This is a genomic window from Sulfitobacter noctilucae, from assembly GCF_000622365.1.
GTDB classification, from domain to species: Bacteria; Pseudomonadota; Alphaproteobacteria; order Rhodobacterales; family Rhodobacteraceae; genus Sulfitobacter; species Sulfitobacter noctilucae.
Genome location: NZ_JASC01000014.1, coordinates 1085105 through 1199314 on the forward strand (window position 1 = coordinate 1085105; position 114210 = coordinate 1199314).

Annotated in this window: 108 protein-coding genes, 2 tRNA genes and 1 other RNA gene (2 of these 111 only partly in view); 35 read left to right on the plus strand and 76 right to left on the minus strand. The window is 58.5% G+C overall.

The genetic code is table 11. The features are described 5' to 3' along the window. From Z945_RS0115400 to Z945_RS0115425, 6 genes are all read right to left on the minus strand, one after another. A protein-coding gene (locus tag Z945_RS0115400; RefSeq protein ID WP_025052994.1) for a branched-chain amino acid ABC transporter permease crosses the window boundary here: on the minus strand, positions 1-688 show its 5' portion. The gene continues 323 nt to the left of window position 1, outside the view; the window shows 688 of its 1011 coding nt (coding positions 1-688); the start codon lies at positions 686-688; its stop codon lies beyond the left edge, outside the window. After that, positions 688-1041 carry a hypothetical protein gene (locus Z945_RS0115405; RefSeq protein ID WP_025052995.1) on the minus strand — a complete coding sequence of 118 codons (354 nt, stop codon included), beginning with the start codon at positions 1039-1041 and terminating at the stop codon, positions 688-690. Before Z945_RS0115405 ends, Z945_RS0115400 begins: the two co-directional genes overlap by 1 nt. A gap of 4 nt (positions 1042-1045) precedes the next feature. Continuing rightward, a complete protein-coding gene (locus tag Z945_RS0115410) occupies positions 1046-1864 on the minus strand; it encodes an ABC transporter ATP-binding protein (RefSeq protein WP_025052996.1) in 819 nt (272 codons plus the stop codon). Positions 1865-1880: 16 nt separating this feature from the next. After that, on the minus strand, positions 1881-2441 hold the full coding sequence (locus Z945_RS0115415) for a hypothetical protein (protein ID WP_025052997.1): 561 nt from the start codon (positions 2439-2441) through the stop codon (positions 1881-1883). After that, positions 2438-3220, minus strand: a complete 783-nt coding sequence (locus Z945_RS0115420) for an ABC transporter ATP-binding protein (protein WP_025052998.1) — start codon at positions 3218-3220, stop codon at positions 2438-2440. Before Z945_RS0115420 ends, Z945_RS0115415 begins: the two co-directional genes overlap by 4 nt. Before the next feature lie 122 nt (positions 3221-3342). Further along, positions 3343-4533: an ABC transporter substrate-binding protein gene (locus tag Z945_RS0115425; RefSeq protein ID WP_025052999.1), complete on the minus strand. Its 1191-nt coding sequence runs from the start codon at positions 4531-4533 to the stop codon at positions 3343-3345. A 182-nt stretch (positions 4534-4715) separates the two neighbouring features. Here Z945_RS0115425 and Z945_RS0115430 point away from each other — a divergent pair, with 182 nt between their 5' ends. After that, positions 4716-5810 (plus strand): PQQ-dependent sugar dehydrogenase, encoded by a 1095-nt coding sequence (locus Z945_RS0115430; RefSeq protein ID WP_025053000.1) that lies wholly within the window; start codon positions 4716-4718, stop codon positions 5808-5810. 3 nt (positions 5811-5813) lie between these two features. On the opposite strand, the gene Z945_RS0115435 is transcribed toward Z945_RS0115430, so the two are convergent. Next, a complete protein-coding gene (locus Z945_RS0115435) occupies positions 5814-6623 on the minus strand; it encodes a crotonase/enoyl-CoA hydratase family protein (RefSeq protein ID WP_025053001.1) in 810 nt (269 codons plus the stop codon). Positions 6624-6668: 45 nt separating this feature from the next. After that, a complete protein-coding gene (locus Z945_RS0115440) occupies positions 6669-7673 on the minus strand; it encodes a GlxA family transcriptional regulator (protein WP_025053002.1) in 1005 nt (334 codons plus the stop codon). A gap of 187 nt (positions 7674-7860) precedes the next feature. Here Z945_RS0115440 and Z945_RS0115445 point away from each other — a divergent pair, with 187 nt between their 5' ends. Next, complete coding sequence (locus Z945_RS0115445) at positions 7861-9231, plus strand: class II 3-deoxy-7-phosphoheptulonate synthase (RefSeq protein ID WP_025053003.1); 1371 nt, start codon at positions 7861-7863, stop codon at positions 9229-9231. Positions 9232-9309: 78 nt separating this feature from the next. Here Z945_RS0115445 and Z945_RS0115450 read toward each other — a convergent pair whose 3' ends face one another. After that, positions 9310-10041 carry a PAS domain-containing protein gene (locus tag Z945_RS0115450; protein WP_025053004.1) on the minus strand — a complete coding sequence of 244 codons (732 nt, stop codon included), beginning with the start codon at positions 10039-10041 and terminating at the stop codon, positions 9310-9312. Between the two features lie 236 nt (positions 10042-10277). On the opposite strand from Z945_RS0115450, the gene Z945_RS0115455 reads away from it, so the two are divergent. The 14 genes from Z945_RS0115455 (at position 10278) to Z945_RS0115520 (ending at position 24080) form a co-directional block, all read left to right on the plus strand. Further along, positions 10278-11168: a YicC/YloC family endoribonuclease gene (locus Z945_RS0115455; protein WP_025053005.1), complete on the plus strand. Its 891-nt coding sequence runs from the start codon at positions 10278-10280 to the stop codon at positions 11166-11168. A 6-nt stretch (positions 11169-11174) separates the two neighbouring features. Continuing rightward, on the plus strand, positions 11175-11825 hold the full coding sequence (gene gmk / locus Z945_RS0115460; protein ID WP_025053006.1) for a guanylate kinase: 651 nt from the start codon (positions 11175-11177) through the stop codon (positions 11823-11825). After that, positions 11822-12343 (plus strand): gamma carbonic anhydrase family protein, encoded by a 522-nt coding sequence (locus tag Z945_RS0115465; protein ID WP_025053007.1) that lies wholly within the window; start codon positions 11822-11824, stop codon positions 12341-12343. The genes gmk and Z945_RS0115465 overlap by 4 nt, the downstream gene beginning before the upstream one ends. 4 nt (positions 12344-12347) lie before the next feature. Next, a complete protein-coding gene (locus tag Z945_RS0115470; protein ID WP_025053008.1) occupies positions 12348-13424 on the plus strand; it encodes an ATP-binding protein in 1077 nt (358 codons plus the stop codon). Between the two features lie 127 nt (positions 13425-13551). Continuing rightward, positions 13552-14580, plus strand: coding sequence for a PstS family phosphate ABC transporter substrate-binding protein (locus Z945_RS0115475; protein WP_025053009.1), 1029 nt, complete (start codon positions 13552-13554; stop codon positions 14578-14580). A 108-nt stretch (positions 14581-14688) separates the two neighbouring features. Beyond that, entirely contained in the window at positions 14689-16170 is a 1482-nt protein-coding gene (gene pstC, locus Z945_RS0115480; RefSeq protein ID WP_025053010.1) for a phosphate ABC transporter permease subunit PstC, read from the plus strand. Next, positions 16167-17528: a phosphate ABC transporter permease PstA gene (gene pstA / locus Z945_RS0115485; protein ID WP_025053011.1), complete on the plus strand. Its 1362-nt coding sequence runs from the start codon at positions 16167-16169 to the stop codon at positions 17526-17528. Before pstC ends, pstA begins: the two co-directional genes overlap by 4 nt. Positions 17529-17540: 12 nt before the next feature. Beyond that, entirely contained in the window at positions 17541-18338 is a 798-nt protein-coding gene (gene pstB, locus Z945_RS0115490) for a phosphate ABC transporter ATP-binding protein PstB (RefSeq protein WP_025053012.1), read from the plus strand. 3 nt (positions 18339-18341) lie between these two features. Further along, positions 18342-19049, plus strand: coding sequence for a phosphate signaling complex protein PhoU (phoU, locus tag Z945_RS0115495; RefSeq protein ID WP_025053013.1), 708 nt, complete (start codon positions 18342-18344; stop codon positions 19047-19049). A 5-nt stretch (positions 19050-19054) separates the two neighbouring features. After that, on the plus strand, positions 19055-19744 hold the full coding sequence (gene phoB / locus Z945_RS0115500; protein WP_025053014.1) for a phosphate regulon transcriptional regulator PhoB: 690 nt from the start codon (positions 19055-19057) through the stop codon (positions 19742-19744). A gap of 70 nt (positions 19745-19814) precedes the next feature. Then, complete coding sequence (locus Z945_RS0115505; protein WP_025053015.1) at positions 19815-21443, plus strand: amidohydrolase; 1629 nt, start codon at positions 19815-19817, stop codon at positions 21441-21443. After that, positions 21440-22309 carry a CobW family GTP-binding protein gene (locus Z945_RS0115510; RefSeq protein ID WP_025053016.1) on the plus strand — a complete coding sequence of 290 codons (870 nt, stop codon included), beginning with the start codon at positions 21440-21442 and terminating at the stop codon, positions 22307-22309. Before Z945_RS0115505 ends, Z945_RS0115510 begins: the two co-directional genes overlap by 4 nt. A gap of 161 nt (positions 22310-22470) precedes the next feature. Continuing rightward, positions 22471-23574, plus strand: coding sequence for a chemotaxis-specific protein-glutamate methyltransferase CheB (gene cheB, locus Z945_RS0115515; protein WP_025053017.1), 1104 nt, complete (start codon positions 22471-22473; stop codon positions 23572-23574). Further along, positions 23571-24080: a chemotaxis protein CheD gene (locus Z945_RS0115520; protein ID WP_025053018.1), complete on the plus strand. Its 510-nt coding sequence runs from the start codon at positions 23571-23573 to the stop codon at positions 24078-24080. Before cheB ends, Z945_RS0115520 begins: the two co-directional genes overlap by 4 nt. A gap of 156 nt (positions 24081-24236) precedes the next feature. Here Z945_RS0115520 and Z945_RS0115525 read toward each other — a convergent pair whose 3' ends face one another. From Z945_RS0115525 to Z945_RS0115570, 10 genes are all read right to left on the minus strand, one after another. After that, positions 24237-24611: a hypothetical protein gene (locus Z945_RS0115525; RefSeq protein WP_152541138.1), complete on the minus strand. Its 375-nt coding sequence runs from the start codon at positions 24609-24611 to the stop codon at positions 24237-24239. Continuing rightward, positions 24608-24994: a response regulator gene (locus Z945_RS0115530; protein ID WP_025053020.1), complete on the minus strand. Its 387-nt coding sequence runs from the start codon at positions 24992-24994 to the stop codon at positions 24608-24610. The genes Z945_RS0115525 and Z945_RS0115530 overlap by 4 nt, the downstream gene beginning before the upstream one ends. 4 nt (positions 24995-24998) lie before the next feature. After that, on the minus strand, positions 24999-25895 hold the full coding sequence (locus tag Z945_RS0115535; RefSeq protein ID WP_025053021.1) for a CheR family methyltransferase: 897 nt from the start codon (positions 25893-25895) through the stop codon (positions 24999-25001). After that, positions 25892-26350 (minus strand): chemotaxis protein CheW, encoded by a 459-nt coding sequence (locus Z945_RS0115540; protein ID WP_025053022.1) that lies wholly within the window; start codon positions 26348-26350, stop codon positions 25892-25894. The genes Z945_RS0115535 and Z945_RS0115540 overlap by 4 nt, the downstream gene beginning before the upstream one ends. Next, complete coding sequence (locus tag Z945_RS0115545) at positions 26347-28596, minus strand: chemotaxis protein CheA (RefSeq protein ID WP_025053023.1); 2250 nt, start codon at positions 28594-28596, stop codon at positions 26347-26349. The genes Z945_RS0115540 and Z945_RS0115545 overlap by 4 nt, the downstream gene beginning before the upstream one ends. A 9-nt stretch (positions 28597-28605) precedes the next feature. Then, a complete protein-coding gene (locus tag Z945_RS0115550; RefSeq protein WP_025053024.1) occupies positions 28606-28971 on the minus strand; it encodes a response regulator in 366 nt (121 codons plus the stop codon). Beyond that, positions 28968-29243: an STAS domain-containing protein gene (locus tag Z945_RS0115555; protein ID WP_025053025.1), complete on the minus strand. Its 276-nt coding sequence runs from the start codon at positions 29241-29243 to the stop codon at positions 28968-28970. Before Z945_RS0115555 ends, Z945_RS0115550 begins: the two co-directional genes overlap by 4 nt. 205 nt (positions 29244-29448) lie before the next feature. Next, on the minus strand, positions 29449-30528 hold the full coding sequence (locus Z945_RS0115560; RefSeq protein ID WP_025053026.1) for a methyltetrahydrofolate cobalamin methyltransferase: 1080 nt from the start codon (positions 30526-30528) through the stop codon (positions 29449-29451). 28 nt (positions 30529-30556) lie between these two features. Next, entirely contained in the window at positions 30557-31486 is a 930-nt protein-coding gene (locus Z945_RS0115565) for a methylenetetrahydrofolate reductase (protein WP_025053027.1), read from the minus strand. A 30-nt stretch (positions 31487-31516) separates the two neighbouring features. Then, positions 31517-31813, minus strand: a complete 297-nt coding sequence (locus Z945_RS0115570) for a virulence factor (RefSeq protein ID WP_025053028.1) — start codon at positions 31811-31813, stop codon at positions 31517-31519. Positions 31814-32088: 275 nt separating this feature from the next. Between Z945_RS0115570 and Z945_RS0115575 the strand changes: the two genes are divergently transcribed. The 3 genes from Z945_RS0115575 (at position 32089) to Z945_RS0115585 (ending at position 34601) form a co-directional block, all read left to right on the plus strand. Next, complete coding sequence (locus tag Z945_RS0115575) at positions 32089-33210, plus strand: Ppx/GppA phosphatase family protein (RefSeq protein ID WP_025053029.1); 1122 nt, start codon at positions 32089-32091, stop codon at positions 33208-33210. 1 nt (position 33211) lies between these two features. Beyond that, positions 33212-33952, plus strand: a complete 741-nt coding sequence (locus Z945_RS0115580) for an RlmE family RNA methyltransferase (protein ID WP_025053030.1) — start codon at positions 33212-33214, stop codon at positions 33950-33952. Between the two features lie 79 nt (positions 33953-34031). Then, a complete protein-coding gene (locus Z945_RS0115585) occupies positions 34032-34601 on the plus strand; it encodes a hypothetical protein (RefSeq protein WP_025053031.1) in 570 nt (189 codons plus the stop codon). Positions 34602-34724: 123 nt separating this feature from the next. Here the strand turns inward: Z945_RS0115585 and Z945_RS0115590 are convergent, their stop codons facing one another. Next, entirely contained in the window at positions 34725-34973 is a 249-nt protein-coding gene (locus Z945_RS0115590) for a hypothetical protein (RefSeq protein WP_025053032.1), read from the minus strand. A gap of 137 nt (positions 34974-35110) precedes the next feature. Further along, entirely contained in the window at positions 35111-36490 is a 1380-nt protein-coding gene (locus Z945_RS0115595; RefSeq protein ID WP_037971108.1) for an aspartate aminotransferase family protein, read from the minus strand. A 190-nt stretch (positions 36491-36680) separates the two neighbouring features. On the opposite strand from Z945_RS0115595, the gene doeA reads away from it, so the two are divergent. From doeA to Z945_RS0115610, 3 genes are all read left to right on the plus strand, one after another. Beyond that, entirely contained in the window at positions 36681-37865 is a 1185-nt protein-coding gene (gene doeA / locus Z945_RS0115600; protein ID WP_025053034.1) for an ectoine hydrolase DoeA, read from the plus strand. Continuing rightward, positions 37862-38854 carry a N(2)-acetyl-L-2,4-diaminobutanoate deacetylase DoeB gene (doeB, locus tag Z945_RS0115605; RefSeq protein WP_025053035.1) on the plus strand — a complete coding sequence of 331 codons (993 nt, stop codon included), beginning with the start codon at positions 37862-37864 and terminating at the stop codon, positions 38852-38854. Before doeA ends, doeB begins: the two co-directional genes overlap by 4 nt. Before the next feature lie 130 nt (positions 38855-38984). Further along, positions 38985-39761 (plus strand): transglutaminase-like domain-containing protein, encoded by a 777-nt coding sequence (locus Z945_RS0115610; protein ID WP_025053036.1) that lies wholly within the window; start codon positions 38985-38987, stop codon positions 39759-39761. A 2-nt stretch (positions 39762-39763) separates the two neighbouring features. Here the strand turns inward: Z945_RS0115610 and Z945_RS0115615 are convergent, their stop codons facing one another. The 4 genes from Z945_RS0115615 to Z945_RS20130 form a co-directional block, all read right to left on the minus strand. Next, the gene (locus tag Z945_RS0115615; protein WP_025053037.1) at positions 39764-40642 is read right to left on the minus strand and encodes a transglutaminase family protein; all 879 of its coding nucleotides are present in this window, start codon (positions 40640-40642) and stop codon (positions 39764-39766) included. Positions 40643-40644: 2 nt separating this feature from the next. After that, complete coding sequence (locus Z945_RS0115620; protein WP_241434514.1) at positions 40645-43035, minus strand: circularly permuted type 2 ATP-grasp protein; 2391 nt, start codon at positions 43033-43035, stop codon at positions 40645-40647. Positions 43036-43050: 15 nt separating this feature from the next. Beyond that, positions 43051-46377 (minus strand): transglutaminase family protein, encoded by a 3327-nt coding sequence (locus tag Z945_RS0115625; RefSeq protein ID WP_025053039.1) that lies wholly within the window; start codon positions 46375-46377, stop codon positions 43051-43053. Positions 46378-46563: 186 nt separating this feature from the next. After that, complete coding sequence (locus Z945_RS20130; protein ID WP_025053040.1) at positions 46564-49323, minus strand: vWA domain-containing protein; 2760 nt, start codon at positions 49321-49323, stop codon at positions 46564-46566. A 695-nt stretch (positions 49324-50018) separates the two neighbouring features. Here Z945_RS20130 and Z945_RS19770 point away from each other — a divergent pair. Both Z945_RS19770 and Z945_RS20135 read left to right on the plus strand, forming a co-directional pair. Beyond that, positions 50019-50438: a hypothetical protein gene (locus Z945_RS19770; protein ID WP_052862674.1), complete on the plus strand. Its 420-nt coding sequence runs from the start codon at positions 50019-50021 to the stop codon at positions 50436-50438. A 30-nt stretch (positions 50439-50468) separates the two neighbouring features. Next, positions 50469-51692 carry a hypothetical protein gene (locus Z945_RS20135; RefSeq protein WP_025053042.1) on the plus strand — a complete coding sequence of 408 codons (1224 nt, stop codon included), beginning with the start codon at positions 50469-50471 and terminating at the stop codon, positions 51690-51692. 271 nt (positions 51693-51963) lie between these two features. Here the strand turns inward: Z945_RS20135 and Z945_RS0115645 are convergent, their stop codons facing one another. From Z945_RS0115645 to Z945_RS0115690, 10 genes are all read right to left on the minus strand, one after another. Beyond that, the gene (locus Z945_RS0115645; protein ID WP_025053043.1) at positions 51964-53298 is read right to left on the minus strand and encodes a pyridoxal phosphate-dependent decarboxylase family protein; all 1335 of its coding nucleotides are present in this window, start codon (positions 53296-53298) and stop codon (positions 51964-51966) included. Beyond that, a complete protein-coding gene (locus Z945_RS0115650) occupies positions 53295-55367 on the minus strand; it encodes an oxidoreductase (RefSeq protein ID WP_025053044.1) in 2073 nt (690 codons plus the stop codon). Before Z945_RS0115650 ends, Z945_RS0115645 begins: the two co-directional genes overlap by 4 nt. A 173-nt stretch (positions 55368-55540) precedes the next feature. Further along, positions 55541-56470 carry a LysR substrate-binding domain-containing protein gene (locus Z945_RS0115655; RefSeq protein ID WP_025053045.1) on the minus strand — a complete coding sequence of 310 codons (930 nt, stop codon included), beginning with the start codon at positions 56468-56470 and terminating at the stop codon, positions 55541-55543. Between the two features lie 66 nt (positions 56471-56536). Further along, positions 56537-57346: a hypothetical protein gene (locus Z945_RS0115660; protein WP_025053046.1), complete on the minus strand. Its 810-nt coding sequence runs from the start codon at positions 57344-57346 to the stop codon at positions 56537-56539. Between the two features lie 3 nt (positions 57347-57349). Beyond that, the gene (locus Z945_RS0115665; protein WP_025053047.1) at positions 57350-58906 is read right to left on the minus strand and encodes a hypothetical protein; all 1557 of its coding nucleotides are present in this window, start codon (positions 58904-58906) and stop codon (positions 57350-57352) included. An 87-nt stretch (positions 58907-58993) separates the two neighbouring features. Then, a complete protein-coding gene (locus Z945_RS0115670; protein WP_025053048.1) occupies positions 58994-59668 on the minus strand; it encodes a DUF1028 domain-containing protein in 675 nt (224 codons plus the stop codon). Continuing rightward, positions 59665-60081, minus strand: a complete 417-nt coding sequence (locus tag Z945_RS0115675) for a RidA family protein (protein WP_025053049.1) — start codon at positions 60079-60081, stop codon at positions 59665-59667. Before Z945_RS0115675 ends, Z945_RS0115670 begins: the two co-directional genes overlap by 4 nt. A gap of 16 nt (positions 60082-60097) precedes the next feature. Next, a complete protein-coding gene (locus tag Z945_RS0115680; protein ID WP_025053050.1) occupies positions 60098-61369 on the minus strand; it encodes a flavin-containing monooxygenase in 1272 nt (423 codons plus the stop codon). Positions 61370-61662: 293 nt separating this feature from the next. After that, complete coding sequence (locus Z945_RS0115685) at positions 61663-62517, minus strand: DUF481 domain-containing protein (RefSeq protein WP_025053051.1); 855 nt, start codon at positions 62515-62517, stop codon at positions 61663-61665. A 159-nt stretch (positions 62518-62676) separates the two neighbouring features. After that, entirely contained in the window at positions 62677-63582 is a 906-nt protein-coding gene (locus Z945_RS0115690; RefSeq protein WP_025053052.1) for a LysR family transcriptional regulator, read from the minus strand. Positions 63583-63967: 385 nt separating this feature from the next. Between Z945_RS0115690 and aroQ the strand changes: the two genes are divergently transcribed. Continuing rightward, positions 63968-64408, plus strand: coding sequence for a type II 3-dehydroquinate dehydratase (gene aroQ / locus Z945_RS0115695; RefSeq protein ID WP_025053053.1), 441 nt, complete (start codon positions 63968-63970; stop codon positions 64406-64408). Next, positions 64405-65160 carry a LuxR family transcriptional regulator gene (locus tag Z945_RS0115700; protein WP_025053054.1) on the plus strand — a complete coding sequence of 252 codons (756 nt, stop codon included), beginning with the start codon at positions 64405-64407 and terminating at the stop codon, positions 65158-65160. Before aroQ ends, Z945_RS0115700 begins: the two co-directional genes overlap by 4 nt. Before the next feature lie 372 nt (positions 65161-65532). Here the strand turns inward: Z945_RS0115700 and tsf are convergent, their stop codons facing one another. Both tsf and rpsB read right to left on the minus strand, forming a co-directional pair. Further along, positions 65533-66408 carry a translation elongation factor Ts gene (gene tsf, locus Z945_RS0115705; protein WP_025053055.1) on the minus strand — a complete coding sequence of 292 codons (876 nt, stop codon included), beginning with the start codon at positions 66406-66408 and terminating at the stop codon, positions 65533-65535. Between the two features lie 74 nt (positions 66409-66482). After that, entirely contained in the window at positions 66483-67358 is an 876-nt protein-coding gene (gene rpsB, locus Z945_RS0115710) for a 30S ribosomal protein S2 (RefSeq protein ID WP_025053056.1), read from the minus strand. 302 nt (positions 67359-67660) lie between these two features. Here rpsB and Z945_RS0115715 point away from each other — a divergent pair, with 302 nt between their 5' ends. Beyond that, positions 67661-68227, plus strand: coding sequence for a PA14 domain-containing protein (locus Z945_RS0115715; protein ID WP_025053057.1), 567 nt, complete (start codon positions 67661-67663; stop codon positions 68225-68227). A gap of 25 nt (positions 68228-68252) precedes the next feature. Here the strand turns inward: Z945_RS0115715 and olsA are convergent, their stop codons facing one another. The 3 genes from olsA to Z945_RS0115730 all read right to left on the minus strand — a co-directional run bounded on the left by olsA (position 68253) and on the right by Z945_RS0115730 (position 70183). Next, positions 68253-69077 (minus strand): lyso-ornithine lipid O-acyltransferase, encoded by an 825-nt coding sequence (olsA, locus tag Z945_RS0115720; protein ID WP_025053058.1) that lies wholly within the window; start codon positions 69075-69077, stop codon positions 68253-68255. Continuing rightward, a complete protein-coding gene (gene olsB, locus Z945_RS0115725) occupies positions 69074-69838 on the minus strand; it encodes an L-ornithine N(alpha)-acyltransferase (RefSeq protein ID WP_025053059.1) in 765 nt (254 codons plus the stop codon). Before olsB ends, olsA begins: the two co-directional genes overlap by 4 nt. Before the next feature lie 162 nt (positions 69839-70000). Next, the gene (locus Z945_RS0115730) at positions 70001-70183 is read right to left on the minus strand and encodes a DUF3553 domain-containing protein (RefSeq protein WP_025053060.1); all 183 of its coding nucleotides are present in this window, start codon (positions 70181-70183) and stop codon (positions 70001-70003) included. Positions 70184-70219: 36 nt separating this feature from the next. On the opposite strand from Z945_RS0115730, the gene Z945_RS0115735 reads away from it, so the two are divergent. After that, positions 70220-70807 (plus strand): histidine phosphotransferase family protein, encoded by a 588-nt coding sequence (locus Z945_RS0115735; protein ID WP_037971109.1) that lies wholly within the window; start codon positions 70220-70222, stop codon positions 70805-70807. On the opposite strand, the gene Z945_RS0115740 is transcribed toward Z945_RS0115735, so the two are convergent. The 10 genes from Z945_RS0115740 to Z945_RS0115785 all read right to left on the minus strand — a co-directional run bounded on the left by Z945_RS0115740 (position 70804) and on the right by Z945_RS0115785 (position 78938). Further along, positions 70804-72066, minus strand: coding sequence for a glutamate-5-semialdehyde dehydrogenase (locus Z945_RS0115740; protein WP_025053062.1), 1263 nt, complete (start codon positions 72064-72066; stop codon positions 70804-70806). The two genes, Z945_RS0115735 and Z945_RS0115740, sit on opposite strands and share 4 nt — an antisense overlap. Positions 72067-72095: 29 nt before the next feature. After that, the gene (gene proB / locus Z945_RS0115745) at positions 72096-73202 is read right to left on the minus strand and encodes a glutamate 5-kinase (protein ID WP_025053063.1); all 1107 of its coding nucleotides are present in this window, start codon (positions 73200-73202) and stop codon (positions 72096-72098) included. Continuing rightward, complete coding sequence (gene obgE, locus Z945_RS0115750; RefSeq protein WP_025053064.1) at positions 73190-74224, minus strand: GTPase ObgE; 1035 nt, start codon at positions 74222-74224, stop codon at positions 73190-73192. The genes proB and obgE overlap by 13 nt, the downstream gene beginning before the upstream one ends. Before the next feature lie 23 nt (positions 74225-74247). Continuing rightward, positions 74248-74784 carry a GNAT family N-acetyltransferase gene (locus tag Z945_RS0115755; protein ID WP_025053065.1) on the minus strand — a complete coding sequence of 179 codons (537 nt, stop codon included), beginning with the start codon at positions 74782-74784 and terminating at the stop codon, positions 74248-74250. A gap of 2 nt (positions 74785-74786) precedes the next feature. Next, entirely contained in the window at positions 74787-75389 is a 603-nt protein-coding gene (locus Z945_RS0115760; RefSeq protein WP_025053066.1) for a LysE family translocator, read from the minus strand. Then, positions 75386-75946, minus strand: a complete 561-nt coding sequence (locus Z945_RS0115765) for a GNAT family N-acetyltransferase (protein WP_025053067.1) — start codon at positions 75944-75946, stop codon at positions 75386-75388. The genes Z945_RS0115760 and Z945_RS0115765 overlap by 4 nt, the downstream gene beginning before the upstream one ends. A 98-nt stretch (positions 75947-76044) precedes the next feature. Further along, positions 76045-76314 (minus strand): 50S ribosomal protein L27, encoded by a 270-nt coding sequence (gene rpmA / locus Z945_RS0115770; protein WP_025053068.1) that lies wholly within the window; start codon positions 76312-76314, stop codon positions 76045-76047. Between the two features lie 11 nt (positions 76315-76325). Beyond that, on the minus strand, positions 76326-77069 hold the full coding sequence (locus Z945_RS0115775) for a 50S ribosomal protein L21 (RefSeq protein ID WP_025053069.1): 744 nt from the start codon (positions 77067-77069) through the stop codon (positions 76326-76328). 205 nt (positions 77070-77274) lie between these two features. Next, positions 77275-78090, minus strand: a complete 816-nt coding sequence (locus tag Z945_RS0115780; RefSeq protein ID WP_025053070.1) for a DUF2059 domain-containing protein — start codon at positions 78088-78090, stop codon at positions 77275-77277. Beyond that, complete coding sequence (locus Z945_RS0115785) at positions 78090-78938, minus strand: DUF2059 domain-containing protein (RefSeq protein ID WP_025053071.1); 849 nt, start codon at positions 78936-78938, stop codon at positions 78090-78092. The genes Z945_RS0115780 and Z945_RS0115785 overlap by 1 nt, the downstream gene beginning before the upstream one ends. A 160-nt stretch (positions 78939-79098) precedes the next feature. Here Z945_RS0115785 and Z945_RS0115790 point away from each other — a divergent pair. Beyond that, positions 79099-79188: transfer RNA gene (locus Z945_RS0115790), tRNA-Ser, on the plus strand. Between the two features lie 107 nt (positions 79189-79295). Here Z945_RS0115790 and Z945_RS0115795 read toward each other — a convergent pair. The 22 genes from Z945_RS0115795 to Z945_RS0115900 form a co-directional block, all read right to left on the minus strand. After that, positions 79296-80408 (minus strand): M24 family metallopeptidase, encoded by a 1113-nt coding sequence (locus Z945_RS0115795; RefSeq protein WP_025053072.1) that lies wholly within the window; start codon positions 80406-80408, stop codon positions 79296-79298. Positions 80409-80433: 25 nt separating this feature from the next. Further along, on the minus strand, positions 80434-81036 hold the full coding sequence (locus tag Z945_RS0115800; RefSeq protein WP_025053073.1) for a helix-turn-helix domain-containing protein: 603 nt from the start codon (positions 81034-81036) through the stop codon (positions 80434-80436). 3 nt (positions 81037-81039) lie between these two features. Beyond that, complete coding sequence (locus Z945_RS0115805) at positions 81040-82731, minus strand: dipeptide ABC transporter ATP-binding protein (protein WP_025053074.1); 1692 nt, start codon at positions 82729-82731, stop codon at positions 81040-81042. Next, positions 82728-83678: an ABC transporter permease gene (locus tag Z945_RS0115810; protein ID WP_025053075.1), complete on the minus strand. Its 951-nt coding sequence runs from the start codon at positions 83676-83678 to the stop codon at positions 82728-82730. Before Z945_RS0115810 ends, Z945_RS0115805 begins: the two co-directional genes overlap by 4 nt. Next, positions 83675-84646, minus strand: coding sequence for an ABC transporter permease (locus tag Z945_RS0115815; protein WP_025053076.1), 972 nt, complete (start codon positions 84644-84646; stop codon positions 83675-83677). Before Z945_RS0115815 ends, Z945_RS0115810 begins: the two co-directional genes overlap by 4 nt. A gap of 145 nt (positions 84647-84791) precedes the next feature. After that, the gene (locus Z945_RS0115820; protein WP_025053077.1) at positions 84792-86372 is read right to left on the minus strand and encodes an ABC transporter substrate-binding protein; all 1581 of its coding nucleotides are present in this window, start codon (positions 86370-86372) and stop codon (positions 84792-84794) included. A gap of 560 nt (positions 86373-86932) precedes the next feature. Further along, positions 86933-89707 carry a methyl-accepting chemotaxis protein gene (locus Z945_RS20140; RefSeq protein WP_025053078.1) on the minus strand — a complete coding sequence of 925 codons (2775 nt, stop codon included), beginning with the start codon at positions 89705-89707 and terminating at the stop codon, positions 86933-86935. An 82-nt stretch (positions 89708-89789) separates the two neighbouring features. Further along, a complete protein-coding gene (locus Z945_RS0115830) occupies positions 89790-90944 on the minus strand; it encodes an ABC transporter substrate-binding protein (RefSeq protein WP_025053079.1) in 1155 nt (384 codons plus the stop codon). A 422-nt stretch (positions 90945-91366) separates the two neighbouring features. Further along, positions 91367-91456: transfer RNA gene (locus Z945_RS0115835), tRNA-Ser, on the minus strand. Positions 91457-91526: 70 nt separating this feature from the next. Further along, positions 91527-92246 (minus strand): alanyl-tRNA editing protein, encoded by a 720-nt coding sequence (locus Z945_RS0115840; RefSeq protein ID WP_025053080.1) that lies wholly within the window; start codon positions 92244-92246, stop codon positions 91527-91529. Beyond that, on the minus strand, positions 92243-94612 hold the full coding sequence (locus Z945_RS0115845; protein ID WP_025053081.1) for a DUF3772 domain-containing protein: 2370 nt from the start codon (positions 94610-94612) through the stop codon (positions 92243-92245). The genes Z945_RS0115840 and Z945_RS0115845 overlap by 4 nt, the downstream gene beginning before the upstream one ends. Continuing rightward, a complete protein-coding gene (locus tag Z945_RS0115850; RefSeq protein ID WP_025053082.1) occupies positions 94612-95646 on the minus strand; it encodes a cysteine synthase A in 1035 nt (344 codons plus the stop codon). Before Z945_RS0115850 ends, Z945_RS0115845 begins: the two co-directional genes overlap by 1 nt. 23 nt (positions 95647-95669) lie before the next feature. Continuing rightward, a complete protein-coding gene (locus Z945_RS0115855; protein WP_025053083.1) occupies positions 95670-96797 on the minus strand; it encodes an NUDIX domain-containing protein in 1128 nt (375 codons plus the stop codon). Positions 96798-96801: 4 nt separating this feature from the next. Continuing rightward, entirely contained in the window at positions 96802-97242 is a 441-nt protein-coding gene (locus Z945_RS0115860; protein WP_025053084.1) for a TrgA family protein, read from the minus strand. 24 nt (positions 97243-97266) lie between these two features. After that, the gene (locus tag Z945_RS0115865; protein ID WP_025053085.1) at positions 97267-98478 is read right to left on the minus strand and encodes an SAM-dependent methyltransferase; all 1212 of its coding nucleotides are present in this window, start codon (positions 98476-98478) and stop codon (positions 97267-97269) included. Between the two features lie 60 nt (positions 98479-98538). Beyond that, a complete protein-coding gene (locus Z945_RS0115870; protein ID WP_025053086.1) occupies positions 98539-99963 on the minus strand; it encodes a cryptochrome/photolyase family protein in 1425 nt (474 codons plus the stop codon). 68 nt (positions 99964-100031) lie between these two features. Then, positions 100032-101255, minus strand: a complete 1224-nt coding sequence (locus Z945_RS0115875) for an aminotransferase class V-fold PLP-dependent enzyme (protein ID WP_025053087.1) — start codon at positions 101253-101255, stop codon at positions 100032-100034. Between the two features lie 94 nt (positions 101256-101349). Next, positions 101350-102996: a BCCT family transporter gene (locus Z945_RS0115880; protein ID WP_025053088.1), complete on the minus strand. Its 1647-nt coding sequence runs from the start codon at positions 102994-102996 to the stop codon at positions 101350-101352. 165 nt (positions 102997-103161) lie between these two features. Next, positions 103162-103587 carry an HIT family protein gene (locus tag Z945_RS0115885; RefSeq protein ID WP_025053089.1) on the minus strand — a complete coding sequence of 142 codons (426 nt, stop codon included), beginning with the start codon at positions 103585-103587 and terminating at the stop codon, positions 103162-103164. 26 nt (positions 103588-103613) lie between these two features. Then, on the minus strand, positions 103614-104117 hold the full coding sequence (locus Z945_RS0115890; protein ID WP_025053090.1) for a hypothetical protein: 504 nt from the start codon (positions 104115-104117) through the stop codon (positions 103614-103616). Beyond that, positions 104114-105097 (minus strand): acryloyl-CoA reductase, encoded by a 984-nt coding sequence (acuI, locus tag Z945_RS0115895; RefSeq protein ID WP_025053091.1) that lies wholly within the window; start codon positions 105095-105097, stop codon positions 104114-104116. The genes Z945_RS0115890 and acuI overlap by 4 nt, the downstream gene beginning before the upstream one ends. A gap of 246 nt (positions 105098-105343) precedes the next feature. Continuing rightward, on the minus strand, positions 105344-105853 hold the full coding sequence (locus tag Z945_RS0115900) for a DinB family protein (protein ID WP_025053092.1): 510 nt from the start codon (positions 105851-105853) through the stop codon (positions 105344-105346). A 573-nt stretch (positions 105854-106426) separates the two neighbouring features. Between Z945_RS0115900 and Z945_RS0115905 the strand changes: the two genes are divergently transcribed. From Z945_RS0115905 to Z945_RS0115930, 6 genes are all read left to right on the plus strand, one after another. Continuing rightward, complete coding sequence (locus Z945_RS0115905) at positions 106427-106780, plus strand: DUF4345 family protein (RefSeq protein WP_025053093.1); 354 nt, start codon at positions 106427-106429, stop codon at positions 106778-106780. Next, positions 106781-107130: a transfer-messenger RNA gene (gene ssrA / locus Z945_RS20370) on the plus strand. 123 nt (positions 107131-107253) lie between these two features. Continuing rightward, positions 107254-107721: a CIA30 family protein gene (locus Z945_RS0115910; RefSeq protein ID WP_025053094.1), complete on the plus strand. Its 468-nt coding sequence runs from the start codon at positions 107254-107256 to the stop codon at positions 107719-107721. A 95-nt stretch (positions 107722-107816) separates the two neighbouring features. Further along, a complete protein-coding gene (locus tag Z945_RS0115915; protein WP_025053095.1) occupies positions 107817-108311 on the plus strand; it encodes an SspB family protein in 495 nt (164 codons plus the stop codon). A gap of 88 nt (positions 108312-108399) precedes the next feature. After that, a complete protein-coding gene (fumC, locus tag Z945_RS0115920; protein ID WP_025053096.1) occupies positions 108400-109791 on the plus strand; it encodes a class II fumarate hydratase in 1392 nt (463 codons plus the stop codon). Positions 109792-109910: 119 nt separating this feature from the next. Beyond that, positions 109911-110144 (plus strand): ribbon-helix-helix domain-containing protein, encoded by a 234-nt coding sequence (locus Z945_RS0115930; protein ID WP_025053097.1) that lies wholly within the window; start codon positions 109911-109913, stop codon positions 110142-110144. A gap of 291 nt (positions 110145-110435) precedes the next feature. Here Z945_RS0115930 and Z945_RS0115940 read toward each other — a convergent pair whose 3' ends face one another. From Z945_RS0115940 to Z945_RS0115955, 4 genes are all read right to left on the minus strand, one after another. Beyond that, positions 110436-111323, minus strand: a complete 888-nt coding sequence (locus Z945_RS0115940) for a fructose bisphosphate aldolase (RefSeq protein ID WP_025053098.1) — start codon at positions 111321-111323, stop codon at positions 110436-110438. A gap of 68 nt (positions 111324-111391) precedes the next feature. Then, positions 111392-112744, minus strand: coding sequence for a cytochrome P450 (locus tag Z945_RS0115945; RefSeq protein ID WP_025053099.1), 1353 nt, complete (start codon positions 112742-112744; stop codon positions 111392-111394). Next, positions 112741-113991 carry a hypothetical protein gene (locus tag Z945_RS0115950; protein ID WP_025053100.1) on the minus strand — a complete coding sequence of 417 codons (1251 nt, stop codon included), beginning with the start codon at positions 113989-113991 and terminating at the stop codon, positions 112741-112743. The genes Z945_RS0115945 and Z945_RS0115950 overlap by 4 nt, the downstream gene beginning before the upstream one ends. Positions 113992-114051: 60 nt before the next feature. After that, positions 114052-114210, minus strand: partial view of a cytochrome c biogenesis CcdA family protein gene (locus tag Z945_RS0115955; protein WP_025053101.1) — the 3' portion only. It continues 594 nt past the right edge of the window; 159 of the gene's 753 nt are visible here — the last part of the coding sequence; the start codon falls outside the window, past its right edge — the gene reads right to left on this strand; the stop codon is at positions 114052-114054.

The following is a 114210-nucleotide window of genomic DNA, read 5'->3' on the forward strand; positions in this document are numbered from 1 at the left end:
CGATGGTTGCTAACGTAGCGACGATCATCCAGGTGATCATCACAACGCGCTCGGGATTGATGCCCGACAACAGCGCCAGATCCTCATTGTCCGAATAGGCGCGCATCGACTTGCCCGCGCGGGTCTTGTTGAGAAACCAGAACAGCGCGATCACCACAATGATGGCTGTGACGATGGTAATCGCCTGCGTCGTCTTGAACGACAGCCCCTCATCCAGCCCCGTCATCGCCTTGAAATCCCGCGCCGAAATGATGAAACGCTGCCCGTCAAAGAAGCTTTGATCATCGGCCCCGATGATAAAGCGCGTGACCCCGTTGTAGATGAAAGTCACGCCAAGGCTAACAATCACCAGGATCACCGGCTTGGCCTTTTTCACGCGATAGAATTTATAGACGGCCCGGTCGGTAAACAGCAAAAGCCCGATGGCAAAGGCGATCCCGAAAGGCAGGGCGAGCAGGGCGGTGGGCAGCGGCCCAAGGGTCAGCCCCCAGCTTTGGAAAAGCCATGTCATCAGCACAGTCGCCATCGCCCCCATCGCCATTGTGTCACCATGGGCAAAGTTGGAAAACCGCAGAATGCCGTAAACAAGCGTAACCCCAAGCGCACCAAGCGCGAGTTGCGAGCCATAGGCAACGCCGGGAACAAAGACATAGTTGAGGAAGGCGACAAGGGCGTTCAATAAATCCATCAGCTTGCACTCTCATTACAGGCACCTTGATAGGTGATCGCCATGGGGCCAGACATATGCACCGCATAGCGGGCTATGCCATCCGCGCTCATGCTCAGCATGTGCAGCGCATCTGCGCCGGCAAAGACAATATGCTGCATCCCGTCAGTCTCAACGATATTGCCGCGCATGGTTTCCGCGTCCGTCACGCCAGACACAGCACGACCCTTGTCGTTCATGCCTTCGACGGCGAAGGTATAGGAGGTCTCGGCGCAGTCCTCGCCTTCGATACATTCCTTGTCGAACGCACAGGTCAGATCGGACGCAAATGCCGGTCCTGCGCAGAACGCCAAACAGATCATAAATGAGCGCATTACATCACCCTCCCAAAAACGATTTACGGACCTCTGGATCGGCCAGCAGTTCCTTGCCGGTGCCGGTATAGGCATTCGCCCCCTGCACCAGAACATACCCCTTGTCAGCGATCTCCAGCGCCTGCCGCGCGTTCTGTTCCACCATCAGGATCGGGATCCCCGTGCGCGCCACCTCGATGATCCGGTCAAACAACTCATCCATCACGATGGGCGACACGCCCGCCGTGGGTTCATCCAGCATCAAGACCTTGGGTTGGGTCATCAAAGCACGGCCCACGGCCACCTGCTGGCGCTGACCGCCCGATAATTCGCCCGCTGCCTGATTGCGCTTGTCCTTGAGGATCGGGAACAAATCATAGACCTGCGCCATCGTGTCCGAGAAATCATCCGTACGGATGAACGCGCCCATCTCAAGGTTCTCTTCCACTGTCATCGAGGTAAAAATGTTCGAGGTCTGCGGCACAAAGCCCATGCCCTTGGCCACCCGGTCCTGGGGGGAAAGGTCGGTGATATCTTCTCCGTCCAGCCGCACGTGGCCCTTGCGCATGTCAAGCATGCCGAAAACGGCCTTCATGCCGGTCGATTTTCCCGCCCCATTGGGCCCGACAATCACAGCAATCTCACCCCGGTCCACGGCAATCGTGCAGTCATGCAGGATGTCTGGTCCGTTGCCGTAACCCGCGGTCATGCCATCCCCGATCAGAAACGGACCGCCGGGGGCAGGGTGGCTTTTCCCTTTACGCTGCGGGATCTCCGACCCCATGCCTTTGGGATTGCCAATCGACACATCCTTGTTGCCGCGGTCACCATAGGGATCGCTCATGCTTCACCTCTTGTCATCATTCTGTCACCACACGGGCTTCGGTCGCACTCAGGCAAGTCTGGGCATCGGCGCAGCTTTCGCGCAGTAGGTCCAGCACCCCGCGCGAGGCGCTGTCGATTTCGGGCCAATCCAGCGTTTGTGGCCCATCGAGATAGAGCATGATCCGCGCCGTCCCGACCTCAGCCAGCATCACCGCGCTCACTGTGTCTATATCGTCGTACCTGTCCAGTTGCAGTGACCGAAAGGCTTCGCCCGCCGTGAATTCAACTATCTCCTGGCGGGTCACCTCAATCGGGGCCGCGTCGTCGGCTTCCATCAATTCAGCATAGGTCACGAATTGCTCTTGCAGGGTGGTCAGGTCATCGCGGATCTCCGCGCCGGGGAAATTTTCCGAAAAGCTTAGCACATAATCATTAAGTATCATCGTCGTGCCATCGCCCGCCGTATCCCAGCGCACCGCAGCCCAGGGCGTGCCTGCGGCACACATCCAAACGGCCTGCGACAGCTGATGGCAGGCCAGTGCGGCTTGCGGCAGCAAAGCGCCCGCCGTGAGCATGCCAAGGCAAAAGGCTCTCATGCGCCCACCTGATCCTTGTTCTTCAAACCTGTGCCCAGATAGGCCTCGATCACCTGTTCGTTGGCCTTGATCTCGTCCAGCGTGCCGGTAGCCAGCACGCGCCCTTCGGCCATACAGATCACCGGATCACACAGCCGCCCAATGAAATCCATGTCATGTTCGATCACCACAAAGGTGTAGCCGCGTTCCTGGTTCAGCCGGATGATCGCATCGCCGATGGTGTTCAGCAACGTGCGGTTCACGCCTGCGCCAACTTCGTCCAGAAATACGATCTTGGCATCCACCATCATGGTGCGTCCCAGCTCCAGCAGCTTTTTCTGACCGCCGGAGATCTGCCCCGCCTTTTGCTCGGACAGATGCTCGATGGTCAGGAACTCCAGTACTTCATCGGCTTTCGCCTTCAGCGCGCGTTCTTCGTCCGCGATGCGCTTGCGGCCGAACCATGTGTTCCAAAGTGTTTCGCCCGATTGACCACCCGGCACCATCATCAGGTTTTCGCGGCACGACATTGAATGAAATTCGTGCGCAATCTGGAAGGTGCGCAGCAACCCTTTGTGGAAAAGATCATGCGGCGGCACGCCAGTGATGTCTTCGCCGTCCATGAATACTTTGCCGGAAGTTGGTTTAAGAACGCCCGCAATCACATTGAAAAGAGTGGTTTTTCCCGCACCATTCGGGCCAATCAAGCCGGTGATGGAGCCTCGATCAATCGAGAGGCTCGCCCCGTCCACCGCATGAAACCCACCAAAATGCTTGTGCAGATCGTCGACAACGATCATGTGCTCAGCCGCTTGCACCATCTGTCTATCCCCGTTTGCACCACGTTGGGCGCGTGATCTTTGCGATCTTATAAAAAATGCAGCCTACGAAACGCAGGCTGCATCTGGTCTTATGTGAAGCCTTACTTGAAACCGATGGTTTCGTTCTTGCCGCCTTTGACTTCGATCATGCGGTAAGTGCCCGCAGATTCGCCGGGTCCGATAAGTTCGACCGCAGAGGCACCGACGTAGTCGACCTCTTCGCCGTTCTTGATCATTTCAAGCGCCTTGCCCAGCTCGCCGGGATAAATCTTTTCGCCGGGTGCGTTAGCCACATTCAAAATCTGCTCTTTGTACTCGGCCGGGTCTGTGGAATTGGCCGCTTGCATGGCCAGCAGAAACAGCGCCGCAGCATCGTAGGCTTCAGGCGTGTAAGGCGATGTGGCATCGAACGCGCCATCGACCATTGAAACCAAAGTGTCGATACCGTTGCCTTCGGAACCGGCGATCTGGCCGTAGGAGCCATCGAGATCAGGACCGATTGTCTTTGGCAGGTTCTCACCGATCATGCCGCCGGGCAGGCCGAACTGCTCCCATGCGCCCGCGTCCAGCGCGGATTTGATGATGCCGGCACCACCTTGATCAAGGTAGCCCGCAACAACCAGCAGATCACCACCCGCAGAAGCCAGCGCGCCCACTTCGGCAGAATAATCGGCTTTGCCGTCTTCGTGCGCGGCAACGATGGTTACTTCACCACCCACGGCTTTGAACGAGGATTCAATCGCATCCGCAAGACCTTTGCCATAGTCGTTGTTGGTGTAGGTAAGGGCGATGGATTTCACGCCACGCTCTTGCAGAATTTCTGCCATGACTTCACCTTCACGCGCATCGGACGGCGACGTGCGGAAGAACAGGCCGTTGTCTTCCATTGTGGTCAGCCCGGGGGATGTCGCGGAGGGCGAGATCATGACCATGCCATTTGGAATGGCAACGTTCTGCAGCACAGCGCCCGTAACACCGGAACAGTCAGCACCGATAATGCCTGCAACACCATCAGCGATCAGACGTTCGCCGGAGGCTACAGCCATACCATTGTCGATACAGCCAGAATCGGCACGGATCGACGTGACCTTTGCACCGTCCATGAACATGCCGCTTTCAGTGACTTCGTTCATCGCCATTTCTGCACCAGCTGACATCGGGCCCGTCAGTGATTCAATCGGGCCGGTAAAGCCGAACAATACACCCAATTTAACTTCTTTCGCGTGGCCATCGGCCATCGCACCCGTTGCAACCAGTGCCGCAGCCGTTGTGGCCATAAGCATCTTTTTCATGTGTTTCTCCCTTGTTGGAACATGATGTTCGCACAGAAGGTTATGCGCCGCATTGCTAAAAGAAAAGGCATTTTTCCGCCTACAACCAAGGGCCTGTCATCGCCGTGTAGGCGGGCTTATGGAAATACGCGGGCGGGAGTTTAAGTTTTCTTTTGAGAACGCGGTGCCACAGGAGAAATACAATGCCCTTGAATGCCATGATACCAAATATCCTGCGAGGGGCCGTGCTTGCCCTTTCTTTAGGCACACCATCTTTGGCGCAGGACAATTGGAACATCACACCGCTGGTCACCGGTCTGGATACGCCTTGGGCGGTCGAGCCTTTGCCCGAAGGAGGCGCGGTAATTACCGAGCGCGACGGGCGCTTGCTGCTGATCGCGGACGGCTCAGCACAAGACATCTCTGGCGTGCCAAAAGTGGCGGCAGCCGGGCAGGGCGGCCTTTTGGATGTGACCCTGGCCCGCGACTTCGCCAACAGCCGCGTGCTCTATCTGAGCTACGCGAAACCGCAACAGAACGGCAGTGGTACAGCTGTCGCCCGCGCACGGCTTCCGCAGGGCAGCACGAGACTCGAAGCGGTCGAAGAGATTTTTGCGATGGCACCCGGTTCAAGCGGTGGACGTCACTTCGGATCACGTGTGGTCGAAGCAACCGATGGCACACTGTTCATCACCATCGGGGATCGCGGTGACCGCCCGCAGGCGCAGAACCTTGCGACACACAACGGCACCGTGGTCCGCATCAATGCGGATGGCAGCGTCCCCCCGGACAATCCCTTTGTCGGCAGGGATGGTGCCCAGCCGGAGATCTGGTCTTACGGCCACCGCAACCCGCAAGGGGCCGGACTGGACCTTGAAGGCAACCTTTGGGTCGCCGAGCATGGCGCACAGGGCGGTGACGAGGTGAACGCCGTCAAGAAAGGTGCGAACTTTGGCTGGCCGATCATTTCATACGGTCGCCACTACTCCGGTGGCAAAATCGGCGAGGGGACAGAAAAGCCCGGCATGGAACAGCCGGCGCACTACTGGGATCCCTCTATCGCGCCGTCGGGATTGTTGGTTTACGCCGGCAAGATGTTCCCTGAATGGCAGGGTGACATCTTTGTGGGCTCACTAAAATTCAACTATATCAGCAGGTTGGACAGCACACCTCTGCAAGAAGTCGAACAGATCGAAACGGCGGAGACCAGCCGGGTGCGCGATATCGTAGAAGCACCCGACGGCAGCATCTGGTTCATATCCGTGGGCGAGGGCGCAGTTTACCGCATCGCCAAGTAGAGCCTACTTTGCATTCGGCCTAACCCGTGCTGCACTTTTGTCGGCAAAGGCCGCAAGCCGTGCGCGGGCATCGGGCTGGGTGTTCACCACACCTGCCACCACCGCTTCGGCATAGGCGGCGTCCATCGCGGACATGTTTTGCATATGGCTCACGGCTGAACAGATCGCGAAATTCGACAGCGGCAGGTTTTGCGCGGCCTTGCGGGCCAGTTCCAATGCCGCGTCAAAGCTTGAACCCTCAACGATATATTGCGCAAGACCGAGGTCGGCTGCCTCTTGCCCACCATATACGCGGCCTGTCAGCATCATGTCGATCATCCGTGCCTTACCTACCAGATCGGTCACGCGGATGGTGGCCCCACCGCCGGTGAACAAGCCACGCTGGCCTTCGGGCAAAGCGAAATAGGCGGTCTGGTCCATCACACGGATATGCGCGGAGCTGGCCAACTCAAGCCCGCCGCCCACAACAGCGCCCTGAAGGGCTGCGATGATCGGCACGCCCCCATATTCCATCTTGTTAAAGGCTTCGTGCCAGCGCAGGCAGACGTGCATGAAGTCTGCCGGGCTGCGGTCTTCATCATGGTGTTCGATCAGGTCAAGACCAGCGCAGAAATGATCGCCCGATCCGGCCAACACCACCGCGGCCACACCGGCGCGCGGCGCGGCAGAGAAAAACGTCACCAACTCCTCGATCGTGTCGATGTCCAATGCGTTGCGCTTGGCCGGACGGTTCAGCGTGACAACCCAGACGCCATCATCCTGCGGCTCGACGCGCAGGTTCTTAAAGCTTGCAGGGTCAATGGTGATAGGCATGGTGAAGTCCTCGGATCGTTGTCATCGAAAAGTGGTGGATTTGGATTAGATCGACAGCCGCGCCGCATGCGAGCCGCGCTCGCGGTAGGGGGTCGTCTCGTAATGCGCACGGTAGCATTTGGAGAAATGCGAGGGCGAGGCAAAACCGCAGGCGAGCGCCACATTAATGACGCTCATATCCGTCTGCATCAGCAGGTTGCGGGCCTTTTGTAGGCGCAATTCCATGTAATAGCGTTTTGGCGATCGGTTCAGATAGCGCCGGAACAGCCGTTCCAGCTGGCGCGTGGACATGCCCACGTCTTTGGCCAACAAAGAGGGGCTGATCGGCTCTTCGATGTTGCTTTCCATGATCTGGATGACCTGGCTCAGCTTGGGGTGGCGCACCCCGATGCGTGTGGGCACCGACAACCGCTGCGTGTCCTGATCGGTGCGGATCGAGGAATAGATCAGCTGGTCGGCCACCGCATTGGCCAGTTCCTCGCCCTGATCATCTGCAATCAGTTTCAGCATAAGATCAATCGAAGATGTCCCACCGGCCGTGGTCAGCCGGTTGCCATCGACGACAAAGACCGATTTCGTCAGGTCCACTTCGTCAAATTCCTCGGCAAAACTGTCCTGGTTTTCCCAATGTATCGTTGCCCGCCGCCCGTCCAGCAATCCAGCCTTTGCGAGTGTATAGGCGGCTGTGCAGAGCCCGCCCACGACCAGCCCCTTGCGCGCCTCGCGGCGGAGCCAGCCCAGCACCTTCTTGTTAGTGGCGTCCTGCACGTCCATCCCGCCGCAGACCATGATCGTATCGTCGCGCTGCAGATCGTCCAGATCGTGATCCAGCTTGAAGGTGGTACCCGCCGAACAATCAACGCTGTCGCCCCCTTCGCCCATTGTCGTCCAGCTGTAAATCGGTCTGCCTGCCATCCGGTTCGCGATGCGCAGACTGTCGATCGCGGTCGCAAAGCACAACAAGCTGAACTGATCCAGCAGGACAAACACAAACCTTCTTGGCTTGTCGGCATCCTGGGGGATGCGGGTGGCCTGGCGCGGTGCAGACATCGAAGCGTCCTTAGCAGAGGTCTCTGGCTTGGAAGCTACCGCTCCTCACCATGGCGCAAAGCTTGCTCATGCACCGGGGGCGGCGTCAAGAGGTCGCAAATGGGTTCTGGTCACGACCCACGCACTTTTGTATAGACGGGGCGATGATAGCGCTGACAATCGACGCAGCCGAAGGGAGACATGACAGATGAGCACTTGGAGCAAATCAAGCTGGCGCAGCAAACCGCGTATTCAGATGCCCGATTATCCAGACACCGCAGCTCTTGAGGCTGTCGAAGCCCAGCTGTCGCGCTATCCCGTCCTGGTCTTTGGTGGCGAGGCGCGCAGGCTTAAAAATCATCTGGCCGCCGCCGGGCGCGGCGAGGCGTTTCTGTTGCAAGGCGGCGATTGCGCCGAAAGCTTCGAGCAGTTCAGCTCTGATGCGATCCGCGACACGTTCAAAGTAATGTTGCAAATGGCGATCGTGCTGACCCACGGAGCCAAGGTGCCAGTGATCAAGCTGGGCCGCATGGCCGGCCAATTTGCAAAACCGCGCTCGGCCAATACCGAAACCGTCGAAGGCGTGGAATTGCCGAGCTACCGTGGCGATATCATCAATGATCTGGACTTCACCGCTGAGGCCCGCATCCCGAACCCCGACAAAATGCTGCGCGCCTATACGCAGGCTGCAGCTACGCTGAACCTGCTGCGGGCGTTCTCGACTGGCGGCTATGCGGATGTGCATCAGGTTCACGGCTGGACGCTGGGGTTCACCGATGGAGAGAAGGCCGCGAAATACCGCGAGGTGGCCAACCGCATCTCTGACACGCTTGATTTCATGTCAGCGGCCGGAGTGAACTCCGACACGGCGCATACGCTGCAATCAGTCGAATTCTACACCAGCCATGAATCGCTGCTCCTGGAATATGAGGAAGCGCTGTGCCGTCAGGACAGCTTGACCGGCAAATGGCTGGCAGGATCCGGTCATATGATCTGGATCGGCGACCGCACGCGTCAGCCCGATGGCGCGCATGTGGAGTTTGCCAGCGGCGTCATGAATCCGATCGGTCTGAAATGCGGTCCAAGCATGACGTCCGAAGACCTCAAGCAGTTGATGGCCAAGCTGAACCCCGAAAATGAAGCGGGTCGTTTGACGCTCATCGCGCGTTTCGGTGCCGGATCTGTGGGCGAACATCTGCCGCGTCTGATCAAGACAGTGCAGGAAGAGGGCGCCAATGTGGTTTGGACCTGCGATCCGATGCACGGCAACACGATCAAATCGTCGTCAGGCTACAAGACCCGCCCGTTCGATTCTGTTCTGCGCGAAGTGCGTGACTTCTTTGGCGTCCATACCGCCGAAGGGACTGTTCCGGGTGGCGTGCATTTCGAGATGACCGGCCAGGATGTGACCGAATGCACCGGGGGCGTGCGGGCAGTCTCTGACGAAGATCTGTCAGACCGTTACCACACCGCCTGCGATCCTCGGCTCAACGCCAGCCAGTCGCTGGAATTGGCCTTCCTGGTCGCAGAAGAACTCAGCGCACGCCGCAATTCTGAAAAAGCAAAAGCCGCAGGTTGATCCTGCGGCTTCGGCCCTGAACTGCATCTGCATCGCCAAGGCCGGTGGCGTTTTGACATCTGACCGACTGTCGTCTGGTCAGTCTTTGTCTTCGTTAGATTGCACCAACCGCAAATAGGGCGGACGACGTTTCTCTTCCGCACCTTTAAAACCTACCGGTGCCTCGGCCATGCCCTTGGCCCGGTCCGCCTGTTCGCCCGTCGCGGCGAGAGAAGGCAGTTTTGCCACATGCGGCGTATCCGACCTTCGTACCGGCGGCTGACCCAGAACAAGGTCCTGCACCTCTTTGCGTATCAGTTCGAACCGGCGCGGGGCCATACCCAGATCACCCTTGCTCACAAAACACCCCAAAACGCGGCTGACATCGCCCAGATCGCTTTTCAAAGGCAACAGCACCAGCCGTGCCTCAATTTTCGGACGGCCCCCCGCAGCGGGTGATGCCATGTGCAATGTCGCGATGGCAGGCGTCTGGAATACGACCTCCAGCAAATCGGCGACCTCGGCCCGTGTGTCCGGCGTGAAAAACGCAGTCAACGGCATGCCGCGCACTTCCATCCCCATCAGATCATTCAGATGACTGCCCGCAATGCGCATCCGGGCGATTCCCGGTGCAATCCGTTCAAGAATAAATGCGTTTTCAAGAGCTTGCTCGATCCCGCGTGGGTCGATGTCAGACCGTTTGGGCAGCAAACGCGTGCCCCGGAGCGCCTGCCAATAGGCCTCCACCTGCGCAATGGCAGCATATCCGGTTTCTGACTGGTGATCTGACATAGCAATTACATTCTGCGCGTTCTGTGGGAACTTGTCCATGCGCCTTACTCCAACCAATTTAACATGACCGCACCTGCAAAAGCCTGTGTCGCAAGCGGGTCAACTTCCTGATCTCACCACCGCTTGGTGGCACTCGTTACTAAACCCTTAATACTCCAAACTTGAGGCAAATGGGCATCTTTCTGGGCGGCTGGTTAATTCCGTGCAGAGCGCAGGGCTTGCCCCGTGGTGCGCTTTCCCCGTATTGCAGGCGGGCAGCTAAGGGGGAGCGACGAATGATCAAATCCATGACCGGCTTCGCTTCGGCCAGCGGCGCGCATGCCCCCTTTAGCTGGAGCTGGGAAGTCCGCAGCGTCAACGGGCGCGGTCTTGATCTGCGCTTGCGGGTGCCCGACTGGGTCGAGGGCCTTGAGGCCGGCTTGCGCAAGAAGCTGGGTGCCGTGGCCGCGCGGGGCAACGTGACTTGCAACCTGCGCTTGACCCGCGAAGACGGGGACGGCGGTCTTAAGGTGAATGAAGCGCAACTGACGACTGTACTGGATGCGCTCCACCAGATTGAGGCCCGCGCGATGGACGCCGGTGTCTCCCTCGCGCCGTCAAAGGCCACGGACATCGTGACCATGCGTGGCGTGCTTGACCAACCTGTCCGCAAAGATGATGCCGCTGCCGTCTGTGCCATCCTGCTCGGTGATGCAGACGCAGTTCTGGACGATTTCGATGCCATGCGCCAACAGGAAGGGACCGCATTGGCTACCGTCCTGACCGCCCAATTGGACGAGGTAGAGACACTAACGGCCGAGGCTGCCGATCTGGTCGCAAACCGCAGTGCCGAGATGGCGCAGTCCATGCAAAGCGCCCTTGCGCGGGTACTCGACAACACGGACGGGGCCGACCCGGACCGCGTGGCGCAAGAGCTTGCCATGATCGCGGTCAAGGCAGACATCACCGAAGAGATTGATCGCCTGCGCGCCCATGTGACCGCCGCGCGTGATCTGCTGGCGCAAGGCGGCGCTGTGGGCCGCAAGCTGGATTTCCTCATGCAGGAGTTCAATCGCGAGGCCAATACGCTGTGTTCCAAGGCGCAGATGAAAGCGATGACAACCGTGGGTCTGGCGCTGAAGGCCGTCATCGACCAGATGCGCGAACAAGTGCAGAATGTGGAGTAAACCATAATGACCCAAACCCCGGACCGGCGCGGCTTGCTGGTGATCCTGTCTTCCCCCTCGGGGGCGGGCAAATCGACCCTGGCCAAACGATTGATGACCTGGGATCCCTCGCTGCAATTCTCGGTTTCTGCCACCACCCGCGCCCCGCGCGCGGGCGAGGTGGACGAGAAAGACTATTACTTCGTCAGCGAAACCACCTTTCGCAAATGGGTGACCGAAGGCGAGATGCTGGAGCATGCCCACGTCTTTGGCAACAACTACGGCTCGCCCAAGGCACCGGTTGAGGCCGCGATCGGATCGGGGCGGGATGTGCTTTTCGACATCGACTGGCAGGGCGCGCAGCAAATCCGCACCTCGGCGCTCGGCTCGCACACTTTGTCGATCTTCATTCTGCCGCCCTCTATTCCCGAACTGCACCGCCGGCTTGTGACACGGGGCCAGGATACGCCCGAAACAATCGCCAAGCGCATGCGCAAAAGCTGGGACGAGATCAGTCACTGGGACGGATACGATTATGTGCTCATCAATGATTCATTGGCGGATACAGAAGAGAAGCTGAAAACAATCATCACCGCGGAACGCATGCGCGTGGCCCAGCAGCCGCGTTTGTCAGATCATGTACGCACCCTGCAATCCCAATTCGAGGACCTGTCATGACCATTTATGCCCTTGGCACCACCCAACCCACTTTGCACGAAAGCGCATGGGTCGCCCCTGACGCCAATGTCATTGGCAATGTTGTGCTGGACGCAGCGGCCTCTGTCTGGTTCGGCGCAACCCTGCGCGGCGATAATGAGGTGATCCATGTGGGTGCGGGAAGTAATGTGCAGGAGAACTGCGTCTTTCACACCGACATGGGCTATCCGCTGACCATCGGAAAAAATTGCACCATCGGCCACAAGGTCATGCTGCACGGCTGCACAATCGACGACAACACGCTGATCGGCATGGGGGCCACAATCCTGAACGGGGCCAAGATCGGCAAGAATTGCCTGATCGGGGCAGGGGCCTTGATTACGGAAAACAAGGTCATCCCCGATGGATCACTGGTGATGGGTAGCCCCGGCAAAGTTGTGCGGGAACTGGATGCGCAGGCGATCCAGATGCTGACCGCCAGCGCCGCGCATTATGCCGAAAACGCTGCCCGCTTTCGCCGCGATCTGACAGCGCTTTAGTCCCGTGGCCGACACCGCGTTCTTGGCATCCGTGATCGCAGCCCTGCCGCTACCGACGCTGGCCATCGACCGTAACGAAAGGATCATCGCGCTGAATGATTCGGCGGTCGAGCTGCTGGGCAGTGGTGCCTATGGCCGGCACTTTGTGACCGTGCTGCGTCAGCCCACTTTGGTCGATGCGGTTGAACAGACCCTTGCCGACGGCAAAGCCCGCAAGGCTCAGTATCTTGGCGGCGACGCGGCCCGCGAACAGACCTTTACCGTGAACCTCTCGCGCATCGCAGCGGCCGACGCGCTGTTGGTCAGCTTTCAGGATGTAACGTCGGAGGCCGAAGCCGGCCAGATGCGCCGTGATTTTGTGGCCAACGTCAGCCACGAGTTGCGCACCCCTCTAACGGCACTCATGGGGTTTATCGAGACGCTTAGCGGTCCGGCCCGCGATGACGCTGCCGCCCGCGACCGGTTCCTTGCGATTATGGCGGGCGAGGCGGGCCGGATGAACCGGCTGGTCGGCGACTTGCTGTCGCTCAGCCGGGTTGAGGGCGAGGAGCGCGTCAAACCTGACACCCGTGTCGACCTGACAGCGATCCTGCGCTCGACCGTGCGCAACCTGAACCCTTTGGCGGTGGACAATGATGTGACGCTGGTCCCGGAATTCGGCAGCGATCCACTCGCATTGCTGGGGGATGCCGATCAGTTGCAGCAAGTTTTTACCAACCTGATCGAGAACGCTATCAAATATGGCGGACCGGACCAAAAGGTCATCGTTACCGCTGAGACTTCACTGCGCGATCCTGCGCTGCGCGGACCCGGCGTGCGGATTATCGTCACCGATCATGGCCCCGGCATCGACGCTCAGCATCTGCCTCGCCTGACCGAGCGATTCTACCGCGCCGACAGTCACCGCAGCCGCGCTTTGGGCGGTACAGGACTGGGTCTTGCGATTGTGAAACATATTCTCAATCGCCATCGCGGTCGGCTGAAAATCATCTCCGAACCGGGTAAGGGCGCGTCTTTTATCGTAATTTTGCCAATGGACGCCGGCCAGAAGAGCGAAGAGACGCCGGACCCGACCCCTTAAAGTTCGAAACAAATTAGACTGTCATAAAACTGTAACATGACTGTCACAAAACCTCAGCACAGCGGGCCTAGATGAAGGCCAGATCACCGAGGGGGTGATTTCGACATAAACATCGACAGGAGACATCATGTCACTGACAAAACTGACCACTTCCGCGCTGGCGATTGCCGCACTCACTGCCACCACTGCCGTTGCACGCGATAACGTCCAAGTTGCAGGCTCTTCCACCGTGCTGCCCTATGCCTCGATTGTTGCAGAAGCCTTTGGCGAGAACTTCGACTTTCCGACACCGGTCGTGGAATCAGGCGGCTCCTCTGCCGGCCTCAAGCGCTTTTGTGAAGGCGTTGGGGAGAACACCATCGACATCGCGAACTCCTCGCGTCCGATCCGCGAAAGCGACATCGAATTGTGCACCGAGAACGGTGTGAACGACATCATTGAAGTCCGCATCGGCTATGACGGCATCGTCTTTGCCAGCCAGATCGACGGCCCTGAGTTCACTGCATTCGAAGCCTCCGACATTTTCAACGCCTTGGGTGCCAAGGTGCTGGTGGACGGCGCGATCGTAGACAACCCCCATACACAATGGGCTGACTTCAACAGCGACCTGCCGGCGGCAGACATCCTGGCCTTCGTCCCCGGTACCAAGCACGGCACGCGCGAAGTTTTCGAAGACAAAGTCCTGCTGCAGGGCTGTGAAGACACCGGCGCCATGCAGGCCATGATGGACAGCGGTATGGACGAGGATGCAGCAGAAGACGCCTGCATCGAAGTGCGTGGCAACGGCATCACCGTAGACATCGACGGCGACTATACCGAGACGCTGGCACGTGTCGACAGCAACCCGAACGGCATCGGCGTGTTTGGTCTGGCGTTCTATGAGAACAACACCAACAAGCTGAAAGTTGCCACAATCGGCGGCGTCGAGCCAAAGACCGAAACCATCGCATCGGGCACATACCCTGTGTCACGTCCGCTGTTCTTCTTCATCAAGAAGGCGCACATCGGCGTGATCCCCGGCCTGAAAGAATTCGCTGAGTTCTTCGTCTCGGACGAGATTGCTGGCCCAGATGGCCCGCTGTCCGACTACGGTCTGGTATCCGACCCAGAGCTGGAAGCGACACAGACCAAGGTTTCTGACGAAGAAGCCATGTAAGCGCAAAACGGGGAAACGGCCCAAGGGCCGCGAACCCGTCTGACACCGCCGTACCGGGACGTGCTGCCCGGTACGGCATTTATTCTCAAGGACAAAGGCCCAATTCAGATGCCTGCAAGCTGGATCCTCCTGATCATCATCGCATTGTCCGTCATCGGCTATTTCATAGCCAAGCAGCGGGCACTGGCATCCGGCGGCGGTGATCGTCGCGTGCTGCACTCTTTGCCGAAATATTACGGCACCAACGCCGCTCTTGCCGCAGCTGCGCCCGCACTGCTGATCCTCGGGATCTGGATGATCCTGCAACCGGTTGTCATTGATAGCATTATTTCCTCCAACTTGCCCGAAGCCGTTCAGGCTGATCGGGGTGAACGCTCGCTTGCCATGGCGGATGTGCAGCGTATCGCGGACGGGTTGGACACCGCCGTCTCCCGAGGCGCTATGACCGCTGACGAAGCCGTCGACATCCGCGTCGGGGCCAGCAACGTCCGGGAACGTCTGGCCGAAGTCGGTGTCGCACTGGGGTCCGAAGTTGATGCAAACACGCTTCAGATGGCGCAAGAGTATCGCGCGCTGACAAGCACCGGCAATATCTGGCGCGCCATCGCAGTTCTGGTGGTGGCACTGGGCGGCTTGGCCATAGCCTATATGATGACCCACAAGGATTTCCGCGCCCGCAACTCCGTCGAACGGGCAATTCTGAGCTTGTTGATCGCAGCCGCCTGCGTCGCCATCCTGACAACAGTTGGCATTGTCTTTTCGCTGATCTTCAACACGCATGATTTCTTTTCGCGCTATCCGGCTGAAGACTTCTTTTTCGGCACCCGGTGGGAACCAAGCTTTTCCGGACGTGGCGGCGCATCAGATCTGGGTTTTCTGCCGCTGATCTGGGGCACTCTCTTTATCTCGCTGATTGCGCTGCTAGTCGCTGTGCCGCTTGGTCTCTTTTCGGCGATCTATCTGTCCGAATACGCCTCCAAGCCGGTGCGTTCGATCGTCAAACCGCTGCTGGAGATGCTCGCGGGCATTCCGACAATTGTGTATGGTTTGTTTGCGCTTCTGACCGTCGGGCCCTTGCTGCTGGATGTGTTTGGCCGCGACGGGGTGCTGGGCGTCAACTGGATGTCCGGGGGCACGGCAGCAATGACCGCAGGCCTCGTGATGGGGATCATGCTGATCCCCTTCGTATCCTCGCTCAGCGATGACATCATTAATGCGGTGCCGCAGGCGATGCGCGACGGTTCTTTCGGCCTTGGCGCCACACAGTCGGAAACACTGCGGCAGGTGATCCTGCCCGCCGCCCTGCCGGGTATCGTTGGCGCAATCCTTCTGGCCGCCAGCCGCGCCATCGGCGAAACCATGATCGTGGTGCTGGGGGCAGGGGCTGCGGCCTCGCTCTCGCTGAACCCCTTCGAAGCCATGACCACTGTCACCGCCAAAATCGTCAGCCAGTTGACCGGCGACGGTGAATTCAACAGTCCAGAAACCCTCGTGGCCTTTGCGCTGGGTATGACGCTCTTTGTCATCACGCTGGCGTTAAACATTGTCGCCCTCTGGATTGTCCGACGCTACCGGGAGCAATACGAATGACCGATCTGACCACCACACCGACCCCCGGGGGCAAGCGCCACAGCTACGGTTCGCTGCTGGACGAATCCCCCCGCACCAAGAAACGCAACGCGGCAGAAACGCGGTTCCGCGTGTACGGCGTCATCGCAATTTCGATCGGCCTGATCTTTCTGGCAGCACTGCTGTTTGCCATCGTGCGCAACGGCATCCCGGCATTCACCCAGACGTATATCGTCATGGATGTCGAGCTGACGGCTGCAAAGCTGGACAAGAAGGGCAATCGCGACATCGAGGATATCAAGAAGGTGTCGACCTTCGGGTACAACCCCTTGATCGGAACGGCGCTTGAGACGCTTGTCGCGGAAAACGGGGTCGAGACAGAGATTAACAAAGGCAAGGAACTGCGCGACATGCTGTCGAGCGGTGCTGCCGCACAGGTGCGCTTTGCGGTGATCGACAACCCCGACCTCATCGGCACCACGCAAGAGTTTACCTTGTTGGCCGGATCACGGGTCGACGGCTATATGAAAGGCCGCGTCGACCGCGAAAGCCTTGCTCGCGATCCAAACCTCAGCCCCGCGCATCTGGATATTGTGGATGCGCTGGCAGCGGACGGCACCATCAAACGCATCTTCAACTGGGATTTCATCACCGGCACGGATGCTTCCGAAAGCAGGCCAGAGCAGGCCGGCATGGGCGTGGCGATCCTCGGCTCATTCTTCATGATGCTGGTGGTGCTGCTACTTTCACTGCCCATCGGCGTTGCCGCCTCGATCTATCTTGAGGAATTTGCGCCGCAAAACATGTTTACAGACTTTATCGAGGTGAACATCTCGAACCTCGCGGCGGTGCCGTCCATTGTGTTCGGTATTCTGGGCCTTGCGGTGTTCATCCAGTTTGCACATCTGCCCCAATCAGCCCCCATCGTCGGTGGCTTGACGCTGACCTTGATGACCCTGCCGACCATCGTGATCTCCACCCGCGCCTCGCTCAAGTCGGTACCACCGTCGATCCGAAGCGCGGCACTGGGGGTTGGCGCGTCCAAAATGCAGTCGGTGTTCCACCATGTATTGCCACTGGCGATGCCAGGTATCCTGACGGGCACCATCATCGGTCTGGCACAAGCGCTGGGGGAAACCGCGCCGCTTTTGTTGATCGGCATGGTGGGCTATATCGCCACCAACTATCCTGATGGCGTGGCCTCCGGCTTTCTTGATCCGAACTCGGCAATGCCCGCGCAGATCTTTGAATGGGCCAAACGTGCGGATCCGGCCTATTACGAGCGGGCCTGGGGCGGTATCATCATCCTGCTGGTGTTCCTGCTGACCATGAACCTGATCGCGATCCTGCTGCGCCGCAGGTTCGAGCGGCGCTGGTAGGGAGAACAACAAATGAGAGACAATTTCAGAGCGGAGAACGACGTGACCACAAATGCCGTCAAAATCGCGGCCCGCAACGTGCAGGTCTACTACGGTGAAACCCATGCAATCAAAGATGTGAGCGTGGACATCGAGGATAAGACAGTGACCGCCTTCATCGGGCCATCAGGCTGTGGCAAGTCCACCTTCCTGCGCTGCATCAACCGGATGAACGACACCATCGACATCTGTCGGGTCGAGGGAGACATTCGCATCGACGATGAGGATATCTACGACCGCCGGGTCGATCCGGTACAGCTGCGTGCCAAGGTGGGCATGGTGTTCCAGAAACCCAACCCGTTCCCCAAGTCGATCTATGACAATGTGGCTTACGGGCCGCGTATTCACGGGCTGTCCCGCAACAAGTCGGAGCTGGACGATATCGTCGAGCGCGCCCTGAAACGCGCGGCCATATGGAACGAGGTCAGGGACCGCCTCCACGCACCCGGCACCGGACTGTCGGGCGGCCAGCAGCAGCGCTTGTGCATCGCCCGCGCGGTGGCCACGGAGCCTGAAGTTTTGCTGATGGACGAGCCCTGTTCGGCGCTCGATCCGATTGCAACTGCTCAGGTCGAGGAGCTGATCGACGAACTGCGCCAGAACTACTCGGTGGTGATCGTCACCCACTCCATGCAACAGGCCGCGCGGGTCAGCCAGAAGACCGCGTTCTTTCACCTCGGCAATCTGGTAGAATTCGGCGAGACGGACAAGATCTTTACCGCCCCCGAAGACCCCCGCACCGAAAGCTATATCACTGGACGAATTGGATAAATCATGCAGGATCAACATATTGCATCCGCTTTTGACCGCGATCTTGAGGCGGTACAGGCGCAGATCATGAAAATGGGCGGCATGGTGGAAAGCGCCATTCGTCTGAGCGCCAAGTCGCTGGAAACACGCGACGAAGAACTCGCAGAAGAAGTGCGTGCCGCTGACAAATCCATCGACGCGCTGGAGCACCAGATCAATGAAAGCGCTGCGCGCGTCATCGCCCTGCGTGCGCCAACGGCAATTGATCTGCGCCTTATTCTGAGCGTGATCAAAATCAGCGCCAATCTTGAGCGGATCGGCGACTATGCCAAGAACATGGCCAAGCGCACCGGCGTTCTGGCCGCCATGCCCACCATCAACGACGGTCCCAGCGCGATCCGGCGTATGGCGGGCACTGTAGAAGGGATGCTGAAAGACGCGCTTGATGCCTATATCCAGCGTGACGCGGCCCTTGCGCAGGATGTGATCGACCGCGACGAAGACGTGGATCAGATGTACAATGCCCTGTTCCGCGAATTTCTTACCTTCATGATGGAAGACCCGCGCAACATCACCGCTTGCATGCATCTGCATTTTATCGCCAAGAACACGGAACGGATGGGCGACCATGTGACATCCATTGCAGAACAGGTGGTCTATCTGGTGACAGGCGAACAACCCGAAGAGGGTCGTCCCAAAGCAGATAAAACCTCAGTGATTGTAAAGGCCTGACACCCATGTCCGTGATCCAGCCCCATGTCCTGCTGGTTGAGGACGAACCGGCGCAGCGCGAAGTACTGGCCTACAACCTTGAGGCCGAAGGCTATGCCGTCAGTCGCGCCGAAAACGGTGAAGAGGCGATGGTGCAAGTGGATGAGATCACCCCCGATCTGGTGATCCTGGACTGGATGATGCCGCTGATGAGCGGCATCGAGGTCTGCCGCCAGCTGAAAACGCGCGAGGATACGCGCAATATTCCGGTGATCATGCTCTCGGCCCGTTCCGAGGAAGTGGACGCCGTGCGCGGGCTTGAAACCGGGGCAGATGACTATGTCACCAAACCCTATTCCTTGCGCGAACTGATGGCCCGCGTGCGTACCCAGTTGCGCCGCACACGGCCGGGGGCCAGTGGCGAAACGCTCGCCTATCTCGACATCATGCTGGATCCTGAGACCCACCGTGTTACCCGCAACGGTCAGGAACTCAAGCTCGGCCCGACAGAATACCGGCTGCTGGCGACATTCCTGGAAAAGCCGGGCAGGGTGCTCAGCCGCGATCAACTGCTCGATCTGGTCTGGGGCCGCGATATCTATGTCGATACGCGCACCGTGGACGTGCATATCGCGCGGCTGCGCAAGGTATTGACACAGGCCGGCGGCGAAGACCCGATCCGAACGGTGCGCGGCGCGGGCTACGCACTGGGCTAACGTCAGGCGGTTTTCCCATTTCCCTGCTGTGGCGGCTGCGTTAGCCTGCTTGAAAACCAAGGGGAAATATATGTCCGGCATCACCGTCTTTCAGGCCAAGAAAATCATCACCATGGACCCGAACCGTCCCGAAGCGACGCATGTCGCGGTGCAGGACGGCAAGATTTTGGCGGTGGGTGACGCTACCTGTGCGGATGCCTGGGGCGACGTCATCCATGATGCACAACTGGCGGACGACATCCTGATGCCCGGCTTTGTCGAGGGTCATGCACATATGATGGCGGGCAAAATGTGGGACTTTGCTTATGCCGGTTATCACGACCGCATCGACCCCAAGGGCGAGATGCACAAGGGCATGACGACCATTGACGCCGTGATCGAACGCCTGAAAGAACGCGCCGCTGCTTTACCACCGGGGGAGCCATTGCTGGCGTGGGGATTTGACCCGATTTTTCTGACCACCGAGCGGCTGAACAAGACCCATCTGGACGCCGTCGCCAGCGACCGCCCCGTGGCCGTGCTGTTCTCGAATTTTCACTTGATGTGTGTGAACTCCGCGGCGCTGGAGCTGGCGCAGTACACCGCTGCAAGCAACATCGAAGGTGTGATCAAAGGCACCGACGGTCAACCCAATGGCGAGCTTCAGGAAATGGCCGCGATGTTCCCGGTCATGCGCCGCGTGGGGCTTGATTTCCGCGCTCTGTCGCAGGGCGAGGATGCACTGCGCTCTTACGCGGATGTCTGCCGTCTGGCCGGCGTGACCACGGTGACAGACCTCTATTCCACCATGGAAGATGAAGATCTCGACACCATGCTACGGGTTACCGGCGCGCCTGATTTTGGCATTCGCATCGTCCCTGCCTTGGGGGCAACCGGTGCGCAGCCAGAAGCACTGGCCAAACGCGCCCTCGCGCTCAAGGCCAAATCCACCGACAAGCTGCGCCTTGGCGCCGTCAAACTGATGACCGACGGCTCCATCCAGGGCTGGACGGGCCGCGTGAAATGGCCGGGTTATGTGGGCGGTCAGCCCAACGGCATCTGGAACACCACCCCCGAAGAGATTTTCGCGCTTTGCGAAGCGATGTACAAACACGGGGTGCAGATGCACATTCATGTCAACGCGGACGAGGCATCGGAAGTGTCGCTCGACGCCTGCGAAGCCGCAGCGCGCAAACATCCCTGGCCCGGTGCGCGGCATGTGTTTCAGCACTGCCAGATGATGGGCTTAGACCAGTTCAAACGCGCTGCCGATCTGGGCATCTGCACCAATATCTTTGCAAACCATCTGTGGTATTTTGGCGATCAGCATGTCGCCCTGACCATCGGCAAGGACCGCGCAGAGCGGATGAATGCTGCACGTTCCGCATTGGACGCGGGCGTGAACGTCGCTATCCACTCTGACGCGCCTGTCACTCCGATGGGTCCGCTTTTCACCGCATGGAGCGCGGTGAACCGGCAAACGATGACCGGACAGACCTTGGGTGCCGCGCAAAAGATCACCGTCCCGGAAGCGCTGCATCTGATCACGCTGGGCGCAGCTTATACGCTGAAACTTGATGACGAGATCGGCAGCATCGAGACCGGCAAGATCGCTGATTTCGCCATTCTGGGCGCTGATCCTTTGGCTGTAGCCCCCGAAGACCTCAAGGACGTGCCCGTGCGCGGTACTGTGTCGGGCGGGCGGGTGCTGCGCGCATGACAACTTTGCCGCTTACGGTGATCAGCGGCTATCTGGGGGCGGGCAAAACCACGTTGATCAATCGTATTCTGGCCGATCCACAAGGTTTGCGCCTGATGGTCATGGTCAATGACTTCGGGGCCATCAACATCGACCAATCGCTGATTGCGGCCATGGGTGAAGACGTGATTGCCCTGACAAACGGTTGTGTCTGTTGCACGATGGGGGCCGATCTGTTCATGGCCTTGGGCGACGCGCTGGACCGCCGTCCGCGACCCGATCACCTGATCATCGAAGCAAGCGGCATCGCGGACCCCAAATCTATCGCGAACGCGGCTATTGCAGAACCCGATTTGCGCTATGCCGGGATCGTCACACTGGTCGATGCGCTGAACATCGAAACGCTTATTGCCGACCGCTTGGTCGGTCCACAGGTCCGCCAGCAAATCGCCGCGGCCGACATGGTGGTGCAGACCAAACGTGACGCAAGAATGCCTAAACTCGATGACGCCTTTGCGAAGTTCGACCTTCCGCTGCCTCAAATCCTGCCTGAATATGCTCTTGGCCTTTTGATGCTGGGCCGCATTGAACCAAGCCCACAAACGACCCCGGTGGGGCATCCGGCCTATACTACATGGCACTGTCATGAGGATCGACTTCTGGATCACGGTCAGCTTCTGACCGCGCTGGATAACCGTCCTGCGGGGCTTTACCGGCTCAAGGGGTTTGTGCGGACCGATCAAGGCCACTTTGAACTGCATATCGTCGGGCAGCATGCGGATTTGCGACCGGTGATGTCCCGGCCCGAACCCGCCATCGTGGCACTGGGCCCGGCAGACAGAATTACCGCGACACAGATCGAAAGCTGGTGGCAGGCAATTACATAGAACGGAGACACATCTGCGTATCCGCTCCAATTTGACCGAATTAGGCTAAGAGAGCACCGCAATCTTTACGCAGGCTTTACGCCTTTCCCTCACCTAAGGATCGACCCAAACGCCAGGCGGAACCTGTGCGCGTGAGGGCGGGGCAGTGAGGAATGCGATCAATGCAAAACGCGGTGGACGGTGCGCCAAGGCCCCCCAGAACAGCCCATGTTGCCAAGCGTGTTGTGATCGTCGACGATTCACGCGCAATTCGCAACTGGCTGCGGGCTGTGCTGGCCGCAGATCATCGATTGGAGGTCGTAGGAGAGGCGGATTGTGCCGATGCCGCGCGCCGCGTGATCCGGGAAACCCAGCCGGACGTGGTCACCCTTGATATCGAAATGCCCGGCATGAGCGGGCTGGAGTTTCTGGACAAACTCATGCGGCTTAACCCTTTGCCCGTTGTCATGATCTCTGGCTCTACGGCTGAAAACTGTGATGCCACAATCACGGCTCTGACCCTCGGTGCAGTAGATTGTCTGCTGAAACCGAGCAACGGCGCGGATGAAGCCGTGATGCGCCATATCTCGAAGCGGGTGTTCTCTGCCAGTTGCAGTCAGGTCCAGCAAAGCCGCAAGGCCCAAGTCACCGACCGGTTGCGTGAAACGATGAAGCTCTCCAAACGAACGCCGCTCGTGTTGATTGGTGCATCGACAGGCGGCGTTGCGGCGCTCGGAGAAGTTTTGAATGACCTGCGCCCTGACGGCCCCCCGGTGGTCATCGTTCAGCATATGCCAGCTAAGTTCCTGCTAAGTTTTGCGCAGGTCTTGAACCGTGATTTACCACAGGACGTGGCCATCGCGCGGGAAGCCGAGCCCTTGATGGTGGGACAGATCCGCCTCGCGCCTGCCATGGGCCAGCATACACGTATTGAACGGCAAGGCGGCATCTGGTCTTGCCGCCTTTCGGATAATATCGAAAATGCGCTGCATTGTCCCTCGGTGGATGTGCTCTTCAACTCAGCGCAAGACTACGCGACCGACATCATTGCCACGCTGCTGACCGGTTTGGGCAAAGACGGCGCGAACGGTATGCTTGCCCTGCGAGAGGGCGGCGCGCAGACCTTTGGACAGGATGCCGCCACCAGCGTCGTTTACGGCATGCCGCGTGCGGCTTACGAAATCGGTGCCGTTGGGAAACAACTGCCGCTCCACAAACTGGGTCCGGCGATCAACCGCGCGGTCGCCAGCCACGCGAAAGCAAAACCAGGGCGGGCTGGATCATGACCGGCGGCCATGTCATCACTCAAGGCGAACACTACGTCTCCGCCGATCCGCAGGCGACCATCTCAACCTTGTTGGGGTCGTGCGTCGCCTGTTGCCTTTGGGATCCCCTGGCGGCGGTCGGCGGCATGAACCATATTTTGTTGGCCACAACGTCGCGCAATGCTGCCAGATGCGACCTGGTCGGGGTCAACGCGATGGAACTATTGATCAACGATTTGTTGAAGCTGGGCGCACGCCGGGACCGCCTGAAAGCCAAGCTCTTTGGTGGAGCGCAGATGATCAACGGGTTGTCTGAAATTGGACCAGCAAATTGCGCTTTCGCGACAGGCTTTCTCGAGCAGGAATCTATCCCTTGCGTATCGCAATCTCTGGGTGGTGAATTTGCACGCCAGATCATCTTCACGCCATCAAGCGGTGCCGTGCGGGCCAAGACAACCCGAGGGAGACCAGCAGAGGCCCCGCCACGTCCGGCACCCGCCATCGGAAACGATCTCGAACTGTTTTAATATTGGGCAGGGTACTCGCGGACTTCCTCGCGCCCCTCTTCAACAGGTCTGCTGCGATATGCGGATTGTAGCATTGGGTTTGATCGAAGGTAAGCGCTGAGGGTGTTGAGATTTTCGCGTTTCTGCTAGGTATCCACTAACGAGATTGCTAAGTTATCAGAACAAGTCCACCTCACCAACAGCCGCAGGCATCTGCATCTGTGCCGTATTGTATTTTGTCGTAGGTGCCAGCAGTTGGCGCGTCTCTTCAAGCCGCAAACGGTCTGCAATGGAACCGGCATCCATTGATCCCTGACCATCAGACAAAAACAACGATAAGAGCGCAGCATCCTCCAGCGACTGCCGCACATAGTCGAGCCGCTGCAACCTGTGAACCGTGGCCATATCTCTCAACTCCGAAACGGCGAGGCCATCGCCCAGAGCATGCTCTATGCGAAAGACCTCTGCCGCAAGATGATCCAACTGGCCGGACAAACGCCTTAGCACGTCGTCCCTCGTTGCGCTGTTTTCCTGTACCACACGTTCACTCACAAGCGGCCAACCACCGCCTCGATACAATTGCGCAATTCCTCTGGCTGAAACGGCTTCTTCAGGTAATTGTTCATCCCCAGTTTTTTCCCGTGGTCAATGATTTGCTGTTCGGCCCGTCCGGTGATCAATACAAAGCCGACGCCTTTGGTCTTGGGGGTTGCGCGCAAATAATGCAAAAGCTGCAACCCGTCCATTTCCGGCATATTATAATCGGAAATCACAAGATGTGCCGGATGGGTTGCAAGCGCCTGAAGCGCCTGTTTTCCATTCTCGGCGGTGGCGATATTACGCACGCCAAAGGCATCTAACGCTTGGGTGATAAGCCCGCGGCTTGTGGACATATCGTCCACCACCATAATCCGCAACTGATCGCGCAATGCCATTTCTCTATCCCTCGCTTTGCTTTTGTTTTTCTGGCCGCGCTGTCGATTTCAACGCGTGGCAAGGTCGATAAGTCGTCGGTCCTGTGCATGTGAACCCATAGCGTTCAGGCTCCGCAATCCGTTCGGAATGACCAAGTAAAAGGACGCCATCGGGTGCCAGTGCATTCAGGAAACTCGGCCAAAGCTTTTCTTGCGTCCTTTGGTCGAAGTAGATCACGACATTCCGGCAAAAGATGATGTCAAAGCGCTTGCGCATGGGCCAGGGGGACAACAGGTTCAGCTCATTCACTCGGATCACATCCGTTAAAACCGGCTTGGCGATATAGCTCGGCTCATGACCTGCTTCGGTTGTTTGATCAAAATACTTCTTAAGCATGTCCGGCGAAATGCCCCGCACCAACCGTTCCGGATAGGTGGCCTTTCGCGCGAATTGAACGACTTCCGGATCGATATCAGTTGCCAGAATGCGCAGATCAAGCCGGGCGACATCAGGAACGTGATCCAGCAGCGTCATCGCCGCGGAAAGCGCCTCCTGTCCATTGGAGCAACCCGCCGACCATATGCGCAATTGCCCTCCGGCCCGCAGTTTTGGCAAATGCCGGTCGAGTTCAGCCCGCAGCACATCAAAGTGGTGACTTTCGCGAAAGAAATGTGACACGTTGGTTGTGAGAGCCGAAATCAGATTGCGCCGTTCTCCCTGACCCGCATCCGATTGAACCAAGCTGCAATAAGCTGCAAAATCAGCCAGTCCCAAATCGCGTAGCCGGTGGCGTAACCGCGACTGGATCATCGAGCTTTTTTCCTGAACAAGGGTCAGGCCGCTTTCCCGATATGCAAGATCTGCAATCGCACGAAAACTCGCTGGATCAAGGTCAGCCTGTTGGCTGGCAGAGGTGCTCATGCCGCGGTCCTTTCGATGGTCCCGACAGTGGCGGCAAGGTTCAATACGCGGATCATGCGTTCGTCAATCAAGGTAAGCGAGCTGACCACACCTTCCGATGCTCCTGATGACAATTCAGGCGGGGGCTGCAGGTCTTCGCCAGTGACTGCCACGATATCGGAAACCGCATCGACCAGCAGACCGGTCATCACATCCTCGGATTTGACGACGATGATCACGTTGCGTTCATTTTCCTCGCGCGGCGGCAATCCAAGGCGCAGACCCAGATCCATGACCGGCAAAACGGTCCCGCGCAGGTTAATCACCCCTTTCATATAGGCCGGTGCGTGGGGCAATTGTGTCGCATGGGTCCAGCCTCTGATCTCGCGCACCGACATAATGTCGAGCGCGTATTCCTGCTCGGCCAGCCGGAAGGTAAGCAATTCCATATTGGCGCTCAGTACGGTCTCGGTCATGCGGAAACTCCTTGTGTTTTCAGCGGGGGTGAGGGGGCAAGGGCGGTGGCACCCGCGTTGGCGATCATGTCGCTCGGGTCGAGGATCAACGCGATCTGACCGTCACCCAAGATGGTCGCGGCAGCGATGCCGGGCGCGCGGTGAAAGCTATCGTCTAATCCCTTGATCACCACTTGACGCTGGTCGAGGATGTTATCGATCAGCAAGGCCGTGCAGCTTTCATCCTCCTGCGCGATCAACAGGACAACTGCACCGTCGAAATTCTGCAATGGCTCACGGTAGCCCAAGGAAGCACCCAAGTCGAAAAGAGGGACAAAGCCACTGCGGACTTCAATCACCTGATTGCCCGGGCGCACCATCTGGACGTCCTGGTTTGAAAGCGTCAGTGTCTCGACCACAAGGTTGAGGGGCAGCACCAACGTTTCACCGGCGACCTTAATCACCATGCCATCCAGAACCGCCAATGTGAGCGGCAAAGAAATAGAAAATGTGCTGCCTTCGCCGGGATTGGAGGTGATGGTAATGCGCCCCCCGAGCGCCTGGATTGAGGTGCGCACCACATCCATGCCGACACCGCGGCCCGATAGGTCGGACACGACAGAAGCCGTTGAAAAACCCGGAAGAAACAGAAGATTGTCGATTTCAGTATCGCTGAGTTGCGCGTCAGCGGGGATCAGCCCTTTGTCGATGGCAATCTGCAAGACCCTCGGTCGGTTGATCCCCGCGCCATCGTCGGAAATCTCGATCACCACCCGCCCGGAGCGATGCGCAGCGGACAGGTTGATTTGACCTTGCGCCGGTTTGCCGGCCGCAATCCGTTTTTCCGGCGTTTCAAGGCCGTGATCCACTGCATTCCGGATCATATGTGTAAGCGGGTCAGCTAGACGTTCAATCACGGTTTTATCGACTTCGGTGCCTTCACCAATCACGTTCAGGCGCACATCCTTGCTGACGGCTGCAGAAGATTCCCGCACAATCCGCGACATACGCTGGAACAGAGATTTGACCGGCTGCGCCCGGATCATCATTACGCTATCTTGTATGTCGCGGGTCAGGCGTTGAAATTCCTCCAGCCCGCTCATTGCATCAGAATGAGGCGACAGGCCCGATTGCTCGAGGCTTTGGCTGAGCATGGCCTGATTGATCACCAGTTCACCGACCAGATTGACCAGCCGTTCGATGCGGTCCAGATCCACACGCACCACGGATTTTGCAGCCGTCGGGGCAGTTGCGGCCCGCGCAGGTTGGCTTGGTTCGGCTGGATTCGGCGCGGCGGCCTGTGCCGGTTTCGGCGCAGTTGGGGCTTGGGGCGGATCAGGCGGCCGGGCTGGGGGGGGCGTATTTACAGTTTCGCTGGATATATCGACAATGGGCGAGACGGGTGTCTCATCCGTAGTGTCTCCATCTGATCCCCCATCGCCCGTCTCGCGCGCTATCTCGAGAACACACAGGCCTTCGACAAACTCGAAGATCGATCTGATTTCGGCCTCTTCAACATCGGTTTGCAGGTGGATTGTCCAGCTTAGGTGCGGGACTTCGGGCGTGATCTTGTCCAAATCGGGCAGGGTGGATGCATCACATGTTACCTTCAGGTCGCCCATCTGGCTCAAATTGCGGAGCAGCAATGCCGGTTCATTGCCCGTCTCGAACATTTCGGCCTGCGGTATGAACGTGATCGTGTAGGCGGTATCACCTGTGGGCGCGCCAAAGTCCGGCGGCGGCGGCAGCGCGTCGAGATCGGGGCAAGCAGCCTCTGTCTCATCCGAAGCATCACTCAGGTCAAGATCGAGGCTCAGGCCCATGGGCGCAAATTCGATCTCGGGCTCTTCGGCGTCTTCTTCCGGTACCGTATCGCCCAAGAACTGGTCCAGCGCACCAATCAGAACGGCGGTTTCGGCATCGGGCGCGTCGGCACCATCGCGACAGATGCGCACGAGGTCTGAGACATGGTCGGCAGCTTGAAAGAAAACCTTGAGCGCCTCGTCATCAATCGTAAGGCGACCTGCACGCACCTCATCCAGTACTGTCTCAAAACGGTGCGCAAACCGGACGAGCGCTTCAAGGCCAAAGGCGCCAGCGCCGCCCTTGATAGAATGAACCGCGCGAAATACCACATTGATCGTTTCGGAATCAGCGGCACCGTCATCGATGGTTTGCAGGCCATCTTGCAACGCTTCCAGCAACTCCTCACACTCAATAAAGAATGAGGCGCGGATTTCAGCCATTGGATCATTTTCTTCGCTCATAACCGGACCCTATCCTGCAACCATCTGCAAAGCCTTAACCAGCTTTTCCGGATCGAACGGCTTTACGATCCATCCGGTGGCCCCTGCGTCGCGAGCGCGTTTCTTCAATTCGGGGGCAGCTTCGGTTGTCAGGACAAGGATCGGCGTGCCCCTATGCTTGTCCTGCTCGCGTACCGCATCGATGAAACCGAAACCGTCCATACGTGGCATGTTGATGTCGGTGATAATCGCGTCCGGTTGAATACCTTCCAGTACCTCGATCCCGTGGACACCATCATCGGCGGTGTGCACCGTAAACCCTGATGGCAGCAGCGCCAGACGGATCATGTCGCGCATCGTTCGGCTGTCATCGACGGCTAGTATTTCAAGGCTCATACGGCACCTTCCGCAAGTGTTTCGGGGCTGAATCCCATCACCGCCATCTGTTCAAACACAGCATCGGGTACATTGATGATAGAGAACGGGAGGTCTGCTGCTTTTGCACTACGGGCTGCCGCGAGGCAGGACTGCAAACATAGCGCGCCGATCTGACTGACCGCGCCGAAGTCTAGGATGATCTCCTGACCCATAAGCTCAACCAGTTTAGCGTGCAACGCACCCACGGCACTGACATCCAGCTTGCCTTCAAGCACCACCGGCTCAGTCATTGCGCGCCTGGGAATTGAAAGGGTGACCAATAGTCATATGAACGCTCCGCAGTTGGGGACTGGGGCTGTTCTAGGGGGATTGACGTTAATTCTGGGTTACTGCCTGCACATGTTCAGGCAATTCGCAAAACTGGGTCGGATTGGGGGGCAAACAAAAGGCCTCCGCCAACAGCAGAGGCCTCGTTTCTTGCAAAATAGTGGGTCTTTAACCGCGGCGGCGACCCCCTTTGCGGCCTGCGCGACCCCGGCCTTCCTGACCTGCTTTCGGCGCAACCTTGTTGAATTTGATCCATTCTCCGCCATGAGGATCGCGGTCGAACAAAAAGTTTGCCGCGCGGATCGCCTCCATCTCCTTGCCCGGACGCGGCATCGTGCTGCCCATGCCAAACAATTGCACAAAAGCTTCGTCGTCCATGCCTTCGGGCAGAACCACGCCCAAGGCTTCCAGCTCGGCCTTCTTCTCAGCGATCTTGGTCGCATTGATCGGCAAGGCGACGGGATTCATGATGGCGGAGGTCATGCCGGCTCCCATCGCCATGGGCAAGAACGCGTTATTGATGCCGTGACGGTTGGGCAATCCGAAAGAAATATTGGACGCGCCGCAGGTCGTGTTCACGCCCAACTCCTCACGCAAACGACGCACCAGCGTAAAGACCTGATGGCCTGCCGTCGCCATTGCGCCGATGGGCATCACCAGTGGGTCCACCACGATATCATGCGCGGGAATGCCGAAATCCGCTGCCCGTTCCACAATCAGCTTTGCCACGGCAAAGCGCACATCGGGGTCTTCGGAAATACCGGTATCGTCGTTCGAGATCGCGACAACAGGCACATTGTACTTCTTGACCAGCGGCAACACCATTTCCAGCCGTTCTTCCTCACCCGTGACCGAGTTCAGCAGCGGGCGGCCTTCGCAGGCTTGCAGGCCCGCCTCAAGCGCACCGGGGACCGAGCTGTCGATGCACAGGGGCGTGTCGGTCACGGCCTGCACCCGTTTGATCATCTCGGGCATCAACATCGGCTCGACAAAGTTGTTGTCAGCGTACCGCGCATCTTCGGCCATTTTGTTCGAAAACACTGCGCCCGAGTTAACGTCCAGCACCGTGGCGCCCGCGTTGGCCTGTGCCACCGCATCGAACTCCACGCGGGAATAATCGCCGCGCTCCAACTCTTCGGCCAGGATCTTGCGGCCCGTCGGATTGATCCGCTCGCCGATAACGCAGAACGGCTCGTCAAAGCCGATAACGGCGGTTTTGGTTTTGGATTCGATAATGGTGCGGGTCATTCAGGGAAAGTCCTCGGACAGATGTGTTTCAGGCGGCGGGCTGTGCGGGAACGGCAGAGCTGCCGCCGTTCTCAATTGCCCAATTGGCGTTGGTCTTGATACCGCCAAGGGGGAAGAAATGCACGTGGCTGATGTTGAAATCAGGGCGCGCGGCCTTGTGCGCGGCCAGTTCTGCGACAACCTCCGTCGGCTCGTAGGGCAGCAGCAACTTGGTCACATCCATTGCCCGCTTTTGCAACACTTTCAGCGAGGGGCCAACACCGCAGGCAATGGCGAATTTGATCAGCGTTTGCAATTTGGCGGGGCCCGCGATGCCAATGTGCACGGGCAGGGTGATGCCCGCGTGTTTCAGACTGTCGGCCCATTCGATGATCGGCTGCGCATCGAACGCGAATTGCGTGGCGATGGCCATCTTGGCATCGGTACGGGTCTGGAATTCATTTTTCCAACGCAGAGCATTATCGACCTTGAGGCGGGTGCCGTCCAGATCGATGTCGCGGTTGCCTTCGGGGTGGCCCGCCACATGCAGACGCTCAAAGCCCGCTTCGTCAAACAGGCCCGTTTCCATCAACTGCATGGAGTCGCTAAAATCGCCGTGGGGCGTGGTGACACCACCTGCCAACAGCAATCCCTGCTTCACATCCGCTTCGCCTTGATACATGGCGATCCAATTGGCCAGCGTAGCGCGGTCCTTGATAATCCTCGCCGGGAAGTGCGGCATGACCTTGTAGCCATCGGCATTCAGCCGCTTTGCCGTGGCGACCATATCCTCGATCGGCGTACCTTCGATATGGGCGATGTAGACGCAGGTGCCGGCGGGCAAAAGCGCGGTGAAATCCTCGACCTTTTCTGCGGTGCGGGGCATCACCTCGATCGAGTAATCTTGCAGAAAGCTCTCGATCTCGGGGGTCGTGGTCGGGGCAGGCGGCTCTTTGCGGCGGAAATTCAGCAATGCCATGAGGGTGTCCTTCATCATGAGCGGCAGGCCTTAGGCCCGACCATCGTTGTCGATCAGCGTTTTCAAACGTTCTTTGTCGTATTCGGCATCGAGCCTCAGGGCTTCGGCATCCGCCACGGCATCAGCATCACCTTCGATGCTGAACGGCTCCGCCTTGCGCCAATCGGCCATATAGGCGTCGCTGTCCTGCGCCCCGATGCGCATCGCAACCCGGTCGATGGCCTGCTCAAACCGCTCTGGCAGGGGGCGTTTGGAGCCGCGACGGCCCTTACCCACAATCACCTGAGCGGGAATGTCGCGCCAGTACACTATTGTCACATCGACCATCGGATGATTCCTCGCCTGTCTTTCATCGGTCTAACCGTTGAAGGCTGCCGCGCTGTGCCGTTTTTCGACTTCACAGGGGCTTTCCGCGACCCCTGTGCTGACACTATGCAGGTTAGCGACCACAGCCCGGAACCGCGAGGGGCGCAGCCGCCCATAATTCTCACATTCATTGTGAGGTCTGCCACAAATTACCCGTCCGCCGCGACGCCTTGCCGCTTGCGTGCGACCACCGGCCCGAGTAGCGTGGGGACAACTCGAAATGAAAGGCGCGAACCATGGCGCCACAGCGTCCCAAAGGTGCGGGCGCGCTCGATAAGGACAAACAGTCGGCTCTGAGCCCCGCGCCAGTTCCGCCCAGATCGTCCGAGCTATACGCGGCCCTCGATCTGGGCACAAATAGCTGCCGCATGTTGATCGCCCAGCCAAAGGGCAGCGGATTTCATGTGGTGGACAGCTTCTCGAAGTCCGTCCAATTGGGGGCAGGGCTCGAGAAAACCGGGCGCTTGTCGCGCGGGTCCATGACGCGCACCCTCCAAGCATTGCGCATCTGCCAGCAGAAGCTGCGCCGCAACAAGGTCAAAAGGATGCGCCTTGTGGCGACCGAGGCTTGCCGCCGCGCGTTGAACGGCGCGGATTTCATGCGCCGCATCCAGCGTGAAACCGGGCTGACGCTCGACATCATCAAGCCGGAGGAAGAAGCCCAGCTTGCGGTGATTTCCTGTGCGCCGCTGGTCAGCCGCAAGACCGAAAACTTACTTGTGGTAGATATCGGCGGCGGATCAACCGAACTGGTCTGGATCGACATCTCGAAAGTACCCAAGGCCGACCGCGCACAATCCATCATGCGGTTGCACTCGGGCTTTGATCAAACTGCAAGCGACATACCGGCCGCCAAGGTGGTCGACTGGATCTCGGTTCCCTTGGGGGTCGCCACGCTGCGCGATCAATTTTTCGACGTCGAAGACGATGCCGCACGGTTTGCCCTGATGTCGTGGTTCTTTGAAGAGAACCTCCAAGACTTCACGCCTTATCAATCCGCACAACCCCAAGAGCGGTTCCAGATCGTCGGCACATCTGGCACTGTGACCACTGTCGCGGCAAGTCATCTGGGACTGAAACGCTATGACCGAACCAAGATCGACGGCTTGCGCATGACTTCGGACCAGATCGACAAAGTGATCCATTCCTATCTTGCGATGGGACCGGGGGGCAGACGTTCGGACCCGCGCATTGGCACGGACCGGGCAGCCTTGATCATGTCAGGAGCGGCAATCTTGCAGGCGCTGATGCGCTGCTGGCCCACCGACCGGCTTAGCGTCGCCGACAGGGGCCTGCGTGAGGGTCTGCTTTATGCACAAATGAGCGCCGATGGTGTGCTGGAAGAAGGAATGTACTGAGATGGGCAAGACACCGACAGGTAAGAACACATCGGGGCGCGGCCAGCGTGACCTGAAGGTCAAGGTCAAGTCCGCACGCGGGCGCACCACCAGCTCCACACGCTGGTTGCAGCGGCAGTTGAATGATCCCTATGTCAAACGCGCCAAGGCTGAAGGGTACCGGGGCAGGGCGGCGTTCAAAATCATGGAGCTGGACGACAAGTTCCGTTTTCTGGTGCCGGGCGCACGAATTGTCGATCTGGGTGCTGCACCGGGGGGCTGGTGTCAGGTCGCGGTCAAACGCGCCAACATTCTGGGTGAACGCGGCGGCAAGGCGGTTGGCACCATTCTGGGCGTCGATCTGCAAGAAATGGAGCCGATTGCCGGCTGCGAGCTACATGTGCTCGACTTCATGGATGAAGGTGCGGACGATCAGGTCAAGGAATGGCTGGGTGGCAAGGCCGATGTGGTGATGTCGGACATGGCGGCCTCATCTTCAGGACACAAAAAGACCGACCACCTTAAGATCATCGCGCTCTGCGAGGCGGCGGCTTACTTTGCATTTGATGTATTGGATGATGGCGGCACCTTTGTTGCAAAGGTTCTCGCGGGTGGCGCGGAAGGAGACCTCCAAAAGCTTTTGAAACAACGCTTTACCAAGGTTCACAACATCAAGCCGCCCTCCAGCAGGGCGGACAGTTCGGAAAAGTTCGTTGTCGCCACCGGCTTTCGCGGCGATCTGGCGGGGGCCGACACAGACTGAGACAGCCCGAATTCACCGCCCCTTAAAGATTTCAAGCATAGGCTGCGGCCACCATAGTTTGAGATCAAAAGGAACGGTCATGCTCAGAAAAACGCTTCTTGCCTTTACGCTCTTCGCGGCCCCTTCAGCCCATGCTGCCGAAGTGCCTCCGGCAATGTCGCAATATATCTATGGGGATCTGATGGCATGGGTAAACAACGACCAAATTGTGCAGGCCATTTCCGCGCAAAACCGAAGCATAGGCGAATTGAACCAGACCGAGATCATCGCCCGCGACGGCATCTGGCGGACGGAGATCGGTGAGACCGACAGGCCCACAGTCAACGCCGTCCTGAATGCACCGCTCTCCGACTTTCTGCGCAGCCGCCAGTCGGAATCGAATGGCCGCATCACAGAGGTCTTTGTCATGGACCGCTACGGCCTGAACGTCGCGGCCAGCGATATGACCTCGGACTATTGGCAGGGGGACGAAGCCAAATTCACCGAAACATTCGCCAGGGGTTCCGGCGCGGTGTACATCGGCGACATCGAACTGGATGAAAGCTCCCAGACCTATCAGGGTCAGGTGTCCTTTGCCGTGACCGATCCTGAGACAGGCAGTGTCATCGGGGCCATTACGGTCGGCCTCAATGCGGAGCCTTTCTATTAAATTCTAGCGCTATCGCATGAAGAAGTGACCGCGCAAGACCCCGAAGGTTCGGCCATAGATAGTATGGCCGTTCTGATTCCAGAAAAATCTATTCGACAATCCGAAAAGCGTGCCGCGCTGAGCTTAGTCGTCTTTGGTGCGGATCGAGAAAGACGGGGAGCGCCGAGCAGGCTTTTTCCCGATCTTGCCGGTGTCACCCAAAGGACGAAGCGATGAAAGCCCGCGCAAGATCATCTTGTCAGCTGTGTTCTCATCCAGATACTTTTCCTGAACCGCCCTTTGCGCCGCATTTGGTCTTCGCGGTTTCGATTGCCGCAGCAGTTCAAACATCTTCGCATGACGCGAGCGGGGTTTGGGATCGGTCTCGTTCATAGCAGCCGTCAGTTTGTTGCAGGCTTTTGGCTATGCGCGGAATATGGCTGCGTCAAGACAAGGACAGGGCCAAAGCGCGACCACCAAGCCGCGCTCACGCCACCTTTTACGCCTGCACGTAGCCGCTGATTGAGAACTTACCCAAGCACCTCGGCCACCGCGTCACGGGTGGCAGCCACCACGATATTGGCTTCTTCTTTGGTCAGCAAAAAGGGCGGGGCAAAACCCAGAATATCGCCCTGTGGCATGGCCCGGGCGATCACCCCCCGCTCCAGCATGGCTGCGACCACACGCGGTCCGACCTTATCGCCCGCATCGAAAAACGCACGATCTTCGCGGTCTTTGACCAATTCAACCGCGCAGAGCATTCCGGCACCGCGTACTTCGCCCACATGGGCATGATCGCCCAAAGCCTCCTGCATTGCGCTGTTCAGATAGGCACCGACACTGCCCGCATTGGCGACAAGATCAAGCCGGTCCAGCAGCTTCAGGTTCGCCACCCCCGCCGCAGCACCAATGGGATGCGCGGAATAGGTCCAGCCATGGCCGAAGGGGCCGAATTCATCTGTGCCTTGCTCCAGCACAGCCCAGACTTTGTCTGACACCACCGACCCCGACAGCGGCGCATAGGCCGAGGTCAGTCCCTTGGCGATTGTCATCAGATCAGGCCGGATGCCGTAATGATCAGACCCCATCATGGTGCCCAAGCGTCCAAAGCCGGTCACAACTTCATCTGCAATCAACAATATGTCGTGCCGGTCCAGTACCTCCTGGATCGCGGGCCAGTAGCCTTCGGGCGGCGGGACAATCCCGCCTGTGCCCAGCACCGGCTCTCCGATAAAGGCGGCGATTGTATCGGCCCCCTCGCGGGCAATCAGGGCTTCCAGCTTGGCCACGCAATCGGCAGTAAACGCGGCCTCGTCCATATCGCGGTCGGGACGGCGATAGAAATAGGGCGCTTCGGTGTGCAGCACGCCTGCCAAAGGCAGGTCAAACTTGCGGTGGAACAGATCAAGTCCAGTCAGCGAGCCGGTCATCAGTCCTGAGCCATGATAGCCGCGCCAGCGCGAGATAATTTTTTTCTTCTCGGGCCGTCCCAGCACGTTGTTGTAATACCAGACGAGTTTGATGTTGGTCTCGTTCGCATCCGACCCGCTCATCCCGTAGTAGACGTGGTTCATGCCTTCAGGAGCCCGTTCCGCAATCATCCGCGATAGGGTAATCGACGCCTCGGTCCCGTGTCCGGCGTAGGAATGGTAATAGGCCAGCTCATGCGCCTGTTCCGCGATGGCATCTGCGATCTCGGCATGGCCGTAGCCTACGTTTACGCAATAAAGACCGGCAAAAGCATCAAGCGAACGCTTGCCCTCGCGGTCGGTGATATAAACGCCTTTGGCATCTGTGATGATCCGGTTGCTGATGTCATGGCGGGCGAATTGCGCCAGATGTGTGGATGCGTGAAAGAAATGATCGTGGTCCCATTGGGTCAGCTGATCGTTGGTCAAGGCCTTGTTCATCTGTTGCTCCTTTATTCATCGCACGCGTTGGTCCTCCAAATCGCTAGTCTATTTCACCCTCTCCGACCACCCCCCAAGGCGGGGTGACACACCATTCAGAAAGACGAGCGTCAAAGACCGCTTGTCAATTGCACTCAAACGCAAGACCATTTCCAGTGGGACGCAGCCGCTGTGGTACGAGGGACAAACCATGACGACATTTGAAAAGAACTTCACCACAGCCGAGTACACCCGCCGGATCGCCAAGACCCGCGTGGCGATGGAGGCACGGGGTCTCGACGCGATTGTCGTTTGCGATCCCTCGAATATGTCCTGGCTGACGGGGTACGACGGGTGGTCCTTCTATGTCTATCAAGGGGTGATCCTGACCCATTCGGGCGATCCAGTCTGGTGGGGCCGGGCGATGGATGCGCTGGGGGCAGCGCGGACGGTCTTTATGACCGGTGCCGATCACATCCGCGGCTATGACGATACCTTTGTGCAAAACCCCGACAAACACCCGATGCAGGAACTGGCGACCCTCTTGACCGAGTTGGGATTGGAAAACGCCCGCATCGGTGTCGAGATGGACAACTATTACTATTCCGCCGCCGCCCATGTCGCACTGGCTGGCGGCCTGCCGCAGGCGACGCTGTCGGATGTAACGGGGCTGGTAAACTGGCAACGCGCCATCAAATCCGAACGCGAGATCGAATACATGCGCCGCGCGGCCCGGATCGTTGAAGCGATGCACGCCCGAATTCTTGAGCTTGCCGAACCCGGCATGCGCAAAAATGATCTGATCGCCGAAATTTATGCCACCGGCATCCGGGGGGCGGACGGGTTCTGGGGCGATTACCCGGCCATTGTGCCGATGGCACCTTCGGGACTGGATGCAACCGCGCCCCACCTGACATGGGATGACCGTCCGATGCAGACTGGGGAGGCCACGTTTTTCGAGATCGCAGGCGCGCACCGCCGCTATCAATGTCCGCAATCGCGCACGCTGTTTCTGGGCGAAGTACCGCAAAAGTTTCGGGATGCCGAAAACGCCGTGCTGGACGCGATCGAAGCGGGGCTTGCGCAGGCCAAACCGGGCAATCAGGCCCAGGACATCGCCAATGCCTTCAATGCCACACTCAACAAGGCCGGCTTTAGCAAGGACAGCCGCTGTGGCTATGCCATAGGCATCAGCTATCCCCCCGATTGGGGCGAACGAACGATCTCTTTCCGGCGTGGCGACACCACGGTTCTGGAACCCGGCATGACCTTTCATTTCATGCCTGCGCTCTGGCTTGACGACGGCGGACTTGAGATTACGGAGCCTATTCTGATCACCGAAGAGGGCTTTGAGTGCCTATGCACAACGCCCCGTGAACTATGGGTAAAAGCATGACCGACAACCCCATCAAACCGACTATTCCACTGGATGTGGAGGGTGTGCATCACGGTTTCCTGAAACTCCCTCACAGTCGCAATGACAGTGCATGGGGCTCTGTCATGGTGCCTATCACGGTGATTGCAAACGGGCAGGGGCCGACGGCGCTGCTGACAGGCGCGAACCACGGCGATGAATACGAGGGACCGATTGCCCTGCAAGAACTTGCGGCCACCCTGTCGGCAGAAGACGTCACCGGGCGGGTCATCATTCTGCCGATGATGAACCAGCCTGCCTTTGCCGCTGGCACCCGTTGTTCGCCCATTGACGGGGCCAATATGAACCGCAGTTTTCCGGGTCGTCCGGATGGGACCGTGACGCAAAAGCTGTGCCACTACATTGCCACGCAATTGGTGCCACTGGCCGATCTGGTTCTGGATTTCCATTCAGGCGGCAAGACGTTGGATTTCCTGCCGTTCGCCGCTGCTCATGTGCTGGATGATAAGGAACAAGAGGCCGCCTGCATGGCGGCGATGCAAGCTTTCAACGCGCCGTTTTCCGTTCGCATGTTGGAGATCGACAATGTCGGCATGTTCGACACCGAGGTAGAGCGTCAGGGCAAGGTCTTTGTCACCACCGAACTGGGTGGCGCAGGCACCGCCACCGCCCGGAGCGTGGCGATTGCCCGCAAAGGCATCCGCAATCTGCTGATCCATGCGGGCATTACCCAAGGTGAGGTCGACAGCGCCCCCAGCGCCCAGCTCGACATGCCCGATGACAGCTGTTTCGCCTTTGCAGAAGAGGCGGGGTTGGTCGAATACCTGCATGATCTTGGCGCTGACGTTGCGAAAGGGCAAGCTATCGCGCGAATATGGCCTGCAGACCGCAGTGGCGTTGCACCCTGCTTGTGCACAGCACAGCGGGACGGCGTTCTGACCGCACGGCATATTCCGGGATTAATCAAGATCGGCGACTGCCTTGCACTGGTGGCAAGCCGCACTAGCTAAGGATTGTCGACGCGCAGCTGACACCCCCCCGGACAAATCGCTTTGCGGTTGTCGAAGTGTTTCGCTACGGGAAGGCAAGGCCCGCGATCACACCCCACAGGCTCTCCACCCCCTTACCCGGAGTTATTCCATGTTGCTCGATGTAACAGTGTCTCTTGTCTATGCTGCGCTGCAGGCCTGCGATGCGCTTTTGCAAATCGAACCTACCACCGACAGCGCACAACGCTGCGATGATCCGCGTTTCCTGCTGATGTCAGGAACGGATGTGCGGATGTTCGAGGGGGAAGATACCGTTGGTATGCGCAGATGGATTTCGGTCAAAAACCAGCTGGACTGCCAGTACAAAGCTCAATTCGAGGTCAGCCGCACCGCTGCCGATCTAAGTGCGCTCGAAGAAACCCCGCGTCATCAACTGGCCGGTTCCGTGATCCAGTATCTGATGCCCTCGCGGTACTGCCAATCCGACCTTTTCCTTGATTTCACCGCCAGTCAGTTCGGTGGGCTGTCGGGCGGCGCGCGGGTGATGGCCATGCGCGACTGGGTGGCGCAGAATCTGACCTATGACAATTCCGTCAGCGATGCGGGTACCACGGCAACAGACAGTTTCTCCGCCCTGCGCGGGGTCTGCCGCGACTATGCCCATGTGCTGATTTCCTTGCTGCGTGCCGCAGGCGTTCCGGCGCGTTTTGTGAGTGCCTATGGGCCGGATGTGACACCGCAGGATTTCCACGCGGTGGTCGAGGTATTCCTTGAGGGAGCCTGGCATTTGCTCGATCCGACCGATATGGCCGCACCGGACGAAATTGTGCGCATATGCGTTGGACGTGACGCAGCCGATGCGTCATTTCTGACCTCATACGGCGCGTTGAACTTGCAAGAACAATCCGTCGATGTGCAGCGTGCCTGACCCTAGCTGACGATTGCCACGTCAACGGCTTGCGTATTCTTCTGCCCCCCAGAGGATCGCAAGTGACCGCGCACCGGCGAGACATCAGAATAGTCTCGCCCGTATCCGGCAACAATATGGTCACTCCCCACCAAAGTTGCATTGGTGGGGTCATACTCGATCCAGCCCTGATCCGGCCCGCACCATGCCCGCACCCAGGCATGCATCGCATCCGCGCCCTCAAGCTTGACACCGCCCGGCGGAGGCAAGGTGCGCAAATACCCGCTGACATACCCTGCTGGAACGCCGAGCGCCTGCAAGGCAAGGATCATGATGTGGGTAAAATCCTGGCACACGCCCCGGCGCAACCGAAAGGCCTCCGCCGCATCGGTATCCACCGTGGTCGCAGCAGCGTCGAAGGTCATGGCATCATGAAGGGCTTTGCCGATCCTGATTACATGATCCGCCGTACTAGCATTTGGATCAAAAAGGTCGCGGGCAAACTCCTGGATCGACGTATTGGCTTTCAGGCGCGGGGTTGGCCCGAGAAAATGCAGCGGCGAGCCGGAGCTGAGGTCGGTCAGTTGGTCATGTATTTTGCGCAAATAGGCCAAATCTGGTGACAGGTCCTGCCATTTCGGCGGGGGCAGCATTTCTACATGGCACGAAAGCCGGATCGACATCTCTGCGTGTCTGTCGCCATGGCTACATGTCATGACCGCATTGCCAAAAAAGTCGACTGCATCGCGGCGTTCGTCCGGCTCGGGCGAAACCTCAAGCAGATGGGTTGTCAACTTCTGCCGCCGCGCAAGCGTTCTGGGCAACACCCGCACCAGATGGCGGCTGTTGGCTGCGGGGTGATGATAGTAATGCGCGATGGTCAGGCGGATGCTGTAGATCATGGTCAGGCCAGATGCGAAGCATTCAGGGCGTCCGAAATGGCCCAGATGTCGTGTTTGACCTCTTTCAACATATCGGGCGAAATCTCGGAGGCGGTACTGGTCGCCAGATGCGTATCCAGCAACAGAATTTGCCGTGCGACACGGCTCATAACATGGCCCTCGACTTGCGCAGGCAGATTAGCAATGTGATCCTTGGTGCGGCTGATGTGATAGCGTACCGCCCTTGGATTCTGCGGATCAAGTGCCAGCAGGTTTGCAACCGACGCAGGCGATGCGGCGATTTGGAAACGGGTCCGGTGCGATACGATGCTGTCCCCGATCTCCAATGCCAGATCAAGTGCGCCAAGGGTGCGGTCCGCAGACAGACAGGCCGCCAGTAAATCGCACATATTTGCCGCGCGCTCCAACGAGATGCCGATACTCAGAAACCGCCAGCCGTCAGAACGGTACATATTCTCGTGCACAAGCCCGGCAAACCCTGTGATCTGGCGCAGCAGACTGCTGATCTCGACAGGCGTATCGTCCAGCGCGACCGGCCGCGCATCAAGCGCCTTGGCATGGCTGACAAGGCCGCGTAGGGCCATCATCCCGTCTGGCGAAAACCGGTCACTGATCCTTAAGGCCGATTGCAGCGCCAGCGCCAACGGTTCGCCAAATTGGGCGGCAATATCAGTCGCATTGGGTGCCACGCCGCCCAGCAGTTGCTTGCGCATAAAGGTCGGGCTGTTCCCGCTATGCTCGATCCCATCCGCGATCCGCGCGAAATACGCACGGAAGATGCGCATATTGTGCTCGGCGCGCTCCACATAGCGGCCCGTCCAGAACAAATTGTCGGCCGCACGGCTGGGCAGCACGTCATGGGTCAGACTACGGGTCACCGCGTTCTTCGAAACCGACAGTAAGCTCGGCGTCTCAACTTTCTTTGCGCTGGTGACCCAGACATCCGACACCAGACCACCACGCTGCATCGCAAGCGCCTTGGCATCACTGCCCGCGCTGATCCGCGCATAGCCGCCGGGCATTACAGCCCATCCGTCTTCTGTGCGTCCGAGGGAAATGCGGATACACATCGGGCGCGGCACCAAGCGCCCGTCCTCCCAGACTGGCGTCGTCGACAACGTTACGGCCTCTTGCCCGACAAGGTTATGCCCGTTGTCCTTCATCAAGTCAGCAAGCCGCTGCTTGCCGGGGCCATCGCCGGACTGACCAAAATGCGTCGTATGCGGGTCTGCCATCAAGGGCACGGTAGAGAATGCATCCCCCACCATCATCCGGTCGCTGTTGGCGACGACGTGATCGCGTTGGCTGTCCTGCCCGCACCACCATGTCGCGATATTGGGCAGCGCAAGGGCACGCCCCAGATGCGCCCGTGCGATGCGGGGAAAGAACGCCATCAAAGCACGGGTTTCCAGCACACCTGCGCCGACCATATTCACAGTCTTCAATGCACCGCTGCGGATCGCATCAACCAGACCGGCGGTGCCCAACATCGAGGTCGGGTCAAGCTCCAAAGGATCGAACATACTGCTGGGCAGGCGGCTCCAGAGCAGGCTTACGGGTTTCGGCCCCGCAACGGTGCGCACCATGGCCTTGCCATCCTTGACGATCAGGTCTTCGCCTTCGACGAGTAACAGGCCCAGATATCGCGCCAGATAGGAATGTTCGGCGTAATTCTGGTTCATGGTGCCGGGCGACAGCAGCGCCACCTCGCCATCCGTGCGGCCTTTGATATCCATCAACTGCTGCTGGAAACTCTGGAAGAACCCGGCAAGGCGCAGGATGTTGGCCCGCGCAAAGAAATTGGGGAAAACGCGACTGGTGGCGATCCGGTTCTCGATGGCAAAGCCCACGGTCGAGGGGGCCTCGACCAGATCGCTGATTACCCACCATTTACCATCCGGCCCGCGGCCAATCTCGAACGACAGACTGTTCAGCAAATGCTCCGCATTTTTGCCGGCACCCACCATCGGGCGCAGCCACGCGGGGTTCTGGCTCAGCAGTTTGGCGGGCAATTGACCATTGGCGACCAATTCATTGTCACCATAAAAATCCCGCAAGACATATTCCAGCAGGTTCGCCCGTTCGATCAGACCTTCCGAGATGACCTTCCATTCGTCTTCGCCCAGGATCACGGGCACATGGCTGAACGGCCATTCGCGCTCGGTTGACAGGGAATCGTCGTATTGGCGAAACAGCACACCCGCATCGCGCAGATACTGATCGCCCCGCGAAAACCGCGTTGTCAACGCATCGGGGGATAGGTTGCTGAGATGATCATAAAACGCCGCCCAGACCGGCTTGACCGTGCCGTCCGGGAACAGCATTTCATCGTTTGGCGCAGCCCCATAAGAGGCCAATAGCGGCGGCCCGCTTTGGCGGGGTTGTGAAGACATCGACGGGGGCATCGCCTAAAGGCCCGCCCTGCGGCGCAGATCCAAAGTCATCGGGAATTCCGGATGGGGCCGCTCGGGGACGGGCGGCGTTGTGCCGGGGGTGTGTCCCATTTTCTCAAACCTGCTCAAGCGTCGCGCCTCTGCTTCATTGCCATTGACGGGGAAGGTATCGAAATTGCGTCCGCCGGGATGCGCGACATGATAGCGGCATCCGCCTAAAGACGCACCCGTCCATGCGTCAAAGATATCAAAGGTCAGCGGCGCATCCACTTCAAGCACCGGATGCAGCGACATCGCAGGCTTCCAAGCCTTATAGCGCACACCGCCCACCTGCGTGCCATTGGCCGCGGTGGTCGTCATCGGCACGCAGCGTTGGTTGGCCGTCACGCGGTAGCGGTCGGGGTTGGCCCCTCGCAGCGTGACCTGCAACCGCTCGGTCGAACTGTCGGTATAGCGCACCGTGCCACCGATCGCACCGGTTTCCCCCATGACATGCCAAGGCTCCAGCGCCTGACGCAGCTCAAGGGTGATGCCCTCATAGGTGACCTCGCCGCAGAAGGGGAAGCGGAACTCGGCCTGTGCCTTGAACCAATCAGGGTCAAACGTCATGCCGTGACCCCGCAGATCGCCCAGCACCTCAAGGAAATCTTCCCAGATGAACGCAGGCAGCATGAAGCGGTCGTGCAGCGTGGTGCCCCAGCGGGTCAGATTGCCGCTGATCGGGTTTTCCCAGCACCTCGCGATGATGGCACGCAGCAGCAACTGCTGCGCAAGGCTCATGCGCGGGTTGGGCGGCATCTCGAAGCCCCGGAATTCGACCAGACCCAGACGCCCCGTCGGCCCATCGGGCGAAAACAGCTTGTCGATGCAAATCTCTGTCCGGTGGGTGTTGCCGGTCACGTCAATCAGCGCGTTGCGCAGCAGCCGGTCGGTCAGCCAGGGCGGCGGAGGTGTGCCATCAGCCGGAGGCCAGATCTGGTCCAGCGCAATTTCCAGCTCGTACAGCCCGTCATGCCGCGCCTCGTCGATGCGCGGCGCCTGCGATGTGGGGCCCACGAAAGTGCCGGCAAAGAGATAGGACAGGCTGGGATGGCGCTGCCAGAACAGGATCAGGCTTTTCAGCAGATCAGGACGGCGCAGAAACGGGCTGTCGCCGGGGGTGGCCCCGCCCACCACCACATGATTGCCACCGCCCGTACCGGTATGGCGGCCATCGGTCATGAATTTATCGGTGCCCAAACGGCATTGCCGCGCCTCGTCATAGACGGTTTGGGTCGTGTTTACACATTCGTCCCAGCTGGCAGCGGGGTGGATGTTCACCTCGATCACGCCGGGATCAGGCGCGATGCGCATCACCTCGACACGGGGGTCATGAGGTGGCGCGTATCCTTCGATCAGCACCTTGTGACCGATGGTTTTGGCCGCGCCTTCAACGGCTGCAATCAGCTCCAGATAATCTTCAAGCGTCTCGACCGGCGGCATGAAGACACACAGACGCCCGTCGCGAGGCTCTACCGATATGGCGGTGCGTACCCGTCCATTCAGGTCACCAAGCGTTTGCTCCACCCGTTCTTGGCCTGCCGTGGATTCAGTCCGCTGGGCCACGGGCTGAGCAGGCGTTTCAACAGCTGGTGCTTCGGGAGGGGCTGCGGGCAGGGGCGCACGCGGCTCCGTGGGGTCTTGCGGCACGATGAAGGGATAGTCGGTTTCCGGCACATGGGGCAGGGTGCCCAGCGGCAAGCGGTAGCCCACCGGACTGTCCCCCGCGACCAAGTAGACTTTGCCTCGACGCAATTCCCAAACTTCGGACAGCCAGCGGCTGGCGGCCCGGGCCTGCCAGCGCTGCACCGGCAGCACATAGCCCGCAGGCGTGGTCAGCCCGTGCTCGAACACCCGGGCGATACGCGCGCGTTCTTCAGGATCAGCGAGTTTGGAGTTTTCGGGCGTCACATTGGCGGGCAAGTTACCTTCCTTGATGATCCACTCGGCGGGGTCTTCATAGGCGGGCAGCACGTTTTGCGCAGGCACCTCAAGTCGCTCGGCAATGGCGCTGAGCAGGGCTTGGGCGTCCTCTGGACCCACATCTTCGCGGGTGTCTTCCTGTGCCAGCAGATCGGGATCGCGCCAAATGGGCTGTCCATCCTTGCGCCAGTAGAGCGAGAAGGTCCAGCGCGGCAAAGTCTCGCCCGGATACCACTTGCCCTGCCCGTAGTGCAGCAGCCCGCCGGTAGAGAACTTGCCCTGCAGGCGACGCATCAGCTTGTCGGCCAGACCGCGTTTGGCTGGGCCAACCGCGTCGGAATTCCACTCCGCACTCTCGAAATCGTCAATCGACACAAAGGTCGGCTCGCCACCCATGGTCAGGCGCACATCGCCAGCCTCGAGCCGCTTGTCGACATCCTTGCCAAGCGTGTTCAGCGCCTCCCATGCGTCGTCAGAAAACGGCCTGGTGATGCGCGGATGCTCGGCGGTGCGGGTCACCTGCATGTCGAAGGAAAAGTCCACATCCGCCGCACTCGCCACGCCAGAGATCGGCGCGGCATGTCGGTAGTGCGGCGTGGCCGCCAGCGGGATATGGCTTTCACCTGCCAAAAGGCCCGAAGTCGGGTCAAGCCCGACCCAGCCCGCGCCTGGCAGATAGGCCTCGACCCAGGCGTGCAGATCGGTGAAATCCTTGTCTGTGCCCGCAGGACCATCGAGCGCGACCAGATCAGGTTTCAGCTGGATCAAGTAGCCCGAGACAAAACGCGCCGCGATCCCGAGGTTGCGCAGCACCTGCACCAGCAGCCAGCTGGTGTCGCGGCACGACCCCGCCGCGCGGCCCAGCGTTGTCTCGGCGGTTTGCACCCCGGGTTCCATGCGTATCTCGTAATTTATTTCCTGGGACAAGCGCATGTTCAGCCCGACCAGAAAATCAATTGTGACCATCGGCTCACGCGGGACGGTTTGCAGAAAGCTCTCAAGCAGGGGGCCGACAGGATCACGGGCCAGATAGATGCTCAGGTCCGGCGCAATGTCATCGTCATAGGAGAAGGGAAATTCCTTGGCGCTGTCCTCAACAAAGAAATCGAACGGATTATAGACGGACATATCCGCCACCAGATCGACCTCGATCTTGAACTCACGCACCGGTTCGGGAAAGACAAAACGCGCCAGCCAGTTGCCATAGGGGTCTTGCTGGTGGTTTACAAAATGCGCCGAGGGCGAGACCGTCAGGCTGTGCGAGATCACCCGCGTGCGCGAATGCGGCGCAGGCCGCAAGCGAATGGACTGCGGGCCAAGCGTGACGGGCCGGTCGTATTTGTAGTGGGTCAGATGGTAGATGCTGGCGGTGATGGACATAAGGGTCCTCCTTGCCTTCACTATGAAGAGCGTGCCGCATTGCAGCAACCGTCAATTCGGTCGCAGCGCCGCGCGCAGACCAAACCGCCTGCTTTTGCGGCAGCACCCATTCAGATCAGGTATCAGCGGCGCGCAGACAGGGGCAGGGCGCATCGCGATAGATCTGACGCCCTGCCACTCGCGGGCCTACTGAAGTGTCAGAGGCCGTTCCGCGATGATCACCCGGTCCTTCCCGGCGAAGTACTTGATCGCGTAGTCTCCGGGCTCATCCGGTAAGGTGATCGTCAGGACCGCGCCATCTGCCGTGGCACCGTTGGCCTTCCACTGTCCCGAACCGCCCGCTCCGGCCTTGCCGATCCCGATATAGTCGCTGGCGTAGTTGGGGCCGGTCCATGCCACTTCGATGGTCGATCCTGCCGCTGCTGTGGCTGGCGCATTCAGCGTGGCTGCGGGTGTCGTGACCGAGACAGGCACGCTCATCACCGGCGTATTGCGTTGGTCGAGGAAGTATTTCACCACATAATCACCGCCCGCCGTGGGCACCGTCAGACGGGCCGGTGAGCCATCAGCCGTGGGGACATAGGACTTCCACTGTGCAGACCCGCTTTTGCCTTTCAGACCGATGCCGATGAAATCACCAGGGTGATCAGGTCCGGTCCACGGAATATCGACCGTGGTGCCGCCCAGCATCACCGAAGGAACCTCCATCGTGACTTCAGCGGGCGTCAAGGTGATCGGCACCTCAAAGAGCGGTGTGTTCCTTTGATCAAGGAAGTACTTGATTACATAGTCACCGGGGGCCGCCGGTGTCAGCAGTTGCAGGGGCGATCCTTCGGACGTGGGGGTGTAGTTACGCCATTGACCCGACCCGCTTTGGCCGACGCGGCCGATGCCGATGAAATCGCCGGGCGTATCGGGTCCGGACCAAGAGACTTCGATCATGCGGCTCACTTCGGCGCTTGCCGGGGCGGTGACGTTGACGACCGGTTCCCGCAGGGTGATGGGCACCTCGAACAGCGGCGTGTTGCCCTGATCAAGGAAATACTTGATCATATAGTCGCCCGGCTTTGATGGTGTCATAAGCTGCAAAGGGTTGCCGTTCGCCGTGGGCGTATAGTTCAGCCACTGCGCCGACCCGCTTTTGCCCACCAATCCGATACCGATGAAATCGCCCGGCGTGTCCGGCCCAGTCCAGGCCACTTCGATCATCTGGCTCACATCTGCTTCTGCAGGCGCAGTGACGCTGACCTGTGGCTCGGTCACGGTGATCGCGACCTCCATTGCGGGCCAGTTTTCCTGATCAAGGAAATATTTGATCAGGTAGTCACCCGGCTGCGATGGCGCGCGCAGTTGCAACGGATTGCCTTCAGCCGTTGGCGTGAAGTTCTTCCACTGCGCCGATCCACTGCTGCCGACAGGGCCGATACCAAGGAAATCACCGGCGTAATCGGGGCCGGTCCAGGAAACCTCGAACATCTCGCTGACGCTGACCTCGGAGGGTGCGTTCAGGGTGATCTGAGCCGGGGTCACCTCGATGGGCACAAAGCCCAGAACACTGCGGGTCGCCGCATCGAAATAGCTGATGTGATACTGGCCCGGTTCCGGCGGCACCAGCAGGCTGAGGGGCGACCCTTCGGCCACAGGAGCGAAGTTGCGCCACTGGGCCGATCCGCCCGCACCCGCCTTGCCGATGCCAATGTAATCATCCGCACTTGCAGGGCCGTTCCAGACAACCTCAATCGTTGACCCCACCACGGCAGAGGCCGGTGCCCCGATCGACGCCGTTATCGCGGGTGGCTCGAACACCACGGTGATCTCGCGGGGGTCGGCCGTAACGATAAATTGGCGCGGTTCGGAGGCTTTTTCCTGTTCGGCCCAATAGGCAGTGACGGTATGAGAGCCCTGTGCCAACAATGTGGCCAGCGGGTTGACCATTTCTTCGTCGATGATGGTACCTTCCGTTTCGGAGGTGATGGTCCAGAAGACAGGGGTTTCGATCAATGCGCCATTTTCGGTGCCGATGACAGCGCGAAAGCTCACTTCGGCGGGGTCGGGGGCTGGTTCGGGAAAGACCACCTCAATCCGCTGTCCCTGATCCGCTTCAAGAGCGGCGACATCAAAGGTCGCCTGCGCCTGCGCGCCGTCGCTTTCACGGATGCCGGTCACATCATAGCCGCCAGCGACCAGATCCATAGCAAAGCCCGGACCGGCACCATCGTAATTTGCGCCCGTCTGAGGCTGGATGTTCCAGCGCACAGGCTCCGTGATCTCGGCACCACCGGGGGCCAGCACGCCGACAAGCTGTACGGTTTGCGGCGCATAGACAGGCTCGGCCACCATAGTCGTCAGCGCGGTCGCCAATTCAGACGCATTGGCGGCGGTAAAGAACTGCCCGCCGGTTTCGCCTGCAAGGCATTGCATCTGCGCGAGTGCTGCGGGGTCAGTCACATCAAAGCCCACCACATGGGCGGTAAAATCAATTCCTGCTTCTTCCAGGGCGCGTGCCGCCGCGCATGGATCGGGGTTGCAGGTCTCGATCCCGTCCGAGACAAGGATCACGGTTGCGGCTTCTTCGGTATACCGCAACGCCTTTGCAGCCGCGATGATCGCATCGGTCATGGGAGTCTTGCCGCGCGGATTGATGTCCTCCACAGCCGTGCGGATCTGGTTCATCGTGCCGGGTCCGGGGGCAACGACGATTTCAATATCCGCACAATTGCCGCGCTCGCGGTGACCATAGACTGTCAGCCCCAGATTCTGGTCGCTTGGAAAGGTGTCCAGCAGATCGCCCACCACGTCACGGGCGATGACGATCTTGTTGACGCCATCAATCTGACCCCACATTGATCCGGATCCATCCATCACAAGGATCGTATTTGCGGTGTTCTGCGCCGGCGCAGCAGAGGCCAGCGCGATGAAAAGGGCTGAAGCAAGCAGGCGAAGCATAGAGCCTCCGATATGGGAAATGAAAAAATTAATAGTGAAAAGATAAACCGAACGCGCCGCAGGTGACCAGAGCCGTTTTGGGGTTTGTCCGGCAATCACTGGTAAGGACGGGCACAGCCGCTCGAGGATGCACGGCTTTGCGCAATCAACGGGACCGAACCCTGCGCGTTGCTTTTGGGCCACCGGGCCGCGTGCAAAAGCGTTCTAAACGGATACCGGCAGGCCCGCAGTGCTCTCGGCATGCTAGTTATTTCTGGCTTAGCGGCGTCACCGCAAAGGCCCCGCTAAAGGCTCTACTTTCATACGACAGGCCCAGCGCGAGACGCTCAGGAACAGCAGAGAAACAGATAAGGATCTATTGCTATCCGCTGTTCAGATAAGGGCGATTGGAGTGCAAAGCACTGAAACCCGTCTGCTATCCTTTCTTCGCTGCAGACCCGCCGGACCATTATCGTTGGCGCGCCCACAGGCCATTGTTTCCCAAAGGTCAGCTAGTCACAGAGCAGAACTTTGTCTAATTTCAAACGAAATCGCGACAATATTGCGTCATGATTGCCAAAGTCACTTAGCAAGATCAGATGGCTTTCGATTTCAAAGAAGAGAAGTGCGCCTTTCAGATCGGCGATTGAATGTATCTGCCTATGCCGCCGTGTTAGAAAGTGACTTTTGCCCTGCCTATTTCCGTGAACGCTCCGTTGACGACAACCGGAACCGCCTTTGAGACGGTGGACGGGATCCGCGCTGACACCTCTTTCCGCGGTGTGGGCCTTGCAGGTGCCATAATCGTCGCAACCTACGCGGATGGCACAAGCGAGAGACTGACCTGGGCTGCACTGGATCCATATACCAACGGCGGCGCGAGCGGCGCAAACATCTCTATGTTTTTCGCGTTCAGCGAACACGAGCTGACCACAGACAAGCCCCTCCAGTTGCTGGAGATCAACCTGGCCCCTGCGAACTCGGTCTTTGATATCACCACGACGATGGAAGATGACCTGACCGGCATCAACACGCCAACCTCGCAAAACGGGTTCCCCTTCACGCTCTTGACCTGCCCCGAAGGACAGAACGGCAGCATCTCAGTCTCCTATTCCAATATCGTGAATTTGGCTTGAAGTGCGGCGCAGGGCGATCTCTTCACCACCATGATTATTAATTTTTCGGACCTGACCGGCAGCGCGCTGCCGGGGGAGGCGACATGGAACTCTGATATCGACACGCTGGCGACCGAAGGTGACCTGACAGAGGTGCCCGTTTATACAACCAGTTTCGTCGAGGACATCGAGGACCGCTTTTCCTGGACGAGCTATACCGACACATTCGACGCGGATGGCGAATTGGTGATGCGCGAGATGCTGAACGATGATGGCACCACGCTGGACCAGAGCTTCGTTGACGGTGTGATCGCATCCCGGGTGTTCGCTGATGCCATTGACGCCTTTAGCTGGTACACTCAGGCCACACAGTATGACGCCGACGGCGCGCGTGCGCTTCAGACCGACACCTATGGCAATGGTCGTGTGGTCGAGGTGTTTTATACCGACGGGGTCAAAACCCAAACCACCACAACGGACACCGGCGGCGTCTATAACTGGCAGAGCATCGTCGATACCTACGACGGTGGGCGCAACCTTGCATCCAGTGTCATGCTCTATGACGATGGCCGCCAGCTTTCATCGGCTTTTCACAGCAATGGCAAACTGGCCTCGACGGTTTTGGCGGATCTGCAGGATAATTACAGCTGGATCACGCTGGAGAACACCTATGACGAGACCGGCGCACGCACCAGCCAGACCAATGTCTATGACAACGGGCGCGTGCTAGAAACGCAGTATCAGGACGGGGTCAAGATACGGATTGAATCGACCGATACGCTTGATGTCTGCGGGTGGGAAAGCACTCTGAATGTCTTTGACACCGACGGCAACCGCGTCTCACGCGATATCAGTTATGATGACGGTCGCATGTTTGCGACGGAATATGACAACGGCATCCTTTCTTCGCGTCTGATCAGCGATCTGGACGATGCCTATGGATGGACAACCAAGGCGACTACTTATGATGCCGCTGGCGTCCGCGACAGTATCACAGACACCTATGATAATGGTCGCGTGGTTGAAGTGTTGTTCGAGAACAGTACCAAAACACAGCAGAAAACCACCGATACGCAAGATGCCTATCACTATGAGAGCGACATCAAAACATACGACGCCGATGGCAAGCTGGCTGCCCGCGAGCTTGTCTATAATGACGGGCGCGCGCTTGAACTGGTCTATGTTGACGGCACGATTGCTCTTCGCTCGGTCAGCGATCTGGACGACGCCTTTACCTGGGACACCAAGGTAACGACCTACGATGCCGCGTGGTAATCCTGCAATACGACGATGGTATGAGCATCGGCTAGGCCAACTGCGCACCGGCTGCGCATTGGATGAGCGTGTCATAGGTTTCGGGCCTTCGGTCCCGAACCACTCTCATGCCACGCGGGTGGTGCGTATGAGCTTCAGGTCAACGGTCGTGAAGGCTATCCTTGTACGCCCGCCAACCTCGGTCAAAAGAGCGCCGATGCAAAACTGGCGTTATGCAAAGCAATGCCTGCGCCCAAACGCGTGCCGACCTACGCCAAAACGACAGAGGTCGTCATACGAGAGTTCCTAACACGCCAAGCACATGCGCAGGGTCTGTGGCCGGATTGACGATGCAAAGCCGCAGCACCTTTTCGCCGCGCCATGTGGTGGGCAAGCACAACAGCGCACCGCTGCGCCTTTGGGCCTCAGCCCATTCCGCCAGTGCATCATCTGACAGGGTACTGGGGCTGAACAGGATCACCGTTAGCTGCGGCCCGAGGATCAGTTCCAATCCCGGTGTTGCCTCAATCCCGGCGGCAATCTCGGCCGCGATCTGGCGGGTGCGGGCGATGGCCTGCCTATAGGCATCGGTGCCATAGGTGCTGAGCGAATACCAAAGCGGCAGACCGCGTGCACGGCGTGTTAAATGCAGCGCGTAGTCCGACGGGTTCCAAGCCTCCTGATCCAGCGTCTCAAGATAGGCACCCTGTTGCCCATGCGCCTGCGCACCGCGCAAGGGCTCGCGGTAGACCAACGCGCAACTGTCATAGGGCGCAAACAGCCATTTGTGGGGATCGACGATAAAGCTGTCGGCCCGTTCGATCCCGTCAAAGAGCGGCCTCGCCTCAGGATCGGCCAAAGCGGCCAGTCCGTATGCGCCATCGACATGCAGCCAGACATCAAGCTCTTGGGCCAGATCGGCCAGCCCCGCAATATCGTCTACAGCGCCACAGTTTGTAGCTCCGGCATTGGCTACGATGGCAAAGATGCCCGTGGCATCTTGCACCGCAGCGCGTGCGGCATCGGCCTGCATCCGGCCCTGGGCATCCGCTCCCACCTTGATCAGCGCGACGTTCATCACGCTGGCCACCGCCGCGATGGAGCTGTGGGCCTCTTCGCTGCACAGGATATGGGTGGCGGGCCGGTCGAAACGGGTGCAGGCGATGCGGGCGGCGTGCAGGGCTGACAGATTGCCCAATGTACCACCTGATACAAAAACACCTCCGGCGCTGTGGGGCCACCCTGCGAGGCCTGCAAGCCAGCCAAGCGCCTGGTTCTCGGCATGAATGGCGCCTGAACCGCCATCCCAATTGCCCGCGAAAATCTCTGCGGCGCCCAGCACGGCATTAACAGAAAGCGCCGCCGGGCTGGGGGCTGCGGCCACAAAGGCGAGGCTGGTGGGGTGATCAAAGGGCCGGGTCGAGGGGACAATGACATCCGTAAAAAGAGCAAAGGCCTGCGCGGCACCAATGCCTACGCTAGTAATCGAATGGCCCAGCCTGTCATCCAGCGCAGCAAAGCTTTGCGCACCATTTCTGGGGTCAGGTCCTTCAGTGATGCGGGTCCGCGCCCAGTCCAGCATATGCTCCAATGCGGTCGGGTCGGTTGGGAAAGGCGGCGTTGTCATGTCGTTGCCAATGCTGCAATTTCGCGACGGAAGGGCAGGGCGTCCCCGATATCTGCGCCGTCCAGTTCGCGGGCATAACGGTGACCCGCGTAGGTGGCCCATGCGATGGGGCCGGGCGCATTGGCGTCGCCAATCAGTTTGACCGAGGTAATGCCTGCATCGGCCCAGTCTGCCTCGCGTGCCTTCAACGTGGTATAAAGCGTGTCACGGGGCTGGCGCGAGGCGACGATGACGATAGCATCACAGGGCTGCTGCCGCGTCTGCTCGGTATAGGTGCAATTGGTGATGACGCTGCCTGCGTTCACCGACAGCACACCGCGATTAAGCTGGATGTCCACGCCCATTTCCGCCAGACGGCGGTGGATCGTCGCCTGCTCGAGCGTGTTATTCGTCCAGTCCGAAACATAGGCACAGGGGGTCACAAGCGTGACAGTACAGCCCTTTTGCACCAGCAGTTCGGCCAGCACACCGCCCATATAATAGTGGTCATCATCATAAAGCGTGACATGGCCCGTGGGCAGGCGGCCCGCCATGATGTCATCAGGGGTAAAGACCGGCATGGCGGCATCCATAGGCATCGGCACCACATGCTGGCGCGAAACACCATCGGCGCGCCAATCGGCTCCGGTGGCGATGCAGATGTTCTCGAACCCGAAGTCGAGGATTTGGGCGGCATCAAGTTCGGAGCCGGGGTAGGTCTGCACATTAGCCAGTTGCGACAGTTGATAGGTCCGGTAATCAGCGACACGGCCCCAAGCCGATAGCCCCGGCAAAAGCCGTTCCCGCGCCACACGTCCGCCCAGCGTCTCGCCCGCCTCTGCCAGCGCCACGTCATAGCCGCGTTTCGCGCAGGCGAGGGCTGCCTCTAACCCTGCCGGGCCGCTGCCGACGATCAACACGGATGACGACGCGCCTTTGGTATTCATCTGCTCAGGGTGCCAGCCCTTGCGCCATTCCTCCATAAACGTCGGGTTCTGGGTACAGCGGCTGATCGACATGGTCATGTCGCCGGTGATGCAAATGTTGCAGCCGATACATTCGCGGATGTCCTCGATCCGGCCTTCCTCGACTTTCTTGGGCAGGAACGGATCGGCGATTGAGGGCCGCGCACAACCGATGAAATCCAGCGTACCCGAGGTAATCTGTTTGACCATCACGTCAGGCGAGGTAAATCGGCCCACGCCCACCACAGGCTTGGTCGTCAGCGCCTTGATGCCGGTGACCAGATCAAACTGCGCGGCTTCTTCTTTGAACCGCGACGGGCCGGAGCAATCTTCCCACGCGCCATGCGCCAAATCCCACAGGTCAGGCAGATCAGCATGCATCTCGATAAAATCGCGCACCTCGGAGTTGGCAAAGCCCAGATCGCCCATCATCTCGTCCAAGGATAGGCGCAGGGTCAGACCCATCGTGTCGCCAACCTCATTACGGATATCCTCGACCACCTCGCGCACAAACCGCGCGCGGTTTTCCAGACTGCCGCCGTATTCATCGCTGCGCTGATTGGTGGCGGTCGACAGAAAGTGCTGGAAGATGCCGAACCCGTGCGCCCCGTAGAGACAAATTAGGTCAAACCCGGCGATGCGCGACCGTTTGGCCGCGTTCACAAACCAGCGACGCAAATCCTTGATGTCTTGCTTGTCCAGCGCACGGGCCTGCACTGGATCATTGGTGAAGGTGCGGATCGGCATGGCCGTGGGGGCCAGAGGCACCTCTTTGGTATAAAGGTTTGGGCCGTTGATCCCGGAATAGGCCAGCTGGATGCCCGCAAGTGCGCCGTGCTCCTTCATCCGGTCGGCCATCTTAGCAATCATCGGAATGTCCTGATCTTCCCAAAGGCGAAGCTCGATAAATGGCGCGATTTCAGAGCTGTGATGCATCTCGCACTGCTCGGTAAAGATCACCCCCCAGCCGCCCTGCGCCTTGATCCCGCGCATCTCTGCCACCGCAGACGGATCGCGGTAGCCGCCGCCGTTGCAGTGAGGCACCTGATAAAAGCGGTTCTTGGCCGTAACAGGCCCAATCGCCATCGGCTCGAACAGGACATCGTAGCGGCGGTTTCGGCTCATATGACACTCACTTGATGCAGTTGGCCGAAGTTGACCAATTATCCGCCGGACCGGCAAGAAAACTGTGCGCAAGCTGTGCTTAGGCCCATGCTAAGCACGACTTGGGGTGATGCGACGGATGCAGCGACCCTATCGCCGGACGCTCATCGTCATATCGTGCCGTGCTATTGGCCTTAAGGGCCGGTGATACCGGGCAGGGCACCCGCATCGGCCAATTCTTTGACGTGATCATGAAAGGCCGCCACGATGCGCGGGCGATGTTCGGCGCGTTTGGTCGCCAGCCCCAAGACCATCGGGCGGTGATCGCCGTTGAGCGGCAAACAGGACAATGGCTCGCCATCGGGGGCCAGCGTGGTTTTGATGTGGATGTTATTCAGACCAAAGCCAAACCCATTGGCCACCAGACTGCGCGACACCGACATATCGCTCGTGCGCTCCGCGATAACGGGCCGGATGCCAGCGCTTTGGAACATCGACAGAAAGTATTCCCGGCTGAGCGGCATATCCAGCAGGACCATCGGCGCACCGGCCAGATCTTGCAGCGAGAGCGAGGCGCGGCCCGCCAGCGGATGATCGCGGGGCAGCATGACGTAAGGGGGCAGGGAGACCAGCGGCTCGAAAACGATATCTTTCGGTATCTCAAGATCATAGGTGATGGCCACGTCAATCTCGGCCCGTCCCAGCATACGCAGCAGATCGACCTGATGGCCCTCGCGCAGGGTCACATCGGCATCGGGGAAGGCCGCCTCGAACGAGCGGCGCACCGAGGCGCTGACGAGCGGGGCGACGGTGATCAGACTGCCAACCCCAATCGGTCCGCGTGCAAGGTCTGCGATGTCGCTGGCCAGATCATTCAGCGCACCTGCGCTGTGCAAGATGCGCTTGGCCTCGTTAAAGATGCGCTGACCGCCGGGGGTGAGCGTCAGACCCTGTGCATGGTGGCGCACAAAAAGGGGTGTGCCAAACTCGGCTTCCAACTGGCTGATCGCGGCAGAAATAGAGGGCGAGGAGACATTGATGCGCTGTGCCGCAAGCGCAATCGTCCCCGCGTCGCCAACCGCCACGAGGTATTCCAACTGTCGAAAGGTAAAGCGCAAGGGCATGGCATCAGCTAGGCGTCAATGGCAGGCAAGATCAAGGCCAATACGCAACATGCCGTGTCGTGAGCCTTAGGCGGCAAGCTGCATACGCGCCGCAACGGTGACCATGATCCGGCCCGTGAGCGCCGTAATCGAACTCCGCTCGATCACCATTGGCCCCTGCGGGCTGCCAAGTGCTGTGGTGATCCAGGTGTCGCTCTCGGCATGGGTCATCACGCGATAAGCCTGCGCATTACGCGCCACGTTGTCCGCGCAATATAGCAGACTGAGCATGCCTGAGGCGCTGGGCGCGGTCATCGCATTGAGCAACGATGCCGCCTCTGCCTCAGGGGCACCCAGATCAATCAGACGAGCCAGAGCCGTCTCCTGCTGCCCGCTGTCGGCAAGAGTCTGCATCACCCGCAGATTGTTCATATCGGTTTCCAACTTCAACCCGGCTGTGACGGGCAGGGGGGCTGTGCCTAAAAATGCGGCACAGGCCGCAGCGGCGGCGGTCAGGTTGGCGTACCGCGTAAGCTCAAACATGCCATCGGCTTGGCGCGTCAGGCCCACCAAGGCATCATCGGACAGATGGACCGTCAACCGGCGCAGACCCTCGCTGCCTTCCTTGCGTTCGGCCATCATGACCAGGGCCGGATCGACGAGCGCCAGCGTGGCTTCGGTCAGGCTGGGAACAAAGGTGACGGTCTTGTCCGCTTTCTCGACCAGCCGCCCCGCGGCCTTCAGTCGGGCGGTGCCGTCAGCGTACCACGCGGCCATGTCGCCAGTTCCATCCGCACCGGGCTGGAATGGCGCATCGCCCCAACCAACGATTTCGGTGACCTTGGCAAAGGAAAAGAGCAGCGCCAGTTCGGAAGGATGCAGGTGGATCGCGGTCATGGGTCAGCTCCAGATGAAATCGGCAATCGCGTCGAGCGTATCGCAGGCGTCTTGTGTCATGTTTTCAAATTCTGCTGCGGCTTCCTCATATTGCTCTACCGCAGACCTGCCGACACTTTCGGCGGCTTGTTGGGCGGCATCGCAGGCGCCCATCACCTCTGCCTCGGCCTGATCCGCAAGGTCGCGCAAGTCACGCTCGGCTTGCTGAACGCGGGTTTCGACTTCGCGTCGGGCCTGATCGAGACCGGCTTCGGCGTCTTTACGTGCTTGGTCCGCAGTCTTGATCATCTCTTGTTTGGCCTTTTCGACCTCGCCCAGCATGCGTGCAGCTTCTTTCGCGGCATCGTCACGGGCGTCGGTTAGGCCTTCCTCGAGTGCCAACGCGACCTCATCGAGTTTGGCTTGGGTAAACTCGCCTCCGGTTTCCCAGATCCAATAGCCGCCACCGCTCAGTTGACCGGTATAGGGCAGCAGTTCGGCTTGCCAATCTGGGGGCAGGCATTCGATGGCATCCGTTGCCAAGCCCTCGAAAAAGTTATCGCGGTAATTATATCCGGGACCCTGTTCGTGAAACGATTTCAGATAGCCTGCCGCGTCATGCACCGTGCCGTGCAGCGAGATGGGATTTTCAGCATCCCAGTGTGGGGAGTCGATATCTCCAACAAATTGGTTGCCCGCCCCGATCAGCCCGCCCGTTGGACTGAGCAGAGCGGCAAATATCTCGTGAATGTCAAAGGCGTCACCCACCACCTTGCCGAACATCAATTGCGAGCGCGACCCGCGGAAATCGGGATGCTTGTCCTCATCCAACTTTTCCATATCGCCACAGTTGTTCTTGTCGCCAATGGCATCCTGCTGCTTTCGCAGCACCAGAAAGCGGGTGTAATCGGCATCAAATTCGCCCGCAGTGGGCGATCCTTCATGTATCTCCGAAAGCGCCGCCATGACCTCCGCGCGCCGCTCACCGCTCACACCGTTCTCGATCTCTGTCATCAGGTCAGCAAGCTTTTCGGTGCCTTCGCCCGGAAAATGCGTGTCCGCCAGATCGGTCATATAGTCTTCGGTAAACAAAGTATCCAAGTCACATTGCGTCAGGTCCTGGGCGGCGAGTTGTTCGGGGGGCATCGCGTCCAGACGGGCGCTTTCGACCTCGCTTTCAAAACTGTCCAGATATGTCTCCAGCTTATGGCACAGTTCCAAGGCGGCGGCGTAATCCTCGGCCCCGGCGACCTGATCAAGGCCCGCCACAAGCTGCGCGATGGCGCGTTTGTCTTGATCAAGGTCCGGTAGGGTGTTGGCGGCCACATCTTTGATCCGCGTCTCCAAACCACTGCGCAGGACGTCATAGGCGGCCTTGTTGGCCGTCCAGTCCTGCAAAGCTGTGGCAACCGCCTGCATCACCGAGCTGAGCTTGTCGGCAACCCGGTCAATATCGACCCGCTCTTCGGCATCGACCTGACCGTCGTCTGCAAGCGCTTCCTCGCGCAGGGTCTTAAGCTGGTCCTGCAATTGCGGGATAACCGTCTCCGCCGCGCGGATGCGTTCGATGTTCGAGGTCATTAAAACCGCCCCCTAAAGTCTTGCGTCTTATCGCGGCAGAATATTGCCGGGATGCTGACCAAGCCTAGGCCGAGGGGGGCAAAGCTGTCAATCGTCGCCAGGAACGCCGTAGGAAGGGGCCGCACGCGGGTCGAGGGCGCGTTGCACATAGGCGTCAAGCTGTGGTGCGTAAACCTCCCATGCAGTTGCGATCGCCTCGATCGGGCAATTGTCAGTCCAGTCGCAGCGCAGATCGGCCACAGGCCATGCCACGGTATCGCATATTTGCATGCCTGCCGAATGTATCGGCCCTGCCTCGCCCCCCGCATCGCGTCCGGCGCGTATCGCGGCGATCAAACGGTCGCCCAGATGGCCCTTCGCCGCTTCAAACCCCGCGACGATGGCTTGCGGCACAGCTTCATTGGCCAATAGATTGCCGGCCGCAATCACATCGTCGCCTGCGGCATCGGTCCAGATGCCGAGCGATTTCGGGCCAGAGTGGATGGCGGTCCGGCCCTGCGCGTCGATGGCTAGAAGTTGACGGTAGTCGGTGAAAGACGCGGCATCACAGACGGCGGCAACCGCATCAGCGGCGGACTTGCCTGCCTGCATCTGGTCCAGCGCAGCGGGACCAAGGCGGGGGTCTGTGACGTTCTGGCTGGCGACAGCGCCCACACCGGCGCGCGTAAAGGCACAGCGGGCAGCAACGGCGGGCGACGACGATGAAATCGCAATACCGAACATGCCAGTGTCAGCGCAGCGGGCAACAAGCGAAAAGGTCATGCCGGGATGACCGCCGTGCCGTCAATCTCCACCAGCCAGTTGGGCCGGGCGAGGGCGCTGACCACCAGACCCGTTGAGACCGGATGCACCCCTTTTATATATTCGCCCATTGTACGGTAGACCGCTTCGCGGTTTCGCACATCGGTGATGTAGACGACCACCTTGACCAGATGGGACATATCGCCTCCCGCTTCCTCGATCAGCTGACGAATGTTCTGCATCACCTTATGGGTCTGCTCCACCGGATCATGGCTGCCGATGTCTCTGAAATCATCCAGGTTTTGCGGGCACTGGCCGCGCAGATAGACGGTTTTGCCACCTTCGGTCACCACGGCCTGACACAGATCGTTATCAAGGTTCTGTTCGGGATAGGTATCAGCAGTATTAAAGGGGCGGATGCGTTGATGGGTCATGGGTGTGATCTTCCGTCTATTCTGCCGCGCGCTGCTGCGCGGTCTCGTGATAGTCGCGGTAGGCGCGTTGAATGGCAATCTGGTCTGCGAGGTATTTCGCGTCATGCCAGACGCCCCAGATAAAGGCCGAACCGCGTCGCGATTGCCAAGGCAGTCCCAGAAAATAGAGCCCCGGTTCAGTGGTCACCCCGCGCTGGTGGCGCGGGCGACCCGTCTGGTCCAGCACATCCAGATCAAGCCATCCGTAGTCGGGCGCAAAGCCTGTGGCCCATATGATCGTGCTGACGCCTGCTTGGACCAGATCGAGGGTGCGCAGCGGATCTGTTACACAATCCGGCATAGGGGCGAATTCCCGCGCCGCAGGCTCGGCTGGCAGATCAAGACCATGCTGTGTGATGTAAGCATCAGCCTCATCCAGCACCGAGAGGTAATTTTCATCGCCACGGCGGATGTTGAGGGCAAGGTCGTCGGCAAAATACAAAGCGCCATCCGCAAAGCTGTCGGTCCTGCCGACAAGCGTCATACCGCGGTGGGCGAAGTCCCTGAAATCGATGGTTTTGCCACCCTGCGCGCCGCTGACCGAGATGGTCACATGCTCTGTGCCGGGGGTCGGTGCTGCGGCATCCCATTTGCCCAAAACGCCCAGCCACCAGACAAAATCGCGCCCCCGGTAGCGGCGCGGCGGGCGGTCGTGTGGCCCGACAGAAAGATAAACCGTGCGGCCCGACTGCAGCAATTCATCCGCGATTTGCGCGCCGGATGACCCTGCACCCACGACCAGCACCGCGCCTTCAGCCAATTGATCGGGGTTGCGGTACGCAGTGGAGTGCATCTGCGTCACGGAAGCTGTTTCCGGGACGAGTGGCGGGATCAGTGGTCGCTGGAACGGGCCAGTCGCCACTACCACATTTTGCGCATGAATGGACCCGTCAGATGTCTGGACGTCAAACCCGGCTTGGCCCGGCCTCCGCGCCAGATGGGTCACATTGACACCACAGCGGATGGGGCAGTCAATCATCTTGGCATAGGTCTCGAAATAATCGGTGACTTCATATTTGGAAGGAAAACCATCCGGTCCGGTTTGCGAGAATTCAAGGCTTGGGAAACGGTCGTGCCAGGCCGGGCCATTGGCAACAAGATTGCCCCAACGTTCACTGCGCCAGCGCTCCGCAATGCGGGCGCGTTCCAGCACGATGTGTTCGGTGCCTTGCTTGCCAAGATGTTCGCTCATCGCGAGGCCGGCCTGACCGCCGCCGATCACCAATGTGTCGATGCTTTCGGATGTCATGTGATGGATCCCCGTTGCCGTGAAACGAGCCCGCATGCTGTGGGCCATGTTGACGGCAGATTTGCCAGATTGTGCTGACCAATCAAGCACCGGATGGCGCAGCCTTGCTTTGGTCTAGCCTAATCAGGGGGAAACGGGAGCAGGGGGCGCGGCCTCATCTGTGCCAGTGCGCCCTGCAGTGCATAAGAAAGGCTATGCAGAAACGCAAAAGAAGGATGGGTTGCCCCATCCTTCTGTCCGTGCAGCCCTTGGCGGTACGAGGTAAGAAACCGCCGCAGACGAAACGGGTATACTTAGAAGCCCATCACAAGCGAAAGGCCAATGCTGTTGTCGGTCGATTTCAGGCCCGCTGCCGGGTCTGTATTGTACTCTGTGCGGTGGCTGATCCGTGTGGACAGATTGTCCGACACTTTGAAGTTCACGCCAGCATCGTTGGTGACGATTGTGTTGATGTCAGAACCAAGGATGTCTGTGTCTACAGTCAACGCCACTGTGTCAGTGAAGGCATAGAAGTAACGCGAAGAAGCGATGAAGCCGACTTCGGTTTCGTCCTGGCCGGTCACGTCCTCAAAATAACGCACGCCTGGGCCACCCTGGATACGCCATGTGTGGTCTGGCTTGTTCAGCACGCGGTAGCCGGGGCCGAAACCAAGGAAACCGTCAAGTGTTTCGCCTTCGAATTCGTTGCCGTTCGCATCAACCTGAAAGCCATTGTATTCAACGCGGGCGATGCCGAATGCATAGAGCTGCTCTGTGAAATAGCGGCTGCCTTCGTATGTGGCGAAGAATGTCTCTTCGCTTTTCACGCCATTGGCTTCGCCGTACTCGGCTGCAAAGCCGATCAGGTGGTTCCATTCGCCAACGCCATAGGTCAGACGACCAGCAGCAGACAATTCACCATTGTCGGTGTTGCCGGACGTGCCGGAAGCGGACAGCGCGAAAGAACCACGCCAGCCTTGGACAACGCCGTTCGGGCCAAAGCGCTCAGCGTCGTCGCCGTCTGTCAGGTCGTCGTTAACGTCTTCGGTGATATCATCGATACGGTCGTTCAGACCTTCGATGCCTGTGATCGCAGTTTGCGCAATGGCAGGTACCGCAACAATCAGTGCCAGTGCAGAAACTGTGGCAAGTTTAAGAAGTGAGTTCATGGGTCATTCCTTTCCCAACAAGGAGACCCGTCATCCGGCGTAGTCGCCATAGATCGGGAGCATTTCTGCTGAAACGACATCTAGTGATACAGCTTGAATGAGTGAAATTCCGATTATTAATGGATAAGACGAGAATTTCGAATTTGAAATGCAGCAGTGTTACCCAGTCTCGTAAAGCTCCATGCGCTCAAGATGAGACACCGCAGAAAGTTGTTCAGTCACAATACCTTGGGCGACATCCCGCAAGGCCGCGCGAGCCACCGACAGAAGGTTTTCGTCAAGGTCATCGCGCCAAACCACCCAGGACGGATATGGAAAGCGTGGCGCATCGGCCACGATATGCAGAAGACCAGCGTCAAGCCGCCGCTTTACAGCGCGGGCGGGCAGGTATCCGCAGCCCTTACGATGCATGATATAGTCAGCTGCCAAGGCACCGAGGCTCATGGTAAGGCCGGAATTCGTGAGATGGGGCAGGGCGATTCCATGCGCGTGGGTAAACTCCGGCCCCCAGTCGATGAAAACATATCCCTCGGGCGTTTCCGCGCTGGCACCGGGATAGGACGCCACAAGGATCAGTTCGTCATCCAGTGCCTTTTCCACAATCAATCCGGGCCGCAGTTGCGGTGTATAGACCAAACCAACCTGCACGACGCCTTCGACCAGATACCGCGTAATACGATCGGTCATCCCGACCTCGGCACGAATGCTGAGATCCGGCAGCGCCGTGCGCAAAGCGTCGATCCAACGAAACCCCAACCGCGGCCACAGCGAATGCTGCGCACCGATGGTCAGCGCTTTGGTGTATCCGTCGGGGATGCCGATCTGTTGACGGGCTTCTTCCCATAGCTTCAGCAAGCTCAAAGCGTAGCGTTCAAATTGCTCGCCCGCAGGCGTCAGGATCGCGCCAGCCTTTGATCTGATGAACAGCGCCTGACCCAAGGCGTCCTCCAGCCGTTGAATGCGCAGGCTGACAGCCGACTGGGTCACAAAGAGCCGGTCACAGGCGGCCACGAAGGATCCGGTGTTGGCGACTTCGACGAAAGTTTTGATCAAGGTGATATCCATAACCCATCTATGAGTAACGCGCATGGATAACGCAATTTCTATTCGATTGGCCGATGTGCAAGGACGCGGTATGACGGACCTTAGCGAAGTCAGGCGGCGGTGAATGATATTCATCAGGTGGTCAGGGATGTCGGTCCCAACGCCACATCCGGACCCGGCCAGACTTCGCACTCTGGTAATTTCAGGGGTCTTCCTGTGCAGATGGGCGAAAACATCATATCACAGGCGTCAGGATCAAATTATTAGTTACATAATACAGATTATACGAATTAGACTAGACGTATTTTCGCAGCCCTGCCGTGAAATATCGCAGCAGTCTGCGCCTATGCTGGACAGCTTGCACGCCGCTGATTTAACCTTGGGCACCTGACTGGATACGCACCCTATGACCTCTGTCTTGATTCTCAATGGCCCGAACCTCAACCTACTGGGCACCCGCCAGCCTGAGGTGTACGGATCGACAACTCTGGCGGACGTCGAACAGATGTGTCGTGCCGCCGCCAAGGTGCATGGAATGGATATCGAGTTCGCGCAGAGCAACCATGAAGGAACGCTTGTAGATCAGATACATGCGGCGAAAACTTCACATGGTGGCATCATCCTGAACGCCGGTGCCTACACCCATACCTCCATTGCGCTGATGGATGCGATTGCCAGCGTCGAGTTGCCTGTGATCGAGGTGCATTTGAGCAATATCCACGCCCGGGAAACCTTTCGGCACAAGTCTTTCATCGCGCCGGTCGCTTTGGGGCAAATCTGCGGGTTTGGTGCTAAAGGCTATGTTCTGGCGTTGGATGCGCTTGCAGAACATCTCGCGATTACATGAGCTTACGCGCCTACCTTGATTTCCTCACCCGCTGTCCAACGATAGAGGAACTATGGGATGCGCATACCGACCGCATGGCCGAATATGGCTTTGACCGTCTGATCTATGGCTTTACGCGCTATCGCACCTCTACATCTCTGGGCGATCCCGAAGACTTTGTGATCCTGACCAACCACAGCCGCGCGTTCACGGATGAATTTCTGGATGGTGGGCTCTATTTCCATGCACCCATGGTCCGCTGGGCACTGGCGAACGACGGTGCATGCAGCTGGACAGCCCTGCACCAGATGATCCAGCAGCGCACGCTGACACCCGCCGAAGAACGGGTGCTGGAATTCAACAAGCGCCTCAAGGTAAACGCAGGCTATACCGTAAGCTTCAAATCCATCTCGGCGCGGTCCAAAGGTGCTATTGCCCTTACAGCCAGAGAGGGTCTGACCCAGCAGGATATCGACGCCATCTGGGACGAACATGGCAATGATATCAAGCTGATGAACGACATAGCTCATCTCAAGATCCTGACCTTGCCCTATAGCGCGCCGAACCGTGGTCTGACCAGACGCCAGCGCGAGGCGCTTGAATGGGTTGGCGATGGCAAAACCATGCAAGATATCGCTGTGCTGATGGGACTGACTCCTGCCACGGTGGAAAAACATCTGCGACTTGCGCGAGAAACCCTCGCGGTCGAGACAACCGCACAGGCCGTGCTGAAAGCTGCCTTCACCAACCAGATGTTCGTACTGGACGCCTGATACGCGTCAGATTTGACGCCATGTCAAATTTCTTCCCCTTGTTTTTACACAAAGGTAAGGAATCCCCTACTCGCTTTCCCGCAATCGTTGACGCAAGGTTATCCTGTTCTCGATCACTGGATAATCTAGGGGAACAACGGCCCGTAACTCCTTGCGATTTCAAGGCTCTTTGCGGGTTCCGGAATTGCCGGGGCGCTTTCATCCGCCTCTGCTGCCGGGTCTAATATGCTGCGATAGCACATGTCGAAGCAGGAGCGGACCGCGTGGCAGCGCGGTCCGCTTTCTTTTTATCCACAGGACGTAGAAAGAGCGGCACGATCATTCGCGCCGCCCTTATTATTCGTCAGTCAACCGGGGCAAACCCGGTACGATTTAGCCTTGCGCAGCTTTGGCAACCTCAGCGGCGAAATCTTCTTTCACCACTTCGATGCCTTCGCCCACTTCCAGACGCACGAAACCGGTGATGGTTGCACCCGCTTCTTTCGCTGCATCGCCAACCGTCAGGTCGGGGTTTACAACGAACTGCTGGTTGACCAGCGTGATCTCGGCCATGAATTTCTTCATGCGGCCAACGATCATCTTCTCGATGACCTGCTCCGGCTTGCCGCTCTCGCGTGCAATGTCCATCTGGACCTGCTTTTCCTTCTCGACCACGGCCTGGTCGAGGTCATCTTCGGACAGAGACGCCGGGTTGGTCGCAGCGATGTGCATCGCAACCTGCTTGCCGAACGCCTCATCGCCGCCGGTCATTGCGACCAGAACGCCGATGTTGCCCATGCCGGGTGCGGCTGCGTTGTGAACGTAAGACACAACTGTGTCGCCATCAATCGCTGCCATGCGGCGCACGGACATGTTCTCGCCGATCACGGCAACTGCGTCTGTCACAGTCTGCTCAACGGTCTTGCCGCCCATGTCAGCCGCTTTCAGCGCGTCGATGTCGCCTGCTGTCAGAGCAACATCCGCGATACCCGCAACCATCTTCTGGAAGTCGGCGTTCTTGCCGACGAAGTCGGTCTCGGAGTTCACTTCAACCGCAACGCCGTGTCCGCCGTCGACTTTGACTGCAACCAGACCTTCGGCAGCCGTGCGGCCGGATTTCTTGGCCGCTTTCGCGAGGCCTTTGGTGCGCAGCCAATCAACCGCTGCTTCCATGTCGCCGTCGTTTTCTGTCAACGCCTTCTTGGCGTCCATCATGCCTGCGCCGGTGCTGTCGCGCAGTTCTTTCACCATAGATGCTGTAATCGCCATCTCTTGGTTCTCCTATAAATCAGATCGGTTGGAGGCAGGTATCCCCTGCCCCCGTTTCAAGTCCGTGACGCGGATCAGCTTTTGGCTTTTTCCAGCGTCTCTTTCTTGGATTCGATGTCGTAGACAGCGTCTTTGGCCATCGCGTCGTTCGACACGGTTTCCTCGGAAGCGTTGCCAACTTCGACACCAGTGGACGGCTCGGAGAGCGCCTCTTCGGTCGGTGCCTGCTCCATTTCGCCCAGATCGACGCCAGCGGCGCCCAGCTGTGCGGACATGCCGTCAAGAGCGGCGCGGGCTGCCAGATCGCAATACAGTGCGATTGCGCGGGCCGCGTCGTCGTTGCCGGGGATGATATAGTCGATGCCATCAGGCGAGCAGTTGGTGTCGACCACGGCCACAACCGGGATGCCCAGCTTGTTGGCTTCGGCAATTGCCAGCGCTTCTTTTTTCACGTCGATGACAAAGATCAGGTCAGGACGGCCGCCCATTTCGCGGATACCGCCCAAGGATGCCTGAAGCTTGCCCTGGTCACGTTCCATGCCCAGACGCTCTTTCTTGGTCAGACCCTCAAAGCCACGCTCGAACTGTTCGTCGATGGACTTCAGACGCTGGATGGACTTCGAAACGGTCTGCCAGTTGGTCAGCGTGCCACCGAGCCAGCGGTGGTTCATATAATACTGTGCGCATTTTTCAGCAGCATCGGCGATTGGCTGTGAAGCCTGACGCTTGGTGCCAACAAAAAGGATGCTGCCGCCCTTGGCGACGGTGTCACGGATGACTTTCAGCGCATCGTCCAGCATTGGGACGGTCTGTGTCAGGTCCATGATGTGGATGCCGTTGCGACCGCCGTAGATGTACGGACCCATGCGTGGGTTCCAGCGCTGTGTCTGGTGGCCGAAGTGTACGCCTGCTTCAAGCAATTGGCGCATGGAGAACTCAGGAAGAGCCATGTTGGTTTACCTTTCCGGTTTAGCCTCATCGGGGGTATGATCGTTTTTAAGGCGACCAACCGGCGGACGGTTTGGGATTTCTCCCCAAACGGCCCAACCCCGACTGCGGGTTTAAGTGAGCGCCTTCTAAGGCAGCGCCCTGCGCAATGCAAGCACCAAAACAGGCGTCCCAATGCGTGCGCGCGCATAGCCCGACGGTGAGACAGTGCACATCACTGCTTTTTGATAGACAGTCCCTGCAAAGCTGACGCAAACTATGATTAACATCACCTGTAATAGAAATATCCTCTATAGGAGAATTTATGTTCTTTCGCGCTCTTACAGCCGCTTTTCTGCTTGCATCTCCGGCTTTCGCCGCCCCGCTGGCCCTCACCCCTGCTGACCCGCAGCCCAAGCCCAGCGAACTCGCCTCCGGCCTTGCCGTCGCCTATGCCTATCCGGGTGAGGTGCGCACGATCCAGGCGGCGAACTCTGCGCTCGGCAAGGCACGCAAAGGGCGTCCACTGCGGGGGCTGTCTTATCAGGACAACAATGAAGGCGATAAAACGCTGACCGCAAAAACCGGGACCAAGGTCGCGGCTAAAATCACCGGCTATATCCGCTTTGATGCCCCCGGCACCTACAAGGTGAACGTCATCAGCAACGACGGCATTCAAGCCAGTATCGGCGGCAAGGAAATCGCCTTCAACGATGGCATCCACGGCTGCGAACCCGCGGGCGTGACTGAAGTCAGCGTGCCTGTGGCCGGGTGGTATGCGCTGGATGCGACGTATTTTCAGCGCAAGGGCACTGCCTGTCTGGAAATGGACTGGAACGTGGGTGGGAAAACCGGTGCGGTACCGGATACGGCCTTCGCTTACAAAAAGTAATCAGCGATCTGGCTCAGGCGCTCCGTTAAAGGGTCGCCTGATGCCCTGCCCTTACAGCACGTTCGCAGGCCTTCGTCAAATCTTTGCGGTTGCTGAAATCCCTGACATTCAACGGTGTATGATAGGTCACATCAACGCGGCCCTGCGGTGACTGGGCCAACGTGACCAGCAGATGCGCCCCAAAAGATGCATCGCCCCACCAGCCATAGATCCTTGGGTCCGTTCCATGCGGTTCGCGGTAGTTTACGGTCACCGGCTGTACGGCAATTTCCTCCTTCAAGTCATCTGCAAAGAACGACTGGAAAAGCGTTGATTTGAATGGAAGAACTTGCATGCCATCGGTGCTGGTTCCTTCCGGAAAGAACAGCAGCCGGTGGCCCGCCAGCAGCCGTTCGCCCATGCGCTCTGTCTGCTCGCGTGCGCGCGCCGGATTGCGCTCAATGAACATCGTGCCGGTAGCGCGGGCCAGCCAGCCGATGCCGGGCCAACCCGCCACCTCGGATTTCGAAACGAAATAAACCCGCTTGGCTGCGTTGAGTACAAAAATATCCAACCAAGACGTATGGTTGGCCAGCACAGCACCATGTCCCGTCATGGGCGTGCCGTTGATCTGGTGGCGCAGGCCGATGATGCGCAAAGCCCAGCGGCAGACAAAAGTCGTGATCCCCGGTGTCAGGGGGCGATGCAATCCGTAAACGGGCCGTTCCACAAGTCGCACCAGCAGCAGCAGCGCAAGCCCGCCAAACACCAAAAGCGCAAGCGTCCCCCCCTTGAGGACAACCCGCGCCCATCCCGCCGGGCTGATCCCGGTGACTGGCCCAGGCTCGACGCTGTCCCAACGCTGGCTCATGCGCCCTGCCCCTTATACATCCGTGCCTGCCGGTCGGACAAACGCGCCGTGTCCAAAATCAGGCAGACATCCACCGTGTTGAATGCATGATCTACGAAAGCCCCCTCTCCGACATATCCGCCCGAGCGCAGGTAGGCTTTCATCAGGCTGGGCATTTGCGTCATCGCCGTTCTGGCATCCAGATCAGCTTTGGCAACCAGATCCATGTTCTGAAAAGCTTTTTCATGAGCCCGTACCCGCAGGTCCGGTGGGGCCAGGTGGCGCTGGTGCAGCAGACTGAGCGACGGCGCAATAGGTGCAATCTCGGTCCCTTGAAAGCTCGCAGCACCAAAAAGCACATCAATCCGGTGATCCGCCACATAGCGCGCCAGCGCCGACCACAGATGAAACATCGCCATTCCACCCCGGTGATCCGCACGCACACAGGACCGGCCAAGCTCCATCACCCGCCGTCCGGAGGCAAGCAGAGGTGACAGGTCAAACTCCGCTTCACAGTAATATCCACCGGCCTTCAGAGCATTCTCCGGATGCATTAGCCGGTAGACGCCGATGACTGCACCGCTATCCTTTTCACGCAGCAGCAGATGATCGTAGAAAGGATCAAAGCGGTCCTGCTCAAGGCGTGTATCATGGTCAACCAAGGGACCGGAGCCGCCCAATTCGGTGATAAAAACATCGTACCGTAGCCTTTGCGCGGCCCGCAAATCCTCAGTGCTGGTGGCCAGCGTCACATCGAACTGATCCGAGGGGATGCGCGTCATGGAGATGGTTGTCCGTTTGGTCGTTCGGGGCGTTCTCCCCAGCATGTCGGTTGGCGCAATCCCGCGACTGGGTTCAACCGCAGAGGAACGCCTCTTAAAATTGCATATGGTAACGACATTCTACTTATGCGATGTCTATCATTAACTATTTGGCAACCAAATTCACTCATCAAAGACCGGCATTAACCCAACGCGGAAACTGTCTATGACAACCTTGCCTTCATCGCGGAAATTGACTGTCACTTTCCCGGCGATGTTGCTTTGTACCTGGCCCGTGCCCCAATCGGGGCGTTCGGGATGGCGCACCAGCATGCCGGGGGTCATCATCGCATTCAAGTCGTCCATGTCTCGTCCTTTCCGGCCCCGTGCGGTGTGCCCCGCATGAGCGGCGCTTTGGCCGCGCTGATTGGCAGCCGCATCTGTCATGACCTGATATCGCCCATCGGTGCAATCAACAATGGCCTTGAACTGCTGACCATGTCGGGCGATGCGGCGGGGCCTGAAATTGGGTTGATCGGCGAAAGTGTCGGGAATGCCAGCGCGCGCATCCGGTTCTTCCGGATCGCCTTTGGCGCTGCCGGCGACCAGATGGTGGGCGCGGGCGAGGTACAGTCGATCCTGCGCGATTTATACGAGGGCAGCCGCCTTACGGTGCTTTGGGATATTGACGACCCGGTCCAAAGGGACGAAGTCCGCATGGCGCTGCTGTCGGTGCTGTGTTTCGAAAGCGCGATGCCCTATGGTGGCCGGATCACAGTGACACGCGAGAACCAGAACTGGCTTCTGTCAGGTCACGCCGACAGGATCAACGTGGTTGCACCCCTGTGGGAGCTTCTGTCAGGCGGCAGTAGCGAGGCAGAGGTGAAACCGTCCCATGTGCAGTTTGCCCTGCTGCCCCTCGTCGCGAAAGACGCCGACAGACGGATCACATGCCGTTCGGACGAGACAACAATCAGCCTTGCGTTCTAGCTGCGCACCGCGCCGTCACCCGAGACCAGATATTTGAAACTGGTCAATTGTGCCGCCCCAACGGGACCGCGGGCGTGCATTTTACCGGTGGCAATGCCAATCTCTGCGCCCATGCCGAATTCGGCACCATCGGCAAACTGGGTGGAGGCGTTGTGCATCAGGATCGCAGAATCCAGCTGGTTCATAAAGGTTTCAACAGTCTGCGCATCCTGCGAAATAATGCAGTCAGTGTGGTTCGATCCATAGCGCCGGATATGATTGATTGCGTCCTCGACACCGCTGACGGTGCGGGCCGCAATGATCATATCAAGGTATTCGCAGCCCCAATCCGCATCCGTGGCCGGCACTACACCGGTCACTTTTTGCAGCGTTGCATCGCCGCGCACCTCGACGCCTGCATCGATCAGCGCGCGCAACACGCCCTGCCCGATGGTTACCGCGATCTCTTCATGGATCAGCAGACACTCCGCGGCGCCGCAAATCCCGGTGCGTCGCGTCTTGGCGTTCAACACGATTTTAAGCGCCATTTCAGGGTCGGCATCCTTGTCGATATAGATGTGCACAATGCCTTCAAGATGGGCAAAAACCGGCACGCGCGCTTCGCGCTGGACCAACCCGACCAAGCCCTTGCCACCGCGCGGCACGATCACGTCAATGGTATCGGTCATCGTCAGCATTTCGCTGACAGCAGCGCGGTCGCGGGTCGGCACTAATTGCACCGCATCTTCAGCCAGGTTCGCATCGCGCAGACCTTGCTGCAAACAGGCATGGATCGCGCGAGAAGAATGGAAGCTCTCGGATCCGCCCCGTAGAATCACGGCGTTTCCCGCTTTCAAACACAGCGCACCGGCATCCGCCGTCACATTCGGGCGGCTTTCGTAGATCACGCCGATCACACCCAAAGGCGTACGCACCCGTTTGATATGCAGGCCCGAGGGCTGGTCCCATTCAGCGAGCGTTTCACCCACGGGATCGGGCTGTTCGGCAACGCTGCGCAAGCCATCCACCATGCCCCGGATCCGGTCCTCATCTAGCATCAGCCGGTCCATCATCGCAGGCGTCAGCCCCTTGTCGCGACCAAACGCCATGTCTTTGGCATTTGCGGCCAGAATATCATCGCGGGCAATCCAGACCGCTTCGGCAGCACCGATCAAAGCGGCGTGCTTGCGTTCAGCATTCGCGCTGGCGAGCTCGGCGGATGCAGCTTTAGCGCGGGCACCGATATCGGCCATCATCTGTGAAATTGTCTGGTCTGTCATCTTCGTGGTCCTCTGTCCTGAGGTGAATGCTATAGCGCCATATCATCGCGGTGGATCAACGCAGCGCGCCCCGGATACCCCAACAGCGCTTCGATCTCGGCGCTTTGATGGCCCTGAATTTGCACCGCTTCAGCGGAGGAGTACCGTGTCAAGCCTGCGCCAATGATGTGCCCTGCGGGATCCATCAGCGCGATGCTGTCGCCCCGGTCAAACGGGCCAGCCACGGCGCGGACACCCGCAGGCAGCAAGGATTTACCCGTTTGAAGGGCCGCGACAGCACCCGCATCCAAGGTAACAGAGCCACGCGGTTTCATTGCCGCGATCCAGCGTTTGCGCGCGGCCTGCGGATCACTTTGTGCGGTAAACCAGGTTGCTGGCGCGCCTTCTTCGAGCGCCTTTAAGGGACGAAGCACGGAGCCTTCAGTGATCGTCATACGGCAGCCGGCTGATGTCGCGGTTTTGGCGGCCATCAGTTTGGTTTTCATGCCACCTTTGCTCAACCCCGACCCGGCGTCGCCGGCCATCGCCTCGATCTCGGGCGTGATGATGTCGATCACGTCAAACCGTTGAGCATTCGGGTCTTCAACCGGATTGGCCGAATAGAACCCGTCCACATCTGAAAGTAACACCAGCTGGTCCGCGCCCACAGTCACCGCGATCTGCGCAGCCAAGCGGTCGTTGTCGCCAAAGCGGATTTCATCTGTGGCAACTGTGTCGTTCTCGTTCACAATCGGTACAACGTTAAGTCCCAGCAACTGCTCTAACGTCGCACGGCTGTTGAGGTAACGCTTGCGGTCTGCGGAATCCTCTAAAGTAACAAGCACTTGCGCAGTGATGATGCCAAGCGGTTCGAGCACTTCTTCATATGCACGGGCCAACCGGATCTGGCCTACCGCCGCCGCAGCCTGCGATTGCTCCAATGGTAGCGGCGTCGCGGGCAGGCCCAAGACACCACGCCCGAGCGCGATTGACCCGGAGGAGACGAGCACCACGTCGCATCCTCCGTTCTTGAGCCACTGAACATCCCTAGCCAGCGCCCGCAACCAATCGGCCCGCAGTGCGCCTGTCGCGCGGTCCACCAATAAGGCGGAACCAATTTTGACAACGATCCTGCGGGCGTCGCTTAGGGTTGCCACGCCGTTGCCTCCTCGGCAGGTTTTTGGCGCAGACGATCGTCGTCGATCTCGCCACGCAGGGTGCGCAGCACTTCGGTCACCCCTTCGCGGGCGACACCGGACATCATCATCACCGGCCCACCCGAAGCTTTTTCCAATTCTTTTCTTTTCTCTACGCGCTCTTCTTCATCCAAAGCATCAACTTTATTCAAGACTGTCACACGCGGCTTTTCCGCCAGATCACCGCCGTAGGCTTCAAGCTCGGCGATGATAGTTTGATAGTCCTCGGCGACTGTCTCTGAGGTGCCATCGACCAGATGCAGAAGCACCGCACACCGCTCTACATGACCCAGGAACAGATCGCCCAAGCCGCGCCCTTCGGAGGCCCCTTCGATCAGGCCGGGAATGTCAGCCACCACAAATTCAGTATTGTCTACGCCGACCACCCCCAGATTGGGGTGCAATGTTGTGAACGGATAATCCGCGATCTTGGGTCGCGCATTTGAGGTTGCCGCAAGAAAGGTTGATTTGCCCGCATTGGGCAGCCCCAACAGGCCTACATCGGCGATAAGCTTTAGACGCAACCACAGCGTCCGTTCCACCCCGTCCTGACCGGGATTGGACCGGCGCGGTGCCTGGTTTGTCGCAGATTTGAAGTGCAGGTTGCCCCAGCCGCCGTTGCCGCCGCGTGCAAGCTCGACCCGTTGACCGACTTCGGTGATATCTACAATCACCGTCTCCTGATCTTCATCGAGGATTTCGGTCCCCACAGGCACGCGCAGTACGATGTCTTCACCGTCCTTGCCCGTGCGTTGTTTGCCCATACCGGGCTGGCCGTTCTTGGCGAAAAAGTGCTGCTGATAGCGGAAATCAATCAGCGTGTTCAGCCCGTCGACAGCCTCCGCCCAGACAGAGCCACCGCCGCCGCCATCGCCGCCATCCGGGCCGCCGTATTCGATATATTTCTCGCGCCGGAACGAGATACAGCCGCCGCCGCCCGCGCCGGAGCGGATGTAGACTTTGCACAGATCGAGAAATTTCATCCAAGTTGCCTTTCGGAGGTCGCCTAGAGTTTTCGGCTATAGGTCCAAGTGGGTACGGCAGCATCGCGCGCCAGACAATAGGTTTCCGCATCACCCAGATAGACAAAGCCCGCGTTGGTCATCACCTTGGCCGATGCCGGATTATCCTGAAAGACGGTCGCGAACATCGCTTGATTGTTCAACGGGTTGGCTGCCACCAGCGCTAAGACCGCGTCAGAGGCCAGATGCGTGTTCCAAAAAGCCGGTGCCACCCAGAACCCCACCTCGGACTGGTTGCGGTCCAGCCGGGAGAGGGTGATCAGGCCCATCACTTCGTCGCTGCCCGTTTTGCTGCCATCCATAGCCCAGCATTCCATGTCGCGCGGATCGGACGTGGCGCGGCCGATGAAAGCTTCGATCACACCGGGGGGCAATGGATGCGGGATCGACGTGGTGTTCTTGGCCACACGCGCATCGCTTGCATAAAGCTCGATCAGCCCTTGGTCAGAGCGACGCAGCGGGCGCAGGTCAAAGCGTTCCGTCTCTATAACGGGGTGATTTACAATGGTTTCCATTTGCATCGTCATGTTCCTCCTCCGAACAATACGAACAGGACAGAGGCGACGGTAAGGCCCGCCAATGTCCACATCAGATAGGGTTCCGCACGCGTCCCTGCAACGGTCTTGGCAATTCGGTCGCCCGCAAGCGTCCAGATCGGGTGCAGTATGATTTGGCAGGTCAGAAGCACAGCAGCGATGGTGGCAGTCGCGGTCAGTGTGCTGACGTCGGGTCCGACAAAGGCGGTAAAACCGCCCACGATCATCGCCCAGGCTTTGGGGTTCAGCGGATGCACGATCAGGCCTGCCGCAAAACCGGGTGCTTTTTCGGCCCCGCCACCCTGCCCCAGCCGCAGATTTGCGACCTTCCATGCCAGCCAAATGATATAAGCCGCCGAAACGTATTTGAGCGCCTGAAACAACAGCGGCACGCTTTCAGCCAGTTGCATCAGGCCAAAGCCGATGGGCCAGATGATCAGCTGCTTTCCCAGCGCCACACCTGCCACAAAGGGCAGCGCCGCACGGAAACCAAACCGCGCGCCGGTGGCCATCAGCGCCATATTGGCCGGTCCGGGCGTGCCGATCTGACTGGCCGCAAAAACGGCGAGAGGGACAAGGGCGATGCTCATGCCGCGCGTGCCTTTGCATAATCCGCCGCCAGCAATCCCATGATCACGTCATCGTGCCACTTTTCTCCCACGCGGGCGGCTTCGCGTTCCCGCCCTTCTATGACAAAACCCACCTTTTCATAGGCGGCAATGGCCCGTGCGTTATAATCGACCACCCGCAGCGTCAGCCGGTGCAACGCAAGCGGCCCGAAGGCGTGGGCAACAATCAGATGGATCGCCCGCGTACCGATGCCTTTGCCCAGCAGCTTGGGGTTCAGAATGCCAACGGCCAAGCTGGCGCGGCGATCGTGATGGTCAATGGAATGCAGGCGCAGCGCCCCAGCAAGGCGTTTGCGGTAGTCAATAACCCAAGCCAAAGGCTCAACCTCTTGCGCGTGGACCCAAGCTGTCGCCTGCACCTTTGTAATGGGCTGCACCGTTGTCGGGTCAGCCCCGAACATATGATGGATTTCGGGGGTGTTACCGAGCTTGAACCGTGCTGTCGCATCCTCGGCACGCGGCGCACGCAGAGATACCGGACCATCCTTCAGGGTGGGGCGTGCGGTATTCGTCTGCATTGGATCGCTCCTTGTCAGGAAGGGCGCGGCGGAGGAAACGAGAAAGGGACCGGCGTTTCCACCGATCCCTTCAAATTTTCAAATTCTGTGGGTACGGCTTATTCTGCGGCCTCGGCCGCCGGCAGGACAGAAATGAACGTGCGGTTTTTCAGACCTTTGTGAAAGGTCACGGAACCATCGACAGTTGCAAAGATCGTGTGATCCTTGCCCATGCCAACGCCATCTGCTGGCCAGAACTTCGTGCCGCGCTGGCGGACGATGATGTTGCCGGGAATGACAGCTTCGCCGCCATATTTCTTAACACCAAGACGACGACCAGCTGAGTCGCGTCCGTTACGGGATGAGCCGCCTGCTTTTTTATGTGCCATTTGGTCTCTCCTTAACCTTTAGCCAGATCTTTGGCCTGTGCGATCCAGTCTTCACGACCGACACGACCTTTGAACGACAGTTTATCTTCAATAGCTTCAACGTCTGCGTCTGTCCATGCTGCGATCTGGGCAAATGTTGTAATGCCCTCGGCGTTCAGCTTGCCTACGATAACGGGGCCAACGCCGGATATCTTGGACAGATCATCGCCATCGGACTTGGCTGCTTTCTTTGGCGCGGCCTTTTTTTCGGCCTTTGGTGCCGCTTCTTTCTTCGTCGGCGCTGGATTGGCCGACTTTTCGTTGGCTTCACCCACAACAACCCGCTTGGCCATTTCGGCCTGATCGGTCTTGTTCATGGTGTAACGCTCTTCGATGGCAGCTTTCTGCGCCGCAGGAACCGAACCTGTACCAATGGCTGTTGCCGTCTTGGACTTGCCGACACCCGATGCCATGATCTCGCCGATGCGGACCAGTGTCAGCTTCTGGCGGTGGCCTTTGGTGCGCTTGGAGCTGTGCTTACGACGGCGCTTGACGAAGTTGATGACCTTGTCGCCTTTGATCTGGTCGACCACTTCGGCTTCAACACCGGCATCGTCGATCAAAGGTGCGCCAACCTTGGGGCTGTCGCCGCCAAGCATCAGAACTTCGTTGAACAGAACTTTGTCACCGGCGTTTGCTGCAATGCGTTCAACCCGGAGCATATCGCCCGAGGCTACCTTGTACTGCTTACCGCCAGTCTTGATGACTGCGAACATCGCGTCTTCCTTCATGTATCCGCGTTCTGTGGTCCCCTTCCGGGCGTTCCGGACCGGTGTATCACCGCATCCACCTTCGAACAGCGCGCCCTTGGGGCGTCATTAAAAACAATCCCGGATCAGGTTACCCTGCCGAGATGCGGGCTTATCGGGGGATTGGCCGCCTAAGTCAAGCACCATTCGCGGGGTTTTTCGCCTGCGACCGTCAAAGCTCTTTCGCTGTCATGTTCAGCGCAACGGCCCGTCCCAGAGCATAGGAGATATCCTCATAAGCCTGCCCGAACCCGCGGAACAGTGCGCGGTTCAGCGCCCGACCCGCATCGCTGTCTGAAAATGCCACATAGGCTTCAAGATCATCCAGATCGAGTGGGTGATAGGCCAGCAAGAGATAGCCATAAAGCCATTGCGTTGTGTCTTCTGTAGTCTCGGCAACGTCACCTGCGGCGTCTTTGAGTATTTCGTCTTCGGACATTTTCACGCCGCCGCCATCCACCAGCCCGCGCAGGAATTGATAATTGGAATTCATTGCGCTGGTGACGTTCCGCGCAATCATATCGCCATCCTCGACATAGCGCATGATCAGCGACAATTGCAGATCGCCGGAGTTCTCTATCTCGACAAACCGGGCGCGGGCGGCCTCTTCTACATCAGGATCCTGCATGGCACGGCGAGCGGCATTCTCAAGATCAATGATCTGGCTGCCCTTTTCAGAGCCGTAAAAGGTGATGACCTCTTCCAGCGCCTCACCGCTCAACTCCCGCGCCAATTCCTCGCGGACCCGCTCGACCATCAGACCGGGTGCATAGATACTCTCGACCTGTTGCGCCCAGCCAGCACCACCCTGCCCGTCCAGCATCTCATCGTCCAGGCTTTCGGCTTGTGCCAAACCTTCACTGCTTAAAATATCGGCGGCCTCGGTCAGCTTCAGCACATCGACCAACACAGCCATCCGGGCGTCTGCCCAAGCCCCCGCTGTGGCCAGCAGAAAGACGACCGGCGCGAACAGAAAGGCGCGGCGCATCATAGATCCTGACTGGGCTGCATGTCCGACAACCGGTCTGCAACCTCCTCGAACCGGTTGGCCATAATCTCGTATTGCACAGCGTTCATCAGCTCATAGACTTTCTGCATCTTCGGTTCGGCCAGCGCATCGGCATAGGCGGCAACCTCATCATCGGAAAATGCCTGATAGGTATAGGCAGCGTTTGCCAGCGCATTTGAACGGATCGACGTGCGCAGATCACCCTCCTGCGTGCGCAGCGCCTCTCGCAGATCAGGTTCATCCATCTGCAATTCGATCACGCCTGCCCCGGCAGCGGCCATCAGAAACCTGATCTGGACCTCCTGAATGGCTCTTATCGCGCCGTCTTCCACGTCGCTGGCGGTGTTAAGCCGGTTCAGAATCGCCACCCGGGGAGACCCCAGCCGCACCAGCCCGGCCACAATGGCTTCTCCCATCTCGGATTTCAGCGCATCATCTTCTTTCATGTGCGAGGCGTTCTCTGCCACCACGAGGCGCTTACCAAGATTGGTGGCATAAAAATCCGTGGCATGGGTCAACAGATCGTTGGTCAGCGTTTTGCTCAGGATCTCCAACGCCATGTCATGCATCACATCCGTGTCAAAAACTTCCTTTACCAGCCGAGACCATTCGGAGCCGAAATCATCCGCTTCCATCCCCAACATCTGCGGCGCAGAATCCGCCGATAACCGGATGCTTTCCAAAGCCACGTCAAACCCGGTCACTTCAAGAAATGCCTCAACCTTCTTTGTCTCAGCAGCGGCCGTGGCCGGAGCGCTGTGCAAACCAAATGCAAGAAGACAGGCAAGGCTGAGCGCAAGCCAGGATGAGCGGAGCATAGCATGCATAATCTGTTCCTTCTGTTGGCCTTGATATAGGGTCTGAGCCTAGGCCTTACGAGGCAGATGACAATGACTTTCCTCAATTTGAGCGTTTTAGCGCAGGTTCAAACGCATCTGCCCTTGCCCCCCACACCGTCCCCCGCTATTTGGCCTCACGATCCTTCGCGGAGAGGTGCCGGAGTGGTCGAACGGGGCGGTCTCGAAAACCGTTGAGCCTTCACGGGTTCCCAGGGTTCGAATCCCTGTCTCTCCGCCATGAACCCTTTTGATAGGGATGGCATCGAAAGCCCTGTCTTCAGTGTTCATGAGACCGCGAGAACAGGCAGCCGCTGCAAGTGCGAGCACATTACAAGCAAGAAACGCCTATCGAGGAGCGATTTGCGCCACGCGACGCGACAAACCTGACAGGATCTCTGGCCCGTCAGACCCAAGATGCACGATGTCTTCTAGCCTGATCCCAAAACCGTCGGTTAGATATACCCCCGGCTCTATCGAAAAGACGTTGCCAGCCGCCAAGGGCTGATCGTTGCTCGCCATCATATAGGGCGGTTCATGCACATCGACGCCAAGGCCGTGCCCGGTCCGGTGAAGGAACGCGGCACCATAGCCTGCGGCCTTTATTACATCCCGCGCGGCCGTGTCGATTGCACTGCAGGCAGCACCGGGTTTGGCCGCAGACAGTGCCGCCTGAACGGCCTCTTCAACAACCCCAGCGACTTTCGTGAACTCCGGGTCCGGCGTATCGCCGTACCACGCGCAACGGGTCATATCGGAAGGATATCCGTTCAACCGGCATCCGGCGTCGATCAGCACTGCCATCTCGGGTGCTAACACATCCCCGCCGGTGTGGTGATGCGGGAAGGCACTGTTTGACCCGAACCCCACGATACAAAAGGCAGGCTCTGCTCCGTGCGCGCGGTAGTGGTCGACGATAATGGTTTTGACATCATTTTCAGACATGCCGGTGCGCAGCGATGCAAAGGCCAGCTCAAAGGCGGCGTCATTCAGGCGCGCGCAGTCGCGCAGCAGCTTGTGCTCGTCGGCGTCTTTTGCGGCGCGCAGTTGGCCCACTGTATCTTCGGTAAACCGGTGCTTTGGCGCGTCGAGTTGTTCCAGCAGCAAAAACGCAAAATCAGCCCGCATCGTTTCATCCAGTACGACGCTGATGCCGAGGCGTTTGACATCAAGTTTGTCCAGCAAAGCGGTTAGCGCATCAAGCGGGCCTTCGGTATCGCTCCACTCATAAAACGGGACGCTGTTGCACTGAGCGCGGGCAGCGTCAGCATTCAGCTTGGGCATTAGAACCCCCGCCTGATCAGCCGTCACAAGGGCCATCACCGGGCGTTCATCGCCATGCGGGTTCAGGCCTAACAACCACTGCATATGGCTGCTTGGTCCAACGGCGACCAGATCGGTGCCTGTGTCGGCCATGCGCTGGCGCAACCGCGCCAATCGGTTCTCAGTTGTATTAGTCATATGACCCTCCAATGCCTCATAGTCCCTAGCCGTCTTGGCCAGGCAGCCAGTTTTTCGACGGCCTCTGCAACACCACCAATGTGCCCGTCCACATCATGCGGGCCGGGGTGTCGCCAAGTGTTTTCCATGCGTGCGGGGTCATCCCGTTGTAATGCAGGCTATCGCCTTCGCGCAGGGTAAAGACCTCTCCGTCCAGTGTTTTCTCGATAGAACCGCTGAGGATATAGATAAACTCCTCGCCCTCGTGCTGGAACGTCTCGGACACAAAACCGGGTGGACAGTTCATGATGTAGGCCGACAGTTCATGGCCGGGAAATTCGGAGCTGAGCGCCTCGTAGGTCACACCGGACTCCGAGATCGAAAACTTGGGCCGTTCATGCGCATAGGATACCGCATCTCCCGGTTTCGGGCGGGCCACAAAGTAGTCCAGCCCCAAATCCAGAGCATGCGAAATCTGCGCGAGCGTGCCGAGTGACGGCGTCGCATTGCCCCGCTCAACCTGCGACAGATACCCCACGGACATGCCTGCTTTGTCGCATAATTCCTTAAGCGTCCACTTGCGCTGCTGCCGGCACTTGCGGATCAGTTGCCCCAGCTTGGCCGGTTCGATGGTGCCCCCTCCGATCATCGCCTACCCCGACAACTGCGCCAGCCGTGGCATCAGCTCGAGCAGCTTCTTGGTGTAGTCCTGCCGCGGGTCGGCAAAGAGCGTTTCGGTCTCTTGGACCTCGATCAATTGCCCCTGCTTCATCACGCCCACGCGGTCACACATCTGGCGTACAACCGGCAGATCGTGGCTGATGAAAAGCATGGTCAGACCCAGATGTTCTTGCAGGTCTTTGAGTATATTCAGAATTTGCGCCTGGATGGATACATCCAACGCGCTGGTGGGTTCATCACATATCAAGAACCGCGGCTGCGTGGCCAAGGCCCGCGCGATGGAGATTCTTTGGCGTTGCCCGCCCGAGAACTCATGCGGATATTTCGCGGCAGCCGCACGCGTCAGACCAACGCGATCAAGCAACTCCTGCACCCGTCCACTGATCTGGTCAACAGGCAGCAACTTGTGGTGCCTTAGCGGTTCGGCAACGATGCTTTCGACCTTCATCCGCGGATTGAGGCTTGAGAAAGGATCTTGGAAGATCATCTGGATCTGGCGGCGATAGCCGGCGATCTGGGCGGGTGTCATTGCAGTCACCTCTTCGCCATCAAACCGGATACGGCCCCCGTCCACATCCAGCAGCGTGCCGATCATCCGCGCCACGGTTGACTTGCCAGAACCGCTTTCGCCGACAAGGCCAAACACCTCACCGTCCTTGATATCAAAAGTGACCTCGTCTACGGCCGTGAAATAGGTCCGCCACGACGGAAGGATCGCCGATTTCTCGAGAAATTTCTTCGTGATCCCTTCAACCTCCAGCAACTTGCCGGATTTCGACGGTTCCGTTTTGGCCCAGTTCCGCGCGAGGTCCTCGATCTTGAATGTTGTCTCACGACCCCCATAGCTCACCTGCGGGAAGCGATGCAGCTTGACCTGCGGACGCGGCACCGCAGCAATAAGAGACTTGGTATATTCATGCTTTGGCGCGCTGAGAACCTGATCGGTGGACCCGTTTTCCACGACCTGCCCATTGTACATGACCGTGACCTGTTCGGTTGTATCCGCAATCACGCCCATGTCGTGGGTGACAAGGATCACACCGACCTGGGTCTCGCGGGCCAACTCTTTGATCAGATCAAGCACTTGGGCCTGAATAGATACATCCAGCGCGGTTGTGGGTTCATCGGCCACAATAACAGATGGCTCTGAACAAAGTGCAAGCGCGATCACCACACGCTGACGCATGCCGCCGGAAAACTGGTGGGGGTATTGGTCAAAGCGGGTCTTTGGGTCAGGGATTGACACACGATCAAGAAGGGCCAAAGCTCGCTCTTTGGCCTCTTTGCCGGAAACCTTGAGGTGCAACTGGATCGTCTCGACCAGTTGTTCGCCGATGGTGAACAGGGGGTTCAGCGAGGTCAGCGGATCCTGAAAGATCATCCCGATCTCACCGCCCCGAATGGCACGTTGTTCCTCGACACCCAGATTGTCGATACGGCGCCCCTTGAGCCAGATTTCACCCGAGGCAATACGCGCGGGATCATCCAGCAAGCCGATCACGGCGTTGCCTGTCATCGACTTGCCCGCCCCGCTTTCGCCCACCACGCCACGGATTTCACCGGGGCGGATGTCATAGGTCACATTCTGCACAGGCTTGAAGAGACCGTGCCGGGTGGGAATTTCGACGGTTAGGTCACGGATGGAGAGGACAGGTTCAGTCATTTCAACCTCGGGTTCAAAGCGTCGCGCAGCCAGTCGCCCAACATGTTTACGCTGAGTGCTAGCGCAAGCAACGTGCAGGCCGGGAAGAATAGGATCCACCATTCGCCCGAGAACAAGAAGCCCTGCCCGACGCGGATCAATGTGCCCAACGATGGCTGCGTAGCCGGTGCTCCAACGCCAAGAAAGCTCAGCGTCGCCTCTGCAATAATGGCAAGTGCCAGCGAGATCGTGGCGATCACAAGAACAGGAGACAGGATGTTCGGCAGGATGTGCCGCAACATAATCGCGTAAGGCCGCCGACCGATCAGCCGCGCCGCCGAGACGTAGTCTTTGCCTTTCTCGACCAGTGTGGCACCGCGCACGACGCGGGCAAATTGCACCCAATCGGACAAACCAATCGCAAGGATTAAAACCCAGATTGCCATTTGGTCGCGGTTCTCGACCGGGGTGATCCCTTTGGCGATCCCGAAGATCAACATCGCCACCAAAATCGACGGAAAGGTCAACTGAACGTCAGCAGCCCGCATGATAAAGCTGTCGGCCCAGCCGCCGAAATAGCCCGCCAGCAGGCCTAGAAAGATGCCCAGCACAACGGCAAACAACACCGCTGCAAAGCCGACAAACAGCGAGATCCGCATGCCGTACAGGATGGTGGAAAACACATCGCGGCCCTGGTCGTCCGTCCCCAACAGGAACGTATCACCGGTGAAGGCATTGGGTGCCATCGGCGGCGTAAAGCCGTTCATCAAATTCAAGGACGACGGATCAAACGGGTTTGTCGGTGCGATCAGCGGCGCAAAGACCGCGGACAGGATCAGGATGGCGGCAACCACCGCAGACACAATCGCGACCGGCGACCGTTTGAAGGCATAGAACAAATCACTGTCCAGCGCACGCCGCATGCGTGACGGGACAACCTCGGGTGCGACAATCGGGCGATCAGTCATTTTGCGGACACCCTGAGACGAGGATCAATGAAGGCATATAGGATATCCACCAGAAGGTTGATGACGACGAACATCACTGAAATCATCATCAGATACGCGGCCATCACCGGGATATCGACGAACTGGATTGCATTGATGAACAATAGGCCCAGACCGGGCCACTGAAACACGGTTTCGGTAATGATCGCGAAGGCGATGATCGCACCAAGCTGAAGGCCGATCACTGTAATCACGGGCACCATCGTATTTTTCAGCGCGTGGCGAAAGTTGATGACCCGTTCGCTCAGGCCACGGGCGCGGGCAAAGCGGATGTAATCCTGGCGCAGCACCTCAAGCATCTCGGACCGGACCAGCCGCATGATCAGCGTCATCTGATAAAGACCCAGCGTGATCGACGGCAGGATCAAGGCTTTTAGGCCGGTTTCAGTCAGGAAACCTGTGCTCCACCAGCCCACGCGCACCACCTCGCCACGTCCAAAACTGGGGAGCCACCCAAGCTCGACCGAGAACAGGTAGATCAAAAGAATCCCGATCAGAAACGTCGGCAGCGACACCCCGATAAGGGAGGAGGACATAATGAAGTTCGCCACAAACCCGTCGCGGCGGATCGCGGTGAAAACACCCAGCGCAATCCCTACAACGATAGCGAAAACAGCTGACAACGCGGCAAGTTCTAAAGTGGCAGGCGCGCGTTCCTTGATGATTTCAGACACTTCCCGGCCTTGCCGGTAGCTGACACCAAAGTTGCCTTGCACGGCTTCACCCAGGAATTTTACATATTGCACGGGGATCGGTTGATCGAGCCCAAGCTGCGCGCGCAGGCGTTCAACATCTTCCATCGTGCGTTCCTGACCCAACATGTTGTCAATCGGATCGCCCACAAAGGTGAACATCGAAAACGCAATAGCCCCGGTGATGATCAACACCAAAAGGGACTGAAACACGCGTTTGAGAATGAAAGGCAACATCGCAAAGGCCTTGTTTTGCCAACAAAACCCCTGCCGGGCCGCTGGACAAGTTGGGAGAGGATGAGAAACGGAACCCGGGGCAACGCGCCCCGCAGTCCCGCCGAAAAAGCGCGCCCGCATCATGCAAGCGCGCCATCTTGCGGTGTTACTTCATGGTGAAGTATTTCACACGCGGCTGATCCTCTGGATCGACCTCGATGCCAACGTTGTCGGCCATACCCCAGTTCAGCACCTGATGGTGGATCGGGATATAAAGCTGCTCGTCCTGCACCGTGCGCCAGATGCTGGCAATATCCGCATTGCGGGCCTCCAGATCTGTGTTGGATGCGAGCGACTTGATTTTGGCGTCCATCTCGTCGTTGTCGTAGCCGGTGCCATTCCATGTACCAATGTCGCTTTCACGACCATGCACGAGGAAGTTGAACACATACTCGGAGTCGTAGGTCGGAACGCCCCAACCCAGCATATAGAAATCCGTCGCACCATCGGTGATCTTCGGGAAGTGCTGCGCCTTTGGGATCGCATCAAGGTTCACGGTCACACCGATCTGACCCAACATCCCAACAGCCGCCTGACAGATGGCTTCATCGTTGATATAGCGATCATTCGGACAATCCAGCCGGATCGAAAACCCGTCTTCATAGCCCGCATCAGCCATCAGCGCCTTGGCACCTTCAACATCAGTGACGCTTTCGCCATCCATCTCGGCGGTCCAGCCGTTGACGAACGGAGGGGCAATCATACCTGCGGGCTGCGACTGCCCCCGCATCACGACCTTCTGGATCGCATCGCGGTTGATCGCCATGGACATCGCCTTGCGCACGCGGACGTCAGCCAGTGGGTTCGCGCCCTCAACGTTATCCGCCTCGATGTCATCAGCACCCTGGTTCATACCGAAAAAGATTACGCGGTTCTGTGGGGCCTGCTTTACGACAAGGCCATCAGCTTCACTGACACGGGCCAGATCCTGAACCGGCATATCCTGCAGAAAGTCGACTTCGCCAGACAGCAACGCCGCCACACGGGTCGCCGCGTTCTGAATTGGCGTATAGACGATTTCGCTGACTTCCATCGGGAATTCGTTGCGGCCCCAATAGTCTTCGTTGCGGGCCATAACCGTTTTCACGTCCGGCTCGCGGCTTACAAGCGTGTAAGCACCGGTACCGTTCACGTTTGTCGTGGCAAAGGTAATCTCGCCGCCTTCAAAATCCTGAACATTGACGGTGTTGTTCGCCTCTGTCCAATCTTTGTCCATCATGAACAGGTTTGTCAGATTGGAAGGCAGGATCGGGTTCGGGCCGTCCGTTTCGATCTCGACCACGTAATCGCTGACAGCGCGGACTTCAGTGATCGAGCCGATCAGTTCTTTCATGTCGGAATTGGGCTGCTTTGCACGCTCAAAGCTGAAGACAACGTCTTCTGCAGTGAAGTCGGCGCCGTCATGGAATTTTACACCTTCGCGCAGGTTGAACACCCAGACATTCGGGTTGTCAGCGCTCGGGGCCCAATCGGTGGCAAGTGTGGGTACAAAATTGCCGTCCGTGTCACGGATGATCAGCGGTTCATACATCTGGTGACGCATGGTGTGGCTGGGGCCTTCGTTCTGGGAATGCGGATCCAGCGTCAGCGCGTCGCCGGCACGGGCCCAGCGAAGCGTCTCTGCATTGACCATTGCCGACGTTGATAGCAGCGCCGCAACGGTGAAAAGGACTGTTGATGTTTTCATGGTAACCTCTCTGTTCGGGTAGGATTTATGCAGACCGTATTTTTGTTTTTGAGACCGCCTGCATATTCAGCGAAATGACATACAGTGCATCGTCGTGCATCTTTGTATGTCAGGTGTCTGTATCGTCTATTATTTCAGATCTCTGTCGCATGGTCGTGGACGGTAGGAAAAAAACTTAGAACATACAATAATTATTTTTGTACTGCGTTCGATGACCGAGCATAGCTTGGCCGAATAGCATGCGCGGAGCCTGCCAGAGGTTTACTAATGTGACAAGCATGTTGGCGGGGCGGATTAATAGGAAACTAGCCGGCTACGGAAGCGCTGGCCTAGTGGATTACTAAAGGCCGCCCGGTTCCCCGGCAGCAATTAATGGACACTTTGCTATTTACCCAAATGAAGTTGCTGGTGGGGACCCCTGAGAAAATCACACCGCTGCCGCCTAACCATCGCTTTCAAGACTACAGCTAAATGTGCTCACTCAGTACCAAACTCGTGGCTACCATTCAGAAGGCGACGATGATGATCGCAGCACTTTGGCGCACAGATCGGGCCAAAGGTCAGGAGGCCCGATCAAACTTGGCTTCGGAATAGTCGTCAGCAAATGACGGGCTATTCTGAAACCTGAATGTTGCAACGATTTCGGACAAGGCCTGCGCCTCGTTTGAAAGCGCGGTGTTCGCTGCGGTGGTTTCTTCAAACATGGCGGCATTTTGCTGTGTAGACCTGTCAATCTCTTGGATCGCGGCGTTCACATCATTCAATTTGTGCGACTGGTCTTTGGCCGAAACCGCGATGTTCTCCATAATCTGAGATATACCTCCGACACCGCTGTCGATAACCGTCATCGCCTCATTCGCTTGTTGCGTCAGCGCCGCGCCCTCAACGGCAATCTTTACGCTTTCCCCGATGACCCCGCTAATTTCTGCAGCGGATTCAGCGCAGCGCTGTGCCAGTATACGGACCTCGGATGCCACAACCGAGAAACCTTGCCCTGCTTCACCTGCGCGGGCCGCTTCGACGCCCGCGTTGAGCGCCAGAAGATTGGTCTGGAACGCGATCCCCTCGATAACCGATACGATGGAGGAGATTTTAGACGATGACTCCTGCACTTGCTTCATGGCTTTGTTGGCATTCTCCATCACCAGCTTGTTGTTCCTGGACGCTTTGGTCAGCTCACTTACAGTGTCGTTGGCCGATGTTGCACCGCTCGCTGTTTCGGCCACTGTCGATGTGAGGTCTCCGACGGTCCTAACCGTATCCGCAAGAGTGGCGGCGTTCGCTTCGGTCCGTTTTGCAAGATCCATCGAGGACCCGGAGATCTCGGCGCTGCTGCCTTCGATATTTGTCACGCTTGAGCTTAGGTTTGACACCACTTCCGACAATGTTGCGATTGCCGTGTTGAAGTCATGCCGAAGCGCTTCGTAGGCGGCAGGGAATTCCCGCTCGATTGAATAGGTCAAATCACCCGCGGACAGCCGCGCCAGACCCTCGGCCAAAGTTGAAACGATAAGGTCCTGCTCCCTCATCCTGTCTTGCCGTTCAGCTTCGGCAAGGCGCTCTTGCTCTTCTTCCTTGGCCGCAAGTTTGGCAACTGCTTCGCGCTCGGTCTCTTCGCGTTTGCGCTTTTCAGTTGCAATCCTCTCCTGTTCTTCCTGCTTGGCTTGTTCTGCTGCCTGCGCGGCCTCGAAAGCTTCGCGCTCTCGCTGTTTTTCTTCTTCCTGAAGTTTGATCGTTTCGAGGGCGCGTGCGCGGAAGACAAACAAGGCCCCTGCCAAACGACCAAGTTCGCCTGAATTGACTGACAGTCCATCAATTTCAGACAGATCCCCCCCCGCGAGGCGTTCGGTGACAGCAGTCACTCGGTTCAAAGGCCGGTTGACCAAGAACCACATCAGAAACGGTGTAAAAACAAGGAGAACCACCGCTGCAATCGCGATCTGCGATATCTGGTTGCCCGCGGTCTGCACCCCCGAGCTAAGCGCAATAGCCGAATCTTCAATCTGCCCTAGCGCGTCAGACGAGAGCGTCGCGGCTTCTATGGCGATGGCACCCACAGCTTGGGCTGCCCTCTGCGCCGCGTCATTTCTTGCGGTCTGGGCTGCAAAAGCCGCCGACCTTTTGCTCGCCATACCGGTCTCTGCCGACGAGAACGAAAGCAGTGTTTCAAGCTTTTCTTTCTCGGCTTCCGCAGAACCCTCTGCCAATGACCTGACAGCGTTCGCTTTTGCGGTCAATTCATCCTGGTTCAGGGACAATTCAGTCGCATTCTTGCTCAACGCCGTTCGGAGCAAGAAGGCAAAATAGAACTTAACCGCCGAATCGAGATTTGCCTTGTCGCGCATTCCGGCAACTTCAACGTCCAGCAAGGTGGTAAGCGTTTCGCTGTTGGTCTCTTTGGCTTCGTCGCTGCCGATGATCAGATTGAAATAAACGTCGTCAATCGCAGGCGAAAGCACTTGATCAATGGCGAGGCGCGCAGCCAGAATGTCGGCCGAACTTGTTGACCGAAGCCCCCCGTCAAAGACACTGTCGAAGACACCGATTGTTTCCGTCGCAATTGTATGGACCTGACCGAGTGCGCCTTGGCCCTTGATCTGGTCAATCAGAATTTCCAGACGTTGCAAAGCTGAGGTCGCGAGGTCTGTCTGGATGGACCGCAGGTCGCCTCTCTCGCTTTCGAGAAAGGCTAAGGCGAGCCCCGACAACAAATTGACTTCCGCGCGCAAACTAAGTGCGGATTGGAATTGGTTGAAATCCTCATCCACCAATCTGCTCAGGGTCTGATCAATGGCTTCTATGGCGTCCTCGCCGCGCAGGTTCATATCAAACAACGCCGTATCCGTGGCTTCCTCCAGCAAACCGCTGACTTCACTGGCGTTTGCAAAGGCTTCCTCGATAAAGGCATCAACAGCGTCACCAGCACGCAATTCTTCCTCGCGGGCTTGCAACAGAGCAGAAAGCGCCGCATCGGCTTGCGTGAGTGTTGTCGTTGCCTTTTCACGGCGTGTCTCAGGCAGCCCCGCAAGTGCCGTTTTAAATTCCGATACGACCTCTTCCTTGTCCGCAGCCCGTTCGGCAATCGCCTCATAGCCCTCTGCGACAAGTATATCCGACAGCAATTCGCGGGTGTGTTCGGTCGCCGAAACGACATCCGCACTTGCACGCAGTTTTGGCAGATGTGTGTCAGACAATGTGACCATCTGGGTCTCGATGGATTGGAACATGATCCAACTGACCGCAACAACAGCGGCAATCATAAGCGCCAATGCGCCAAGGACGACCCCCAGTCGCAACATCAAGGAATGTAAGACTTTGGAAAAGAAAAGCGGCATTTAGGGGGTCCTTTGATCTCAATTTGGGAAGAGGTCGGATTGATGGGCGAGGCCGCGCACATGGGCCGCCTCGCCGCTTTAGTCAGCTTGACGGCGTAATCGCCTCAAAGGTTCCATCCGCCCGGATCCGGGTCATGAAAACACTGTCAGACCCTTGATTGTCACTGGCACCATAGGTGACAGAGAATCCACCAAAATCGATAGTCCCCAGATTGCCCAATGCTGCAAGGTAGCTTTCGCGCGTCAGATCCGCACCTGCGGTCTCCAGTGCCTCAATGGCCAAACGTCCGGTCAGATACCCCTCAAGAGATACAAAATCCGGCTCTGCTGACGCATCATGCGCGGTCAGGGCGGCTTGATAGGCCGCGACAACCGGAAGGGATGTGTCCCAGGGCTGCGGAACAACCTGGCTCACAATCACGCCATCGCCTGCTTCCCCAAGTTCAGCGGCAAGAGCTTTGGATCCGACGAAAGAGATTGTCACAAAGGTCGCATCCAGGCGCATCTTTTTGGACAGTTTAATGAATTCGCTCAAAGGCTTATACGCACCGACCATCACAATCGCCTCCGGTTTCGCTTTGCGAATTTCCAGCAGCGCGGATTTCACGGCAATAGTATTGCGCGTATAGGTTCCTTCGGCAGAAAGGGTCATACCGCGTGCCTCAAGCGCCTTTGTGACGCCGGATAATCCGACGCGGCCAAAGCCGTCATCCTGATAAAGGATTGCGATATTGCTGAGCCCTTTCTCATCAACAAGGTAGTCAATCCAAGCTGCGGTTTCGGCGTCATATGTTGCGCGCAGATTGACGACATTCTTCAACGCAGGATCGCGCAGGAACCCGGCCCCCGTGAACGGTCCGATCATCGGAATATTCGATTTTGTAGCAAGGGGTTGGACAGCTTTGGTGGTCGGCGTCCCGACTGACCCGATCAGGCCGATGTGGTTATTGCCGTCGATCACGCTCGAAACCTGCTCGATGGAGCGGCTCGGCTCATAGCCGTCATCAAGACTGTCCAGCTCAATCATGCGCCCATGTACACCACCCGCGCGGTTCGCCTCGGCGAAAGCGGCCAGCATGCCAACGCGCATGCCGCTGCCCAGTGCTGCCGCCGGCCCTTCAAGAGCGGCAACCTGTGCGAAGCGGACAGAGGTGGAATTAACGCCCTGTTCGGCAATTGCTGGAAAGGCCATCAGGCAGCCTGCGGCGAACACGGCAATTCGTTTCATGGAAAACATGGATTTGTCCTTGCTAGGTTTCAACTGGCCAAGGTCTGGATCAGATGGGTTTGCATCCGATTAATGTTTGCCGAAAAACAGGTGCGAAGCTGTAAAATTGGACCTGATTTGCCTCAAATTCGCAATAGGGCGAGGGGAAAGGTGCGACCCGTTTCAGTGTCGCAGCGTTTCAACCTGCCCCGGATCGACGGTCGCTAAGCGCAGGTTTTTAACGGTAGGACGCATCGCCGGCTGCTCAGGATCGTTCCTCGCATTTATGCAATTATAGCAGGTTAAGCGACTTTCACGACCTCGTTAGATTCATATTCCCAGCATGGATTACCAAAGCACCGACCGTCATCGCAGACAGGACGGCGCATCGGCAGCACGTTAAACGAACCACCGCACTAAAAATGACAGCATTCACATCCAAGGGAGAGTAATGGCGGATCGACAGGGATTCGAACCCTGGAGACGGTCTCCCGCCTACACACTTTCCAGGCGTGCGCCTTCGACCACTCGGCCACCGATCCATTGCGCGGGGTTTAGTATGAGCCGCCCCCAAGTTGCAAGAGCGAAAAGCGCGAAAAGATGCATCATCGCTCAGCTGTCCAGATGTAGGTAGACACGGCGGTTCAACCGGCCCTTTTTTTCCATCTTGCCCAGCCGCAGTGCACCGATCTCGCCTGTGCGCGCGACATGGGTGCCGCCGCAGGGTTGCAGGTCGATCCACTCGTCGTCTTCGCCAATGCGGATCAGGCGCACATCACCTGCACCCATGGGCGGCTTCACGGCCATTGTCTTGACCAGATGGGGGTTGGCCTCCAACTCTGCGCCAGTCATCCAGCCTTCGCTGACGCGGGCGTCCATCCCGACAAATTCGTTCAGCGCCGCTTCGATCTCGTCACGATTTTCCGGCGCATCCGGCATGTTGAAATCCAGCCGCCCGTATTGCGCCGCAATCTGGCCGCCGGTCACGGCAAAGGGGATCACCACGGACAAAAGATGCAGCGCCGTATGAACGCGCATATGTTTGTGTCTGCGGTCCCAATCCAGCGTCTGCACCAGATGCGCCCCCACAGGCGGCAGAGCGGCGGCTTCCGAGGGGACCAGCACAACAGCATCCCCGTCCCCCTTTACCGTAGTCGCGATAGGCAGGTGGCGCCCGTCCCAGCCAAGCCATCCGGAATCGCCCGGCTGCCCTCCGCCGGTGGGATAGAAGATGGTCTGGTCCAGCACCACGCCCCCTTCGGGTGTGATCGCCTGCACCACGGCCGGTGCATCGCGTAGATAGCTGTCGTCGCGGAATAGCAGCTTTGTCATGCAGGTTCACCTTTCGGGTCCGTTGCGTCTTCTTGACTTGAGGAGGACTGCTGCAACACTTCGGGATTACGCAACCAGACGTCGCGCTGGGCAAAGGGTATTTCGATCCCCTCCTCGGCGAAACGCGCAGCGACAGCATGGTTTATATCACTTTTGACCGACAGCATCCAATGCACGTCCCGCAGATAGCAACGTATCTCGAATTCCAGGGCGTCCGCCCCGAAATTCATGAACAATATAGTGGGTGCTGGATTCGCCAGTACCATGGGCTGCGCCTGTGCAATTTCGGTCAGAATCTTCTCAACCCGTTTGCTGTCGGTCCCGTAAGCCACGCCAACCGGAATGATGACGCGGCCCGTGGTATTGCCGCGCGTGTAATTGGTGACCGTGCCGCTGACCAGATCGGCGTTGGGCACGATTACATCGGTCTTGTCGAATGTTTCGATCCGGGTAGAGCGGACAGAAATGTCGCGGACATGGCCCATCTGGTCGCCGACCTCGATCCAGTCACCCTCGGATATGGGGCGTTCGATCAACAGGATGATGCCGGAGACAAAGTTGCTGACAATATTCTGCAGACCAAAACCGATGCCCACCGACAGCGCACCGGCTACAATTGCCAGCGAACTCAAGTCGATGCCTGCCCCGGTGATCGCCGCAAGCGCCGCCAGAAAAATCCCGACATAGCCAACGCCGGACACGATGGCATTCTGACCCCCGATGTCGATGCGTGTCTTGGGCAGAACGTTGCTCCGCAGCGCGGTTTTCAACAAGCGCGTGAGGCCGTAGCCGATAGCAAAGATGATGGCAAAGGTCAGAAAATCCGTCGGCGAAATCCGTGTGTCCCCGACAGCAAAGCCGCGCAGGAAGCCGTTCCACATCTCGGTAAGGTCGGTGACCCTTGCGCCCCAGATCAGCGCCAGCAGCGGGGTCGCCGCCGCCAACAGGATCAACCCGAAAAGGATCGGCATCAGCGTATCGCGGGCATGGTCCCCCTGCCCCGTGATCGCCCCATAGACATCTGCTGCAAACCGTTGGAAGGCCATGACCGCCCCCAGCACCGCAAGGCTGATGATATAGGGTGGCAGGAGCGCATCGGCGGCTTGGTAATAGCCCATAACAGCAAGCACGGGTGCCACGATGGCCACGATGATGGCACCGGTGCCCAACCCGTTGACCACCCGCACCAGCGTAGAACTGCGCAAGGGGGTGTCGGTATCAGATTTGGCATCTTCGGCCACATCACTGTAGCTGCGCAGGATTCGTCCCATACGGTAGAGCGCCAGACTGACCAGCACCGTGATCGGGAAAATCAAAACCGGTCGGGAGGACGCGGCCACATCGCCCGTTTCAAGAACCTGCGCAATCAATTCGGCGATGATAATCAATACGGTAATCACGCTGACATGAAATCTGATCTCGTGCCGTTGCGGCGCAGGCAACAGGATCAGGGCTTCATCTTCATCCCGTGAGAAAACGCGCTCGGAAACCCATCGCACAGCCAGTATGATGCCGCCCAAAAAGGCAAAGGACAGCACCATGCTGTCGACACCCGGCCCGAAATAGCCTGTCGAGATGGCAGAGGCTGCCAGAAGCTGCAGGCCGCCGAACGGCAGCGCAATCCGCAGGAGCGAGGCCAGAAACCGCCAGATGCCGAACCCGGTTCCCCCGATGCCCTGCAGGCTGGTGATGACCATGCGTGACCAATACCGCCCCCGAAAGATCAGGGCGAGGCCGAGGATCGCAAGTGTGATCGTGATTGGCGTGGATTCGCGGAGGTAGAGACCGTTCAACTGCGGGCGGTCCCCGGGCGCCTCCGCCCACAAATTGCGAACCGCCTGCGTCAGGTCAATGATTGCCGGCTCCCAGTAGACCGGGTTCAGCGGAATGGGGCTGGTTTGCAAAAGCCGTGCCGTTTGCCGCTCCCGCAGGGTGGAATCGATTTCGGCGACGAGTGCATCGGCCCGCACAAACTCGGCCTGAGCGCGCTGCACGGGATCGAGAAGAGCTGCCAACTGGTCGTTCAGCTCCGCGCGCGTGGCTGCAGCTTCGGCGGCTTCGGGCGCGGCTGAATCATCCGCAGGTTCATCGCCAAGCGCCGCAATCTGCTGGCGCAACGTTGCAATGCGCGTCGCATTCAGATTGCCTGCATCATCAAACTCGGACCGAAATTCGACAACCTGCCGGCGCAGGTCATTCAGCTCGGCATTTGTGGTACTGTCCTCGGCCAAGGCGGCATCGGCACCATCGGCCACACTCTCCCAACGGCTGAAACTTGCGTCCGGCTCCTCTTGCGCCAAAGCAGAAAGCGCCGAGCAAATGAGAAAAACGCCGATGCAAAGAAAGGCGCGCCAGCGGGCCAGCATCAGCTGTCTTCGAAGACTTGGGGCAGTGCCGCACCTTCACGCTCAAGCCAGTCCGGCACCGGCAGGTTCTTTTCACGCAGGAACACCGGATTGAACAGCTTGGATTGATAGCGCGTGCCAAAGTCGCAAAGGATGGTCACGATGGTATGCCCGGGCCCAAGATCCCGCGCCAGCCGCATGGCCCCCGCCACGTTCACACCGGATGACGCACCCAGACACAGGCCTTCATGCTGCAACAAGTCGAAAACAACCGGCAAGGCTTCAAGATCGGAGATGTTATAGCTGAAGTCGGGTTTCAGACCCTCAAGGTTCTTGGTGATGCGGACCTGCCCGATGCCTTCGGCAATCGATCCCCCTTCAGAGGCCAACTCGCCGGTGGTATAATAGCTGTGCAGCGCGGCACCATCCGGGTCAGCCAAGGCAATTTTGACGCCCTTGGGCTGTAGCGCCATCGCGATCCCCGCCAAGGTACCGCCGGAACCAACGGCACAGCAAAAGCCGTCAACCTTACCATCAGTCTGTACCCAAATCTCCGGGCCGGTTGTTTCGATATGGGCCTGCCGGTTCGCCACATTGTCGAACTGATTGGCCCAGATGACACCCTCGTTCGTGCTCCGCGCCAGCTCATTTGCCAAGCGTTCGGAATAGCGGATGAAATTGTTGGGGTTGCGGTAAGGGGCCGCCGGCACCTGTACCAGTTCCGCCCCGGCCAACCGCAGCATGTCTTTCTTCTCGTCCGATTGGGTTTCGGGGATCACAATGACCGTTTTGAACCCCATGGAGGCTCCAACAAGCGCCAGCCCGATGCCGGTATTGCCCGCCGTGCCTTCGACAATCGTGCCACCCGGCTTTAATGTGCCTTTGGCAATCGCATCCTGAATAATGTAAAGCGCCGCGCGGTCCTTGACCGACTGGCCCGGGTTCATGAATTCGGCCTTGCCGTAAATGTCACATCCCGTGGCCTCGGACGGGCCGCGCAGTTTGATAAGGGGGGTTTTGCCAATGGCTTTGGCCAGATCGGATGCGACGTGCATGAGAGCCTCCAGAAAGACGCGTGTTACGTTGGTGTAACGACCGCCCCACCGGACCTCAAGCGGTCCCTGTGGTGCGACAGGTAATAGGCCGCCATTGTCAGGGGGGCATTGGCCACATCAAGGCTTTGAACGCGGGCCATCAGATCGTCAAACGCCAGAACCCTTGCGCGGATATTCTCGCCTTCGCTCGGCAAGCCCCCGATCCCTTCGGCACTATCGGGCAAATCGCACAGCCCTAAATAGACGTAGTAGAATTCGGTCGAGGTACCGGGGCTGGGATAAACCTCGGCAATGGTCTCCAATGCGCCGATCTCAAGTCCCGCCTCCTCGCGGGCTTCGCGGCGGGCGGCGTCCTGCGGCAACTCACCGGCATCAATGCGCCCCGCGATGGGTTCAAGCTGCCACATGGTCCGGTCACCGCGCACCACGGGCCCCATGCGAACCTGCTCCACCAGCAACACACGGTCGCGCACCGGGTCATAAGGCAACACAAGAGCCGCATCCACCGCGACAAAGACGGCACGGTCCAAAGGCTCCGACAAGGAGCCGTCGAAATGTGCATGGCGCAGCGTGATCTCGTCCAGCGCGAAGAATTCGGAGTAGCGGCGCTCTTGGTCCAACACCTGAACCGAGCCGCGAAAACTGTCGCGGCCGTGCTGCGATTCACCTGCGCGCAGGTGCGAGGCCGCACGTGCCCGGATCATATCGAACATGATATCGACCTCCGCCCGGCTGCGGCTGCCCATATAGCTCATGACCTCTTGTGCCGCTGTCACGCTCAGCGCGCCATGGTCCTGCGCCCATTGTGCCAAATCCCAGGGGCCCGCATTGGTCCAGCGGCCGGGGCGCGGTACATAGACCTCTGCCGCCTGCCCGCCCATCAGTGTCACGGGCTGCAAATCATAGTCGAAACTGCCTTCGTAGAAATCTAGCCTTGCCAGATCTTCGGACGTCAACCCGGACACCAGAATGCCGACAGCCTCTTGTCCCGCCGAATGCTCGATCATCGGGAACGGCCCCTCGGCCACCGCCGACACCACGAAGTCCAGCAGACTGGCCGCAGTGATACCAAGCTGTTCGGCAGAACGGCCCATGACCAGTTCCAGCAACGGGATATGCCGCAGCGTGCCGTAGAAGAACAGATTTTTCATAGCCTTAACGCCCGTAGCGGTCAGCGACATCCGTTAAAACACCGCTGATCAATGCCGCTACTAAAAGGGCAACGCCGATGGGGATCGTGGCGATGATTGTCACATATTCGGCACCGATGGTAAAAATCGCAATGATCGCTTCGGACGGACCGTCGTACCGGTGGCGCATGGCAAGGCGGAACATCTCGTATGCGGATTGAATACCCACGCCCCAGAACATCAGAACAAAGACGCCTGCCAACCCGTTGTTGACCGCGGCGGTAGCGCCCCGACCCGCCCGCGGCCCCATTACGACCCAACCGACCACTAGACCGAGAACAATGTTCAGCGGCACGAAATACCCGAAGTCTGTGCTTTCGGGCATCAGCGGCATGACCATCAAGGATATGACATATGCAGTCACCGCCAGACAAATGGCGGCCATCAATCGTGCGGCGGTGGGCATCAGACGATCCTTACAGCTTTCCGGTCAGCCCGGTTTGCGTATGGTAATCTGCGTTACGTCACAATTTCCACTGTCAAATGTCGCCGCACAGGAAGTGAGATAAAAATTCCACATACGGCGGAAGCGTTCGTCAAAGCCGAGTGCCGTGATCTGGTCCCACTTGGCGTTAAAAGTCTCGTGCCAGCGGCGCAGCGTGATATCGTAGCTTTTGCCGAACTCGATGGATTTCTCCACGACCAGACCGGCCTTCTCGACTTGTTCACGCAACACTTTAGGAGAAGGCAGCATACCCCCGGGAAATATATACTTTTGTATGAAATCAACGCCGCGTTTGTAGACCGCCCAGCGGGCATGGTCCACGGTGATGATCTGCAAGGTCGCGGACTTGCCGGGTTTTAGGCGCTCGCGCACCGTTTCAAAGTAGATGGGCCAGTATTGCTCGCCTACAGCTTCAAACATTTCAATGCTTGCAATGCCGTCGTAATGTCCACGTTCGTCGCGGTAGTCTTGCAACTTGAACTCCACAAGATCAGAAAGTCCTGCCTTTTCAATGCGGTCACGGGCATATTTAATCTGTTCTTCGCTGATGGTCAGGCACGTCACACGCAGTCCACGTTCCTTTGCGGCATATTCGGCGAACCCGCCCCAACCACAGCCGATCTCAAGAACATGATCGCCAGGGACGACGCCCATCTGGTCCACCATGCTCTTGTATTTCGCAATTTGTGCGGCTTCGGTCGACTGCTGCGCGCCCGCCTCGAACAAGGCGGAGGAGTAGGTCATCGTATCATCGAGCCATAGACCGTAGAAATCATTCCCCAGATCATAGTGGTAGCTGATGTTCTTGCGGGCCTGGTTCCGGGAATTGCGCTGCAACCAGAATCGCAACTGCTCGAACCGGCGCACCAGTCCCATGCCGGGGAAGCCGTCATACAGGTTTTCGTTGCCCTGATGCACAAGATCCATGAAGGCCTGAAGATCGGGCGTAGACCAGTCGCCGTCAAGATAAGCATCGCAAAAGCCCAGATCGCCCTCGCGGATCAACCGTGCAAACAGATCGTTGCTGTGCACATGCAGTTCAGCCACATGGCCCGGATTGGCCCCTTCGGCCCGAAAAATCCGACCATCGGGCAAGACAAAATCGCACCGGCCATTGCGCAACCCTTGCGCCATGCTGAACACCTGCGAAAAATAGCGAGGCAAATTGGTTTGCCCCTCTGTACTGGTCAAGATCATGTCCACTCCCCGTGGGCTACTGGCTGCAGTTTACCGTGACAGCCGTGATGTTCACAATTGTCAAAAGCTACGATTTGCATAGGCTTCCAGCGCGCTCTTGCGCCCTTCGGCCGGTGATACAATCGGATCAGGATAATCGTCATCCGGCGACAGCGCCCAATGGCGCGGTGTCGCATCGAAAAAGCTGAGCGCATCTTTGGACGGGTTCTGTTTACGCTCTGCGATCCAGCGGCCCACATAGTCGCGGTTCTTGTCGAACTTATCCAGCTGGGTCTCCGGGTTGAAAACCCTGAAGAACGGCGTTGCATCCGGCCCCGATCCGGCTGACCACTGCCAACCCATCGCATTGCTTGCCGGGTCCCAGTCTATCAGACATTCCTCGAACCACTCAAGTCCGATGCGCCAATGGGTCATCAGATGCTTGGTCAGGTAGCTGGCCACGATCATCCGGCCGCGATTGTGCATGCGGCCTGTGACATAAAGCTCGCGCATGGCGGCATCGACAAAGGGCAAGCCCGTCTTGCCTTTCTTCCACCCCAAGACCTCTGCGGCGCGTGCGTCTTCTTTCCAAGGAAAGGCTTGCCATTCCTCGCGCCAGCTCTTGCTTAGTATACGCGGCGTATGATGCATCAGATGATAGGCAAACTCGCGCCAGACCAGTTCTTTCAAGAATGTCTCTGCCCCCTGTTTGCCTTCTTCCAACGCGCGCCGCCCTGCGTGCCAGCATTGATGCGGGCTGATCTCACCAAGGCTCAGGTTCTCCGACAGGTTTGAGGTGCCGTCGGTGCCGGGCAAATCGCGTGTCTCTTTATATGTCGCCACGATATGCGCCATGAAGTGACCCAAGCGCGCCTGCGCGGCTTTCTCGCCCAGTTGCACAAATGGCCGGACCACATCCGCGCCACGGTTCATGGCGGCCCCCATCTGCCAGTGGTCCAGAGCGTCGCTGTCGGGCCAACTGTCTGGCGCCAGGATCTCACCGGGTGCCGAGCGGGCTTCCGCTACGCCGGAGTTTTTCACGGAGTTCCAGAATGGCGTGTACACCTTGTAATAGCCGCCGGTTTTGGTCTCGACGGTCCAGGGTTCAAACATGAGGTGGCCGCCAAAGGAACGGGCCTCGACCCCTTGATCCTTCAGTGCCTCTTTGATCTTGCTGTCGCGTTCGACTGCATCGGGATCATAAAGCCGGGTCCAATGTACCGCCCCTGCCCCCGTTTCCGCGATCAGCTCTTGCAGCACTGCAAGCGCGTCGTCACCCCGCCGTAGAATGAGCCGCGATCCCTTTTCAGCAAGGCTGTCTGCCAGATACCCCACGCCAAGGCCAAGCCGCCATTTCGGGGCAGCGCGCAACCCGTCGCTCAGGCTGTCGTGGATGAACACCGGTATCACCGGTTGCCCGGTGTCACAGGCGGCCAGCAAAGCGGCATGGTCGCTCAAACGCAGGTCGCGGCGAAACCACATAAGGATCGGGGATGTGTCGCTCATGGCATCGCCTTAATCATGTCAGTTCCCAAAGGAATTAGGACAGCCACGACGCATTCAAGGCGAAGGTTTCACAAAACCGCATCAAGCGCTGTTAAAAGCTGATCTATTTCAGCCTTTTGCGTGTAATGGGTGAAACTCAGGCGCAAAACACCCTTGTCCATGTCCACTCCCATCGCGGTCAGCGCCCGCCCCGCATAGAAATCGCCGCCGCCTGCCATGATCCCATGCCCCGCCAGATCGGCGGCGACCTCTTCGCCCGGCCGGTTCAGGGCCAGGGCAACGGTAGGTGCGCGTCCGTTTGCCTCAGCCGGTCCGATCAGCCTGACAGAATTGCGGTCTTTGACCGCATCTAACAGCGGTTGCAGGAGTGCGGTTTCATGGTCGCGCATCAGGTCGTGAACAATCGCCGCTCGGCCCGCAGGCGCGGCATCACCGCCGATGTGATGGGCATAGAAGGCATCGACATAATCCGCCATACCTGCACAGGCTGCGACCTGCGCGTGGTCCGGGCCTGCGGGCGTAAAGCGTTTATAGAGGCTGCCCCCGTTGAACACATGCCCCTGATTGGGCAGCAGTTCACCTAAGGCGCGGCGGATCACCACAAGGCCCTGATGGGGCCCATAGGTTTTGTAAGCCGAAAACAGGTAGATATCCGGCCCCAGTGCACCGACATCCGCAAAACCGTGCGGCGCGTAAGATACCCCGTCAACGCAAACAAATGCCCCGGCGGCATGGGCCAGCGCAGTAATCTCGACCACCGGATTGATCTGGCCCACCACGTTCGAGCAATGCGGAAAGCACACCAGCCGAACATTTTCATCCAGCAGGTCTTCCAGATCGTCAGGGTTCAGCGCTCCGGTCTCCGTATCGACACACCATTCGCGCACTTCAATGCCGCGCTCGGCAAGCCTGCGCCAAGGCCCTGTATTGGCCTCGTGGTCCTGATTGGTGACCACGATCGCTTCGCCCGGCTGCATCATCTCGCCAAAGGCCTGCGCCAACACATAGGTATTCTGCGTGGTCGACGGGCCAAAGCTCAGCTCATTCTCTGCGACACCAAGGATCGCTGCCATACGGCTGCGCGCCTCGTCCATCTCTGCGCCACCCAAAGTGCTGGCAGCATAGGGCGCATAGGGCTGGACCTTGCGCTGGGTGTAGAAGCGAAACAGCCGGTCGATAACGGGCTGGCAGGTATAGGACCCGCCTGCATTCTCAAAGAAAGCTTGCCCTTGCAGGGACGGCTCGGCGAAGGCGGGGAATTGGGCGCGGACCCAGTCAGTGTCTAATGTCATGCGCGGACGGTACCCCCGCTGCCGCAAAGGTCAAGACATGAAAAAGGGCACCCCGATCCGGGATGCCCTTGTAGATGAGTCTATGCAAACGAGGTTACTTGGTTTCAGATCGTTCGCTCTGAAGCCCGCGCAGGATGCAGTAGCACATGATCAATAGCACAACGGTGAACAGCAAACCGGTCGAGATGACCATAGACTGCAAGGCCGCCAATCCGCCGCCAAGCAGCAAGGCAATGGCCACCGCACCTTCAAAGATGCACCAGAACACACGCTGTGGCATCGGCGCGTCGATCTTGCCGCCTGCGGTGATCGTATCGATCACCAGACTGCCTGAATCCGACGACGTCACGAAGAACACGATGACCAGAACGATCCCGATGAAGGAAGTGATCGACGCCAATGGCAATTGATCCAGCATTTTGAAGAGCTGCAACGGCAGGTCCGCATCCTGTGCGCCGGTATAGGCATCGTTCAGCACCTGATGGATCGCTGTACCGCCAAAGATCGACATCCACATGACGCAGACCAGTGAGGGGATGAGCAACACGCAGATGATGAATTCACGCACCGAACGGCCCCGGCTGACGCGGGCGATAAACATGCCCACGAAAGGTGACCAGCTGATCCACCATGCCCAGTAAAACGCTGTCCAACCCTGCGAAAAGTTCACGTCCTCGCGTCCAAAGGGATTGGCAAGTGCGGGCAGGAATTCGACATAGGCCTTCAGGCTGTCCCAGAAGAAGGCGAACAGAAACGCTGTTGGCCCCACAATCAAGGTAAAGATCGCCAGAAGCCCGGCCAGTCCCATGTTCACCTCGGACAGGATCTTGACGCCGCCATCAAGGCCGCGCACCACCGACACAAGTGCAACTGCAGTGATCACGGTGATCAGCACAACTTCTGTGGTGTTGCCAATCGGGATACCGAACAATTCGTTCAGGCCTGCATTCGCCTGCGTCGCGCCAAAGCCAAGCGATGTTGCCAGACCAAAGAGTGTGGCAAAGACCGCTATAATGTCGATAACGTGACCGGGCCAACCCCAGATACGCTCGCCCAGCAGCGGATAGAAAGCCGAGCGGATCGTCAGCGGCAGACCCTTGTTGTAGGTGAACAGCGCCAGCGCCAGTGCAACCATCGCATAGATCGCCCAGGGGTGAAGCCCCCAGTGATAGATCGTTGCAGCCATCCCAAGCCGGATGGACCCCGGCTCGTCCCCGGTCGCGGCACCCAAGGGGGCCCAATCCGTGCGCAAACCGTTCTCGCCCACGGCCGTGTCACCAAATGCGGTCGAGAAATGGGTCAAAGGCTCTGACACACCGTAGAACATCAGCCCGATGCCCATGCCCGCCGCAAACAGCATCGCAAACCACCCGACATAGGTATAGTCAGGCGTCGCATCAGCCCCGCCCAACCGGACCGAGCCAAAGGGGCTAACGATCAGGAACAGGGCAAAGATCACCACGAGATCAGCAGCGCCGATCAGGAACCAGTCGAAGTTCTTGGTGGTAAAGCTGAACATAGAGGAGAAAACACCAGACGCCTGTTCGGGCAGCGCAAGTGTATAGAAAACGAAAGCTACGATAGCCGCCGCAGATATGGCGAAAACCGGATTGTGGATATCGAAACCAAGCGGCCCGAAACTGCCGTCCACATTGTCTTGTCCGATCTCATAGCTCGTATCGATGACATCCGATGCGCCGTCCGGCGCTGGGATGCCCTGTTGAGGTGTTACATCGGTCATAATTGTCCCTTTGTATTATTCGTCTTGAGACGGGATTTTCCCCGACTTCCCTTTAAAAGAACACGGCAGCACGCAAATCAAAAGGCGATATTCGTCGGGTCGTCGGTGCAACGCGACGTCGGACCGGCCATATCAGCCCGCCGTTACTTCGCGCGACACACGTATCTAGGCGGGCAGTTCGGCAACGATCTTTGCGGCATTCGCCTTGATCTGATCCATGTCGCCCATCTTACCGGGCGGCCGGATCGCAACCCCGTCATGGCGCGGATGAATGTGGAAATGCAGGTGGAAAACCTCCTGCCCGCCCGCGCCTTCGTTGAACTGGAACAAGGTGATACCGTCCGCATCAAACGCCCGCTTGGCGGCATTCGCGACGGTGTTCACAGTCTTCATGCAGGCCGCCAACTGTTCGGGCGTCGCATCCAGGATGTTGCGGCAGGGCGTTTTGGGGATCACCAGACAATGCCCTTCGGTACGCGGCATGATGTCCATGAAACACAAGGTATCATCGTCTTCGTAGACCTTGAAACTGGGGATTTCCCCGCGCAGGATTTTGGCAAAGATATTCTGGTCGTCATAGGTGTCGGACATGCGGTGCTCCCTTGTTGATTGGTGTTTTAGGCGCTTGCGGGCGCGACCTCAAGCTTGCCTGCCGCCAGTCGCAACAAGGCTCTGGCATAGAGTTGATGCAAAGGCGTTGTCAAACGGATCAGCCAAGGCACCTCGCCGCTGCCACGCCCCACCACCGCCGAGCCAAACAACAGCCGCGTCGTACCGTCTTCCTGCGGTTCAACCGCAAGACAAGACCGCGTCGCTCCTGCAATGTCGCAGAGCAGGATTTCCCCATCGCCGCGCGCTTCCACGGTCCATGCCGCAAAAGCATCGCTGCGCCCCTGCGCCAGCGCCCGCACATCGCTGTCACGGATACGCTTGCGCAAAACGACGCTAAGCACCGCCCGTTCCAGACGGAACAGCCATGTGGTGTAAAACGCAGTGACAAAGGCAGGTAAATCCACCTCCGCCACATGGGTGATTTCAAAGCAATCGGTATAGGCCCCGTCGCGCGTCACATAGGCGTGCAGCAATGCATCCACCGGCACGGGACAGGGCTTCACCTTCATGCGTTTACATCAACGACAATGCGGCCTTGCACCTGACCGTTCAGGATGTCGGCCCCCAATGCAGGCAGATCGGACAGGGTCGCAGGGCGCACCATGGCCTCCAGCTTGTCCATCGGCAGATCCTTTGCAATCCGCTCCCAGGCGCGCAACCGGTTGTCATAAGGCTGCATCACACTGTCGATCCCCAACAGGTTCACACCGCGCAACAGAAACGGAATAACCGTCGCTGGCAGACCCGCGCCACCGGCCAGACCGACCGCCGCAACGCTTGCACCATATTGCATCTGTCCCAACACCCGCGCCAGCATCGCGCTACCCACAGCGTCCACACAGCCACCCCATGTTTCGCCTTCAAGAGGGCGCTTCACGGTCTCGTTGATCTCTTCACGGGACACGATCTGGCTGGCGCCCAGCGCCTCAAGATACTCCGCCGTCTCGGGCCGCCCAGTGACGCCAGCGACCTTGTGGCCCAGATTGGCAAGGATCGCAGTCGCGACAGAGCCGACACCCCCCGCAGCACCGGTGACCAGCACCGGACCCTCCTTGATCCCGTGATCTTCAAGCGCCATGACGGCGAGCATCGCGGTGAAGCCGGCGGTCCCCACCGCCATTGCCTGCCGTGTGTCCAACCCAGCGGGCAGCGGCACCAGCCAATCGGCCTTCACGCGGGCCTTCTGGGAATAACCGCCCCAATGCGCTTCGCCAACGCGCCAACCGGTCAGCACAACCTTGTCACCCGCTTTGTAGCGCGGGTCGTCTGACGCCTCGACCGTGCCAGCAAAGTCGATGCCCGGCACGTGCGGATAGTTGCGCACCAACCCGCCGCCGGGCCCGATGCACAGCCCGTCCTTATAGTTCACCGTCGAATATTCGACCGCTACGGTCACGTCACCATTTGGCAAATCGTCCAGCCCAAGCTGCTCGACCGCAGCCGAAGTTTTGCCGTCATCGTTCTTGTTCACAACCAGCGCGTTAAACATTATCGTCTCCATATCTATTCTGGGCCGCAGCCCTTTCTCTTTTTGGCCTTATATCCCGCGGAGGTCCGGAGGCAGAGCCTCCGAAATGCGGGACGATTGACCCCGAACCTACGCTCAAAATTTCCGTTGCACCACCGCATCCCGCGTACCTGCCACTGCCAATTGTGATCGCGCGAACCTGTTGCGCCGCGCCCTCTTTGGCCACGCGGAACAACGCATCGTTTAAAACCGTGTGCGGGGCGAAGATCACGCCGTATCCGGCAAGAAACACAGATCGGTCGTGGGAGCACCCTGTCCCGTGGCGGTCAGCATCGCATGGATCTGACCCCGGTGATGGGTTTGATGATTGAACATATGCGCAACACACTGTGCCTTGGGCTGCGTGATCTCGGCATCCATGATGCCCGAAAACCAGCTTTCATTGCCCAAAAGATCAAGGTTGCTGAGCGTTTCGGCCCAGATGCGGATGCGGCCGTCCATGCGAAACCGCTCGGCCTGCCAACTGCCCCACGTTTCCGTGAAACTGACACTCTCGCTGCCCGGCACGCCGGGTGGTGCAACATCATCGCAAAAGCGGCTCATCCATAAGGTATCGGCCCAGAGGATGTGGTTCAGTGTGTTCATGATAGAACCGAAGAAAGCGCCATGATCAGCCCGCAAGGCCGCTTCATCCATCGCTTTCGTTATGTCCATCAACTGCCTGTTTTGCCAAGCATTGTAGCGGGACATCATCACAACATAGCCGCAGTCTATCATGCAGCAGCACCTCTCAAGCCTTGCGAAGAGATATGAGCCGGCCCACCGCCAGTGTCCCAGACCCGACCTTCTAAACCCATGGCTTTTTTCAACATCGTTTATCCTCCCTTAGGTGAGATATTCCAAAGCCAGCAAGCAACCGAACAAGCGCCAAGGAAGAGCCTGCAGCCCATTGGTTTATGACATCCTGCCTGACTTGCTGACGTTTTTCTACCACCATAAAAGAGGGTGACGAGGCTTATTGAAGTCAGGTTCATCACCCTGCCCGCGAACCCTCATGAATGAAGTCCCAAAGGATCGCGCAGCTGGCCCCAAAAGCATGAAGCGCATGTATTCGTCCCAGCGGACCGAGATATCCGCGTCCTGAATGCAGGACTGGAGCCATCCACCTTCCACACGGTGCAGGCTCGCTTAAGAGTGCGCCTCGGACGATGTAGGGCTCAGCAAACATGCAAAACCAGAAGGTAAAGACCGTTAGGCACAGATCCCGTCAAAACCTACCGCATTGGCTTAACACGCAACCTTTTGCAGGCTGGCGCGTTGACGCCGGAATTCTAAAACGAAAGCAGTCCCATGGCCCTTCCTGACATTCTCAACATCATTCTCGCCTTGCTTACGATCGGTTTCGGACTGATCGGTTGGCTCGCCCCCCGTTACACGATGGAAAAACTCGATACCAAAGACACCGGATCCACGATGGGCATCTCCGAAGTGCGCGCGGCCTCAGGCGCGCTTTTTGTGTTGGCGGGTGTAGGCGCTCTGATCCTCTGGACACCCGCGGCCTTTGCGATGATCGGGTTTATCTGGGGCGGCGGTGCGCTAGGACGAGTCACGTCACTGGTGCTGGATGGTCAGACCCGTCTGAAATGGATTTTCTTTGCCAGCGAGATCGTGGTCGCTGTGATTGCTCTCTCGATTAACCTGTAGCCCCTTGAAATCAGCACCGGCCCCCGCTATCTAAGATCTGTCTTTCGGGACTATGAACATAAACGCGCTCGTAATAAACGGATCGGACCCGGGGGCGGTACCCGGCGACTCCACCAAACATCCTTCATTTGGGGATCATGGGGTCGAAATAGGATCGACGAACGCCTAAAGGGGTTAGCTTTGTTTCGGCTGTCTGCCACCGTTATCGGCGAAACTTGTACAATTGCAAATGACAATCGTGCTCCAATGGCGATGGCCGCGTAAGCGACCGGAACTATTGAAAACTTAAGTCCTAGAGCTTTGCAGCCCTAGGCGGGGTTCGCAGGTACCTGGCAACAGAAACCTGCACCTTCCCCTCTTTTCAGTGACTTGGCATCCAAAGCTTACGCGCTACCTTCGGATTAATGAAATATGCGTTAATTCCGTTGGTCTGCCTGTTGTCTACATCAGCAGCCCCCGCTCAGGAGAACCACATGAACCTGTCCCCTGTTTGGGAATATGTCGCCGATACCGTGATGGGTGGCGTCTCGACCGGCCAGATTGAACCGATAGCGATGGACGGGATGATTGCCACGCGTCTGACGGGTGATGTTTCACTCGACAATGATGGCGGGTTTGTGCAGATGGCATTTGATCTGCGGCCAGACGGTGCGGCACTGGATGCCTCAGCCTTTACCGGAATTGAAATCACTGTCCGTGGCAACGATGAACCTTACGATCTGCGCCTGCGGACCGATCAACTGGAGCGGCCCTGGCAGTCGTTCAGAACCGATTTTCAAGCCACTCCGGAATGGCAAACCCTGCGCATTCCATTTGCCAGCGTCACACCACACCGCACCGATGTCCTTTTCGATCCGGCACGTCTGCGCCGCATCGGGGTATTGGCAATCGGTCGAGAGTTTCATGCCGACATCACGGTGGCACAGATCGGTTTCTACTAGGGGCGGATCAACCGGACGCAATCGCCTTTCCCCCCTTTCGCTCCCTTTGGAATCGGCTATTGTAACAGGATGCAACGGAAAACCCGGGGGACCTAATGGGCCGCGAGATCGACTATGGCAACCTGATGCATGACGCCATGCGGGGTCTGATCCGAAAGGTTTTGCTGGACGTGGCGGACCGCGGACTGCCGGGCAACCACCACTTCTTTATTACGTTTGATACCTCGCACCCCGATGCGGAGCTGGCCGATTGGCTGTCCGACCGCTATCCAGGCGAAATGACGGTGGTGATGCAGCATTGGTACGACGGGCTTGACGTGACCGAAGACGGTTTTTCCATCACGTTGAATTTCGGCGATGCGCCCGAGCCGCTGTATATCCCCTATGATGCGATCCGCACCTTTGTGGATCCTTCGGTAGAATTTGGCCTGCGGTTCGAACAGCAAGAAAGCGATGATGGTGCCAGCACCACATCCGCCGTGGTGCCAGTGGCCAAGGCAAGCCCGCCAGAGCCTGATCTGGACGCGGCTGAAACCGAAGACAAACCGCAGGACGCGCAAATCGTTTCGCTCGATTCTTTTCGCAAATAGACCGCTTAATTTGCGTCCCGTGATTGCGCCGCAGGCCTTGCGCGGCTAAACCGCCCCCACCATTCAAGACCACATGAGGAGCCGGATCATGGCCAAGACACGCACAGAAACCGACAGCTTTGGTCCCCTCGAAGTACCAGCAGACAAGTATTGGGGAGCCCAGACACAGCGCTCGATCATGAATTTTCCCATCGGATGGGAACGCCAGCCGGTCGCGATCATACGTGCGCTGGGGGTGGTCAAGAAAGCCTGCGCCGAAGTAAACCTTGGCTTTGGCGATCTGGATGCCGAACTGGCCCCCGCGATCAGCCAGGCCGCGCAGGAAGTGATCGACGGCAAATTTGACGACAACTTCCCGCTGGTCGTCTGGCAGACCGGGTCCGGCACCCAGTCGAACATGAACGCGAACGAAGTGATCTCCAACCGCGCAATCGAGATCATGGGGGGCGAGATGGCATCCAAATCGCCCGTCCACCCCAACGATCACTGCAACATGGGGCAATCTTCAAACGATACCTTCCCCACAGCGATGCATGTAGCCATCGGCATGATGGCCCGCGACACGCTGCTGCCCGGACTGCGCAAATTGCAGGCAGCGCTTGCTGCAAAATCCGAAGAATTCAAGGATATCATCAAGATTGGCCGCACCCATACGCAGGATGCGACTCCGCTGACACTCGGTCAGGAATTTGGCGGCTATGCGCATCAGATGGCAAAAGGCATCGCACGCGTTGAGTCCTGCCTGCCCGACATCTACGAATTGGCCCAGGGCGGCACCGCGGTCGGCACAGGCCTGAACACCCGCAAAGGGTTTGCCGAAAAAGTCGCTGCCGAAATTGCAGCGATCACCGACCTGCCTTTTGTCACCGCACCGAACAAATTCGAAGCACTGGCAGCCCATGACGCGATGGTCATGTTCTCGGGCGCGTTGAAAACCGTGGCCGCCTCGATGTTCAAAATTGCCAACGATATGCGCCTGCTCGGCTCCGGCCCCCGCTCGGGTTTGGGCGAATTGATCCTGCCCGAAAACGAGCCGGGATCATCGATCATGCCGGGCAAGGTGAACCCTACGCAGGCAGAAGCGTTGACGATGGTCTGCGCGCATGTAATGGGCAATGACGCCGCTGTTGGCTTTGCCGGATCGCAGGGCCACTTCGAGTTGAACGTCTACAACCCCATGATGAGCTACAACGTCCTGCAATCCATGCAGCTTTTGGGCGATGCAGCGGGCAGTTTCACCGACAATATGGTCGTTGGCACACAAGCCAATGTAGAACGGATCGACAAGCTGATGAAGGAAAGCCTGATGCTGGTGACAGCACTTGCGCCAACGATCGGCTATGACAACGCCACCAAAGTTGCCAAGACCGCGCATAAGAACGGCACAACGCTGAAAGAAGAAGCGATTGCGCTTGGATTTGTGGATGCCGAAACCTTCGACCGCGTGGTGCGGCCCGAAGATATGATCGGCCCGAAATAGGATGACGCCATGAGCGCCCCAATCAACCTGAACCAGGTCAAAAAAGAGCGCAACCGCGCCTCGCGCAAAGCCCGTGCGGAAAAGATCGCCCGCAATCTGGAAGCGCACAAACGCGAGACATGAACGCGCGACCGGTCAAGCATTCCGTCACACTTAAAGGGCACCGCACGTCGGTGTCGCTTGAAGATGAATTCTGGGCCGAGTTTCGCGCAATTGCAGCGGCAAAAGACATGCCGATCAATGCCTTGGTGGCTGAAATTGACGCAGAGCGCGGGATGGAGATGGGGCTTGCCTCGGCCATCCGGCTTTTTGTGCTGCGCACGTTAAAAGATCGTTTACCAAAGACTGAGTAGTCTTTGGGGATGACCCATCTTGCATCACCTCTTACGACACATGAGTGGCTTATTGATCTGTTCAGTTCACGAGCTGCCGCATCAGGCGGCGTCATTCGGCGCAAGAAGCGTGATATCGAAAGATATGTAGGCCTGGACTAATTCAAGCATGAGTTGAAACGCCGAGGCTTTCACGCGGTAGAGAACGCCAGCCAGATCGTGATCTTTTGCAATCAAGAACCGCTCCAACGCTTCTAATAATCGTTTTCTTTCAAAGGAAACGGTCGGAAACTTTGAAAGTTCCCGATCTTTTTAAGCTACCGATGCGTCATAAATTTTGCCAATGTTCGCCCCAAGCGCTGCGTTGAATTCCGCATCCGACATAGACACGTTCAACCCTTCAGTCAGCGCACGCGAAAAGCTGGCGATCATCTTGTGATTACGGGCCAAACGCGCCGATGCTTCGTCGACCGAATATCCGCCCGACAAAGCCACAACGCGCAGCACATTCGGGTGATCCGACACCGTGTCATAAAGCCCCACCTGCTCAGGCAAGGTCACCTTCAGCATCACAAGTTGGTCTGCATTCAACCCGTCCAGATGACGCTGCAAAGAAGCCGCGAGCAGGTCTTCGGCCGCTGCTTTGCTGTCCGAGTGGATGTTCACTTCGGGTTCGATAATCGGCACCAGACCTGCGGCGCAAACAGTCTTGGCGACCTCGATCTGCTGGGCCACAACAGCATCAATCCCGTCCGCATCAGCACTGTGAATGACCGAACGTTCCTTGGTACCGAATATGCCCGCCTTGGCGGCACGTGCCAGCAGCGCATCCAGATCCGGCATCGGTTTCAGCAGTTGCACACCCTGAGCTTCGTCTTCCAACCCTTTGTCAATTTTGAGAAAAGGCACCACGCCCCGGTCTTCCCACAGCACATCTGCTACGAGCTTGCCATTGATCTGACCATCCATCGTCCGCTCAAACAGGATCGCGCCGATCACCTTGTCAGAGGTAAAAGCATCGGCCAGAATGATCCGCGCCCGCATGTCATGCATGGCCTGAAACATGGCTTCTTCACCGTCATAATCCGACGGCTCAACACCATAGAGGCTCAGCGCTTTGGGGGTCGATCCGCCGGATTGATCCAATGCCGCGATAAAGCCTTTGCCACTTTGCATCTGCGCCTTTTGTGCTGCGTTCATTGGTTTTCCTCGCGTTGAATGATTCCGTTTGTCTGTTTCTAAATGAAGCCCGCCCAAGATGGTAGAACCTACCGTCGTTCTAACCGCAGCCAGATGCCCTGCGCGGACCGCACGGTCAGATGCGCCACTGGTACCGGCATCTGCGCAGGGTCGGCGGTCACGCGGAAATCGCGCAGGATCCGTGAGAGGATCAGAGGCCCTTCGATCATCGCAAAACCCGCACCTGTACAGACACGCGTGCCAGCGGAGAACGGAATAAATGCCTCGCGTTGGCATTTCTGGCCGTTTTCCGTCTGCCACCGGGTCGGGTCAAAGCCATCGGGGTTGTCCCACAGCCGTTCCTGCCGGTGCAGATGCCAGGGGCTGATCACAATTTGCGACCCCGCCCTTACCTCACGGTCGCGAAACCGTTCGGGACAGGCTGCCTCGCGGACCATCATCGGCACGGGTGGGTAGAGGCGCAGTGTCTCGCGGAACACATCACGGCTCAGGCGCAGCTTGGACATCACCGCAAAATCGCAGGTGTCCAATGCTTGCGCCTCCCCTGCCAGACGCTCTTGCCACTCAGGGTGGGTCGCCATCAAATAAAGCGCCCAGGCCAGGGCAGACGCGCTGGTTTCATGGCCCGCCAGAAAGAAGATCGCCACCTGATCGACCATCTCGGCCTCATCAAAACCATTGCCCGTCACCGGATCGCGTGTCGTGATGATCTTGGTCGCCAGGTCATCCGGCGCATCGCCACGTGCAACCGACTGCATCCGTGCGCGGGTCAGTTCCGTAATCAGCGCCCGAATTTTTGCAGCACTCGCTTTGGTACCCTTGCGGAAAAATCGTGGTATCCAGCGCGGCAGCGGTAGAAATGCCGCGAGGTTCAGCAAAGGCTGAGAGCGTTGATAGACCCGAAACTCGTCAAAGACCGCCCGGGCCAGATGGTGCTCGATGGGGATAGAGAACAACGTGCGAAAGATCACATCGGCAGCGGCGTGACTGGTCTCGGCCTCAATTTCGATCATCTTCCCTGCTTGCGTGTCCAGTCGCGCCACTGCTGCTTCGGCCGCGTCCCACATGGCGGGGAACGTATCGCGCAAGCGCCCCCCTTCGAATGCGGGATCAATGATACGCCGCTGGCGTTTCCACGTCTCTCCATTGGTCAGAAAGACCGAATTGCCCAAAAGCGGACGCAGCCCCTCGCCGATGCGGCCGGACTTTGGAAAATCGTCGGGTCGGTCCTTCAGCACCGTTTTCACCAGATTGGGCTGGTTGATCATAAAGCTACGGAAGAACGGCGTTTTGAATTCCGCCATCCACGCCCGGTACAGGCGCGCGGGCTGGGCCGAGAGGATATCCTGCCGGAACAGCTTGGCATACCGCCAAAGCGAGACCTTATTCGGGCGGCTGGCCGGTTTGGGCGGCAGGGTCATGCGGCGACAGAGGTGTATTTGCTGACCGCATGGTCAATGCGCGACCTGCTGGGGGTACGCCCGGCATAACGCTCCCCCAGGGCCAGCGGCCCCGCGGTGATCTGGAAATAATCATAATCCTTGGGCCGGTCGAAAGCACAGAGGTACTGAAAATGGAGGCGGAAGAACCGCCAACGCAGTTCTTTCCAGCGCGCGGGTGACAGGGTTTGGGTGAAGGCCGCAGAGAACACCAGCGGCCACTTCTTACCCGCCGGGGCCACGCCCGATACCGACACCGGATCGCACAGCGCAAAGGCGCAGCCGTCTCCGGGGGCCGTCACATCCACCCAGGTCAGCGCGTCGCGGGTGCTGAGATATTGCAGATCGGCGCGGAGGCGATGGGCCTCTGACAAGAAGGATACCATCGGCACGACTTGCCCAAGGGTGAGAAAGGACAGCGCGGGTCCGGTCTCGGGCACCCTGCCCTGACGGATCAGATCGGCCATGATCGACACGCCCAGATGTGCGCCCGAAGAATGACCGACGACCAGCACTTCATCCACATCGCTTTGCAATGCCGCTGCGATTGTATCAGTGAAAACCGCGATGCGCGTCTCCAGTTCGGGCGGATTGGCCCCGCGCGAGGAGGCGGAATAGGAATAGTCATGCATGAGGTAATAAGCAAAGAACATGCCGTCTTTTTTCTTGAACCAGCGCAACAGTGTGATGCCCGCTGCAAGGCCACCACCTGCACAAATCGCCATCAAAAACACGTAGGGCAAAGACAGGTCCAGCAAGACAACCAGAACGGTCAACAAGATGCGAAACACCGCAATGCCAAGGCCGATGGCGATCCCGAGTTGCAGGAGCAGCATTCCCACCGGATAAAGCGCCGCGATCACCGGCCCCTTGCGCAGCTTCATCAACCGCCACAACGCCCCTGATGCGATATAGACCCAGGCCGTCCGCACCAATTGCAGGTAGGTCGCGGGGATCGATGTGCTCATGCTGTCGCGTACAATATCCGACCAGACCAGCACCTCGACTTCCGCGTGTACCTCCGCGCCATTCATGTGCGCATCCACGGACCAGCCATAGTTCGCCCCCTTTGGCGCGGGTTTCAGACCGATCTCATATCCCGAAATCTCGGCCTGCGCGGCACCTTCCTTGCGATATAGCTCGCGGTAGCGGCGCGGGTGAATAGGGTCATAGCCGGGGATATAAAATACCCGGCGTTTCGCCACCTGCGTTGATCCTGAACTGCCCATGCTGCCCTCTTGTCGGCATTTTGCGAAGGTATAGCAAGGATTTCGGGCAAGACTATGGCGTCAGCCAAGGGTGGAAAGCACCGGGAAGGTATCGAGCAGCCAGAAGGCCAGCGAAGTGAATGCCCCGGTGATCATCATAATGCCGACAAGCACCAGCAGGCCACCCATGACCCGTTCGATCGTCTTCATATGCGGCTTGATCCGGTTCATCACCCCCAT

What these genes read in the sequence shown, in the direction of transcription:
- Z945_RS0115405 (WP_025052995.1), bottom strand. Translation starts at nt 1,041, where the DNA reads ATGCGCTCATTTATGATCTGTTTGGCGTTCTGCGCAGGACCGGCATTT.
- Z945_RS0115410 (WP_025052996.1), bottom strand. Translation starts at nt 1,864, where the DNA reads ATGAGCGATCCCTATGGTGACCGCGGCAACAAGGATGTGTCGATTGGC.
- Z945_RS0115415 (WP_025052997.1), bottom strand. Translation starts at nt 2,441, where the DNA reads ATGAGAGCCTTTTGCCTTGGCATGCTCACGGCGGGCGCTTTGCTGCCG.
- Z945_RS0115420 (WP_025052998.1), bottom strand. Translation starts at nt 3,220, where the DNA reads ATGATCGTTGTCGACGATCTGCACAAGCATTTTGGTGGGTTTCATGCG.
- Z945_RS0115425 (WP_025052999.1), bottom strand. Translation starts at nt 4,533, where the DNA reads ATGAAAAAGATGCTTATGGCCACAACGGCTGCGGCACTGGTTGCAACG.
- Z945_RS0115430 (WP_025053000.1), top strand. Translation starts at nt 4,716, where the DNA reads ATGCCCTTGAATGCCATGATACCAAATATCCTGCGAGGGGCCGTGCTT.
- Z945_RS0115435 (WP_025053001.1), bottom strand. Translation starts at nt 6,623, where the DNA reads ATGCCTATCACCATTGACCCTGCAAGCTTTAAGAACCTGCGCGTCGAG.
- Z945_RS0115440 (WP_025053002.1), bottom strand. Translation starts at nt 7,673, where the DNA reads ATGTCTGCACCGCGCCAGGCCACCCGCATCCCCCAGGATGCCGACAAG.
- Z945_RS0115445 (WP_025053003.1), top strand. Translation starts at nt 7,861, where the DNA reads ATGAGCACTTGGAGCAAATCAAGCTGGCGCAGCAAACCGCGTATTCAG.
- Z945_RS0115450 (WP_025053004.1), bottom strand. Translation starts at nt 10,041, where the DNA reads ATGGACAAGTTCCCACAGAACGCGCAGAATGTAATTGCTATGTCAGAT.
- Z945_RS0115455 (WP_025053005.1), top strand. Translation starts at nt 10,278, where the DNA reads ATGATCAAATCCATGACCGGCTTCGCTTCGGCCAGCGGCGCGCATGCC.
- gmk (WP_025053006.1), top strand. Translation starts at nt 11,175, where the DNA reads ATGACCCAAACCCCGGACCGGCGCGGCTTGCTGGTGATCCTGTCTTCC.
- Z945_RS0115465 (WP_025053007.1), top strand. Translation starts at nt 11,822, where the DNA reads ATGACCATTTATGCCCTTGGCACCACCCAACCCACTTTGCACGAAAGC.
- Z945_RS0115475 (WP_025053009.1), top strand. Translation starts at nt 13,552, where the DNA reads ATGTCACTGACAAAACTGACCACTTCCGCGCTGGCGATTGCCGCACTC.
- pstC (WP_025053010.1), top strand. Translation starts at nt 14,689, where the DNA reads ATGCCTGCAAGCTGGATCCTCCTGATCATCATCGCATTGTCCGTCATC.
- pstA (WP_025053011.1), top strand. Translation starts at nt 16,167, where the DNA reads ATGACCGATCTGACCACCACACCGACCCCCGGGGGCAAGCGCCACAGC.
- pstB (WP_025053012.1), top strand. Translation starts at nt 17,541, where the DNA reads ATGAGAGACAATTTCAGAGCGGAGAACGACGTGACCACAAATGCCGTC.
- phoU (WP_025053013.1), top strand. Translation starts at nt 18,342, where the DNA reads ATGCAGGATCAACATATTGCATCCGCTTTTGACCGCGATCTTGAGGCG.
- phoB (WP_025053014.1), top strand. Translation starts at nt 19,055, where the DNA reads ATGTCCGTGATCCAGCCCCATGTCCTGCTGGTTGAGGACGAACCGGCG.
- Z945_RS0115505 (WP_025053015.1), top strand. Translation starts at nt 19,815, where the DNA reads ATGTCCGGCATCACCGTCTTTCAGGCCAAGAAAATCATCACCATGGAC.
- Z945_RS0115510 (WP_025053016.1), top strand. Translation starts at nt 21,440, where the DNA reads ATGACAACTTTGCCGCTTACGGTGATCAGCGGCTATCTGGGGGCGGGC.
- cheB (WP_025053017.1), top strand. Translation starts at nt 22,471, where the DNA reads ATGCAAAACGCGGTGGACGGTGCGCCAAGGCCCCCCAGAACAGCCCAT.
- Z945_RS0115520 (WP_025053018.1), top strand. Translation starts at nt 23,571, where the DNA reads ATGACCGGCGGCCATGTCATCACTCAAGGCGAACACTACGTCTCCGCC.
- Z945_RS0115530 (WP_025053020.1), bottom strand. Translation starts at nt 24,994, where the DNA reads ATGGCATTGCGCGATCAGTTGCGGATTATGGTGGTGGACGATATGTCC.
- Z945_RS0115535 (WP_025053021.1), bottom strand. Translation starts at nt 25,895, where the DNA reads ATGAGCACCTCTGCCAGCCAACAGGCTGACCTTGATCCAGCGAGTTTT.
- Z945_RS0115540 (WP_025053022.1), bottom strand. Translation starts at nt 26,350, where the DNA reads ATGACCGAGACCGTACTGAGCGCCAATATGGAATTGCTTACCTTCCGG.
- Z945_RS0115545 (WP_025053023.1), bottom strand. Translation starts at nt 28,596, where the DNA reads ATGAGCGAAGAAAATGATCCAATGGCTGAAATCCGCGCCTCATTCTTT.
- Z945_RS0115550 (WP_025053024.1), bottom strand. Translation starts at nt 28,971, where the DNA reads ATGAGCCTTGAAATACTAGCCGTCGATGACAGCCGAACGATGCGCGAC.
- Z945_RS0115555 (WP_025053025.1), bottom strand. Translation starts at nt 29,243, where the DNA reads ATGACTGAGCCGGTGGTGCTTGAAGGCAAGCTGGATGTCAGTGCCGTG.
- Z945_RS0115560 (WP_025053026.1), bottom strand. Translation starts at nt 30,528, where the DNA reads ATGACCCGCACCATTATCGAATCCAAAACCAAAACCGCCGTTATCGGC.
- Z945_RS0115565 (WP_025053027.1), bottom strand. Translation starts at nt 31,486, where the DNA reads ATGGCATTGCTGAATTTCCGCCGCAAAGAGCCGCCTGCCCCGACCACG.
- Z945_RS0115570 (WP_025053028.1), bottom strand. Translation starts at nt 31,813, where the DNA reads ATGGTCGATGTGACAATAGTGTACTGGCGCGACATTCCCGCTCAGGTG.
- Z945_RS0115575 (WP_025053029.1), top strand. Translation starts at nt 32,089, where the DNA reads ATGGCGCCACAGCGTCCCAAAGGTGCGGGCGCGCTCGATAAGGACAAA.
- Z945_RS0115580 (WP_025053030.1), top strand. Translation starts at nt 33,212, where the DNA reads ATGGGCAAGACACCGACAGGTAAGAACACATCGGGGCGCGGCCAGCGT.
- Z945_RS0115585 (WP_025053031.1), top strand. Translation starts at nt 34,032, where the DNA reads ATGCTCAGAAAAACGCTTCTTGCCTTTACGCTCTTCGCGGCCCCTTCA.
- Z945_RS0115590 (WP_025053032.1), bottom strand. Translation starts at nt 34,973, where the DNA reads ATGAACGAGACCGATCCCAAACCCCGCTCGCGTCATGCGAAGATGTTT.
- Z945_RS0115595 (WP_037971108.1), bottom strand. Translation starts at nt 36,490, where the DNA reads ATGAACAAGGCCTTGACCAACGATCAGCTGACCCAATGGGACCACGAT.
- doeA (WP_025053034.1), top strand. Translation starts at nt 36,681, where the DNA reads ATGACGACATTTGAAAAGAACTTCACCACAGCCGAGTACACCCGCCGG.
- doeB (WP_025053035.1), top strand. Translation starts at nt 37,862, where the DNA reads ATGACCGACAACCCCATCAAACCGACTATTCCACTGGATGTGGAGGGT.
- Z945_RS0115610 (WP_025053036.1), top strand. Translation starts at nt 38,985, where the DNA reads ATGTTGCTCGATGTAACAGTGTCTCTTGTCTATGCTGCGCTGCAGGCC.
- Z945_RS0115615 (WP_025053037.1), bottom strand. Translation starts at nt 40,642, where the DNA reads ATGATCTACAGCATCCGCCTGACCATCGCGCATTACTATCATCACCCC.
- Z945_RS0115620 (WP_241434514.1), bottom strand. Translation starts at nt 43,035, where the DNA reads ATGTCTTCACAACCCCGCCAAAGCGGGCCGCCGCTATTGGCCTCTTAT.
- Z945_RS0115625 (WP_025053039.1), bottom strand. Translation starts at nt 46,377, where the DNA reads ATGTCCATCACCGCCAGCATCTACCATCTGACCCACTACAAATACGAC.
- Z945_RS20130 (WP_025053040.1), bottom strand. Translation starts at nt 49,323, where the DNA reads ATGCTTCGCCTGCTTGCTTCAGCCCTTTTCATCGCGCTGGCCTCTGCT.
- Z945_RS20135 (WP_025053042.1), top strand. Translation starts at nt 50,469, where the DNA reads ATGATTATTAATTTTTCGGACCTGACCGGCAGCGCGCTGCCGGGGGAG.
- Z945_RS0115645 (WP_025053043.1), bottom strand. Translation starts at nt 53,298, where the DNA reads ATGACAACGCCGCCTTTCCCAACCGACCCGACCGCATTGGAGCATATG.
- Z945_RS0115650 (WP_025053044.1), bottom strand. Translation starts at nt 55,367, where the DNA reads ATGAGCCGAAACCGCCGCTACGATGTCCTGTTCGAGCCGATGGCGATT.
- Z945_RS0115655 (WP_025053045.1), bottom strand. Translation starts at nt 56,470, where the DNA reads ATGCCCTTGCGCTTTACCTTTCGACAGTTGGAATACCTCGTGGCGGTT.
- Z945_RS0115660 (WP_025053046.1), bottom strand. Translation starts at nt 57,346, where the DNA reads ATGACCGCGATCCACCTGCATCCTTCCGAACTGGCGCTGCTCTTTTCC.
- Z945_RS0115665 (WP_025053047.1), bottom strand. Translation starts at nt 58,906, where the DNA reads ATGACCTCGAACATCGAACGCATCCGCGCGGCGGAGACGGTTATCCCG.
- Z945_RS0115670 (WP_025053048.1), bottom strand. Translation starts at nt 59,668, where the DNA reads ATGACCTTTTCGCTTGTTGCCCGCTGCGCTGACACTGGCATGTTCGGT.
- Z945_RS0115675 (WP_025053049.1), bottom strand. Translation starts at nt 60,081, where the DNA reads ATGACCCATCAACGCATCCGCCCCTTTAATACTGCTGATACCTATCCC.
- Z945_RS0115680 (WP_025053050.1), bottom strand. Translation starts at nt 61,369, where the DNA reads ATGACATCCGAAAGCATCGACACATTGGTGATCGGCGGCGGTCAGGCC.
- Z945_RS0115685 (WP_025053051.1), bottom strand. Translation starts at nt 62,517, where the DNA reads ATGAACTCACTTCTTAAACTTGCCACAGTTTCTGCACTGGCACTGATT.
- Z945_RS0115690 (WP_025053052.1), bottom strand. Translation starts at nt 63,582, where the DNA reads ATGGATATCACCTTGATCAAAACTTTCGTCGAAGTCGCCAACACCGGA.
- aroQ (WP_025053053.1), top strand. Translation starts at nt 63,968, where the DNA reads ATGACCTCTGTCTTGATTCTCAATGGCCCGAACCTCAACCTACTGGGC.
- Z945_RS0115700 (WP_025053054.1), top strand. Translation starts at nt 64,405, where the DNA reads ATGAGCTTACGCGCCTACCTTGATTTCCTCACCCGCTGTCCAACGATA.
- tsf (WP_025053055.1), bottom strand. Translation starts at nt 66,408, where the DNA reads ATGGCGATTACAGCATCTATGGTGAAAGAACTGCGCGACAGCACCGGC.
- rpsB (WP_025053056.1), bottom strand. Translation starts at nt 67,358, where the DNA reads ATGGCTCTTCCTGAGTTCTCCATGCGCCAATTGCTTGAAGCAGGCGTA.
- Z945_RS0115715 (WP_025053057.1), top strand. Translation starts at nt 67,661, where the DNA reads ATGTTCTTTCGCGCTCTTACAGCCGCTTTTCTGCTTGCATCTCCGGCT.
- olsA (WP_025053058.1), bottom strand. Translation starts at nt 69,077, where the DNA reads ATGAGCCAGCGTTGGGACAGCGTCGAGCCTGGGCCAGTCACCGGGATC.
- olsB (WP_025053059.1), bottom strand. Translation starts at nt 69,838, where the DNA reads ATGACGCGCATCCCCTCGGATCAGTTCGATGTGACGCTGGCCACCAGC.
- Z945_RS0115730 (WP_025053060.1), bottom strand. Translation starts at nt 70,183, where the DNA reads ATGGACGACTTGAATGCGATGATGACCCCCGGCATGCTGGTGCGCCAT.
- Z945_RS0115735 (WP_037971109.1), top strand. Translation starts at nt 70,220, where the DNA reads ATGAGCGGCGCTTTGGCCGCGCTGATTGGCAGCCGCATCTGTCATGAC.
- Z945_RS0115740 (WP_025053062.1), bottom strand. Translation starts at nt 72,066, where the DNA reads ATGACAGACCAGACAATTTCACAGATGATGGCCGATATCGGTGCCCGC.
- obgE (WP_025053064.1), bottom strand. Translation starts at nt 74,224, where the DNA reads ATGAAATTTCTCGATCTGTGCAAAGTCTACATCCGCTCCGGCGCGGGC.
- Z945_RS0115755 (WP_025053065.1), bottom strand. Translation starts at nt 74,784, where the DNA reads ATGCAAATGGAAACCATTGTAAATCACCCCGTTATAGAGACGGAACGC.
- Z945_RS0115760 (WP_025053066.1), bottom strand. Translation starts at nt 75,389, where the DNA reads ATGAGCATCGCCCTTGTCCCTCTCGCCGTTTTTGCGGCCAGTCAGATC.
- Z945_RS0115765 (WP_025053067.1), bottom strand. Translation starts at nt 75,946, where the DNA reads ATGCAGACGAATACCGCACGCCCCACCCTGAAGGATGGTCCGGTATCT.
- rpmA (WP_025053068.1), bottom strand. Translation starts at nt 76,314, where the DNA reads ATGGCACATAAAAAAGCAGGCGGCTCATCCCGTAACGGACGCGACTCA.
- Z945_RS0115775 (WP_025053069.1), bottom strand. Translation starts at nt 77,069, where the DNA reads ATGTTCGCAGTCATCAAGACTGGCGGTAAGCAGTACAAGGTAGCCTCG.
- Z945_RS0115780 (WP_025053070.1), bottom strand. Translation starts at nt 78,090, where the DNA reads ATGCGCCGCGCCTTTCTGTTCGCGCCGGTCGTCTTTCTGCTGGCCACA.
- Z945_RS0115785 (WP_025053071.1), bottom strand. Translation starts at nt 78,938, where the DNA reads ATGCATGCTATGCTCCGCTCATCCTGGCTTGCGCTCAGCCTTGCCTGT.
- Z945_RS0115795 (WP_025053072.1), bottom strand. Translation starts at nt 80,408, where the DNA reads ATGACTAATACAACTGAGAACCGATTGGCGCGGTTGCGCCAGCGCATG.
- Z945_RS0115800 (WP_025053073.1), bottom strand. Translation starts at nt 81,036, where the DNA reads ATGATCGGAGGGGGCACCATCGAACCGGCCAAGCTGGGGCAACTGATC.
- Z945_RS0115805 (WP_025053074.1), bottom strand. Translation starts at nt 82,731, where the DNA reads ATGACTGAACCTGTCCTCTCCATCCGTGACCTAACCGTCGAAATTCCC.
- Z945_RS0115810 (WP_025053075.1), bottom strand. Translation starts at nt 83,678, where the DNA reads ATGACTGATCGCCCGATTGTCGCACCCGAGGTTGTCCCGTCACGCATG.
- Z945_RS0115815 (WP_025053076.1), bottom strand. Translation starts at nt 84,646, where the DNA reads ATGTTGCCTTTCATTCTCAAACGCGTGTTTCAGTCCCTTTTGGTGTTG.
- Z945_RS0115820 (WP_025053077.1), bottom strand. Translation starts at nt 86,372, where the DNA reads ATGAAAACATCAACAGTCCTTTTCACCGTTGCGGCGCTGCTATCAACG.
- Z945_RS20140 (WP_025053078.1), bottom strand. Translation starts at nt 89,707, where the DNA reads ATGCCGCTTTTCTTTTCCAAAGTCTTACATTCCTTGATGTTGCGACTG.
- Z945_RS0115830 (WP_025053079.1), bottom strand. Translation starts at nt 90,944, where the DNA reads ATGTTTTCCATGAAACGAATTGCCGTGTTCGCCGCAGGCTGCCTGATG.
- Z945_RS0115840 (WP_025053080.1), bottom strand. Translation starts at nt 92,246, where the DNA reads ATGACAAAGCTGCTATTCCGCGACGACAGCTATCTACGCGATGCACCG.
- Z945_RS0115845 (WP_025053081.1), bottom strand. Translation starts at nt 94,612, where the DNA reads ATGCTGGCCCGCTGGCGCGCCTTTCTTTGCATCGGCGTTTTTCTCATT.
- Z945_RS0115850 (WP_025053082.1), bottom strand. Translation starts at nt 95,646, where the DNA reads ATGCACGTCGCATCCGATCTGGCCAAAGCCATTGGCAAAACCCCCCTT.
- Z945_RS0115855 (WP_025053083.1), bottom strand. Translation starts at nt 96,797, where the DNA reads ATGAAAAATCTGTTCTTCTACGGCACGCTGCGGCATATCCCGTTGCTG.
- Z945_RS0115860 (WP_025053084.1), bottom strand. Translation starts at nt 97,242, where the DNA reads ATGCCCACCGCCGCACGATTGATGGCCGCCATTTGTCTGGCGGTGACT.
- Z945_RS0115865 (WP_025053085.1), bottom strand. Translation starts at nt 98,478, where the DNA reads ATGATCTTGACCAGTACAGAGGGGCAAACCAATTTGCCTCGCTATTTT.
- Z945_RS0115870 (WP_025053086.1), bottom strand. Translation starts at nt 99,963, where the DNA reads ATGAGCGACACATCCCCGATCCTTATGTGGTTTCGCCGCGACCTGCGT.
- Z945_RS0115875 (WP_025053087.1), bottom strand. Translation starts at nt 101,255, where the DNA reads ATGACATTAGACACTGACTGGGTCCGCGCCCAATTCCCCGCCTTCGCC.
- Z945_RS0115880 (WP_025053088.1), bottom strand. Translation starts at nt 102,996, where the DNA reads ATGACCGATGTAACACCTCAACAGGGCATCCCAGCGCCGGACGGCGCA.
- Z945_RS0115885 (WP_025053089.1), bottom strand. Translation starts at nt 103,587, where the DNA reads ATGTCCGACACCTATGACGACCAGAATATCTTTGCCAAAATCCTGCGC.
- Z945_RS0115890 (WP_025053090.1), bottom strand. Translation starts at nt 104,117, where the DNA reads ATGAAGGTGAAGCCCTGTCCCGTGCCGGTGGATGCATTGCTGCACGCC.
- acuI (WP_025053091.1), bottom strand. Translation starts at nt 105,097, where the DNA reads ATGTTTAACGCGCTGGTTGTGAACAAGAACGATGACGGCAAAACTTCG.
- Z945_RS0115900 (WP_025053092.1), bottom strand. Translation starts at nt 105,853, where the DNA reads ATGATAGACTGCGGCTATGTTGTGATGATGTCCCGCTACAATGCTTGG.
- Z945_RS0115905 (WP_025053093.1), top strand. Translation starts at nt 106,427, where the DNA reads ATGGCCCTTCCTGACATTCTCAACATCATTCTCGCCTTGCTTACGATC.
- Z945_RS0115910 (WP_025053094.1), top strand. Translation starts at nt 107,254, where the DNA reads ATGAACCTGTCCCCTGTTTGGGAATATGTCGCCGATACCGTGATGGGT.
- Z945_RS0115915 (WP_025053095.1), top strand. Translation starts at nt 107,817, where the DNA reads ATGGGCCGCGAGATCGACTATGGCAACCTGATGCATGACGCCATGCGG.
- fumC (WP_025053096.1), top strand. Translation starts at nt 108,400, where the DNA reads ATGGCCAAGACACGCACAGAAACCGACAGCTTTGGTCCCCTCGAAGTA.
- Z945_RS0115930 (WP_025053097.1), top strand. Translation starts at nt 109,911, where the DNA reads ATGAACGCGCGACCGGTCAAGCATTCCGTCACACTTAAAGGGCACCGC.
- Z945_RS0115940 (WP_025053098.1), bottom strand. Translation starts at nt 111,323, where the DNA reads ATGAACGCAGCACAAAAGGCGCAGATGCAAAGTGGCAAAGGCTTTATC.
- Z945_RS0115945 (WP_025053099.1), bottom strand. Translation starts at nt 112,744, where the DNA reads ATGACCCTGCCGCCCAAACCGGCCAGCCGCCCGAATAAGGTCTCGCTT.
- Z945_RS0115950 (WP_025053100.1), bottom strand. Translation starts at nt 113,991, where the DNA reads ATGGGCAGTTCAGGATCAACGCAGGTGGCGAAACGCCGGGTATTTTAT.